Source organism: Serratia sp. 1D1416 (genome assembly GCF_003641105.1).
GTDB lineage: Bacteria > Pseudomonadota > Gammaproteobacteria > Enterobacterales > Enterobacteriaceae > Serratia > Serratia ficaria.
This window is the reverse complement of the sequence record NZ_CP032738.1, coordinates 4,552,782-4,661,053: the sequence shown is the minus strand read 5'-3', so window position 1 is coordinate 4,661,053 and position 108,272 is coordinate 4,552,782. Positions and strand designations below refer to the sequence as shown.

The 108,272-nt window shown below is 56.8% G+C and carries 132 protein-coding genes (1 of these 132 only partly in view); 79 read left to right on the top strand and 53 right to left on the bottom strand.

Features of this window, described 5'->3' with window-relative positions; all coding sequences use genetic code 11:
* Nucleotides 1-361, bottom strand: the beginning of a protein-coding gene (gene manX / locus D7I37_RS22645; protein ID WP_061794587.1) for a PTS mannose transporter subunit IIAB. It extends 599 nt beyond the left edge of the window; only the first 361 of its 960 coding nucleotides appear in the window; it begins with the start codon at nt 359-361; its stop codon lies off the left edge, out of view.
* Between the two features lie 628 nt (nt 362-989).
* Between manX and D7I37_RS22640 the strand changes: the two genes are divergently transcribed.
* A complete protein-coding gene (locus D7I37_RS22640; RefSeq protein WP_061794586.1) occupies nt 990-2,534 on the top strand; it encodes a TerC family protein in 1,545 nt (514 codons plus the stop codon).
* 17 nt (nt 2,535-2,551) lie between these two features.
* Here D7I37_RS22640 and D7I37_RS22635 read toward each other — a convergent pair whose 3' ends face one another.
* The 4 genes from D7I37_RS22635 to pabB form a co-directional block, all read right to left on the bottom strand.
* Nucleotides 2,552-4,153: an EAL domain-containing protein gene (locus D7I37_RS22635; RefSeq protein ID WP_129544417.1), complete on the bottom strand. Its 1,602-nt coding sequence runs from the start codon at nt 4,151-4,153 to the stop codon at nt 2,552-2,554.
* A 271-nt stretch (nt 4,154-4,424) separates the two neighbouring features.
* Nucleotides 4,425-5,789: an L-serine ammonia-lyase gene (sdaA, locus tag D7I37_RS22630; protein ID WP_061794584.1), complete on the bottom strand. Its 1,365-nt coding sequence runs from the start codon at nt 5,787-5,789 to the stop codon at nt 4,425-4,427.
* Between the two features lie 447 nt (nt 5,790-6,236).
* Nucleotides 6,237-6,815, bottom strand: a complete 579-nt coding sequence (locus D7I37_RS22625; RefSeq protein WP_129544416.1) for a CoA pyrophosphatase — start codon at nt 6,813-6,815, stop codon at nt 6,237-6,239.
* Nucleotides 6,812-8,185 (bottom strand): aminodeoxychorismate synthase component 1, encoded by a 1,374-nt coding sequence (pabB, locus tag D7I37_RS22620; RefSeq protein ID WP_061794582.1) that lies wholly within the window; start codon nt 8,183-8,185, stop codon nt 6,812-6,814. The genes D7I37_RS22625 and pabB overlap by 4 nt, the downstream gene beginning before the upstream one ends.
* 535 nt (nt 8,186-8,720) lie before the next feature.
* Between pabB and D7I37_RS22615 the strand changes: the two genes are divergently transcribed.
* Nucleotides 8,721-9,722 (top strand): glycosyltransferase, encoded by a 1,002-nt coding sequence (locus tag D7I37_RS22615; protein ID WP_061794581.1) that lies wholly within the window; start codon nt 8,721-8,723, stop codon nt 9,720-9,722.
* A gap of 67 nt (nt 9,723-9,789) precedes the next feature.
* Nucleotides 9,790-10,032 carry a YoaH family protein gene (locus D7I37_RS22610; protein ID WP_061794580.1) on the top strand — a complete coding sequence of 81 codons (243 nt, stop codon included), beginning with the start codon at nt 9,790-9,792 and terminating at the stop codon, nt 10,030-10,032.
* 33 nt (nt 10,033-10,065) lie between these two features.
* Here the strand turns inward: D7I37_RS22610 and purT are convergent, their stop codons facing one another.
* Entirely contained in the window at nt 10,066-11,244 is a 1,179-nt protein-coding gene (purT, locus tag D7I37_RS22605) for a formate-dependent phosphoribosylglycinamide formyltransferase (RefSeq protein WP_061794579.1), read from the bottom strand.
* A 272-nt stretch (nt 11,245-11,516) separates the two neighbouring features.
* Here purT and cspC point away from each other — a divergent pair, with 272 nt between their 5' ends.
* From cspC to yebF, 5 genes are all read left to right on the top strand, one after another.
* Nucleotides 11,517-11,726: a cold shock-like protein CspC gene (gene cspC / locus D7I37_RS22600; RefSeq protein ID WP_061794578.1), complete on the top strand. Its 210-nt coding sequence runs from the start codon at nt 11,517-11,519 to the stop codon at nt 11,724-11,726.
* Between the two features lie 147 nt (nt 11,727-11,873).
* Nucleotides 11,874-13,256, top strand: coding sequence for an ATP-dependent RNA helicase DbpA (dbpA, locus tag D7I37_RS22595; protein WP_061794577.1), 1,383 nt, complete (start codon nt 11,874-11,876; stop codon nt 13,254-13,256).
* Nucleotides 13,257-13,345: 89 nt separating this feature from the next.
* The gene (locus D7I37_RS22590) at nt 13,346-13,669 is read left to right on the top strand and encodes a YebG family protein (RefSeq protein WP_129544415.1); all 324 of its coding nucleotides are present in this window, start codon (nt 13,346-13,348) and stop codon (nt 13,667-13,669) included.
* Nucleotides 13,670-13,708: 39 nt separating this feature from the next.
* The gene (gene yqfB, locus D7I37_RS22585) at nt 13,709-14,017 is read left to right on the top strand and encodes a N(4)-acetylcytidine aminohydrolase (RefSeq protein WP_061794575.1); all 309 of its coding nucleotides are present in this window, start codon (nt 13,709-13,711) and stop codon (nt 14,015-14,017) included.
* 70 nt (nt 14,018-14,087) lie between these two features.
* Nucleotides 14,088-14,447, top strand: a complete 360-nt coding sequence (yebF, locus tag D7I37_RS22580) for a protein YebF (RefSeq protein ID WP_061794574.1) — start codon at nt 14,088-14,090, stop codon at nt 14,445-14,447.
* 85 nt (nt 14,448-14,532) lie between these two features.
* On the opposite strand, the gene D7I37_RS22575 is transcribed toward yebF, so the two are convergent.
* The 5 genes from D7I37_RS22575 to mdtH all read right to left on the bottom strand — a co-directional run bounded on the left by D7I37_RS22575 (nt 14,533) and on the right by mdtH (nt 19,235).
* The gene (locus D7I37_RS22575) at nt 14,533-15,096 is read right to left on the bottom strand and encodes a lipoprotein (RefSeq protein ID WP_061794573.1); all 564 of its coding nucleotides are present in this window, start codon (nt 15,094-15,096) and stop codon (nt 14,533-14,535) included.
* Between the two features lie 159 nt (nt 15,097-15,255).
* Complete coding sequence (locus D7I37_RS22570) at nt 15,256-16,896, bottom strand: AarF/ABC1/UbiB kinase family protein (protein ID WP_061794572.1); 1,641 nt, start codon at nt 16,894-16,896, stop codon at nt 15,256-15,258.
* Nucleotides 16,897-16,933: 37 nt separating this feature from the next.
* Nucleotides 16,934-17,581 (bottom strand): glutaredoxin 2, encoded by a 648-nt coding sequence (grxB, locus tag D7I37_RS22565; protein WP_061794571.1) that lies wholly within the window; start codon nt 17,579-17,581, stop codon nt 16,934-16,936.
* A 116-nt stretch (nt 17,582-17,697) separates the two neighbouring features.
* Nucleotides 17,698-17,946, bottom strand: a complete 249-nt coding sequence (locus tag D7I37_RS22560) for a hypothetical protein (RefSeq protein WP_061794570.1) — start codon at nt 17,944-17,946, stop codon at nt 17,698-17,700.
* Nucleotides 17,947-18,029: 83 nt separating this feature from the next.
* Entirely contained in the window at nt 18,030-19,235 is a 1,206-nt protein-coding gene (gene mdtH / locus D7I37_RS22555) for a multidrug efflux MFS transporter MdtH (RefSeq protein ID WP_095097891.1), read from the bottom strand.
* A 345-nt stretch (nt 19,236-19,580) separates the two neighbouring features.
* On the opposite strand from mdtH, the gene rimJ reads away from it, so the two are divergent.
* The 4 genes from rimJ (at nt 19,581) to murJ (ending at nt 23,371) form a co-directional block, all read left to right on the top strand.
* Nucleotides 19,581-20,165, top strand: coding sequence for a ribosomal protein S5-alanine N-acetyltransferase (gene rimJ, locus D7I37_RS22550; protein ID WP_061794568.1), 585 nt, complete (start codon nt 19,581-19,583; stop codon nt 20,163-20,165).
* Nucleotides 20,166-20,173: 8 nt separating this feature from the next.
* The gene (locus D7I37_RS22545) at nt 20,174-20,818 is read left to right on the top strand and encodes a YceH family protein (protein ID WP_061794567.1); all 645 of its coding nucleotides are present in this window, start codon (nt 20,174-20,176) and stop codon (nt 20,816-20,818) included.
* A complete protein-coding gene (locus D7I37_RS22540; protein ID WP_061794566.1) occupies nt 20,811-21,731 on the top strand; it encodes a Gfo/Idh/MocA family protein in 921 nt (306 codons plus the stop codon). Before D7I37_RS22545 ends, D7I37_RS22540 begins: the two co-directional genes overlap by 8 nt.
* 104 nt (nt 21,732-21,835) lie before the next feature.
* Nucleotides 21,836-23,371, top strand: coding sequence for a murein biosynthesis integral membrane protein MurJ (murJ, locus tag D7I37_RS22535; protein ID WP_095097888.1), 1,536 nt, complete (start codon nt 21,836-21,838; stop codon nt 23,369-23,371).
* Nucleotides 23,372-23,434: 63 nt separating this feature from the next.
* Here murJ and argS read toward each other — a convergent pair whose 3' ends face one another.
* Nucleotides 23,435-25,165, bottom strand: a complete 1,731-nt coding sequence (argS, locus tag D7I37_RS22530) for an arginine--tRNA ligase (RefSeq protein WP_129544414.1) — start codon at nt 25,163-25,165, stop codon at nt 23,435-23,437.
* 918 nt (nt 25,166-26,083) lie between these two features.
* On the opposite strand from argS, the gene D7I37_RS22520 reads away from it, so the two are divergent.
* Nucleotides 26,084-26,647, top strand: a complete 564-nt coding sequence (locus D7I37_RS22520) for a VOC family protein (RefSeq protein WP_061794563.1) — start codon at nt 26,084-26,086, stop codon at nt 26,645-26,647.
* Here the strand turns inward: D7I37_RS22520 and D7I37_RS22515 are convergent.
* A complete protein-coding gene (locus D7I37_RS22515) occupies nt 26,644-27,792 on the bottom strand; it encodes a MalY/PatB family protein (protein WP_129544413.1) in 1,149 nt (382 codons plus the stop codon). The two genes, D7I37_RS22520 and D7I37_RS22515, sit on opposite strands and share 4 nt — an antisense overlap.
* 102 nt (nt 27,793-27,894) lie before the next feature.
* Here D7I37_RS22515 and cutC point away from each other — a divergent pair, with 102 nt between their 5' ends.
* Nucleotides 27,895-28,653: a copper homeostasis protein CutC gene (gene cutC / locus D7I37_RS22510; protein WP_061794561.1), complete on the top strand. Its 759-nt coding sequence runs from the start codon at nt 27,895-27,897 to the stop codon at nt 28,651-28,653.
* A 234-nt stretch (nt 28,654-28,887) separates the two neighbouring features.
* Here cutC and D7I37_RS22505 read toward each other — a convergent pair whose 3' ends face one another.
* The 16 genes from D7I37_RS22505 to D7I37_RS22430 form a co-directional block, all read right to left on the bottom strand.
* Nucleotides 28,888-29,145, bottom strand: a complete 258-nt coding sequence (locus D7I37_RS22505; RefSeq protein WP_129544412.1) for a pyocin activator PrtN family protein — start codon at nt 29,143-29,145, stop codon at nt 28,888-28,890.
* A gap of 56 nt (nt 29,146-29,201) precedes the next feature.
* Complete coding sequence (locus D7I37_RS22500) at nt 29,202-29,546, bottom strand: hypothetical protein (protein ID WP_129544411.1); 345 nt, start codon at nt 29,544-29,546, stop codon at nt 29,202-29,204.
* A complete protein-coding gene (locus D7I37_RS27740) occupies nt 29,539-30,084 on the bottom strand; it encodes a hypothetical protein (RefSeq protein WP_129544410.1) in 546 nt (181 codons plus the stop codon). The genes D7I37_RS22500 and D7I37_RS27740 overlap by 8 nt, the downstream gene beginning before the upstream one ends.
* On the bottom strand, nt 30,081-30,260 hold the full coding sequence (locus tag D7I37_RS22490) for a hypothetical protein (RefSeq protein ID WP_129544409.1): 180 nt from the start codon (nt 30,258-30,260) through the stop codon (nt 30,081-30,083). The genes D7I37_RS27740 and D7I37_RS22490 overlap by 4 nt, the downstream gene beginning before the upstream one ends.
* A 2-nt stretch (nt 30,261-30,262) precedes the next feature.
* Nucleotides 30,263-30,496, bottom strand: coding sequence for a hypothetical protein (locus D7I37_RS22485; RefSeq protein ID WP_129544408.1), 234 nt, complete (start codon nt 30,494-30,496; stop codon nt 30,263-30,265).
* Nucleotides 30,493-30,939, bottom strand: a complete 447-nt coding sequence (locus D7I37_RS22480; RefSeq protein WP_129544407.1) for a hypothetical protein — start codon at nt 30,937-30,939, stop codon at nt 30,493-30,495. Before D7I37_RS22480 ends, D7I37_RS22485 begins: the two co-directional genes overlap by 4 nt.
* Nucleotides 30,939-31,334, bottom strand: coding sequence for a hypothetical protein (locus D7I37_RS22475; RefSeq protein WP_129543759.1), 396 nt, complete (start codon nt 31,332-31,334; stop codon nt 30,939-30,941). The genes D7I37_RS22480 and D7I37_RS22475 overlap by 1 nt, the downstream gene beginning before the upstream one ends.
* Nucleotides 31,324-31,509 carry a hypothetical protein gene (locus tag D7I37_RS22470; protein WP_129543760.1) on the bottom strand — a complete coding sequence of 62 codons (186 nt, stop codon included), beginning with the start codon at nt 31,507-31,509 and terminating at the stop codon, nt 31,324-31,326. Before D7I37_RS22470 ends, D7I37_RS22475 begins: the two co-directional genes overlap by 11 nt.
* Before the next feature lie 186 nt (nt 31,510-31,695).
* Nucleotides 31,696-31,929, bottom strand: coding sequence for a hypothetical protein (locus D7I37_RS22465; RefSeq protein ID WP_129543821.1), 234 nt, complete (start codon nt 31,927-31,929; stop codon nt 31,696-31,698).
* Complete coding sequence (locus D7I37_RS22460) at nt 31,922-32,155, bottom strand: hypothetical protein (protein ID WP_129543822.1); 234 nt, start codon at nt 32,153-32,155, stop codon at nt 31,922-31,924. The genes D7I37_RS22465 and D7I37_RS22460 overlap by 8 nt, the downstream gene beginning before the upstream one ends.
* Nucleotides 32,148-32,363: a Lar family restriction alleviation protein gene (locus tag D7I37_RS22455; RefSeq protein ID WP_165283097.1), complete on the bottom strand. Its 216-nt coding sequence runs from the start codon at nt 32,361-32,363 to the stop codon at nt 32,148-32,150. Before D7I37_RS22455 ends, D7I37_RS22460 begins: the two co-directional genes overlap by 8 nt.
* Nucleotides 32,350-32,640 (bottom strand): hypothetical protein, encoded by a 291-nt coding sequence (locus D7I37_RS22450; protein WP_129543824.1) that lies wholly within the window; start codon nt 32,638-32,640, stop codon nt 32,350-32,352. The genes D7I37_RS22455 and D7I37_RS22450 overlap by 14 nt, the downstream gene beginning before the upstream one ends.
* Complete coding sequence (locus tag D7I37_RS22445; RefSeq protein ID WP_129543825.1) at nt 32,637-33,137, bottom strand: hypothetical protein; 501 nt, start codon at nt 33,135-33,137, stop codon at nt 32,637-32,639. Before D7I37_RS22445 ends, D7I37_RS22450 begins: the two co-directional genes overlap by 4 nt.
* Nucleotides 33,134-33,754: a 3'-5' exonuclease gene (locus D7I37_RS22440; RefSeq protein ID WP_129543826.1), complete on the bottom strand. Its 621-nt coding sequence runs from the start codon at nt 33,752-33,754 to the stop codon at nt 33,134-33,136. Before D7I37_RS22440 ends, D7I37_RS22445 begins: the two co-directional genes overlap by 4 nt.
* Complete coding sequence (locus tag D7I37_RS22435; protein ID WP_129543827.1) at nt 33,754-34,284, bottom strand: HD family hydrolase; 531 nt, start codon at nt 34,282-34,284, stop codon at nt 33,754-33,756. Before D7I37_RS22435 ends, D7I37_RS22440 begins: the two co-directional genes overlap by 1 nt.
* A gap of 628 nt (nt 34,285-34,912) precedes the next feature.
* On the bottom strand, nt 34,913-35,227 hold the full coding sequence (locus D7I37_RS22430; RefSeq protein ID WP_129543828.1) for a hypothetical protein: 315 nt from the start codon (nt 35,225-35,227) through the stop codon (nt 34,913-34,915).
* Between the two features lie 212 nt (nt 35,228-35,439).
* On the opposite strand from D7I37_RS22430, the gene D7I37_RS22425 reads away from it, so the two are divergent.
* Complete coding sequence (locus D7I37_RS22425; protein ID WP_129544406.1) at nt 35,440-35,643, top strand: hypothetical protein; 204 nt, start codon at nt 35,440-35,442, stop codon at nt 35,641-35,643.
* Between the two features lie 65 nt (nt 35,644-35,708).
* On the opposite strand, the gene D7I37_RS22420 is transcribed toward D7I37_RS22425, so the two are convergent.
* The 3 genes from D7I37_RS22420 to D7I37_RS22410 all read right to left on the bottom strand — a co-directional run bounded on the left by D7I37_RS22420 (nt 35,709) and on the right by D7I37_RS22410 (nt 37,253).
* Entirely contained in the window at nt 35,709-36,017 is a 309-nt protein-coding gene (locus D7I37_RS22420; protein WP_129544405.1) for a hypothetical protein, read from the bottom strand.
* Between the two features lie 163 nt (nt 36,018-36,180).
* Nucleotides 36,181-36,549, bottom strand: coding sequence for a hypothetical protein (locus D7I37_RS22415; RefSeq protein ID WP_129544404.1), 369 nt, complete (start codon nt 36,547-36,549; stop codon nt 36,181-36,183).
* 44 nt (nt 36,550-36,593) lie between these two features.
* A complete protein-coding gene (locus D7I37_RS22410) occupies nt 36,594-37,253 on the bottom strand; it encodes a S24 family peptidase (protein ID WP_129544403.1) in 660 nt (219 codons plus the stop codon).
* Nucleotides 37,254-37,336: 83 nt separating this feature from the next.
* Between D7I37_RS22410 and D7I37_RS22405 the strand changes: the two genes are divergently transcribed.
* From D7I37_RS22405 to D7I37_RS22355, 10 genes are all read left to right on the top strand, one after another.
* On the top strand, nt 37,337-37,534 hold the full coding sequence (locus D7I37_RS22405) for a Cro/CI family transcriptional regulator (RefSeq protein WP_129544402.1): 198 nt from the start codon (nt 37,337-37,339) through the stop codon (nt 37,532-37,534).
* A gap of 27 nt (nt 37,535-37,561) precedes the next feature.
* On the top strand, nt 37,562-38,077 hold the full coding sequence (locus D7I37_RS22400) for a YmfL family putative regulatory protein (RefSeq protein WP_129544401.1): 516 nt from the start codon (nt 37,562-37,564) through the stop codon (nt 38,075-38,077).
* Nucleotides 38,078-38,292: 215 nt separating this feature from the next.
* Nucleotides 38,293-39,183 carry a helix-turn-helix domain-containing protein gene (locus tag D7I37_RS22395; protein ID WP_129544400.1) on the top strand — a complete coding sequence of 297 codons (891 nt, stop codon included), beginning with the start codon at nt 38,293-38,295 and terminating at the stop codon, nt 39,181-39,183.
* The gene (locus D7I37_RS22390) at nt 39,180-39,902 is read left to right on the top strand and encodes a replication protein P (protein WP_129544399.1); all 723 of its coding nucleotides are present in this window, start codon (nt 39,180-39,182) and stop codon (nt 39,900-39,902) included. Before D7I37_RS22395 ends, D7I37_RS22390 begins: the two co-directional genes overlap by 4 nt.
* Nucleotides 39,899-40,246: a hypothetical protein gene (locus tag D7I37_RS22385; RefSeq protein ID WP_129544398.1), complete on the top strand. Its 348-nt coding sequence runs from the start codon at nt 39,899-39,901 to the stop codon at nt 40,244-40,246. The genes D7I37_RS22390 and D7I37_RS22385 overlap by 4 nt, the downstream gene beginning before the upstream one ends.
* Complete coding sequence (locus D7I37_RS22380; protein ID WP_129544397.1) at nt 40,243-40,812, top strand: MT-A70 family methyltransferase; 570 nt, start codon at nt 40,243-40,245, stop codon at nt 40,810-40,812. The genes D7I37_RS22385 and D7I37_RS22380 overlap by 4 nt, the downstream gene beginning before the upstream one ends.
* Nucleotides 40,809-41,249: a hypothetical protein gene (locus D7I37_RS22375; protein ID WP_129544396.1), complete on the top strand. Its 441-nt coding sequence runs from the start codon at nt 40,809-40,811 to the stop codon at nt 41,247-41,249. Before D7I37_RS22380 ends, D7I37_RS22375 begins: the two co-directional genes overlap by 4 nt.
* Nucleotides 41,246-41,626 (top strand): RusA family crossover junction endodeoxyribonuclease, encoded by a 381-nt coding sequence (locus D7I37_RS22370; RefSeq protein ID WP_129544395.1) that lies wholly within the window; start codon nt 41,246-41,248, stop codon nt 41,624-41,626. The genes D7I37_RS22375 and D7I37_RS22370 overlap by 4 nt, the downstream gene beginning before the upstream one ends.
* Nucleotides 41,614-43,353, top strand: a complete 1,740-nt coding sequence (locus tag D7I37_RS27485) for a bacteriophage antitermination protein Q (RefSeq protein ID WP_242502729.1) — start codon at nt 41,614-41,616, stop codon at nt 43,351-43,353. Before D7I37_RS22370 ends, D7I37_RS27485 begins: the two co-directional genes overlap by 13 nt.
* Nucleotides 43,354-43,457: 104 nt before the next feature.
* The gene (locus tag D7I37_RS22355; RefSeq protein ID WP_242502728.1) at nt 43,458-43,736 is read left to right on the top strand and encodes a hypothetical protein; all 279 of its coding nucleotides are present in this window, start codon (nt 43,458-43,460) and stop codon (nt 43,734-43,736) included.
* Between the two features lie 274 nt (nt 43,737-44,010).
* On the opposite strand, the gene D7I37_RS22350 is transcribed toward D7I37_RS22355, so the two are convergent.
* Nucleotides 44,011-44,640 carry a hypothetical protein gene (locus tag D7I37_RS22350; RefSeq protein WP_129544393.1) on the bottom strand — a complete coding sequence of 210 codons (630 nt, stop codon included), beginning with the start codon at nt 44,638-44,640 and terminating at the stop codon, nt 44,011-44,013.
* Between the two features lie 947 nt (nt 44,641-45,587).
* Between D7I37_RS22350 and D7I37_RS22345 the strand changes: the two genes are divergently transcribed.
* The 5 genes from D7I37_RS22345 to D7I37_RS22330 are packed head-to-tail and all read left to right on the top strand — an operon-like array spanning nt 45,588 to nt 47,392.
* Nucleotides 45,588-45,938 (top strand): phage holin, lambda family, encoded by a 351-nt coding sequence (locus tag D7I37_RS22345; protein WP_129544392.1) that lies wholly within the window; start codon nt 45,588-45,590, stop codon nt 45,936-45,938.
* A 3-nt stretch (nt 45,939-45,941) separates the two neighbouring features.
* Nucleotides 45,942-46,568 carry a glycoside hydrolase family 19 protein gene (locus tag D7I37_RS22340; protein ID WP_129544391.1) on the top strand — a complete coding sequence of 209 codons (627 nt, stop codon included), beginning with the start codon at nt 45,942-45,944 and terminating at the stop codon, nt 46,566-46,568.
* Nucleotides 46,565-46,954: a DUF2570 family protein gene (locus D7I37_RS22335; protein ID WP_129544390.1), complete on the top strand. Its 390-nt coding sequence runs from the start codon at nt 46,565-46,567 to the stop codon at nt 46,952-46,954. The genes D7I37_RS22340 and D7I37_RS22335 overlap by 4 nt, the downstream gene beginning before the upstream one ends.
* The gene (gene lysC / locus D7I37_RS27480; protein ID WP_242502727.1) at nt 46,839-47,111 is read left to right on the top strand and encodes an Rz1-like lysis system protein LysC; all 273 of its coding nucleotides are present in this window, start codon (nt 46,839-46,841) and stop codon (nt 47,109-47,111) included. Before D7I37_RS22335 ends, lysC begins: the two co-directional genes overlap by 116 nt.
* Nucleotides 47,108-47,392: a hypothetical protein gene (locus D7I37_RS22330; RefSeq protein ID WP_129544389.1), complete on the top strand. Its 285-nt coding sequence runs from the start codon at nt 47,108-47,110 to the stop codon at nt 47,390-47,392. The genes lysC and D7I37_RS22330 overlap by 4 nt, the downstream gene beginning before the upstream one ends.
* A 50-nt stretch (nt 47,393-47,442) precedes the next feature.
* Here the strand turns inward: D7I37_RS22330 and D7I37_RS22325 are convergent, their stop codons facing one another.
* On the bottom strand, nt 47,443-47,838 hold the full coding sequence (locus D7I37_RS22325; protein WP_129544388.1) for a hypothetical protein: 396 nt from the start codon (nt 47,836-47,838) through the stop codon (nt 47,443-47,445).
* Between the two features lie 39 nt (nt 47,839-47,877).
* On the bottom strand, nt 47,878-48,036 hold the full coding sequence (locus tag D7I37_RS27120) for a hypothetical protein (RefSeq protein WP_161990690.1): 159 nt from the start codon (nt 48,034-48,036) through the stop codon (nt 47,878-47,880).
* A gap of 169 nt (nt 48,037-48,205) precedes the next feature.
* Here D7I37_RS27120 and D7I37_RS22320 point away from each other — a divergent pair, with 169 nt between their 5' ends.
* The 25 genes from D7I37_RS22320 to D7I37_RS22200 all read left to right on the top strand — a co-directional run bounded on the left by D7I37_RS22320 (nt 48,206) and on the right by D7I37_RS22200 (nt 68,379).
* The gene (locus D7I37_RS22320) at nt 48,206-48,460 is read left to right on the top strand and encodes a DNA polymerase III subunit theta (RefSeq protein WP_129544387.1); all 255 of its coding nucleotides are present in this window, start codon (nt 48,206-48,208) and stop codon (nt 48,458-48,460) included.
* Between the two features lie 50 nt (nt 48,461-48,510).
* On the top strand, nt 48,511-49,155 hold the full coding sequence (locus D7I37_RS22315) for a hypothetical protein (RefSeq protein WP_129544386.1): 645 nt from the start codon (nt 48,511-48,513) through the stop codon (nt 49,153-49,155).
* Nucleotides 49,156-49,296: 141 nt separating this feature from the next.
* Nucleotides 49,297-49,896, top strand: coding sequence for an RNA polymerase subunit sigma-70 (locus tag D7I37_RS22310; protein ID WP_129544385.1), 600 nt, complete (start codon nt 49,297-49,299; stop codon nt 49,894-49,896).
* Nucleotides 49,868-51,847: a phage terminase large subunit family protein gene (locus D7I37_RS22305; RefSeq protein ID WP_129544384.1), complete on the top strand. Its 1,980-nt coding sequence runs from the start codon at nt 49,868-49,870 to the stop codon at nt 51,845-51,847. The genes D7I37_RS22310 and D7I37_RS22305 overlap by 29 nt, the downstream gene beginning before the upstream one ends.
* Before the next feature lie 8 nt (nt 51,848-51,855).
* On the top strand, nt 51,856-52,119 hold the full coding sequence (gpW, locus tag D7I37_RS22300; protein WP_129544383.1) for a gpW family head-tail joining protein: 264 nt from the start codon (nt 51,856-51,858) through the stop codon (nt 52,117-52,119).
* Entirely contained in the window at nt 52,119-53,765 is a 1,647-nt protein-coding gene (locus D7I37_RS22295) for a phage portal protein (protein WP_129544382.1), read from the top strand. Before gpW ends, D7I37_RS22295 begins: the two co-directional genes overlap by 1 nt.
* Nucleotides 53,762-54,622, top strand: coding sequence for a S49 family peptidase (locus tag D7I37_RS22290; RefSeq protein ID WP_129544381.1), 861 nt, complete (start codon nt 53,762-53,764; stop codon nt 54,620-54,622). Before D7I37_RS22295 ends, D7I37_RS22290 begins: the two co-directional genes overlap by 4 nt.
* Before the next feature lie 3 nt (nt 54,623-54,625).
* Entirely contained in the window at nt 54,626-55,225 is a 600-nt protein-coding gene (locus tag D7I37_RS27115; RefSeq protein WP_165283119.1) for a hypothetical protein, read from the top strand.
* The gene (locus D7I37_RS22280; protein WP_129544380.1) at nt 55,225-55,626 is read left to right on the top strand and encodes a head decoration protein; all 402 of its coding nucleotides are present in this window, start codon (nt 55,225-55,227) and stop codon (nt 55,624-55,626) included. Before D7I37_RS27115 ends, D7I37_RS22280 begins: the two co-directional genes overlap by 1 nt.
* 108 nt (nt 55,627-55,734) lie before the next feature.
* A complete protein-coding gene (locus tag D7I37_RS22275; RefSeq protein WP_129544379.1) occupies nt 55,735-56,784 on the top strand; it encodes a major capsid protein in 1,050 nt (349 codons plus the stop codon).
* A 1-nt stretch (nt 56,785) separates the two neighbouring features.
* The gene (locus D7I37_RS22270) at nt 56,786-57,196 is read left to right on the top strand and encodes a hypothetical protein (protein ID WP_129544378.1); all 411 of its coding nucleotides are present in this window, start codon (nt 56,786-56,788) and stop codon (nt 57,194-57,196) included.
* A complete protein-coding gene (locus D7I37_RS22265; protein WP_129544377.1) occupies nt 57,196-57,540 on the top strand; it encodes a hypothetical protein in 345 nt (114 codons plus the stop codon). Before D7I37_RS22270 ends, D7I37_RS22265 begins: the two co-directional genes overlap by 1 nt.
* On the top strand, nt 57,537-58,079 hold the full coding sequence (locus D7I37_RS22260) for an ATP-binding protein (protein ID WP_129544376.1): 543 nt from the start codon (nt 57,537-57,539) through the stop codon (nt 58,077-58,079). The genes D7I37_RS22265 and D7I37_RS22260 overlap by 4 nt, the downstream gene beginning before the upstream one ends.
* Nucleotides 58,080-58,083: 4 nt before the next feature.
* A complete protein-coding gene (locus D7I37_RS22255) occupies nt 58,084-58,278 on the top strand; it encodes a DUF2635 domain-containing protein (RefSeq protein ID WP_129544375.1) in 195 nt (64 codons plus the stop codon).
* Entirely contained in the window at nt 58,275-59,780 is a 1,506-nt protein-coding gene (locus D7I37_RS22250; protein WP_129544374.1) for a phage tail sheath subtilisin-like domain-containing protein, read from the top strand. Before D7I37_RS22255 ends, D7I37_RS22250 begins: the two co-directional genes overlap by 4 nt.
* 9 nt (nt 59,781-59,789) lie before the next feature.
* Nucleotides 59,790-60,158: a phage tail tube protein gene (locus D7I37_RS22245; RefSeq protein ID WP_129544373.1), complete on the top strand. Its 369-nt coding sequence runs from the start codon at nt 59,790-59,792 to the stop codon at nt 60,156-60,158.
* Between the two features lies 1 nt (nt 60,159).
* Nucleotides 60,160-60,450, top strand: a complete 291-nt coding sequence (locus tag D7I37_RS22240; RefSeq protein WP_129544372.1) for a phage tail assembly protein — start codon at nt 60,160-60,162, stop codon at nt 60,448-60,450.
* A 121-nt stretch (nt 60,451-60,571) separates the two neighbouring features.
* Nucleotides 60,572-62,446 carry a hypothetical protein gene (locus D7I37_RS22235; protein WP_129544371.1) on the top strand — a complete coding sequence of 625 codons (1,875 nt, stop codon included), beginning with the start codon at nt 60,572-60,574 and terminating at the stop codon, nt 62,444-62,446.
* A 36-nt stretch (nt 62,447-62,482) separates the two neighbouring features.
* Nucleotides 62,483-63,886, top strand: coding sequence for a DNA circularization protein (locus tag D7I37_RS22230; protein WP_129544370.1), 1,404 nt, complete (start codon nt 62,483-62,485; stop codon nt 63,884-63,886).
* Nucleotides 63,883-64,956 (top strand): phage baseplate assembly protein, encoded by a 1,074-nt coding sequence (locus D7I37_RS22225; protein WP_129544369.1) that lies wholly within the window; start codon nt 63,883-63,885, stop codon nt 64,954-64,956. The genes D7I37_RS22230 and D7I37_RS22225 overlap by 4 nt, the downstream gene beginning before the upstream one ends.
* Nucleotides 64,953-65,543 (top strand): phage baseplate assembly protein, encoded by a 591-nt coding sequence (locus tag D7I37_RS22220; RefSeq protein WP_242502726.1) that lies wholly within the window; start codon nt 64,953-64,955, stop codon nt 65,541-65,543. Before D7I37_RS22225 ends, D7I37_RS22220 begins: the two co-directional genes overlap by 4 nt.
* Nucleotides 65,540-65,977, top strand: coding sequence for a phage GP46 family protein (locus tag D7I37_RS22215; protein ID WP_129544368.1), 438 nt, complete (start codon nt 65,540-65,542; stop codon nt 65,975-65,977). The genes D7I37_RS22220 and D7I37_RS22215 overlap by 4 nt, the downstream gene beginning before the upstream one ends.
* Nucleotides 65,978-65,980: 3 nt before the next feature.
* Nucleotides 65,981-67,129 carry a baseplate J/gp47 family protein gene (locus D7I37_RS22210; RefSeq protein WP_129544367.1) on the top strand — a complete coding sequence of 383 codons (1,149 nt, stop codon included), beginning with the start codon at nt 65,981-65,983 and terminating at the stop codon, nt 67,127-67,129.
* Nucleotides 67,126-67,800 (top strand): YmfQ family protein, encoded by a 675-nt coding sequence (locus tag D7I37_RS22205; protein ID WP_129544366.1) that lies wholly within the window; start codon nt 67,126-67,128, stop codon nt 67,798-67,800. The genes D7I37_RS22210 and D7I37_RS22205 overlap by 4 nt, the downstream gene beginning before the upstream one ends.
* 48 nt (nt 67,801-67,848) lie before the next feature.
* Complete coding sequence (locus tag D7I37_RS22200) at nt 67,849-68,379, top strand: hypothetical protein (RefSeq protein ID WP_129544365.1); 531 nt, start codon at nt 67,849-67,851, stop codon at nt 68,377-68,379.
* Nucleotides 68,380-68,384: 5 nt separating this feature from the next.
* On the opposite strand, the gene D7I37_RS22195 is transcribed toward D7I37_RS22200, so the two are convergent.
* From D7I37_RS22195 to D7I37_RS27110, 3 genes are read right to left on the bottom strand one after another with little or no spacing between them, the layout of a single operon-like run.
* Nucleotides 68,385-69,494, bottom strand: a complete 1,110-nt coding sequence (locus D7I37_RS22195; RefSeq protein WP_129544364.1) for an acyltransferase — start codon at nt 69,492-69,494, stop codon at nt 68,385-68,387.
* Nucleotides 69,491-69,754, bottom strand: coding sequence for an XRE family transcriptional regulator (locus D7I37_RS22190; RefSeq protein ID WP_129544363.1), 264 nt, complete (start codon nt 69,752-69,754; stop codon nt 69,491-69,493). The genes D7I37_RS22195 and D7I37_RS22190 overlap by 4 nt, the downstream gene beginning before the upstream one ends.
* A 37-nt stretch (nt 69,755-69,791) precedes the next feature.
* A complete protein-coding gene (locus tag D7I37_RS27110; RefSeq protein ID WP_165283071.1) occupies nt 69,792-69,962 on the bottom strand; it encodes a hypothetical protein in 171 nt (56 codons plus the stop codon).
* Nucleotides 69,963-70,085: 123 nt separating this feature from the next.
* On the opposite strand from D7I37_RS27110, the gene D7I37_RS22185 reads away from it, so the two are divergent.
* The 3 genes from D7I37_RS22185 (at nt 70,086) to D7I37_RS22175 (ending at nt 73,186) form a co-directional block, all read left to right on the top strand.
* Nucleotides 70,086-71,963, top strand: coding sequence for an SGNH/GDSL hydrolase family protein (locus tag D7I37_RS22185; protein ID WP_129544362.1), 1,878 nt, complete (start codon nt 70,086-70,088; stop codon nt 71,961-71,963).
* 9 nt (nt 71,964-71,972) lie between these two features.
* On the top strand, nt 71,973-72,671 hold the full coding sequence (locus tag D7I37_RS22180; protein ID WP_129544361.1) for a hypothetical protein: 699 nt from the start codon (nt 71,973-71,975) through the stop codon (nt 72,669-72,671).
* Between the two features lie 278 nt (nt 72,672-72,949).
* Nucleotides 72,950-73,186, top strand: coding sequence for a hypothetical protein (locus D7I37_RS22175; protein WP_129544360.1), 237 nt, complete (start codon nt 72,950-72,952; stop codon nt 73,184-73,186).
* Between the two features lie 294 nt (nt 73,187-73,480).
* Here D7I37_RS22175 and D7I37_RS22170 read toward each other — a convergent pair whose 3' ends face one another.
* Together D7I37_RS22170 and D7I37_RS22165 are read right to left on the bottom strand one after the other, a co-directional pair.
* Nucleotides 73,481-73,744: a hypothetical protein gene (locus D7I37_RS22170; RefSeq protein WP_129544359.1), complete on the bottom strand. Its 264-nt coding sequence runs from the start codon at nt 73,742-73,744 to the stop codon at nt 73,481-73,483.
* 44 nt (nt 73,745-73,788) lie between these two features.
* The gene (locus D7I37_RS22165) at nt 73,789-74,880 is read right to left on the bottom strand and encodes a site-specific integrase (RefSeq protein ID WP_129544358.1); all 1,092 of its coding nucleotides are present in this window, start codon (nt 74,878-74,880) and stop codon (nt 73,789-73,791) included.
* Nucleotides 74,881-75,338: 458 nt separating this feature from the next.
* On the opposite strand from D7I37_RS22165, the gene D7I37_RS22160 reads away from it, so the two are divergent.
* Complete coding sequence (locus D7I37_RS22160; RefSeq protein ID WP_061794560.1) at nt 75,339-75,740, top strand: hypothetical protein; 402 nt, start codon at nt 75,339-75,341, stop codon at nt 75,738-75,740.
* Entirely contained in the window at nt 75,737-77,119 is a 1,383-nt protein-coding gene (locus D7I37_RS22155; RefSeq protein WP_231922049.1) for an FKBP-type peptidyl-prolyl cis-trans isomerase N-terminal domain-containing protein, read from the top strand. Before D7I37_RS22160 ends, D7I37_RS22155 begins: the two co-directional genes overlap by 4 nt.
* Nucleotides 77,120-77,155: 36 nt before the next feature.
* Here D7I37_RS22155 and cmoB read toward each other — a convergent pair whose 3' ends face one another.
* From cmoB to D7I37_RS22130, 5 genes are all read right to left on the bottom strand, one after another.
* The gene (gene cmoB / locus D7I37_RS22150; protein WP_095097876.1) at nt 77,156-78,127 is read right to left on the bottom strand and encodes a tRNA 5-methoxyuridine(34)/uridine 5-oxyacetic acid(34) synthase CmoB; all 972 of its coding nucleotides are present in this window, start codon (nt 78,125-78,127) and stop codon (nt 77,156-77,158) included.
* Nucleotides 78,124-78,867 carry a carboxy-S-adenosyl-L-methionine synthase CmoA gene (gene cmoA / locus D7I37_RS22145; protein ID WP_061794557.1) on the bottom strand — a complete coding sequence of 248 codons (744 nt, stop codon included), beginning with the start codon at nt 78,865-78,867 and terminating at the stop codon, nt 78,124-78,126. The genes cmoB and cmoA overlap by 4 nt, the downstream gene beginning before the upstream one ends.
* Nucleotides 78,868-78,969: 102 nt before the next feature.
* Nucleotides 78,970-79,365 (bottom strand): MAPEG family protein, encoded by a 396-nt coding sequence (locus D7I37_RS22140; RefSeq protein ID WP_004932387.1) that lies wholly within the window; start codon nt 79,363-79,365, stop codon nt 78,970-78,972.
* A 102-nt stretch (nt 79,366-79,467) separates the two neighbouring features.
* Nucleotides 79,468-80,283: a DUF72 domain-containing protein gene (locus D7I37_RS22135; protein WP_095100157.1), complete on the bottom strand. Its 816-nt coding sequence runs from the start codon at nt 80,281-80,283 to the stop codon at nt 79,468-79,470.
* Between the two features lie 47 nt (nt 80,284-80,330).
* On the bottom strand, nt 80,331-80,909 hold the full coding sequence (locus tag D7I37_RS22130) for a hydrolase (RefSeq protein WP_061794555.1): 579 nt from the start codon (nt 80,907-80,909) through the stop codon (nt 80,331-80,333).
* Nucleotides 80,910-81,123: 214 nt separating this feature from the next.
* Here D7I37_RS22130 and D7I37_RS22125 point away from each other — a divergent pair, with 214 nt between their 5' ends.
* From D7I37_RS22125 to ruvB, 7 genes are all read left to right on the top strand, one after another.
* Nucleotides 81,124-81,354, top strand: coding sequence for a zinc ribbon domain-containing protein (locus D7I37_RS22125; RefSeq protein WP_331712577.1), 231 nt, complete (start codon nt 81,124-81,126; stop codon nt 81,352-81,354).
* 74 nt (nt 81,355-81,428) lie between these two features.
* Nucleotides 81,429-83,213 (top strand): aspartate--tRNA ligase, encoded by a 1,785-nt coding sequence (aspS, locus tag D7I37_RS22120; protein WP_129544357.1) that lies wholly within the window; start codon nt 81,429-81,431, stop codon nt 83,211-83,213.
* A complete protein-coding gene (nudB, locus tag D7I37_RS22115; RefSeq protein ID WP_129544356.1) occupies nt 83,213-83,659 on the top strand; it encodes a dihydroneopterin triphosphate diphosphatase in 447 nt (148 codons plus the stop codon). The genes aspS and nudB overlap by 1 nt, the downstream gene beginning before the upstream one ends.
* Before the next feature lie 16 nt (nt 83,660-83,675).
* Nucleotides 83,676-84,419: a YebC/PmpR family DNA-binding transcriptional regulator gene (locus tag D7I37_RS22110; protein WP_061794552.1), complete on the top strand. Its 744-nt coding sequence runs from the start codon at nt 83,676-83,678 to the stop codon at nt 84,417-84,419.
* Between the two features lie 73 nt (nt 84,420-84,492).
* Entirely contained in the window at nt 84,493-85,014 is a 522-nt protein-coding gene (ruvC, locus tag D7I37_RS22105; protein ID WP_061794551.1) for a crossover junction endodeoxyribonuclease RuvC, read from the top strand.
* Nucleotides 85,015-85,127: 113 nt separating this feature from the next.
* On the top strand, nt 85,128-85,739 hold the full coding sequence (gene ruvA / locus D7I37_RS22100; RefSeq protein WP_061794550.1) for a Holliday junction branch migration protein RuvA: 612 nt from the start codon (nt 85,128-85,130) through the stop codon (nt 85,737-85,739).
* Nucleotides 85,740-85,758: 19 nt separating this feature from the next.
* Nucleotides 85,759-86,763 (top strand): Holliday junction branch migration DNA helicase RuvB, encoded by a 1,005-nt coding sequence (gene ruvB, locus D7I37_RS22095; protein WP_061794549.1) that lies wholly within the window; start codon nt 85,759-85,761, stop codon nt 86,761-86,763.
* A gap of 837 nt (nt 86,764-87,600) precedes the next feature.
* Here the strand turns inward: ruvB and znuB are convergent.
* Together znuB and znuC are read right to left on the bottom strand one after the other, a co-directional pair.
* Nucleotides 87,601-88,386, bottom strand: coding sequence for a zinc ABC transporter permease subunit ZnuB (gene znuB / locus D7I37_RS22090; protein ID WP_061794548.1), 786 nt, complete (start codon nt 88,384-88,386; stop codon nt 87,601-87,603).
* Nucleotides 88,383-89,141: a zinc ABC transporter ATP-binding protein ZnuC gene (gene znuC / locus D7I37_RS22085; RefSeq protein WP_061794547.1), complete on the bottom strand. Its 759-nt coding sequence runs from the start codon at nt 89,139-89,141 to the stop codon at nt 88,383-88,385. Before znuC ends, znuB begins: the two co-directional genes overlap by 4 nt.
* Nucleotides 89,142-89,219: 78 nt before the next feature.
* Between znuC and znuA the strand changes: the two genes are divergently transcribed.
* The 3 genes from znuA (at nt 89,220) to lpxM (ending at nt 92,631) form a co-directional block, all read left to right on the top strand.
* Nucleotides 89,220-90,173, top strand: a complete 954-nt coding sequence (gene znuA, locus D7I37_RS22080; protein ID WP_061794764.1) for a zinc ABC transporter substrate-binding protein ZnuA — start codon at nt 89,220-89,222, stop codon at nt 90,171-90,173.
* A 21-nt stretch (nt 90,174-90,194) separates the two neighbouring features.
* A complete protein-coding gene (mepM, locus tag D7I37_RS22075) occupies nt 90,195-91,517 on the top strand; it encodes a murein DD-endopeptidase MepM (protein WP_061794546.1) in 1,323 nt (440 codons plus the stop codon).
* Nucleotides 91,518-91,662: 145 nt separating this feature from the next.
* Nucleotides 91,663-92,631: a lauroyl-Kdo(2)-lipid IV(A) myristoyltransferase gene (gene lpxM / locus D7I37_RS22070; RefSeq protein WP_095100154.1), complete on the top strand. Its 969-nt coding sequence runs from the start codon at nt 91,663-91,665 to the stop codon at nt 92,629-92,631.
* Between the two features lie 83 nt (nt 92,632-92,714).
* Here lpxM and pyk read toward each other — a convergent pair whose 3' ends face one another.
* Together pyk and D7I37_RS22060 are read right to left on the bottom strand one after the other, a co-directional pair.
* Nucleotides 92,715-94,157, bottom strand: a complete 1,443-nt coding sequence (pyk, locus tag D7I37_RS22065; RefSeq protein ID WP_061794544.1) for a pyruvate kinase — start codon at nt 94,155-94,157, stop codon at nt 92,715-92,717.
* A gap of 186 nt (nt 94,158-94,343) precedes the next feature.
* On the bottom strand, nt 94,344-95,216 hold the full coding sequence (locus tag D7I37_RS22060) for a MurR/RpiR family transcriptional regulator (RefSeq protein ID WP_061794543.1): 873 nt from the start codon (nt 95,214-95,216) through the stop codon (nt 94,344-94,346).
* 341 nt (nt 95,217-95,557) lie between these two features.
* Here D7I37_RS22060 and zwf point away from each other — a divergent pair, with 341 nt between their 5' ends.
* The 4 genes from zwf (at nt 95,558) to mdtI (ending at nt 99,068) form a co-directional block, all read left to right on the top strand.
* On the top strand, nt 95,558-97,033 hold the full coding sequence (zwf, locus tag D7I37_RS22055) for a glucose-6-phosphate dehydrogenase (RefSeq protein WP_061794542.1): 1,476 nt from the start codon (nt 95,558-95,560) through the stop codon (nt 97,031-97,033).
* 157 nt (nt 97,034-97,190) lie between these two features.
* A complete protein-coding gene (locus D7I37_RS22050) occupies nt 97,191-97,832 on the top strand; it encodes a bifunctional 4-hydroxy-2-oxoglutarate aldolase/2-dehydro-3-deoxy-phosphogluconate aldolase (protein WP_061794541.1) in 642 nt (213 codons plus the stop codon).
* 551 nt (nt 97,833-98,383) lie between these two features.
* On the top strand, nt 98,384-98,752 hold the full coding sequence (gene mdtJ / locus D7I37_RS22045; protein ID WP_061794540.1) for a multidrug/spermidine efflux SMR transporter subunit MdtJ: 369 nt from the start codon (nt 98,384-98,386) through the stop codon (nt 98,750-98,752).
* The gene (gene mdtI / locus D7I37_RS22040) at nt 98,739-99,068 is read left to right on the top strand and encodes a multidrug/spermidine efflux SMR transporter subunit MdtI (protein WP_061794539.1); all 330 of its coding nucleotides are present in this window, start codon (nt 98,739-98,741) and stop codon (nt 99,066-99,068) included. The genes mdtJ and mdtI overlap by 14 nt, the downstream gene beginning before the upstream one ends.
* Before the next feature lie 56 nt (nt 99,069-99,124).
* Here the strand turns inward: mdtI and D7I37_RS22035 are convergent, their stop codons facing one another.
* Nucleotides 99,125-99,469 (bottom strand): RidA family protein, encoded by a 345-nt coding sequence (locus D7I37_RS22035; protein WP_061794538.1) that lies wholly within the window; start codon nt 99,467-99,469, stop codon nt 99,125-99,127.
* A 133-nt stretch (nt 99,470-99,602) separates the two neighbouring features.
* Here D7I37_RS22035 and D7I37_RS22030 point away from each other — a divergent pair, with 133 nt between their 5' ends.
* The 5 genes from D7I37_RS22030 to rnd all read left to right on the top strand — a co-directional run bounded on the left by D7I37_RS22030 (nt 99,603) and on the right by rnd (nt 106,092).
* Complete coding sequence (locus tag D7I37_RS22030) at nt 99,603-101,519, top strand: ATP-dependent DNA helicase (protein ID WP_095097861.1); 1,917 nt, start codon at nt 99,603-99,605, stop codon at nt 101,517-101,519.
* 78 nt (nt 101,520-101,597) lie between these two features.
* On the top strand, nt 101,598-102,299 hold the full coding sequence (gene tsaB / locus D7I37_RS22025) for a tRNA (adenosine(37)-N6)-threonylcarbamoyltransferase complex dimerization subunit type 1 TsaB (RefSeq protein ID WP_129544355.1): 702 nt from the start codon (nt 101,598-101,600) through the stop codon (nt 102,297-102,299).
* Between the two features lie 100 nt (nt 102,300-102,399).
* Entirely contained in the window at nt 102,400-102,990 is a 591-nt protein-coding gene (locus D7I37_RS22020) for a Slp family lipoprotein (protein WP_061794535.1), read from the top strand.
* 208 nt (nt 102,991-103,198) lie between these two features.
* Nucleotides 103,199-104,887, top strand: coding sequence for a long-chain-fatty-acid--CoA ligase FadD (gene fadD, locus D7I37_RS22015; RefSeq protein ID WP_061794534.1), 1,689 nt, complete (start codon nt 103,199-103,201; stop codon nt 104,885-104,887).
* An 83-nt stretch (nt 104,888-104,970) separates the two neighbouring features.
* Complete coding sequence (gene rnd, locus D7I37_RS22010; protein ID WP_061794533.1) at nt 104,971-106,092, top strand: ribonuclease D; 1,122 nt, start codon at nt 104,971-104,973, stop codon at nt 106,090-106,092.
* A gap of 234 nt (nt 106,093-106,326) precedes the next feature.
* On the opposite strand, the gene minE is transcribed toward rnd, so the two are convergent.
* From minE to minC, 3 genes are read right to left on the bottom strand one after another with little or no spacing between them, the layout of a single operon-like run.
* Nucleotides 106,327-106,596 carry a cell division topological specificity factor MinE gene (minE, locus tag D7I37_RS22005; protein WP_004932303.1) on the bottom strand — a complete coding sequence of 90 codons (270 nt, stop codon included), beginning with the start codon at nt 106,594-106,596 and terminating at the stop codon, nt 106,327-106,329.
* 3 nt (nt 106,597-106,599) lie between these two features.
* A complete protein-coding gene (gene minD, locus D7I37_RS22000; protein ID WP_061794532.1) occupies nt 106,600-107,412 on the bottom strand; it encodes a septum site-determining protein MinD in 813 nt (270 codons plus the stop codon).
* 25 nt (nt 107,413-107,437) lie between these two features.
* A complete protein-coding gene (gene minC / locus D7I37_RS21995; RefSeq protein ID WP_061794531.1) occupies nt 107,438-108,136 on the bottom strand; it encodes a septum site-determining protein MinC in 699 nt (232 codons plus the stop codon).
* Nucleotides 108,137-108,272 lie beyond the last annotated feature (136 nt).

The window sequence follows — 108,272 nt, the reverse complement described above, 5'->3', positions numbered from 1 at the left end:
TTTCCAGCGCCAGCGCGACCAGTTCGTCAAAGCCGGGGTTGTCATCACGGGCCATAAAGGTTTCCACCAGCATCGGGATGTTAACCCCGGTGACCACCTCGTAGCGCTCTTTATCGACGGCGATGCGGCTGGCCGCGTTGAACGGGCTGCCGCCCCAGGTATCCACCAGGAACAGCACACCGCCGCTGGTGTCGAGTTCGCTGATTTTCTCGTTGTACTTCACGATTAACGTTTCGGCATTTTCACCGGGAACGAAATCTATAAAGGCGACGTTATCCTGCTCGCCCAATAGCATTTCTGCCGTTTTCAGCAATTGTTCCGCTGCGGTCCCGTGTGTGCCGATGATAATAGCTATTGCCACTCGCTACCTCCTCATTAAACTTCATACCCGTCATCTTTCAATCCGCAGCGTTGCGGCTGCTGCCTGAAAGCCATGGGTATAGGCACGGATTGTGTCGTTCTTATTGCCTCCCTGGCAGTCACTTCCGCGGTTCAGATACATTATGGTAGATAAAAAGAAACGCACGCCTAACATTTCCCACGCAGTTTCAAAAACCTGTGCGTGTTATTCCACGTTGACGCCATTTATTTTAGTGAGTGAAAAAATAAATTTTGTGACATTGCTCTGTTATTGAAAGCTCGGATTACTCCTAGTGCCGCGTTTGCGGAATTAAACGCCAGAGCGGTTACCAGACGTTGCAGCAGGTAAAAAAGCCGCTTTGCCGCCCAGAAAAATCCTGCTAGAGTTATTTCTTCTTTCATCACCAAGGAGTGAAGGGCCTCAGCCCTCCCTATGGACTGTCACCGAAGTTACTGTTTTTCAAGGTTTCACCCGCCACCTGCTGGCGTTGTATCATTCACCCGGCCGCTCGGCCACCCCCCGGTACTGCAATCCCGTAATCTTGCCGTTGTCGCCTGCGCCCCTGTGGCGTCAGCCTCGTCGCGCCTGAGCCTGGCTCGGCAATCCCGTCTTTTTTCCGGAGTCTGACATGGAATTTTTAATGGACCCCTCAATTTGGGCCGGGTTACTTACGCTGGTGGTATTGGAAATCGTTCTGGGCATCGACAACCTGGTGTTTATCGCCATTCTGGCCGATAAGCTGCCGCCGAAGCAGCGCGACAAAGCGCGGGTCCTCGGCCTGTCGCTGGCGCTGATCATGCGCCTGGGGCTGCTGTCGGTGATCTCCTGGATGGTGACGCTGACCACGCCGCTGTTCAGCGTGGGCGAGTTCAGCTTCTCCGGCCGTGACCTGATCCTGCTGTTCGGCGGGGTGTTCCTGCTGTTCAAGGCCACCATGGAGCTGCATGAGCGGCTGGAAGGGCAGACGCACCAGGACGGCGCCAACCGCGGCTACGCCAAATTCTGGGCGGTGGTGGTGCAGATTGTGATCCTCGACGCGGTGTTCTCGCTCGACGCGGTAATCACCGCGGTGGGGATGGTGAATGACCTGCCGGTGATGATGACCGCCGTGGTGATCGCCATGGCGGTGATGCTGCTGGCGTCGAAACCTTTGACCAACTTCGTCAACGCGCACCCGACCATCGTGGTGCTGTGCCTGAGCTTCCTGCTGATGATCGGCCTGAGCCTGATCGCCGAAGGCTTCGGCATGCATATTCCGAAAGGCTATCTGTACGCGGCTATCGGTTTCTCCATCCTGATCGAGCTGTTTAACCAGATTGCGCGCCGCAACTTTATCAAGCACCAGGCGCGCCGCCCGATGCGCGAGCGTACGGCGGAGGCGATCATGCGCCTGATGGGGCAACGGCGCGCGCAGCAGACGGATGAAACCGCCGCCCGCCCGACGGAAGAAACCTTTGCCGAGGAAGAGCGCTATATGATCAGCGGGGTTCTGACGCTGGCCTCGCGCTCGCTGCGCAGCGTGATGACGCCGCGTACCGACATCTCCTGGGTCGATTGCGAACGCTCCCGCGAAGAGGTGCGCGAGCAGCTGCTGGACACGCCGCACAGCCTGTTCCCGGTGTGCCGCGAATCGATTGATGAGATCGTCGGCGTGGTGCGCGCCAAGGATCTGCTGGTGGCGCTGGAGCAGGGTGAGGACATCGCCGAATTCGCCGCGCGCACGCCGCCGATCGTGGTGCCGGAAACCATGGACGTGATCAACCTGCTGGCGGTGCTGCGGCGCGCCAAGGGGCGCCTGGTGGTGGTCGCCAACGAGTTCGGCGTGGTGCAGGGGCTGGTGACGCCGCTGGACGTGCTGGAGGCGATTGCCGGTGAATTCCCTGATGAAGATGAAACGCCGGATATCGTGGCGGAAGGCGACGGCTGGCTGGTGAAGGGCGGGGCCGACCTGCATTCGCTGGAGCAGGCGCTGAACTGCGAGGATCTGGTCAGCCCGACGGCGGACTACGCTTCGCTGGCGGGTTTCCTGCTGGCGCATTATGGCCAGATGCCGGCGGTGGGCGACGTGGTGGAGCTGAACCGGCTGCGTTTCGACATCGTCGAGGTCACCGATTACCGCATCGAGCTGGTGCGCATTACCAAGACGGAGCCCGAACACCGGGAACTGCCGTAATCTGCGGGCCGGGGGCGTTACGCCTCCGGCTGGTTTGCCTGCCCCTCCGGCTCTGCGCCGGTTCTCAAACGCGACTCGTATTGCCGTAACCACAGCGGGAACACATGGATAGGCATGGGTTTGGCGAAGTAATAGCCCTGCAGGGCGTTCACCTCGCGCGCGCGCAGGTAGTCCGCCTGTTCCTCCGTCTCGACCCCCTCGGCCACCAGCTTCAGCTTCAGGCGCTGCGCCAGCAGGATGATGGTGTCGGTGACGGTGGCGTTAACCGCGTCGGTGCCGATGGCGGCGGTAAAGCCGCGATCGATTTTCAACACGTCCGGGCTGAGGTTTTTCAGGTAGCTCAGCGAGCTGTGCCCGGTGCCGAAGTCATCGATGGCCAGCATGATCCCCATCTCTTTCAGCGTTTTTATTTGCTCGTATTGAATGGCCGACAGCGCGGTGCGCTCGGTCAGTTCCAGCATCAGGGAAGGCATCGGCTGCGCCGGCAGCCAAATCTGCCGAATATCATCGATGATATTGACCGCGTTGAAATGCTCGGCGGCCACGTTGATGCTGATGTAAAACGACGGGCGCGGCGGGAACAGCTGCAGGTTTTCCACCACGGTATTCATCAGATAGCGGGTCAGCGGGATGATCAGCTCATGCTGCTCCGCCAGCGGAATGAACACGTCCGGCGAGATCCAGCCCTGGCGCTTCTTCTTCCAGCGCAGCAGCATCTCAACCCCCGAGCAACGTCCGGTGTCGCTGTTGATAATCGGCTGGCAGTAAACGCGAAACTCGCGGTGGGTGATGGCGTGGCCGATATGGTAGGCCAGGCTCATGCGGTTGGCGGTCAGCAAATACACCACGTAGGCCGCCAGCAGGCTGACCAATAACGCCAGCGGGATGTGCCGCGGCAGCGCGGCCAGCGCCAGCATGCCGACCGGCGGGCCAAACAGCGAAACCGAGAAGGGATATTTGGCGGAGTTGGCGGTATAGCGCAGGTCGGCGGTCAGGGTATCGCGGTTGAGGATTTCCCGTCGGCCGTATTCCAGGCTGTTGTCGGCGACGTTCAGCACCACCCGCTGGGCATAGGGGTCCTGAGGCTCGAGCAGGAAGTTGGCCAGCAGCTCGATATTGAAAACGTGCAGCACGCCGCTGTTTTTGTCGCTGGCGGACGGCGTCCACATCACCAGCGTCGGCACGCCCCGGCTCACCGCCAGCGAAGGCCGCAGCGCCAGCCTGGCGCCGCCGTTGGCGATGCTCGGCAGCACGGCGGCGAATTGATAATCGCGGGCGCCGAACAGGCTGGAGCAGTAAATCTTGTCGTTTTTCACCAGCAGCATGGAGCGCAGCGCCTGGTTTTGCGCGGCGCGAAAACGCAGCGTCGGCATGGCGCTCTCGCAGCTTTGTTCCAGCAGCGGCATGCTGCGCCCGGCCTGCAGCTCGGCCGGCTGCAGCAGCTGATTGATTTTGGTGACGGTGCGGGTGGCCAGCGCCTGCTGGCTCTGTTCGATGTTTGTGACCTCTTGATAATAGCGGGTGTACAGCGATATCAACAGAATAGCCAGCCCCACCGCGCCGGCCAGCAGCCAACGGTAGTAGCGATATTGGGACGCGGCAAGGTGGGTCATCAACATCTGGTAAATCCTTGTTCGGTAAACCTGCTCCGAGTCAGCGTCAGGCTATGTTCCCGTAAAATTATACTCGGCTAATTCTAGCCTGTGGTTATACAAGATTGATGATAACCCAGTAAATTATTTAAATTTGGCGAAACAGAAGGCTTATTTGCGGGTTAACCGCGGGATCGCAGGGAGCAACGGCGAGGGAACTTTGGGTGACAATGTCACAAATGTGGCCGCACGCGGGCGATTGGCGATAAAAAACCCCGCCGGAGGGCGGGGTCGGGGGTCAGTCGCACTGCACCTTGATGGCCAGGCCGCCGCGCGAGGTTTCGCGGTATTTGGCGTTCATGTCCTTGCCGGTTTCGTACATGGTCTCGATCACCTTATCCAGCGAAACGCGCGGTTCGCTGGTGCGGCGCAGAGCCATGCGCGCCGAGTTGATCGCCTTGACCGAGGCGATGGCGTTGCGTTCGATGCAGGGAACCTGCACCTGGCCGGCGACCGGGTCGCAGGTTAAGCCCAGGTTGTGTTCCATGCCGATCTCCGCCGCCACGCAAACCTGCTCCGGGCTGCCGCCCAGCAGTTCGGCCAGGCCGGCCGCCGCCATGGAGCAGGCGACGCCCACTTCGCCCTGGCAGCCGACTTCGGCGCCGGAAATGGAGGCGTTCATCTTGTACAGCGCGCCAATCGCCCCCGCCGCCATAAAGTAGCGGATGTAGATGTCCGGGCTGACGGATTCGATAAAGTGATCGTAATACGCCAGCACCGCAGGCACGATGCCGCAGGCGCCGTTGGTCGGCGCGGTGACCACGCGGCCGCCGGCGGCGTTCTCTTCATTTACCGCCAGCGCGAACATGTTGACCCAGTCGATCACGTTCATCGGATCGCTGGACAGCTTGTCGGAGGACACCAGCATGCGGCGCAGAGCGGAGGCGCGACGCGGCACGCGCAGCGGACCAGGCAGCACGCCTTCGGTGTTCAGGCCGCGATCGATACAGGCGCGCATGGTTTGCCAGACGTTGCCGAAGTAGGTCTCGATTTCCTGCTTGCTGTGCAGCGCCAGCTCGTTTTGCATCACCATGCCGGACAGCGACAGCCCGGTTTCACGGCAGTGCTGAAGGATGTCGCGGGCGAAGTTGAACGGGTAAGGCACGCTCAGCTCATGGGCGTCGGCCTTGCCGAAGTTTTCTTCATCGACGATAAAGCCGCCGCCGATGGAGTAATAAGTCTTGCTGTAAATTTCCTTGTCGCCGGCGAAGGCGTGGATGCGCATGCCGTTTTCATGCAGCGGCAGGTTGTCGCTGCGGAAGACCATGCCGCCGTCGCGCGGGAAATCAACCTCATGCAGACCGCTGGCCAGCATCAGGCGTTGACGTTGTTCTACATCGCGAATAAAACCCGGGATGCTATCGATATCAACGGTGTCGGGCATATTGCCCGCCAGGCCGAGGATGATAGCGATATCGGTATGGTGACCTTTACCGGTCAATGAGAGTGAGCCGTAAACGTCTACGGCGACACGCGTGATAGAAGGCATCAGGCCTTTATTTACCAGATCGTCGACAAACTGTTTGCCGGCTTTCATCGGTCCAACCGTATGAGAGCTGGACGGGCCGATGCCGATCTTAAACATGTCGAAAACGCTAATCACGCTAAAACTCCTTAGAGGCATATTGTTATGGCTGCGGCGGTTAAAAACCGCGCAGGGAACTGCGATAGTGTAAAAGCACCGTACGGGTTCGGCTGCCTTTTTCGCATGAAATAAAATAATCCTTGGTGTTACTTTCTTTGCTGATTACCGCAGGCGTCAGGCCGGGCGCGGAACCGTCCTTTGCCCCCATTCCATCAGAGGGTAATCGCGCCGGCTTCCGTTGCGGGGCGCCGCCGGCCTAATCCCTGTATCGACAGTGGTTTATCTCGGTCGGCAGTATTTTACAGGTATTTCGTAAGGTTTAAGAGAGGGTTTACAGTTTTTTTAAAACCGTGTCAGCCAGCAAGGTAGTTGAAAAAGCAAACGGATGAAGTGATGGCGATCGCTTTACCTGCGGCTGCGTGCCGCATACCGGTTTAAATTGTGATGCAGGTCACCTTATTGACTTCAGAGGCTGACTTGCTGCGCCAGACGTCGAATGATCGCGGCGGTGAGCCCCCACACGAACTGGCTTTGATACCAGGAAAGATAAATGCGGTGCGTATGGCCGCCGCGGTGAATATCCAGCGGATAATAGCGCGATAGCGTCAGGGCTTCGCGCAGCGGCATCTCGAAGACGTCAGCCACTTCGGCCTCGTTGGCGTGGAACTGCACCTCCGGCGGGATCAGGCCGACGATCGGCGTGACCTGGAATCCGGTGCTGCTGTCGAGCGGCGCCATCTGGCCGATGACGGTGACGGCCTGCGGCGGGATAGCCACCTCTTCCTGCGCTTCACGCAGCGCCGTGACGATCGCCGAGCCGTCATCGGCGTCGGTTTTGCCGCCGGGAAACGCCACCTGGCCGGCGTGTTTACGCAACGAGTCGGCGCGCCGGGTCAGCAGCAGCGTCGGCTCCGGGCGGCAAACAATCGGGATCAGCACCGCCGCCGGGCGCACGTTGTGCGAAATCTGCGATGCCTGCGGCAGCTGCAGCTGGAAACGGCTGATAAAGGCGGCCAGCGAGGCCGGATAATTCGGTGGGTTCACGACAGGCTAAACTCCCCAAGCTGCGGCAGAATGCGGCCAACCTTGTCGAAGGTTTCCTGATACTCCGCCTGTTCCTGGCTGTCCGCCACGATGCCGCCGCCGGCGGAGCAATGGATGCGGCCATTTTCGGCGATCAGCGTGCGGATGGCGATATTGGTGTCCATGGTGCCGCAGGCGCTGAGGTAGCCGATGCTGCCGCAGTAGGCGTTGCGGCGCTGCGGCTCCAGCTCTTCGATGATGGCCATCGCCCGCACCTTGGGGGCGCCGGTGATCGAGCCGCCGGGGAAGCAGGCGCGCAGCAGGTCGGTGGCCGGCGTGGTCTCCGGCAGCGTCGCGGTGATGGTGCTGACCAAATGATGCACCGCCGGGAAGGGTTCCACGGCGAACAGCTGCGGCACCCGCACGCTGCCCGGCAGCGCCACGCGGCCGATATCGTTGCGCAGCAGATCGACGATCATCAGATTCTCCGCGCGGTCCTTGGGGGAGTGCGCCAGCCGCTCGGCCTGTGCGGCGTCCTGCGCCGCGTCCGCCAGCCGCGGCAGGGTGCCTTTGATCGGCCGGGTTTGGATCCGCTGTTGCTCCAGCCAAAGAAAACGTTCGGGAGAGACGCTCAGCACGCTGTTTTCCGGCAGGCGCAGAAACGCGGAAAAGGGCGCGCGGTTGCTGGCGCTGAGCTGCTGAAACGCCTGCCATTCATCCCCTTGATAGTCGGCGGAAAAGCGCTGCGCCAGATTGATCTGATAGCAGTCGCCGCTGCGCAAATAATGCTGGATGCGCTGGAATTTCTCACCGTACTGTTGGCGCGTCATATTGGCCCGCCAGCCGCCGGTCAGGGCGAACGGCCGCTGCGGGGGGGCCTGCTGCCGGCTGAGCCACTGCCAGCGCTGCTCGACGTCCCGATAGCTGAGCAGCGTCAGCTTTTGCTGTTGATGGTCGGCGATCAGCGCCCAGTCATAGAGGCCTATCGCCATATCCGGCAGCGCCAGGTCGGCGGCGGCCAGCTGCGGCAGCGGCTCAATCCTGCGGCCCAGATCGTAACCGAACAATCCCAGTGCGCCGCCCTGGAACGGCAGGTCGGCATTGAAAGGCGGCCGCCACCCTTGCGCCGCCAGCTGTTGCTGCAGCAGGCTAAAAGGATCCTCGGCGGATTGTTGCCGGCTGTCGCCCTGGCGGATCTCGGTGACCTGGCCGCGGGTGGTCAGCGTGACGTTGGGCTCCGCGACCAGAATGTCGAAACGATTGTGGGAATGTTCGGCAAATCCCGAGTGCAGCAGCATCGCCCAGGGCTGGTGGGCGAGCGGGGCGAAGAGCGCCAACAGGGCGCCGCGGGAGTAGGGCAAAGACTTGACGTTTGGGGCGGTTACGCTCATGGAGTTGAATAAACCTGACTGTCGGAGGCGGCGGTGTCTGCCGGCTATTCTGCCATAGTCGGCCGTTGCGCGCATGCCTCGTCGTGCGCGACGCCAAGCACAGCCCACATCAACGGCAATTGAACAATCTGGCGACGAAGCATTTTTTGCGCCATTAACCGTAATTCAATATGCTAAAAATTAATAAGTCCGGTTGCCAGCGTCATATTTATCTATCGGCGTTCCCTGCCGGAAATTATAAAAAAATTAATCTATTAATTTCATCTTATTATTGTTTCAGTTCGTCATCAAACGAATGGGGGCAGCTATGTCTTTCTGTCGAAAATGCGGTCTGTGGATCGACGAATCCGCTGACCATGCAACTGTTCATTCATGTCTCTGCGGCGCTTGCGCACAAAAAGACAAAATCAGCCAACGCGCATTCAGGCATCCGTTGAAAAGCCTGGGGCATTATTTCGGCGCGACGCTGCATTCTAAAATGCATTGATATCGCTAAGAAATAAAATTAATTCGTCACATTATTGAAGAGCTGACCATGTCGTTAATGCTGAGCGTCATCGTCCCGCTGCATAATGCGGGATCGCTGTTCGAACCTTTCCTGGCCTCGCTGCTGGCGCAGCATGAGCGCCGGCTGGAGGTGATCATCGTCAATGATGGTTCCACCGACGGCTCCGGCGATATTGCCCACCGTTACGCGGCCCAACACCCGCATATCAGGGTGATCGATCAGGCCAACGCCGGGGTGTCCAATGCGCGCAATGCCGGCCTGGCCATCGCCCGGGGAAAATACGTGGCGTTTCCGGACGCGGATGATTTATTGGCGCCGGAGATGTATTCCACGCTGCTGGAGCAGGCGGAAAAACATCAATTAGATGTTATGCAGTGCAACGGCGAGCGCTATTTCGCCAGCCAGGATGAGCTTAAGCCGATATTCCCAGCGCAGCGGTTGAGCAGCACGGCGGTGATCGACGGCGTACAGTGGTTCGAGCGGGCGCTGAAGTCGCGCCGGTTTATTCACGTGGTGTGGCTGGCGATATATCGTCTTGATTTTATCAAACAACATCGGCTGTATTTTGAACCGGGTCTGCATCATCAGGATATACCCTGGACTACCGAAGTGATGTTCAATGCGCAGCGGGTCAAATACCTGAGTAAACCGCTGTACCGGCAGCGGGTGCACGATCGGTCGATCAGCAACCGCCGCCGTACCGGCAACGCCAATGTGCAATATCAGCGTCATTACATGAAGATCGTCGAAATGCTGACGCAGCTCAACCACCGCTATGCGGACAAAATCGATCTTCGCCCGGCGTTCCACTGGCAGATCGCCCGCGAAGCGCTGGGCATCTGCCACAGCATCCGCCGCGAGCCGGAGCTGACGGCGCAGTGCCGGATAACCGAAGAGTTCTACCGGCGCGGCATCGACAAGGCAATGGCCGCCAATGCGCGCGGCATCAAGCAAGGCTGGCATGTCATGCTGTGGCGACACCGTCTGAAGCAGTGGCACGGCCGCAGCGGCTGCTCGCAGCCCGCCTGAATCACAAGCATTGGGATCTGCCGTTTTAAGGCGTATACTCCCCCTCCATTTTGCTGGAGAAAAACACATGCTTGCAGGTATGCCATCACTGAGCCACGCAGAGCAACAGGCAGCGGCGGAGCGCATTCATCAACTGATGGAACAGGGCATGAGCAGCGGTGAAGCCATCGCCCGCGTCGCGCAGGAAATCCGCGAAAAGCATCAGGGTGACCCGGTTTCGGCGTTGTTCGATGACGAAGATGAAGAAGAGTATGAAGCACGGCCCGACGAGCAGGCCGATGACAACGATGAAGAAGACGAAAACTATTGATGTCAAAAGGGCCGGAAAACCGGCCCGCTGACATTACCCTTCGAGCGTGACCGCAGCGGCTGCCTGCTTGGCCATTTCCACCGCTTGTTCCACCGTTTCCGCCGTCGCCAGCGCCACGCCCATGCGGCGCTGCCCCTGAATCTCCGGTTTGCCGAATAAGCGCAGCTGATTATATCCGCTCAGCGCGCGGTCCAGGCCGCCAAAACGCAGGTCGGTGCTGGTCATTTGCGGCAGGATCACCGCCGAGGCGGAGGGGCCGAACTGGCGGATTGCGCCAACCGGCAGGCCGAGGAAGGCGCGAACGTGCAGCGCGAATTCCGACAGGTTCTGGGAAATCAGCGTCACCATGCCGGTATCGTGCGGGCGCGGTGACACCTCGCTGAAGATCACCTCATCGCCGCAAACGAACAGCTCTACGCCGAACAGGCCGAATCCGCCCAGCGCCTTCACCACTTGCTCCGCAATAGCCTGGGCGCGGCTCAGGGCCAGATCGGACATCGACTGCGGCTGCCAGGACTCGCGATAGTCGCCGTCTTCCTGGCGGTGCCCGATAGGGGCGCAGAAATGCACGCCATCCACGGCGCTGAGCGTCAGCAGGGTAATCTCGAAGTCAAACTTCACCAGACCTTCGACGATCACCCGGCCGCCGCCGGCGCGCCCGCCCTGTTGGGCGTAATCCCAGGCGGTTTTCAACTGCTCCGGGCCGCGGATCAGGCTTTGCCCCTTGCCGGACGAACTCATGACCGGCTTGACGATGCACGGATAGCCGATGTGCGCTATCGCCTGATGGAAATCGGCCTCGCCGTCGGCAAAGCGATAGCGGGAGGTGGGCAGGCCGAGGGTTTCCGCCGCCAGGCGCCGAATGCCTTCACGGTTCATGGTCAGGCGGGTCGCTTCGGCGCAGGGCACCACGCGGTGGCCCTGTTGCTCCAGCTCAACCAGCATGTCGGTGGCGATGGCCTCTATTTCCGGCACGATGTAATCGGGGCGTTCCCGTTCAATCAGTGCCTTGAGCGCGGCGCCATCGAGCATATTGATGACGTGGCTGCGGTGCGCCACATGCATGGCGGGCGCGTCGGCGTAGCGATCGACGGCGATCACTTCCAGCCCCAAGCGCTGGCATTCAATGGCGACTTCTTTACCCAGCTCGCCGGAGCCGAGCAGCATAACGCGGGTGGCGGACGGGCGCAGGGCGGTTCCAATCGTTAACATAGTCTCGTACCTGGATCGTGAAAGTTGAGCGGTCTGACAATCGGCGGCGAGTATATACGAAAACGATTGCGCATGCAGCCGCCGAGCGAAGGGAAAACGGCTGGAACGGCGCAAGAGAAATTGCTAACTCGCTGTTTTTATAACAAACAAAAACATTTGCTCCGTACAGATGATTATGCGTTAATGATCGACGGCGAAAGAAGGCCTACATATGCTAGGGCTTTCGCGCCTGAGTGCCGTTAAGGCAGGTTTATCAAGTAAAGGAAAGACAAATGGCTAAGATCACCGGTCACGTTAAATGGTTCAACGAAAGCAAGGGCTTCGGTTTCATCACCCCGGCCGACGGCTCCAAGGACGTTTTCGTTCATTTCTCCGCTATCGTCAGCGAGGGGTTCAAAACGCTGGCGGAAGGCCAGCAGGTCGAGTTCTCCATCCAGGACAGCCAACGTGGCCCGGCCGCAGCCGACGTCGTCGCCATTTAACGACGCCGCTGCCGAAAAACCCGCCGCCGGCGGGTTTTTTTATGCCTGAAGCCCGTAACCCGGCCTATCTCTGTTATCATCTGCGGTTGATTCGGCGCCTGCCCGCGGGCGCGCCGCCATTCCATTCGCCATATAAGAGTTATCGCCGTGAGCACAGTTTCTTTTTCTTCCCTGCCGCTGCCAGCCGCACAGTTGGCCAACCTCAACGAACTGGGGTATGCCGAAATGACGCCGGTGCAGGCCGCCGCGCTGCCCGCCATCCTGCAAGGGCGGGACGTGCGCGCCAAGGCAAAAACCGGCAGCGGTAAAACGGCGGCGTTCGGCATCGGCCTGCTGGACAAAATCAACGTCGGCCAGGTCGCCGCCCAGGCCTTGATCCTGTGCCCGACGCGCGAGCTGGCTGACCAGGTGAGCAAAGAGCTGCGCCGCCTGGCGCGCTTCACCCAGAACATCAAAATACTGACCCTGTGCGGCGGCCAGCCGATGGGCCCGCAGCTCGACTCGCTGGTGCATGCGCCGCATATCGTGGTGGGCACGCCAGGCCGCATTCAGGAGCACTTGCGCAAGAAAACGCTGGTGCTGGATGAACTGAAGGTACTGGTGCTGGACGAAGCCGACCGCATGCTGGACATGGGGTTCGCCGACGACATCGACGACGTGATCGGCTATACGCCGCCGCAGCGTCAGACCCTGCTGTTTTCCGCCACCTATCCGACCGGCATTGAGCGCATCAGCGCGCGGGTGCAGCGCGACCCTTTGAATGTGGAAGTGGACGGTGACGAAGACCTGCCGACCATCGAGCAGCGCTTTTACGAAACCACCCGCGATCAGCGCCCGGCGCTGCTGGTTTCGGCGATCCGTCATTTTCAGCCGTCCTCCTGCGTGGTGTTCTGCAACACCAAGCGCGACTGCCAGAGCGTGTTTGAAGCGCTGGAGGCGCGTGGCATCAGCGCGCTGGCGCTGCATGGCGATCTGGAACAGCGCGACCGCGATCAGGTGCTGGTGCGTTTCGCCAACCGCAGCTGCCGGGTGCTGGTAGCGACCGACGTCGCCGCGCGCGGGCTGGATATCAAGGATTTGGAGCTGGTGGTTAACTACGAGCTGGCGTTCGATCCGGAGGTGCACGTTCACCGCATCGGCCGCACCGGCCGCGCCGGCATGAGCGGCCGGGCCATCAGCCTGTGTACGCCGCAGGAAATGGCGCGTGCGCACGCCATCGAGGAATACCTGCAGCTGCGGGTCGATTGGGCGCCGGTGTCTGAGCTGAGCGGGGCGGCCAATACGCCGCTGGAAGCCGAGATGATCACGCTGTGCATCGACGGCGGCCGCAAGGCGAAAATTCGCCCCGGCGACATCCTGGGCGCGCTGACCGGCGACGCCGGCCTGACGGCGGCGGAAGTGGGCAAGATCGACATGTTCCCGGTGCATGCCTACGTGGCGATCCGCAAGGCCAGCGCCCGTAAGGCGATGCAACAGCTGCAGCAGGGTAAAATCAAAGGCAAAAGCTGCAAGGTGCGTTTGTTGAAATAACGCCGGGTCGGGGAGCGGCTTGCTCCCCGCCTGAAATCATTTTATACTGGTTTTATATACAGTAATTTCGTACCTTTGAGGACGCACGCATGGCGGTTGAAGTAAAATATGTGGTGGTGAGAAACGGTGAGGAAAAAATGACTTTCGCAAGCAAGAAAGAAGCCGACGCCTACGACAAGATGCTGGATTTGGCCGACAACCTCGGCGACTGGCTGCAGCAAGCGCCGCTGAGTCTGGACGACGAGCAGCGCGAAGGCCTCGGCTTCTTCCTGGCTGAGAACAAAGACGCCCTGGCGCAGATCCTGCGCGGCGCGGCGCCGCCGGAAAGCGTCAAAAAGCCGGCTAAAGCGAAAGCGGAAAAAAACCTTGCTGACCCAAAAGAGGGGGCTGCGTCAGAAAAGCAGGCGGCATAATGACTTATGTTGCGGTGTTGTGATGAAAAAGGATCTAAAATGAGCCGTGAAATAACCTTCTTCAGCCGCTTTGAGCGAGACATCCTGGCCGGGCTCAAAACCATCACCATTCGGGACGCCAGCGAATCGCACTTTCATCCCGGTGAAGTGTTGCGGGTAAGCCGTAACGAAGACGGCGAGTTTTTCTGCTTTATCGAGGTGTCGTCGGTGGCGCCGGTGCGCCTGGATGCGCTGACGGAACAACATGCGCAGCAGGAAAATATGTCGCTCGGCGAGTTGAAGCGGGTGATCGAGGAAATCTATCCCGGGGTGGATGAGCTGTTTGTCATCACTTTTGCCAAACGCTGATCCTCCGCCCGTCCGCCTGTGAACCCGGGGCCGGCGCCCCTGGATAGCGTCAATCACAACTGGAGGGCATATGAACAAAACGGGATTGGGTTTGGCCATTGCGTTGTTGACCATGGCTGGTTTGTCGACGGCGGCGCAGGCGCAGGAACAGCGCACCGCCAAGGTGGCGCAGTGCGCCGGTTTGCAGCCGGCGGAGGTAGCAGCCCAGGTGAAGCGCGATTTTCTGCAAAACCGCATTACGCGCTGGGAAGCGGACAAAAAGCTGCTCGGCACCGCCACGCCGATAGCCTGGGTTAGCCCCGACGCCATCAGCGGCAAGGATCAGGTTTGGCAGGTTCCGCTGAGGGTGCGCGGCACCCGGCTGGATACGACCTACCATGTCACGCTCAACTGCAATTCGGGCGAAATCACCTACGGCGCTCCCCAGTAATCCCGTCGCCGTTGCCCAGCCCCGGTGGCTGGGCCAAGAAAAAAGCCCGCTGTGTCAGCGGGCTTGTCAGTGAAAGGCAGGGGGCTCAGTCGCTGAACGGGATCACCAACTCGCCCGGTTTCACTTCCAGTCCTTTCGCCAGCTTCTTCGCCAGGGCTTCGGTTTTGCTGTTGTCAGGATTCAGCACGTAGGCCGGTTTCTGGTCGAAGTAGGATTTCAGCGACTGATTCAGGTAAGGGGTCAGCGCCTTCATCACCGTCTGCATTTTTTCCGGCTGCACGCTGTAGTCGGTCAGCTCCATGTCTTTCAGGAAGATGGCGCCTTTTTCACGATCGTAGACCGGCTGCGCTTTTAACGTCAGCTTCAGGTCCGCGGTCTGCGGGCCGAGGATCGAGGTAATGTTGACCTTGGCGTCGCCCGACAGGGTGACTTTGCCCGGCTCGCTGCGGCCAATCTGGCTCTGCAGCTGGGTCAGCACGATATTGGCGTCCAGCAGCCCAGGCACGCCGATCTGCTTCTGATAATCGTTGTGCTTTTGCAGGTAATCATTCACTTCCTGCTCGCTGAGCGTGTACTGGGTGAGTTGATTACAACCGGCCAATACGCCGGCGAACACCAGGGCGGCTACGCCCATCAGAATCTTCTTCATTTGTGCCTCATAGCTACTGCCAACGAAAAATGCTGCAGATAATTGATTGATTTATCATTATAAACCTTCGCCGTCGCGGAAAGATACGGCTATCGGGCCTTGAACATGCCGATAGTGCGCGCGAATCGCCGCCGTACCTATCGGATAACGCCGAAACTGTCAGCGCCGCAGGCGCAGCGCCAGCACCAGCACGCCGGCCAGGCAGGCCAACCCGCCCAGCAGCGGAAACAGCGGCACGCCCCACAGCCGCAGCGACGAATGCATCAGATATGGCGCCAGCCCCAGCGCAAAGGCGGCGGTGACAATGGCGATGGCCAACGTCACGGCGGCGCGTTCCAGCGCCTTGCTCAGCTGGCCGAGGTTTCTGACGTTGATCTCGGCGTTGAGCTGCCCCTGCTTCAGGCGCCGCATCAGCAGCCGCAGGGTTTGCGGCAGTTCTTCGCCGGCGTCCAGCGCTTCACCGCCCAGCATCAGTATCCTTTGGCGAATGGCCGCGGGAGCATAACGCTGCAGCATCACCTGTTGCAGCATCGGCTTCAGCGTGGCGATGATGTCGAAGGCCGGATCGAGCCGGTGCAGCACGCCGTCGGCGGTGATCAACGCCTTGAACAGCAGCGCCAAATCCGGCGGCAGGGCCAGCTGATGCTCGCGCGCCATGACCAGCAGGTCGGTCAGGGCCTTGCCCAGCGTCAGGGTGGCGGAAGCCTGCTTATCGAGAAAGTTCTGCGCCGCCAGCTCCAAGTCCATCAGGTCCAGCGGTTCGCTGTCCGACCAGGCGATCAGGGTATTGACGATGCCGTCGGACTGGCGTTCGGCGATGGCCTGCAACAGCAGGAACAGCTGATTGCGCCGCCGTTCGGAAAGCTGCCCCACCATGCCGAAATCGATAAAGCCCACGCGATTGCCGCTCAGCGCCATCACGTTGCCGGGATGCGGGTCGGCGTGATACAGCCGGTGCTCCAGCACCATTTTCATGAAGGCCTGGGCGCCGCGGCGCGCCAGCAACGGGCCGTCAAAGCCCGCCGCCGCCAGCTGCTGCGGGCTTTCCGGCGCCGTTCCGGGCAAAAACTCCTGCACCAGCAGCCGCGGCGATGACCACTGCCAGTAAATTTTGGGGATCGCCACCTCGGGCTGCTGTCGGAACCGTTCGGCGACCCGATCGCAATTATTGCCTTCGTGGGTCAGGTCCAGCTCGTGCTGGAGGGCGGTCGCCAGGGCGCGCACCATTTGCCGCGGGCGATAGCGAGCCAGCGCCGGGCTTTGCTGTTCCGCGGTTTCGGCCAGATAGGCCAGCAGACGCAGATCGGCATTGATGGTTTTGGCCAGCCCCGGCCGCAGCACTTTTACCACTACCGGTTCCCCGCTGTGCAAGCGGGCGCGATAGATCTGCGCCATCGAGGCGGCGGCCAGCGGCGTGCGGTCGAATTCGGCGAACAGGCGATGCGGGTCGTCCCCCAGATCCGCGGCGATCTGCGGCGCCAGCGTTTCCCAGGGCAGCGTCGTCGCCTGGCTGTGCAGGCGATCCAGCTCATCGGTCCAGGTTTGATCCAGCAGGTCTGAACGGGTGGCCAGTATCTGGCCGAATTTGACGAAGGTCGGCCCTAGCGCTTCAAGCGCCGCGCGCAGCCGCTCGGGCATCGTCTGGTCGCCGGCGCGCGGGGCATCGCCGCCGGTGCCGTTCAATAACGAGCCCAGGCCCAGCAGGCGAATGACATCCTGCAGGCCGTAGCGGATCAAGACCGATGAAATCTCTTTCAGCCGCGCGCGATCGCGGGCGGTAACCAGAACCATTTTCAGCATCTGCGCGCCATGTCCTTATTCTGTCGCCTGAGCGAAATTACTGTTCCATATCGAGCAGCAGCGGGATGTCGCTGCGTTGCGCCATCCGGTTGCGGTAGGCTTCCACATTTTCCGGCAGCGCCAGCCCGGCGACGATCGACAGCGAACGCAGCAGCGGGAACAGATGAATATCGTCTTCGGACAGCTCGCCGTTGACCGCCTCGGCGGAAACCACCCGCGGCGAGAGCCGTTGCAGATCGCGCTCCAGTTCGGCGATCAGATCGGCGCTGTTGGCCAAATGCTGGCTGAAATCCCCGATCGACGCCTGTTTTTTATTGATGAAATAGCGGCGCGCGGCGTCGGTGGCGAATTCTTCGAAATCGGCGTGGGCAAAGCGCGGCAGCAGTAATTTCGCCGTGTAGCCGCCAACGTGCTGCAGCCAGTCGGCGATGGCCGGGTTGGTTTTACCGGTCAACAGCGGCTTGCCGTCCAGACGATCGATATAGTGCACGATATCCATGCTTTCCGGCATATAGCTGCCATCGTCTTTTTGCAGGATGGGCGCCATCTTTTGGCCGATCATGCCGACCGGGGTCGCTTCGTCGTCGTTGAGCAGGGTGACCAGGCGGACAGGAAGGTGTTTGAGACCAAAAATCATGCGGGCTTTAACGCAGAATGGGCAATGATCGTAAATAAACAGTTTCATGCTTGCTCCGGTTTGTCAGGTTTTAACAGCAATAGTTACCACAGCTTATCGACGCTGTCGCGGAGTGTTCTTGTTGGATGATGCGATCACCCGCGCGCAGTGCGCGGGGCGGGAGGTTATTTCTTGGCGGGCACCGAGTTGAACACGTCGATCAGGTGGATGCGCGCCTGCTCCAAATCGATCTTGTCGCGCTCGTTGGCGGCGTTGACGACCTGCAGCTGTTTGATGATGTCGCTCTTCAGGCCGTCATTTTCGGCAATGATATGCGCCAGCGCCTTTTCCACCAGGGTGGCGCGCGCATATATCATGCGCAGGTTCAATACCATGTGCTCCAGCAGCTGCGGTAATTTCGTTTCGTCGGTCATGGCGGGTCTCCCGTTGATGTTTTTACTAACAGGATAGCAGCTGCAGGAAATTCGGCTGGTTTTCTGGCTACTTAGCGCAGAATTTAGCCGCCGGGCAGCACCGCCGGCGCAGCGCGGCGCGGGCTGAATTGCCAATAAAGCGCCAGCAGCGTAATGAAGCCGACCGCGCCGAGCAGCAGCCAGGGAAGCTCCGGCATGTTCAGCGTGCGGCCGGAGTCATACATCCAGCCGCCGCCGGTGTAACCCAGCGCGCCGCCCAGCGCCAGGCCGAGCCGGCTGAACCCCATATAGCTGCCGCGCGCCCGCGGATCGGCCAGCGAAGCGCTGAGGGTCTCGCGCGCCGGTTCGGCGATGATTGAGCCGAGATAGAAGCAGCAGATCAGCACGAAGACGCCTTGCAGGCTGCTGGCCAGGCCGATCGGCAACAGGCTCAGCGTCATCAGCAGCAGGCCGGCCATCAAACGCTGTTCGAGCCGGAAATGTTTTTCGCTCCAGCGCGCCAGCGGATAGAGCAGCGACAATGACAGCGCCGCTTCGATGGCGTACATCCATTTCACCGCCGCCGGCGAGCCGGCGATTTCGTTGACCAGGATCGGCAACATCAGCATCACCTGCACCGCCAGCATGTAGTAGCCGGTCAGCGTCAGCACGTAGGTCAGGAAACGGCGATCGCGCAGCACCCGCATCATGCCGTCTTTCATCGGCGCGCGTACGGTGGAGATTCGGTAGGCCGGCAGCAGCCAGGCATTCCAGCCGGCGGCCAACACGAAGATCGCCGCGCCGACCCAGCAGACAAAGTGGAAGTCATACTGCAGCAGCCAACTGCCGAGCAGTGCGCCAATGACCGCGCCGGCGCTGTCCTGCATCATCAGCAGCGAATAGAAACGGCCGCGTTCGTGCGGACGGGTGAGCTTGATCACCAGCGCGGTGCGCGGCGGGTCGAACAGCGTGCCGCCGAGGGCGGAAAGCGCGCAGGAGAACCACAGCAACCAGGGTTGATCGGCCATCGCCATGGTGGCGAAACCGGCCGCGCGCAGCAGCATGCCGGTCACTATCATCGGCTTGGCGCCGAAGCGGTCGGCGATCGCGCCGCCAAAGATGCCCAGCCCTTGCTGGATCAGCTGACGCAGGCCCAGCGCCACCCCGACCACCAGCGCCGCCCAGCCGAGCTGATCGACAAAGCGAATCGAAATAAGCGGGAAGACCACGAAAAAGCCTAAAACCACTAACAGGTTATCGAGTAACAGGAAATATTTACCCAAGCTCCGAGCTTGCGATACCAGAGACATGCTTCACCATGAGCAATTAACAAGGAGAGGAAGGTTGCATCTCCATTCTCTACCCGATCCCGGGCTGCTGATAGGGGCGCGCTAGATAATATTTTTTTATCGTCAAGACGTTACCTGCACGACAAAAACGTCTGAAAATAGCCGTAAAATGATTAATCGCCTATTTACTGAGCGACCGGGATTTTACCTCAGGGGCAGGCTACGGTTATATTAATTGAGGGGAAGTGCGGTTCTGCGCCGGTGGCTGCGAAATAATCTCTCAGGATAAAATCGCCACAGGATAATTATCCGGACGCGCGCCCAATAAATACTTCTTATCGAACCGTTCTGACCGCGGGGGAAATGATGTTCGGCTACCGCTCTGCATCACCAAAAGTACGTCTTACTACCGACCGGATGGTGGTCCGTTTAGTCCATGAACGGGATGCTTATCGCCTGGCGGAATACTATGCCGATAACCGGGCGTTCCTCAAACCCTGGGAACCGGTGCGCGATGAAAGCCACTGCTACCCCTCCGGCTGGCAGGCGCGGCTGGGCATGATCACCGAAATGCAAAAGCAGGGCAGCGCCTATTATTTTATCCTGCTCGATCCGGAGGAGCAGGAAGTGCGCGGCGTGGCGAACTTCAGCAACGTGCTGCGCGGCTCGTTTCACGCCTGCTTCCTCGGCTATTCGCTGGGGGAAAAGTGGCAGGGGCAGGGGCTGATGTACGAGGCGCTGCAGTCCGCCATCCGCTATATGCTGCGTCAGCAGCGCATGCACCGCATTATGGCCAACTACATGCCGCACAATCAACGCAGCGGCGCGCTGCTGAGCCGTCTGGGATTTGAACGCGAAGGTTACGCCAAGGATTATCTGCTGATTGACGGGCAGTGGCAGGATCACGTATTGACGGCATTAACCAATAAAGAATGGCTACCGCCACGCTGAGGCCAATAATGAAATATGAATTGAGCGCGAAAGAAGCCCGGGTAATCGGCTGCCTGTTGGAAAAGCAGGTCACCACGCCGGATCAATACCCGCTGTCGCTGAACGCCATTACGCTGGCGTGCAATCAAAAGACCAACCGCGAACCGGTGATGGATCTGACGGAAAGCGAGGTGCAGCAACTGCTCGACCTGCTGTTGAGAAAACATTTCCTGCGCACCCTGAGCGGTTTCGGCAACCGGGTGGTGAAATACGAGCAGCGGTTTTGCAATTCCGAATTCGGCCAGTTGAAGCTGTCGCCCGCCGAATTGGCGGTGATCGCCACGTTATTGCTGCGCGGCGCGCAAACCCCCGGTGAATTGCGCACCCGCACCCATCGCATGCATGAGTTCAGCGAGGTCAGCGAAGTCGAGCAGGTGCTGCAGCAGCTGACGGCGCGTGAGGACGGCCCCTTTGTGGTGCGCCTGGCCCGCGAGCCGGGCAAGCGCGAGAGCCGGTTTATGCATCTGTTCAGCGGCCAGATAGATGAGGCGCCGCCGGAGGCCGCGGCGCCTGACGAGGGCGAGCTGAGCGCCCGGATCGGCGCGCTGGAAAACGACGTCGCCGAACTGAAACGGCAACTGCAGCAGCTGCTGGCGCGGGGGACGCATGACTAAATTACGCGTTGGCGTGGTGGGGCTGGGCGGCATCGCGCAGAAGGCCTATTTGCCCATCCTCAGCCAGGCGGCGGACTGGACGCTGGTGGGCGGTTTTTCCCCCAATCAGCAAAAGGCGCAGCCGGTGTGCGACAGCTATCGCATGGCGTGTTTCCCCCGTCTCGACACCCTGGCCGGGCAGTGCGATGCGGTGTTTGTTCACAGCAGCACCGCCAGCCATTATCAGGTGATCGACGAACTGTTGCGGCAGGGCGTGCATGTCTATGTCGACAAACCGCTGGCGGAGACGCTGGAACAGGGCGAGCGGCTGATTGAGCTGGCCGAGAAACGGGGCAAAGCCCTGATGGTCGGATTCAATCGGCGCTTTGCGCCGCTGTACCTGCAGCTCAAACGGCACATGTCTCAGCCGGCCTCGATCCGCATGGACAAACACCGCGCCGACAGCGTCGGCCCGCAGGATCTGCGCTTCACCCTGCTGGATGATTATCTGCACGTGGTGGATACCGCGCTGTGGCTGGCGGGCGGCCAGCAGCAGCTGCTCAGCGGCCGCCTGCGCGCCAATGAGGCCGGCGAGATGCTGTACGCCGAACACCACTTCGCCTGCGGAGAGACGCTGGTGACCACCAGCATGCATCGCCGCGGCGGCAGCCAGCGCGAAAGCGTGCAGGCGGTGACCGACGGCGCGGTTTATCAGCTGAACGACATGCGCCAATGGCTGCGTGAAGATGGCGGTGGCGTGCTGGAGCAGCCGGCCCCCGGCTGGCAGACCACGCTGGCGCAGCGCGGTTTCGACGGCGCCATCCGCCACTTCCTCGATTCGGTCGGCAACCAGAGCGCGCCGGAAACCAGCGGTGAGCAGGCGATCGCCGCCCAGCGGGTGATCGAGCGGCTGTTGCGGGATAACTCTATGTAACATATGGCGGTAGCTATTCTGCTGCGGATACGTAAACTTACCCGGTTGTTTCGCTGACGCCTGCTGATGCAGGCGTCGATATTTAGGCATAATCAGAAAACCACATGAACCTACTAAAATCACTGGCCGCCGTCAGCTCAATGACGATGTTTTCACGGGTGCTGGGTTTTGCGCGTGACGCCATCGTAGCGCGCGTTTTCGGGGCCGGCATGGCAACGGACGCCTTTTTCGTGGCGTTCAAGCTGCCCAACCTGCTGCGCCGCATCTTTGCCGAGGGCGCGTTTTCCCAGGCCTTTGTGCCGATCCTGGCCGAATATAAAAGCCAGCAGGGCGAAGAGGCGACGCGCACCTTTATCGCCTATGTGTCCGGTCTGTTGACGCTGGTATTGGCGGTAGTGACGATATTGGGCATGCTGGCCGCGCCCTGGGTCATCTACATCACCGCGCCGGGCTTTGTCGACACGCCGGACAAGTTCGCGCTGACCTCGGCGCTGTTGCGCATCACTTTCCCCTATATTCTGTTGATCTCGCTGGCGTCGCTGGTGGGGGCGATCCTCAACACCTGGAACCGTTTCTCCATCCCGGCCTTCGCGCCGACCCTGCTCAACGTCAGCATGATTGGCTTTGCGCTGTTCGCCGCGCCTTATTTCAACCCGCCGGTGCTGGCGCTGGCCTGGGCGGTGGTGCTCGGCGGCGTGCTGCAGCTGGGCTACCAACTGCCGCATCTGCGCAAGATAGGCATGCTGGTGCTGCCGCGCCTCAAGCTGGGCGACGCCGGGGTATGGCGCGTGATGCGCCAGATGGGGCCGGCGATCCTCGGGGTGTCGGTCAGCCAGATCTCGCTGATCATCAACACCATCTTCGCCTCGTTCCTGGTATCGGGTTCGGTGTCCTGGATGTACTACGCCGACCGCCTGATGGAATTCCCTTCCGGCGTGTTGGGAGTGGCGTTGGGCACCATCCTGCTGCCGTCGCTGGCGAAAAGCTTTTCCAGCGGCAATCACGACGAATATTCCCGCTTGATGGACTGGGGGCTGCGCCTGTGCTTCCTGCTGGCGCTGCCGAGCGCCATCGCGCTGGGCATTTTGGCCAAGCCGCTGACCGTTTCGCTGTTCCAGTACGGCAAATTCAGCGCCTTCGACGCGGCGATGACCCAGCGCGCGCTGGTGGCTTACTCGGTGGGGCTGATGGGCCTGATCGTGGTGAAAGTGCTGGCGCCGGGCTTCTATTCGCGTCAGGACATCAAAACGCCGGTTAAAATCGCCATCATCACGCTGATCATGACCCAGGTGATGAACCTGGCGTTCATCGGCCCGCTGAAGCATGCCGGGCTGGCGCTGTCGATCGGTCTGGCGGCCTGTCTGAACGCCTCGCTGCTGTATTGGCAGCTGCGCAAACAGCAGATTTTCCAGCCGCAGCCGGGCTGGGCGCTATTCCTGGCCAAGCTGGTGGTGGCGGTGCTGGTGATGTCGGCGGTGCTGGTCGGCCTGATGTGGCTGATGCCGGCCTGGGATCAGGGCAATATGCTGGAGCGCCTGCTGCGCCTGGCCGCCGTGGTGGTTGCCGGGGTGGTCGCCTACTTCGGCGTGCTGGGGGGGCTGGGGTTCCGTCCGCGCGACTTCGCTCGCCGGGTGGTCTGATTCAGGCATTCGCATAAAAAAGGCCGCATAAGCGGCCTTTTTCGTGTTCAGCGCAGGTTGGCGTTACATGCGCTCGACGGTTTCGATACCCAGGGTATCCAGGCCGGTTTTCAGCGTCCGCGAGGTCAACAGCGCCAGCTTCAGGCGGCTTTGACGCGCTTCTTCGCTGTCGGCATTGAGGATCTGGCAGTGTTCGTAGAAGCCGGAGAACAGGCCGGCCAGATCGTACAGGTAGCTGCACATGACGTGCGGGGTGCCTTCGCGCGCCACGGCAGTGAGGATCTCTTCGAACTGCAGCAGGCGGGTGGCCAGGGCGATTTCACGCTCCTCGGTCATCACCAGCGGCAGCGTCAGGCCGCTTTCGTCGATCCCGGCGCGTTTGAATACCGAGGCCACGCGGGTATAAGCATATTGCATATATGGCGCGGTGTTGCCTTCGAAGGCCAGCATGTTGTCCCAGTCGAAGACGTAGTCGGTGGTGCGGCTTTTCGACAGGTCGGCGTATTTAACCGCGCCGATGCCCACCACCCGCGCCACCTGCTGCATCTCTTCCGCCGGCATGTCCGGATTCTTGCCGGCGATCAGCTGGCCGGCGCGTTCGATGGCTTCATCCAGCAGATCGGACAGTTTCACCGTGCCGCCGGAGCGGGTTTTGAACGGTTTGCCGTCTTTGCCCAGCATCATGCCGAACATGTGGTGCTCCAGCGACACAGATTCCGGCACGTAGCCGGCCTTGCGCACGATGGTCCAGGCCTGCATCAGATGTTGGTGCTGACGCGAGTCGATGTAGTACAGCACGCGGTTGGCGCCCAGCGTTTCGTAACGGTATTTGGCGCAGGCGATGTCGGTGGTGGTGTACAGGTAGCCGCCGTCCTTTTTCTGGATGATGACGCCCATCGGCTCACCGTCCTTGTTCTGGTATTCGTCGAGGAACACCACGGTGGCGCCTTCGCTTTCCACCGCCAGCCCCTTGGCTTTCAGATCGGCGACGATGCCCGGCAGCATCGCGTTGTACAGGCTTTCGCCCATCACGTCGTCTTCGGTCAGGGTGACGTTCAGGCGATTATAGGTCAGCTGATTTTGCGCCATGGTGATGTCGACCAGCTTGCGCCACATCTGCAGGCAGTATTGATCGCCGCCCTGCAGCTTGACCACGTAAGCGCGCGCGCGCTCGGCGAACGCGGCGTCTTCGTCGTAATGTTTCTTGGCCTCGCGATAGAACTGCTCCAGATCGGACAGGCCCATATCGCTGGCGTTCTCATTCTGCATTTTTTCCAGGTAGGCGATCAGCATGCCGAACTGGGTGCCCCAGTCGCCCACGTGGTTGGCGCGGATCACCTTATGGCCCAGGAACTCCTGGGTACGCGCCGCAGCGTCGCCGATAATGGTGGAGCGCAGGTGGCCGACGTGCATTTCTTTCGCCACGTTCGGCGCCGAGTAGTCGATAACGATGGTTTGCGGCTCAATCGGCGCGATGCCCAGTTTCGGCGCGTTCAGCACCAGATCAGCCTGGCGGGCGACCCAGTCGCTATTCAGGAAGATATTGATAAAGCCAGGGCCGGCGATTTCCACTTTGCTGGCGACGTCGCCGAGCTCCAGCAGCTGTACCACTTTTTCCGCCAGCTGGCGCGGCGGCATGCCGAGCTTCTTGGCGACCGACATGACGCCGTTGGCCTGATAATCACCAAACTGCGCTTTGGCTGACTGACGGACCTGCGCCTCGCAATCGGCTGGCGCGCCTGCGGCAATCAGCGCCTGGCTGACTTTATCTGAGAGAAGAACCTGAATATTCACCGGGTTACCTTAATAACGAACGAGGGGCCTTGTGCCATGCCCCTGCGGGATTCAAAGGTGGTTGCCGGGCCGCGCGCCGAAACGGCGACCCACCACAAAACAGCCTGTAATTGTAACCGATCTGATGAAGCGCGTCAGCAGTTGGCGCGGCCCTAAATGAAAGAGCCGACGCGGGGATTTTGCTTCGCCAGTAAGGGATGCCGTGGGGGACATGGACGGAGGATAAGCAGCAGCGAGTGGGGTAATAGGGAGTAAAATGAAAGTGGGGTAAGCGTGAAGTAACTAGTGTTTTTTATTGCGGCGTCCGCCATCCAGGGAGCTGGTGCGGCGTGACTTGAAATGGCGATAAATAGCGTAAGCGGCAACGGCAATGAGGACAAGGGATATCATTAATAGAATCATGGTAATTATCTCAAATTCAGCTTTAGCCCAAAGTAGCTTAATTGCTATTGCGAAGCAATTAGTTAAATTCCATTTAAGATAATCCTTAGTGTCGGGGATGTTATCAATCAGTAAACACAATGACTTAGTGCGGTTTTTTCGCCAAAAGTTGATTTTATCTGCATGTTTGACGGGTAATTTTGCGGGCCTTTATCAGGGGGCGATTTATGCTGGCGGGTTCAATGGTTGTGATGCGCGAAATGGCCAATTCCTTAAATCTTCTTGTCATAAGTAAAAGCTATAATCACTTGGGAAAATTCTGATTTTTAATTAAATTGTGACAATTTCAAATTAATCTCTGAATAGGGTAATGGTTTTTATTCTTTTGTGCCTTTTCGATTTCCGACTATGGATATGCCGTAATTGGCCTTGCGGAATAGGGAAATTTCCCCTGGCGGCGCAGGCAACCATGGCGGCTCGCGCGTGCTCGGTGTAAATTACGGCGCTTGAATTCGCATTCCGTTGTTTGAGGACCCCATGACCCCTTTGCAGGCCATCACAGAACTTGACGATCTCGCACTCGACCTGCCGCGTTTTGAACGGGCGCTGAGCCGATTTGCCGCGAAGCTGCAGCTCGACCTGTCACTATTCGGCGCCGATCACATCTCGGTGCGCTGTCACCAAAACGCCACCGCCGATCGTTGGCGCCAGGGCCTGATGCGGTGCGCTTCGCTGCTTTCCGAGTCGGTGATTAATGGTCGCCCGATCTGCCTGTTTGATCTGCAGCGGCCGCTGAACGTCGGACCGTGGCAGATTGATTGCGTAGAATTGCCGTATCCGGGCGAAAAACGCTATCCGCATGAGGGGTGGGAACACGTCGAGCTGGTGCTGCGCGGCGATCCCGCCACGCTGCATGCGCGGGCGCTGAGCCACCTGGCCGACGACGCGCTGCTGGCGCCGGGGATCAAACTGAAACAGAGCTCACCCCGGGGCGAGGGCGAGCGATTGCCTAATCCGACTCTGGCCATCACCGACGGCAGCGTGACGATAAAGTTTCATCCTTATTCCATCCGTGAAATCGTCGCCAGCGAACGGGCCTAAGGCGGTAACGACGCGCAGGCCTGCGCCATGCGGTCCAGCGCTTCGTTCAGCAACGCGCGCCGGCAGCCGAAATTCAGGCGCACAAAGCGGCGGTTGCCGAAATCCAGCCCGGGGCTGAGCCCCACGCCGGCCTGTTCGAAAAAGGCGTGCGGGTTATCCACCTTCAGTTCGCTGCAGTCGATCCACGCCAGATAGCTGGCCTCGATCGGCGGCAGGCGCAGCCCGGGCATGGCATTGATACGCTCGGTCACCACATCGCGGTTGGCGCGCAAATACAGCAGCTGCTCGTCCAGCCAGGGTTGCCCATGCTGATACGCCGCCTGGGCGGCGACCAGCGCCAGCAGATCGACGTCCGGCACGATGCCGTTGCGCGCGCGCTGCAGCCGTTGGCGCAGGGCGGCATTGGGGATAATCGCCATTGACGCGCCCAGCCCGGCGATATTGAAGGTCTTCGACGGCGACATCAGCGTGATGCTGCGCTGGGCGGCGTCTTCGTTCAGCGTGGCGAAGGGGATATGCCGCACGTCCGGCTCGAGCAGCAGGTCACAGTGAATTTCATCCGAGCACACGATCAGCCCGTGTTTGCGCGCGAAGTCGTGGTGCTGCAACAGTTCCTCGCGGCGATACGCGGTGCCGCCCGGGTTTTGCGGGTTACACAGCAACAGCAGCTTCTCCTTGCCGTCGAGCTGCGCCTCTATCGCCGGGAGATCCAGCAGCCAGCGCTGATTGACCAGCGCCAGCGGCACCGGCAGCTGCCGGCGGCCGGCGAATTTCGCCGCCTTGCGAAACGGCGGGTAGATAGGCGAAGGCGCCAGCGTGCCTTCCTGTTCTGCGGTATAGGCGCGTACGCAAAGATTCAGGCCGCAGACCAGGCCGGGCAGAAAAATGACCCATTCGGGCTTGATGCGCCAACCGTAGCGCTCTACCATGCGGCGGGTAAAAACCTCAACAAGATCATGGGAAGGGTGGCTGTAGCCGAACACGCCGTGCGCCACGCGTTGCCGCAGCGCGTCGATCACCGCCGGCGGCGCTCGGAAGTCGCTGTCGGCGACCCACAGCGGAATAACGTCGCGATCGTGATATTTGTCCCACTTAACGCTGTCACTGTGACTACGGTCTACCCATTGATCAAAATTGAATGCCATAGTTAGAAGCCTGAGCCGGTTTGTGCCTTATGCATGAGCCTACGTGAGAAATTGAGAAATGAACAATTGCCGTCGCATGTTGGCCGTCATCTGGGGGTGACAATGATTAAACTGGAAGTTTGCTGCTTTAGCGTCGACTGCGCGCTGACGGCTGAGCGGGCGGGGGCCGACCGCATCGAGTTGTGCGCCAGCCAGAGCGAGGGCGGTTTAACGCCGAGCTACGGCACGCTGCGTTTGGCGCGCGACAGGGTCAGGGTCCCGGTGCATCCGATCGTTCGCCCGCGCGCGGGCGATTTTTGCTACGGCGCGGTGGATTTCGACGTGATCAAGCAAGACATTGTCCAGATCCGCGATATGGGCTTCCCCGGCGTGGTGGTCGGCATGCTGGATGACGAAGGGCATATTGACCTGCCGCGCATGCGTGAGGTGATGCAACTGTGCGGCCACATGGCGGTGACCTTCCACCGCGCCTTCGACATGTGCCAGAACCCGATGGTGGCCCTCGATCAACTGACGCAGCTCGGCGTGGCGCGCATTCTGACCTCGGGGCAGCAGCAAAATGCCGAACTGGGCCTGCCGCTGCTGAGAGATCTGCTGCATGCCAGCCAGGGGCCGGTGATCATGGCGGGCGCCGGGGTGCGTCTCAGCAACCTGCACAAGTTTGTCGATATCGGCATTCAGGAATTGCACAGCTCGTCGGGCCATGCGGTGCCTTCCACCATGCGTTATCGCAAAGCGGGCGTCACCATGTGTTCCGACAATGAATTTGATGAATTTAGCCATTATTGCGTGGATGGCGAAATGGTGGAGGCGATGAAAAGCGCTCTGGCCTTGGTCGACCCCTTGGCGCAAAGCGCATGAACACGCAGCTAACCGCGTTTGAAAACCGGTTTCCGGGCCGCAAAGCCCCCTTGGCGTGTCACTGATCCTTCGGCGATCACGCGAGTACCAGGCCCCGGCGTTTTGTCGGGGTTAATTTTTTGTTTATCAATAGGTTATTGCTGCTAGGGGTTCTATTGGGGTGCCGATGCATGTGGAAATGAACAAAAAAAAGCATAAATAAATATCTAAAAAACCGGGCATAGCCCGGCATGGTTAGGCGTTTTGCATCGATTTGAAATACTCAATCCCCCGATCCCTTTGTTTATCGATGTAATCCGCCAAGTCATTTACGTGAATCATTCTTGGTGACTTCTGGCTATCACCCATTCTGAACGTTGGAACGGGAAGCTTGCCAAGGGAAGCTTTTTTATCCGCCGTGGCCACCTTCATGCCGAAGTATTTTTCGCATACATCCGCGAGTGGGATTGATGCGGTGTTGTATTCTGCCATCAACAAAAACATCGTATTCATAGTTTTCTCCACACGTTAAGCCCGCCGCATACGGGCATTAAATCAATCGTGACATGTCACAGTGATAGTTTTAACTCATGCCAGCCGTACGTTTGCCAGCACTCTGAATCACCGAGGAAGTAACACCCGGCAGGATCGCCGGGCAGCTTGTCTTTACACTTCCCGCAGCAGCGCTCACTGAGCGCCGCCAACTGCTTTTTTAGCTCGGCGTTATCCTTCCGGATCAGTATTGTTATGTACTCGTCCATGTCATACGGTTCACGTTGCGGCCGTCGGGCCGCGCAGTTTTCCTTTAACATTTCCACTTCTTGCTGATCCAACTTCAGTTCAAATGGAACAACACCGGATTTGCGTAGCCGTTCGCGCTGTGCCGCTTTGCGTTCTGCTGCTGTCTTAGCCATTGTCACCCTCCGGCGCTGCTGCCAGCAACCCGCGCACCGCTGTGAATGCCGGTGTCACATACTCAACATCTTCGGTGCATACCGCGTCGATGTTATTCAGCGTGTCGCCCATAAATTCCATGGCCTGTAACGCCAGTGTGAGAGCCTCGCGCACGTTATCCGGCAACCTGTAACCCTGGCTTACAGGTTGAGCCTGCACTGCTGGCGCAAGGCCCACACTTAAGCTCGCCCCAGGACACGCGGCTATACACCGGTCTACCAGTGCTACAGGATTGGCATTGGCTGGAGCTGGCGGGGCGGTGTAGAGAGGGGCATAAACCGCAACATCATCGGCCGCATTCGGTTGCTGCTCCAATGTCATGCATACACCTGAGAATTTGTTCAGGTAGGCCACCGGCTGCGCCTCCCGGTTAGCCAGGAGTTCGCGGGCCATGGCCTCGGCTTCTTCTGCCGGAATCATCACGTTGTGGCCAGCGCCGTACTTAGCGCGCCACGCCGCGATGGTTTTCAACCTCTCGGTCGTTAGTGTCTGTGTCATGGCTTCACCTTCATTCCCTTTCCAATGCCTTCAATTACTTCAGTAAGAGACTGCTTGAACCAATTCATTGGTCCCGTATAACCATCAAACCTGGCACCCTTGGCGTTAATCTTCGCAACGGTGATATCGCTTGCGGCCTTGATAGCTGCAATTGCAACTTGCTCTGAAAATTCCATGGCTACTCATCCCCCTCTACCCATCCGCGCGATGTGCTGCGGATTATCCCTTTCTTACGCAGGGCCTGCAGCCGGCGGTCAAGAACACGGAATGCATCATCGCTATCCTTGCCCTCAGTTCCAGCTATAGACGTGCAATAACCGCGGACGCACCCACCAAACAGCTCGCTAAATGTCGTTGGTGTCGAGCCAATTTTTCGCAGAATCGCCGCATCCAGATTTTCGTATTTGCTCACTGTTCACCCCCCTTTACGGTGAAGGTGAAGCCAGCGGAGCGGATTGCTTCGGCGCACTGGTCGTGGGTTCTATTCTGCTGCTCAAACTGCACCTGAACGATGCGGGGCGGGTTAACCTGCCCGGATACATCCCAGCGCTTAGGCAACCGCACCGGCGTAGCCAGCAACGCTTTCAGGTGTGCAATTTCCGCCTGAGCGCTGTCATTCATGATGATTAGATGTTTGGCTGCATCCTGTGCCTTCTGGAACTTTCCGGCATAATCGGTAGCGATAGATTCCAGCTCGGCGATGCGCGTATCGCGAGCGTAAATGACGCTTTCTAGCGATGCCGACTTGCGCTGTTCTGTGCCTACACCTGCCTGGAGCTGGATAACCCATCGTGCCAGCTCGCCTTTCTCATCATTCCGCAAACTTAGATCTTCGAGTAGATATTTATCGATCATCACAGCTCCCCATTGCGAAGGTCATCAGCGAAAGAAAACGCCTCTTGGCTCGCAGTGGCCCAATGCCGCTGCGCTTCATAATCTGGGAAGGTTTCGTCACTGGCCCATGACTTGAATGCTTCCGCCAGTTTCTCTACGCCCCTGATCTCCGCCTCAGATACGCGCTGCTCTGCTGCCTCGGCGCGCTTCTTCCATCCGGCAGACTCTCCAATCCAAAATTGAGCCACCTTATCCAGGGCGGAGACGTACTCTTGCGAGTAAATGAAGTGTGGGCCATCCGGCAACGCATGGCCCGCTGAACTCCATGCAACGGCAAACATATTTCCATCTGGTCGGCCGCGTTGAACGTCAACAGTCGCCACCGGCTTGCTCAGTTCGCTCAGATTATTGTCCATCAGGGGTATCCTTCAGGTAGTCCAACAGATTCAACACAGCCCAGCAGTAAGCCAAAAAGAAAACCCCACCCACGACATACCCAATGGTTCCATTCTCAGTGACATCAATGACTACAACCTGCAGCATCGATACAGCCAAGACCAAGATGCGAAGTAACCAGATAAACTTACTCATTTTTTCTCCTGAGATACTGACCGTTGTGCGCGGCGCTGGCGGCGTGATGGCTTGACGTGCTGCCACACGAATGGCGGGGTGTTGGCGTTGTATACCTGCCACCGCCGGTTGCTGATTTTGAAGCAGTCGGCATAACCGGCAATCGGAACCCAAAGTGTTATCCGCGCCCGCCGGTTGCTCTTACGCTTAGCCATTTTTCACCTCGGTATCCGTCGTAATCGCCTGCACCACCGGCCTACCAATGATCCGAATATTTGATTCCCCTTTGAATAACCTCCCCAGGCGGCCGACGGCCTGTTCCAATGCCTGCCGGTAAACCTGCTCGATCTTGCACTCTGGCCCCCACGAACCGAGATTTGTCAGCTCAAGGGTGAGAGTGACCTTTGCGCCGGTTTTTGTTCTGACGATTGGCTTAGCCATTGCTCTGTGCCTCAGTGTTGAAACCTCGCTCAGTGAAAAACGCAAGGCCATTTCGATATGCCTCAATCAGATCCGCCGCGTCACTTACAAACTCAGCAGACCATTTTTTCTGTACTTCCACGCCATCACGTAGCTTTTTTACGATTACGCGCTCGATGTATTCCCGGCGAGCCTCAAGCAGCTCCGGCGACGCCTCGGTCATGTAGAATTTGAGTTGCTCAATCACGCTCTACCTCCTGGCTGTGCCGGCGGTTCCAAGCCCTGATAGCCATATCTCGCTTACCTGTTCCGATGAACTGCGCTGATTGTGCGTCGCAGCCATGACAGCGAACGATGTAGGAACCCATGCCGCCATCGTCTTCCGGATACTGCTGGAATGCTTCAACGTCTTTCCCGCCGCAAAACGGGCAGGGCTTCAGTTCATTTGCTGGCATCACTGTCCTCCTTGCGGAAATCATCGGCAGAGTTAATACCGTTCAGCCAGACGCCTTCTCGTTCTTCAATAATCGAACGAACCAGGTGAGCGGCACTCACGATACTTTCCTTGATGATGGCCAGGTCGCGATTGCGGTCGGCGGTCTTCATCTTTTCACCTGCGATAGCGGCAGAGATATGCGCCGATACAAGGCCATCTAACAGCTTGCGGATTTCCAGGCTGTCAAAGTCGCCTGGGTATTGGACTTGTTGCTGCATCACTGGGCGCTCTTTCATTTGGCCTCCCGCAGCTCGTCGGCGTACTGCAAGACATCTCTGCCGATGGCTTTAATCAGTTCCTGCTTTTGTCCGGGCTTATACCGCAGCGATACTATTCCGACACGATTAGCGGCCGCTTCAACACCTTCGATTTTCGCCTGCAGGCGCACAGCGGCAAGGGCTGCGGAGGTGGCTGGGGTTTCAACAGCACACATGCTTTGAATATGTGGCGACAATCCGTAGCATTCGGAAATCAAAGAAAGCGCTGCGCCCTGCGCCGCATTCTCCACAGCCAGCGCATCGCACTTGATCAACGCAGCTGCTGCGTCGGAAAAGTACCCTTTGCATTTGGCTTCCGACATTAAAAGCTGGCGCTCCAGCGCATCGCGCTCAGCTTTAACCGTGGTCGCTTCATTCAATTTCCTGACCAGATATTCCGCTGTGCTCTCGTTAACTAAAATGTCTCGAGGCATGCACTTTCCGCGCAGGAATCCTTCCATTTCGTATACGTTCATGCGGCACCTACCTGTTGGCTATTCAGTTGATAGGCAATGGCCATCTGCTCGGCATCGTTCATAGCGTCATGCAGGGAGTTGTGCTTAACCATCGCGAAGCATGGCTGGTGGGTTTTAGGCAGGTAACCTTTGGTGCCTTTGGTCATGGCATCGATATAGGTCCGCACGTCGCGCTTACCGCCCCAGTGCCACGGACATTCGATCTCATACATTTTGTAGGCGTGCTCAAGGATAGAGCCGTCAAAGTCGGTACCACGGAAGAAGACGCGCGCACCTGGGTGTTGCTTAATCCAGTTAGAGAGCAGCCCGAGGCATTGACGCAGCGGTTCACGTTCGCCGATCAACGCGTCCTGCGCGTCTTCGCCTTGCTGACGCCACCACGTTTGTGTGCTGGCGCTGACGGTGCGGCCTTTCATCAATTGGTCGAATGTGTCAGCCAGGCTGTAAAATGCATTGGCTGAAAAGTCTGCCAGCTCGCTATCGCGCGCCACCTGGATGATGCTTTTCTGTGTCTGGTGAACATCGTCAATATCGAAAGCAAACGCGCCGATGGAAAGGAGCACTGCGGATGGAGCAGTGTCCAGCGTCTCAGTATCGATCGTGATTGTGTTGATCATCACAGCACTCCCCATTCAGTCAGCTCATTGAAGCGAGCAACGAACATTGCTCGAGCCTGCACCGGCATAACCGGGTTAATCACGATGTCAGCTGGGAAGATGCCTTCCAGCATTGGCCATGCCTGTCCATCATCGATATCAAGATCTCGGCGCTCGGTGGCCAGCATGACCAGGTCTGCATACTTCACAGCGATATCTATCTGCAGAGGCAGGCCGAAGCGCTGGCGGATCACTGCGTCGAGTTGGTCTTCGATGCGTTGGTAATCCGGCAACAGTCGTTTCAGCGGGGCGGGGATATCTTTGCAATAGGCTTCGGTGGCATCGTGCATCAGCGCCTCAAGGGCGAACTCTGGCGCCACGATTTGGCTGCACAGCACTGAGTGTTGCGCCACGCTGTAGAAGTTCGGCAGATGGCCGGCAAACCGACACTCATGGGACAGTGCCTGGGCAATATCCTCAATGCAGATGCTTTTGATCGCCGGCGCCGCAAAGTCCAAGTGGCGACCTGTAAAAGTGGTAATCCAGCTCATACGTTAATTCCCACACGCTGATTTTCGGCAAAGCGAATCCCTGCCAGAATTGGCAATTTTCCGCAGATAGAAAATCGAGTTTGAAGAAGGGAGGCCAGACGCCCGCATAGCGCTGGCTCCCGGTTAATTACTCACACATCAGGTGGCGCACTGGACCGGGGCTTTATACTGTGTAAGGGATAAGGTGAACCCGAAACAGTACGCCACCTGATATGTGAAAAAATAGCGGCCAGCCTATGAACATTATCTTCACTCCTCACGGGTTGAAGTTCGGCGTGGCCGCCAAAGACTCCACACAGCAATCGCATTTCCGCCGGATATCTGCGCTCGCTCTCGCTGCAGTGCGGCCGGCGCCGCGCATAAGGTGTGGTGGCTGGTAAACAACGCCCCCGAAGTTTCCAGCCTTGAACCACATTGGGCTGCTCACTCATGAGGTAGGATCCTTCACCGCTCCCAGAACTAAGGGAAAGGTCGAGTGAGCATTCCGATGTGCGCCGGTTACCCGGCGACTGCCACCACTACGAACAAAACAACCAACCAAAACGGGGTACAGACCACAACGCTATAGAGCACTGCCTTCCAACCTTGTGAGCTCATGATTGCCTCGGTGCGCCCCGTAGGGTGCGGGTTAGTAACCCATCCTGCGCTCATGGGCGCATTGGCGGAGGAATTCTGCTTCTGCGCGGGCTTCGATGCGCTGCATCACCAATTCGCGCTTTTCAGCGAATGTCATTGCCGCCACATCAGGTACTTTGACCTTGCCGCTGCCACGGCAATCAGGGCAGGGCACATCGTAAAGGCCGCTCATGTAGGATTCGCGGTCTTCATCACCCCATTGCTCCCATTCACTGGAAGTTATGCCGTTTGAAAATGCTGGGTTATCGACTTTGCCGTGGCCTTCGCAGCAGCCGCAGATCGCCCATCTGAACTTTGAGAATTGCATCGTGTAACCCTCTGCTGTGAACCTGGTAAGCGAATCATCCCGATCTTCGTGTGCCTCGGGCAGCTACTTCGTGGGCGTCCTGCCTGTTCGCTGTCGATGGGTTAACATTAAGATATCTTAAATTTAAAGTCAATATTAAAGTGAAGGTAACTTAAATAAGTGACTTTGACATTGGGTGGGTGTAATTTGATTAAAATTTGTACGGAGGTGGCATGGAAACGAATTGGGAAGATGAGCGGGCGGCTTTTATGGCCGGTGAAATTGGCGAGGCGGTGATGCAGCTGGTGGTTGACGGGTCAGAGGTTTGCCAGGCAAGCATCGTTGACTATCTGGAGCTGAAGAGGAAGACGGTGGGTAACACGATTCACAAGGGAGTTCTGCGAGATGCTGCAGCGTTCGTTAGGCGGGGGAAGTAGGGCGCAAAAAAACCGGCACGGTGGCCGGGTAATCGATGCATTGTTGAGTAGGGTAAAGCTACTATTCAACCTTTTGGTGATCTGTCATTATCAGCGTTTTTTTGTCCTGCCAATATGAGCTTAATATCATTTATCCCACTGTTTGTAGTAGCAAAACCACTATCTACCCTACTTTCAAGCTTATCGACTCTTGCAGAAACCTCTGACTTGCTTGTGTTGATAACAGTAGTCAATTCCTGACGCGAAGAGTTTATTTTGTCATTGATTGAATTGGATATGGTCCAAGAAGCTGTCACTGCGATAGCTACGATGCCCAACAATGAAACGCCAATTCCAATCCACATTTGTGTATGAGTAACTAATTTGCTGGTCATGTCATCTCCTCTTTGAGGTACATCTATACCAGCAGTATAGAACCGCGGCGATGCATCAAAGTTATGTGATGGTACATACCTATCCTGAGAATGCAATGGGCGATTTCTGTATGGTGTCTGGACAAGAATCTGAAAATCGTCTAAGGTCTGAGCCTTGACATACTCACCCTCCCGATGTTTCATCCCCATCCACCTTATCTTGCCTTACATAGTTTTGTTCTTTGATATTTTTTTCAACTGTTTTGTAGTTAAAAAGATGCATAAATCCACAATTTTGGCATTGCATCATTAGCAGATCTAAGCTGCGACTTCGGAAGAAACCCGCTTTTGCCTTCCCTTCCACGGGGAGGAAGGTGCCTGGTAATGTTGGCAATACAAGTGCTTTGTTTTCATCCGCTTCTGTAACCTCACTAGGTGTATGCAATTTCCACTGTTCTTCATGGCAAATTGGACAAACCTGTTCACCTTTTAAGGTGTTGAGATAATTAGCGAACGCATCAAAATCAACCATGTCACTATTCTTATCGCTCATCAAAATCTCACTTACTTTACACAGCAAATCATGTTAACTCTTTGTTAATTAAAGGGATCGTTTAAATTTTCATTATCAACGTGCCGCGATGCTTTTAGTATACCCGCTACATATTCAATCTTATGAACTTGAACTTTAGTTAAGGTTATGGGGCGATGATCTTGATTGATGCTGGTGAATTGATACTCGCCCTCGCGAGTATAGTTTAACACTTTTATCATGTTGTGTCCGTCACTGGTACGCACAAACACTTCATCACCTGGGTGGATAGCGGTACTTGGCTCAATCAGGACGAACTCGCCTGACTGAATTCTTGGCCACATGCTGTCACCCCTGACACGAAGCCCATAAGCATTCGGGTCATCGCTGTAAATCTTCAACCATCCACCACGGTACTCGACCATGTCGATCATGCCATCAACTCCTAAAACGGCATCACCAACCACAGGGACAAGCCCTGGTCGAACCTTGCCTACATATGTGATGTTTTCGTCTATCGCATCCCCATACAAGAGATGCGATGGAGAGCACTCTAATGCCGCCGCGAGAGACATCAGATTATCCCCCTTTGGCTCTGTTTCAGAACGCTCCCACTGGGAAATCGCAGCGTTAGAAACACCAACTTTTTTAGCCAGCGTCACCTGACTCAGCTTCTTTGCCTTTCTCAGCGCATGAATGCGCTCGCCAACGGTTTCTTTTTTCATAGTTAAGCAATCTTAAATCTTGTTGACTTAAGATTCCTTTAGTTAAATAATTGAAGATATCTTAAATTGAGTGAGGTGAAAAAATGCTAAAGGAAAAAGTGGTCAAGCACTACGGCTCTCAGCGTGCAATTTCTGCAGCTCTTGGCGTTAGTGATTCGGCCGTATCTCAATGGGGTGAAGTCATTCCAGAGAGAATTGCTCTAAAGCTAAGCCGTATCACTGGTGGTGTCCTTGCATACGACCCTTCGTTTTACAAAAAGTCTACCGCCCCAGCGGCTTAACAAAAACCACAGAAGCGGGGAAACCTTGTGGACAACAAAGACTTTCCTACCCAGGACGACATCAGCGAGGCGATACACAAGCTGATCACGTTGTTCCCAGGCAAGTACAGCGCGATGGCGCAGCAGTTGGACCCTGTAGCCGGCACTGAAAATGCTCTTCGTAACCGCGTCCGACAGGTATCGGGGCAGGTGGTTCCGCTGGGTATGGCTGCAGAAATGGAGTCTATCTCAGGTCGTAGCGACATCACTGAAGCCATGTGCAAGCGTGCTGGTGGAGTGTTCGTAAAGCTGCCGGAAATCGATCAGGTGGACAATGAAGAGCTGTTGGTCAAGTTCAACGAACTGATGTCAGCACTTGGTCTGTTTGCCAAGGCACATAACGAATTTACGGCTGATGGGGTATTGGACAACGACGAGAGTAAAAAACTGAAAGCTAAGGGTTACCGAATCCAATCGCTGGTGGCGGAGATATACGCCGTGACTGTGATGATGTTTGGAGAGGGTGACGCCACAGATATGCGGTCTGTGGCGTCGGGGCATTAACTAAACGTGTGGAGTAATTAACGCATGAACAGATTAACAGAATCTCGTTTGCGTGGGCAATTTCGTTGTGTAGCTGCGAGCTGCGCTAAACCGCCGGTGCCGTTGCGTTATGTGATGAGAATACCGGGCGGCTGGTTACCTGTCACCCACAGCGCGTTGCAGGAAGTTGTGGCCCGCTGCCAATATTTGGCACTGCCGGCGCCGGGAGCTGCTGCATGAGCATGAACCTGATGGCTCAAGCAATGAGCATAAAGGTTGGCAATCCCCTGCGTAAGCTGGTGCTGATTAAGATGGCTGATAACGCCAATGATGAAGGCGAATGCTGGCCGTCTTATCAGCACATTGCTGACCATTGCGAGTGCAGCAAGAGCGCCGTTAAGGCTCATATCACTGCACTGATAAAAATGGGGTTGCTCTCGAAAGAGAACCGCCTGGGCGTTAATAACGGAAAAGGGAATACATCAAACATTTACCAGCTAACACTCGGTAACCCTGTGGCGCCAGAAAGCACAGCCCCTGTGTCGCGAAAAACCATACCCCCTAGGGCACCAAAAAGCACAGGTGTGTCGTCAGAAAGCACAGCCCCTGTGTCACCTGCTGGCACCCCCTGTGGCACCACGTGGCACCAGAACCAGTCATTAGAACCTAAAGACAAAAAACCTTCTTGTCAGGTCGCTGCGCAACCGGACTTTTCCCCTGATGGTGAGTTTTTATCTCGACACCCTGAAGCCGCCATTTTCAGTGCCAAGAAAAAAATATGGGGAAGTGCCGAAGACCTCAAATGCGCGGAGTGGATCCGCTCTCGCATCGTGAAGCTCTACGAGCAGGCTGCTGAAAGTGATGGTGAGGTTGCCAGACCGAAGGAGCCTAACTGGGCTGACTGGGCCAATGAAATCCGCCTGATGTGCTCGCAGGATGGCCGAAACCATAAGCAGATTTGCGAACTGTTCGCGAAAGCCAATCGGGATCCCTTTTGGTGCAAGAACATCCTGAGCCCGTCAAAACTCCGTGAAAAGTGGGATGACCTGACGCTGAAGCTGAGCGTTAGCCCGGCGGCGACTGGCGGACATTGGAACACTGCTGAAGCGTGGGAGAACACCCTATGAACAAATTCATGAGCGCTGTTCAGAGTCGTGACGGTGGCGCCCTGGCGCGGATGATGCCAGCTGAGCCACAGGCGCGAGTGGTAAACGAGAACGCTGAAAAATTGGTTGATGCCCTGTTCACCAATCTGATGCAAATCTTCCCGGCCGCTAAGCAGACTGCGTTGAGCACGCCTGCTGAAGTAGCCGCTGCAAAACGTCAGTGGATCCTCGCCTTTGCCGAAAACGGGATCACCTCCGTAGAGCAGGTCAAGGCCGGCATGCGCATGGCGCGGCAGCAAGAAAGCGATTTTTGGCCGAGCTGCGGCAAGTTCATTGGCTGGTGCAAGAGTGGTGCAGCTGAAAGCGCGGGCCTTCCATCGGTCGAAGACGTTGAGGCAGAGTTCAAGCGCTACAGCGCTAACCGAGGTCAGCATGCCAGACCTGAAGACTTCAGATGGTCGGCGCCGGTCATGTACTGGATTGTGATAGACGTCCGTCACCTGATGATTCAGCACAACTACACCGATGCAGAGATCCGCAAGTCCATCCAGCTGCACCTCGGCAGGTGGGCTAAGCGTCTGGCAAAGGGGGATCGCGTACCGAACCCTGCACCGCAGATCACCCACAAAGAGCACATCCCAGCCCCATCAGAACTGATGGACAAAGACGGCAAATATCAGCGCAAAGGCGAAGAGCTGCTGGCGCGTATCCGTTCGAAAAGAGAAGGGGAGTCAACATGAAAAAATTAACGATCCCTGTGGACGTATTCGAAAGCGATCGAGTCAACAGCGGCATTCGCAGATTAATCCTGGCTGGTGTGCTGAAGGATAACCCTGAAAGTCAGGTGTGCCGCGTTCGCAATGCCGCCGCCGGCGCTAAATGGCATACGTTGCGTGACCTCGAATTGTTGGTACTGCAGATGTACGGGATTTACGACACACAAGCAGCTATCAGCGCCAGGCTGCGAGAGTTCAGTAAGCCATCCCAATGGCTGGTGAAAGAGCGACGCATGGAGAAGGGCGAGTCTGGGAAGTGGGTTTATTTCTACCGCTTGGTAGCTGTGGAGAAGGAGCAGGCTGCATGAAGTATTCACTGATTTATGCTGATCCCCCGTGGACATACAAAGACAAATGCGCGGACGGTAAGCGTGGTGCTGGGTTCAAATATCCAACGATGAAAGTTGAAGATATTTGCCGATTACCTGTTTGGGATCTGGCCGATGAAAATTGTCTGTTGGCGATGTGGTGGGTGCCAACGCAGCCGGAAGAAGCGCTGCGGGTAATGCGCGCATGGGGTTTCCGATTGATGACCATGAAGGGGTTTACGTGGCACAAGACGAACCTGCGCAAAGGAAATAACGCGCTGGGTATGGGCTGGATGACTCGCGCCAATAGCGAAGACTGCCTGTTTGCTGTGCGCGGGAAGCTGCTGCAGCGCCAGGATGCGTCGATCAGTCAGCACGTGACGGCGACACGCATGGAGCATAGCGCCAAGCCTGAGGCGTTCCGGGAAAAGCTGGTGCAGCTGGTGGGCGACGTACCACGTATTGAGCTGTTTGCGCGTCAGCAGGCCGAAGGTTGGAACAGTTGGGGTAACCAGTGCGATCAATCGGTGATATTGGTGCCGGGCAAAGCGGAGGTGGTGTTGTGAGCGATGAAACCCCGTATCCAGACAACAGCGCCAAGGTGCTGGCGTTCACCAAGCGTTTCGATGAGAACGCTGATATCAAAGAAATGCGGAATTTTGTCGAGGAAGACGAGCGGCTATCCCGGCGATGCGCCCATGGTGCCGTGTCTGTCTCTGAGCACGAGCGCAAAGTGACGTGCCGCCAGTGCGGTGCTGTGATCGATTCCTTCGACTACCTGCTGGCGCTGGCAAAGGGCGAAACGAAGCTGGACTGGGAACTGCGTGTACTGCGCGGTGAGATCAAGCAGCACCGGGAAGGTCTGGAGAAGCTGAAAAGGGAAGAGGTGAACTGCAAGGGGCGCATTAAGACGGCACAATTCCGGCTTGCAGACGTAAACCGGGAGCTGGTTGAGGCTGGCGATAAGCTGGTGTCGAAGAAAATGGAGAAGGGTAAATCATGATTTTGACGCTCCCATTCCCGCCAAGCGTAAACGGCTACTGGCGTTCTCCGAATAAGGGTGCGTCACGTGGCCGGACCATGGTCAGTGAGCGCGGCAGGGCATTCCAGGTAGAGGCGATCGCCCAAGTGATGGAGCAACTGCGCCGCCAGCCGAAGCCGATCAGTACGAATATCGCTGTTGAGGTTCTGTTCTGCCCGCCGACCCATGCACGGCGTGACCTGGATAACTATTTCAAGGCGCTGTTTGATGCGATGACAAAAGCTGGGGTATGGCTGGATGACAGCCAGATCAAACGCATTGTGGCGGCATGGGGACCGGTTACGAAGGGTGGCAAAGTCGAGCTGAAAATCTGCGAGGTGCAGCCATGCGCGGATTGATGAAAGGGGTGGTGGTCCGCGAGCTGGGGCAAGTCATTCTGAAGCCAGGCGACGAATTGATGCCAATGTTCGGTGATCGAGTGCTGGTGGCTACGGTCCCACCTGAATTTAGCAATATGCCAATCGGCCCCCTGCCGGCAGTGCGGCAGCAGCTTGCCAGTGACCCACGATTTAGCGCGTTCTTCATGCATGAGCGTGTCCTGAATGCTGCTGGTGGCCCTCGAGCACTGCAGGAATGGGTGGGCAATGGTTCTGGGTGCCAGTGGACATTAGGCGACGGCTATCACGACAAAAACTCCGGCGTTCATGTATATGGCCGCCTTGCTGTTCGGTTGTGTTGGCATCATCAGCACAAATTCCGGGACCACATACTGCCTGATTTGGATAGCCTGGCGGCGCAGAACGTGGCGGATTTCGTTGTGTATCGGGCCCGTCTGCATTTCAGGTTCGATGAGAGCCATCAGCTGACGTTGCCAGAGCTATGCTGGTGGGCCTGGGTTATGGAACTGACCGACCTGATACCGGAGGATGTAGCTGCAACGTCACTGCGCATGAAGCCCTACACCATGCCAGCAGGAGTGAAGAGAGAAACCGATATCGACCACACGCCAGCGGCGCGCCAGATTGTAGCGGAGAAGGCCAAGAAGGCGGCCAAGACGCTGGTAATCGATCCTGAGCCACCCAAAGCATTATTCAAGATACCTAAGCGCGAACGCTGGACTAGCGAGAAGTTTACCCGGTGGGTGAAATCTCAGCCGTGCGCATGCTGTGGTAACCCGTCAGACGATCCTCATCACATCATCGGTCACGGACAGGGTGGAATGGGGACCAAGGCACACGATTTTTTTTACCATCCCCCTTTGTCGAAAACATCACGACGATTTGCATCGTGGCATGTCACGTTGGGAAGAAGAGCACGGCACTCAGATCGAGGTGTGGTTCAGATTCATCGACCACTCATTATCGATCGGCGCCATTTCATAGTGTGGAGTATAGGCGAGCTGGCATGCGGGCCAGACGCCTGGAGAATAAGCATGATCGTGTCCGAACAACACCTGCAGTATATTCGCGAGAGCTTCATGATGGCGACTGCCGACTTGAGTGGAAAAACCAAAGGGCAGTTGCAAGCCTTTGCCGACTCGACACAGGTCTGCACAACACGCATGAAGCGTAAGAGGCGCACTATTGTAGAGCCAGACGGCACAAGGATAGTTGTTCATAGTAATCCTGTGCCAGGTACTGAAACCCGGCCGCGTTCTGGCTCCATTGCCCTGATAGAGCCGGAGACCTTTTCAGCAACCTCATGGCGCCGTGCTGCATATCCGCTGGTTGGCCATCAACGCAGTTGGCTGTCCTGGTGCTATGCCCATGATCTGGACTTCAATCATCAGGTGGAAATCACTCAATGGGGCTGGGTAGAGTTTAAAGCTCGGCTTGAGGGGAAGAAGGTGGCTGGGAAAACCATGGAGAGGCTGAAGGCATTAATCTGGCTGGCGGCTCAGGACGTGCGATCGGAAACCATGGGCGAAGTGGTATATCAGCTTCAAGATGTAGCTGCGCTGCTTCAGGTGTCGGCCCCGAACTGGTCGAAAAACTACAACCCTTACTGGTCGCTGATGCGCGGTATCTTCCGGAGGCTTGACCGTGAAGGACTCATGGCGCTATCGAGATCACGATCACAACAAAAATCGACATTTTCGCAGCAAGGTCTTGCAAAAGTTAATTAAATAGGCCATATTTAGCGTTAATTTGATATCGTGCCACAAATGTAATGACCGGCACTAAAATAAAAACCTCGCTCCGGCGGGGTTTTCTCGTATCTGGAGGTGGGATGTCAAAACACGTTACCGAGAGTCTCGTTTTCCGCCCAGCCAGCGAATTACCGACCGCTGACCTTGATGGTAGGGGTGTTCTGGTGCTCAATCCATGCGATGGTTGGCACGAGGGGCACATCCGGGCATTTGAAGAAGACGGCGAGGTTTACCACATTGGCATTCACACCTGGTTGATGGAAGAAATGACCCCTCACGATTTCTATGTGGCCTGGGCGCTGCTGCCGGACGGTATTGCGTTGAGTGAGAAATTCGAGGCGGAGAAACGCCGCTGGTAGCGACACAGCAGGTAAGAGCACTGCAAGCGCTGGGTCATAGGCAGCGCGGGAGCATGGGCAGCTATCAGGTGGGCCTGAGAAACCTAATTTGCCGGATAGTTGTTGAATTAAGTAGTGCTCTTATCTGTGGTGACAGCTATCTGCCCTGCATGAGGTTGACGCGTCATAAGCCACTCACTCGGCGGACAGGGCGGAGCGGCCACAACCCCTTATGGGACTTGAAGACCTCAGCAGAGGCCGCGCTCAGTTGGAGCCCCTTTCATAAGTTTAGTCGTTAATTAGGCTGAAGGATCACATTGGCTGTACCGGTGTATGTGTCTACGGGCATGGATTGCCAACTATTCCAGTAAATATCTCCGGTGCTTTTATCGTAAGACACTGTTCCCGAAGCTCCCTTTGTGCCAGTTAGCTGTATAGGAGCATCTTTGTTAACGGTTACGTGAGACAGGTCCGCGCCGGAGACGAGTTTTTTCCGACCAGGCTGTGCAATATTACTGATGGTTACCATTTCTTCGACGTCAACACTACGGTCAGGTTGTTTTTCAGCGTGACCTTCCTTGAAACCTATACTGTACGGAAAGTGGGTTTCATCAGGGGCTCTGGCAGCTCGAATATAAATCCTGTCAGACCATTTCCATGCTGTGAAGGAATACGGGCACGTCATCTTCACCATTTTTTCCCCGACGTCCAGAGCCACGGACATTGTATACTTTTGTGCCGATCCGGTATTGTTGATGGTGGCTATGCCGCTTGCGATGACCGCATCACCCACACCTTTCGTGATATGTTGGCCTACGAGTGGAATGTCTGTTTTATGACCGTTGGAGGTAATCTCAGTCTTGATGTGCCCGGTAAGCCCTTCAGCGTCGAGGGTGCAACCAGCAGGTACCGATACTCCAAGCACGCCACCCCCTGAGCTTTGCATTCCCCAAAGGACGTTAAAAGTGCCAGGTAAGTCAACCTGATAGTGCCCGGATGATAGATATGATACATAATAACCGGGTATTTCCAGACGTGCAGCGGAGCTCGAATTGAGAGATAAGAGAAACAACGAGGCGCCGAGCAGGGTCCTCGCACCCGGCGACCGGCGGAGGGCTGGTGCGCATAGTGAAGGGGACGCAAGGAAACAGAGGGAATGCAATCGTTTCATCATACAAGGTTTTCTCGATAGTTGTTGAGCTGGCAGACTGGATGGAAGTCTGGAGCCAGGTTAATATCGGGCATCCTTCAGTTTACTGCCCCGCTTTGCCTAGAGCCAAATTGTGTGAGTGGAAAAATCTACTCTGAAACTTCGCAACAGCAATCAAAATATTATCCTGTTGCGATGAGGATAATTATCCACACAGAAAGTTGACGCTCAATCTGATAAGTACGAAAGATGATGTTAACAAAATGGCTACAGGGAGTGGGCATTACATCGAATTCTCATCCAAAATTGACCCGGTACTTTGAGCCCTGACCTAATCGTCGGGGCTTACCTCAGCATAAAAAAGCTTTTCAGCCTGCGAAGATGGGATTGCCCGGAGTGGCTGGGAAGCGCCTCAAAAAGGTGCATTCATTGCAATAGTTTATTGATACGTTATGATGCCACTGATCCAGACGGGCGGGCATTGCCCGTTGTCCCCCAGAGCTAGCCGAACGGATCATTTAGATAGGTATCATCATCACTTTGGCCCCGAGCTTGATGCCCGGGGTTTTTTTTCATTCTGGCTAATCACATTTTGGCCGCTGGTGGTGATCCGCTGGCGACAATTATAAAGCAGGAATTCACGTCAACTATAGGCTGCCATTTGGCGGCCTTTTTGTTTTTTATCACCCGTAGATCGGGCCAAGCCCCGGCAAGGGGGAGGGATGAAAATGCCAAACAGTCCCCATAGCTGGGCGGACATCAGTGAAATTCTCGCTGCCTGGTGGCGCGGTGATGTGCCTATTGGTGGCGTCATCATGGCTGTCGTAATGGCAGTCCTTCGGATGGCGTACTCCGGCAGTAGCTGGAAAGAAACCATATTCGAAGGGCTGATGTGTGGCGCATTGGCCCTGACGACCTACTCCGCTCTGGATTATTTCGACGTGCCGAAAGCCCTAACAGTTGGCATCGGCGGCTTCATTGGCTTCATTGGTGTGAAAAAGCTCAGTGCTTTCCTTTCCGGGTATGTCAGCAATCGCTTTGGCGGCGGTAACGATTCAAAACCACAGGCATAAAAAATGACACAAATCGAATTTCAACGGGCGGCAGGTATCAGCGCCGGATTAGCTGCGCGCTGGTATCCGCACATAATCGCAACGTTTGCAGAGTTCGGCATCAACAAGCTGGTTGAGCAGGCAATGTTTATCGCCCAGGTAGGGCATGAGTCGAATGGCTTCACGGCGAAGGTGGAATCGTTCAACTACAGCGTTGATGGCCTGATGCGCACCTTTGGCCCCTTCTCGAAGGCTAAGCGCCTGAGCCATTACCAATGCACCATGCTGGGCCGCACCATTCAGCAGTCGGCAAAACAAGAGGCTATCGCCAATCTGGTCTACGGTGGCCGAATGGGTAACACCCAGCCTGGTGATGGTTGGAAATACCGGGGCCGCGGTCCGATGCAAACCACGGGCCTGAAGAACTACATGGCCTGCGGTCCTGCGTTGAAGCTTGACCTGGTTGGTCACCCCGAGCTGCTCGAGGATGACCTGAACGGCATGCGTTCTGCTGGCTGGTATTGGAAGTCGAACGACTGCGGGCGAAACCCTGATGATGTCGAGTGGGTAACTCAGCGCATCAATGGCGGTTTAAATGGCCTGTCTGACCGTCAGGCTCGTTTCGATACCGCAAGAAAGGTGCTGCTATGAGCTGGTTCCCGTTACCATGCGGTAAAGCCGTGCTGGTGGCAGTAGCCCTCGCGTTGTTCGCCTGGCTGGCCGTCAGCAACTGGGGCTACCGCAAAGAGCTGCAGCTGACCCAGCAACAGCTTTCAACATCGCAGTTGGAGAACAGCAAGCAGGCAGGGCTGATCACCACCCTGCAGGCTCAGGACACTCAGAATCGCGCGCTGGTGGCTGCACAACAGCAGCATGAACAGCAGCTACGCCAGCAACACGACATCTTGCAGAGGAAATACCGTGAAGCGATTAAAAACGATCCCTGCGCTGCTCAGCCTATGCCTGACGCTGTTGTTGAGCTCCTGCAGCAAAACACCGCCACCGGCGCCAGAACAGGTGATAAGCCTGCCCCCTGAAACAGTATTCACGCCATGCGAGCAGCCAGAGCTGCAGGGCGACACATGGGGCGACGCCGTCGGCTACACGCTGGCGCTTCAGACCTCACTGCAAATCTGCGCCGGCCAGGTGGCCACGCTTAATCAATGGCGGGAAGCCGCCGGGAGAAAACAATGAGCGAAGCTAGGCCGCAAGACGGCAGCACCGTGAATGGATACCGTACCCTGACCGCCGACGATATCGCGCAAATGAATGAACTGAAAGAAATCAGTCGTAATTTTTGCGAGCAACTCGACCTCGAACGCACACACCTCTCCCTGGAGGTGGTAGAGGCTGGCTCCCCGGAAGATGCCAGCCGCAGTGAGGCAATGCGCTGCCTGGCAATCGCCCGCACCAAAATGCAGGAAGCCTGCATGTGGGCCTGTCGCGCGGTGGATCGACCGGACTGGGATTGCTAACACCATCGGCATTACAGGTGGCATTCACTGAGTGCCACCGATAACGGGAGTCATGGTGAGGTGCTCCAGTTTTTCGCGATCTGCTCAATGTCAGACAGATGAGTAACCTCATAAACAGCGTTATTCATCTCGTCTATTGCTGATTTTTTATCCTGCTCATCACGATAATTAAACCGGTCAGCAATAGCCTCGATCATTTCGATGGTGATGCTATCACCACTCTGGCAATCAGAATTAATCAGCTCCATGGCAGCGCTTATCTCCGCCTGCTTAGCCTCAAGAGCTGCCAATAAGCGTCCGGATAGGTCCGCTGGCGTGCGAGATGAGCCAGAGATGAAATTGCGAATGGTTCTGTCGCTCACGCCCAAATAACGCGCGAGTGGGGATTGCCAGTTTTTACCGAAGGCAATTTCGCCGACTTTAATCAGTTTTTCGAGATTGTCCATTATGACCTCAATAGGCCCCATCACTGGGGCCGCTGTAGATTAGATAACGTAGTTGTTAACGATCTCGTCAGCGCTGTCTTCATCATCAGCGTTGCGATAAAGGTCTTCGACGATTTCATCAAAGCGCTCTAGGTCGATGAAGTCGATCATGCCGTGGTTGAACAGGAAAGTTTTAGCGTCGGAGATAGATTTGAACATTTTGAAACCCTCATTTGGTTATCGGTCGGCCAGTTGCCTTACCGTGAAAATATCATATCAAATTCCTAAAAATTAGGAAAGAGATATTTATCACAAATTTCATCACAGAGCAGCTTTCCGAGGCTGCTGCGTGATGATGATGTATAATCCTCCCAAATAGGAGGGCTTCATGTCATACAATCTCGGCAATCTGCCAAAAGAAGAAATGGACAAGGTCAACGTTGATATGGCCGCGTCGAGCGTTGCCTACAAAGAGCGCATGAACCAGCCAGTGATAGCTGAACAGGTAGAGCGACAGCAGCCCGAACATTTGCGAGAGTATTTCCGCGAGCGCGTGGCGCACTACCGGGATGTGAGTAAAAGCCTCCCACGCGGCTCTGACCCGGTTTATTTGCAAATGGCTGAGGCCAACGGCAAGAAATAACAAAACACTCAATCACAACCCGCTACGGCGGGTTTTTTTATGGGGGTAGCATGGCAGGTTTAAAAGAGCTGTCGGCTCAACTCCAGAGTGTCCGCAAGCAAATCCCGTTTGCCACAGCGCAGGCGCTGACAAGCGTAGCCAGAAAGATAGAGGCGGCGGAGAAAACGGCGTTTAAACGCCACCTGGAGAACCCCACGCCTTTTACCGTCAATTCGGTCAAATCCTTCGGTGCCCGGAAAAGCAACCTGAAGGCCAAGGTGTTCGTGATGGACACCGCGGCGAGCTATCTGGAGCCATTCGAATTCGGCGGCCAGCATAAGCTGAACAGCCAGGCGCTGTTGAACCCCAAGAACATCAAGCTGAACAAATACGGCAACCTGACACGCAACAAGATGACGCAGTTAAAGGCAAAGTCGGACGTGTTCATTGGTGATATTGGCGGAACCAACGGCGTCTGGCAGCGACGCAAGGCAAAGAAAGGGAAGAAGGGCAAGAAGCGGCGTAAACGCTCAGCCAATGGAACACGGCAGGCTCGCATGAAGATGCCGGCGCCGAAACTGCTGATCCAGTTCGGTGACGCGCTGCCCGTTAAGCCGACGCTCGGTTACTTCGATCGGGCACAGGCTATGGCCAATGCCTTGATGCCGACGGAACTGAGCAGGGCGATGGCTGAGGCAATGCGAACAGCAAAATGATCGGCGATCATCCCCGGGGGAGGCTCCAGAAAAAAATGGGTCCTTCCTGGCACTTTTGTAAAGCACGGGCATTGCGCGCCGCGTTCTGCGTCTAGCTATCAACTTTTGAAATTTGGGTAACAGGTAACACTGAGGTAACAGATGAACCAGTCAGATTTTGCCAAACTTCACGGCGTCAGCCGAAAGACGGTAACGAGCTGGAAGGCCCGCGGTTGGCTGGTTCTGGCCGGAGACGATATTGATGTCGAGGCGTCGAACGCCAACATTGAGCGCTTCCGAAAAACTGTTACCCGTCCGGAAAAAAAAGCGGCAGGTAACAAACAGGGTAACAAAACAGGTAACAGATCCTCGGGTAACAAATCAGGTAACAAAAACGAGAAGGATCTTCCCGAGTCTGCGACTGAAACCGTCAAGCGAATGATTGCAGAGCACGGCGTCACAATGACGCTTGATGAAGCGCGCCAGATGAAAGAGAACTTTCTCGCGTTGCTTACCCAGCTCGAGTACGACATTAAATCCGGGCAGGTGCTGCCGTACAAAGACATGATTGAGGCCGTAGGTAATGAATACGCCCGCATGCGCACCCGTCTCATTGCGATTGCTCCTGAACATGGCCCCCGTCTGCGGGTGCTGGCTTCTACCACCAACGACGCGGAGTTTGTCCAGGCACTGCAGGAGGTGGTTTACGAGGCGATGGAGGAATTGAGCCTTGATGCAGATAACAACCGAGGAGAGAGCTAACGCTGCAGCCTGGCAGAATTTCACCGGTGAGCTGCGCCAGCGTCGCTCCGATGTTCGCCCCCCAGAGCCGCTTTCACTGAGTGAATGGGCTAATAAATACGCGGTATTGTCGAAAGAGACCAGCGCGCAAACCGGCCGCTTTCGTTCCTTCGCTTATCAGGATGGCATGATGGATGCCATCACTGATCCAACGGTGACGCAGGTATCGGTGATGAAGTCGGCGCGAGTCGGCTATACCAAGATCCTTGACCACGTTGTCGGCTATTACCTGGCGCATGATCCGTCGCCGATCCTTATCGTTCAGCCGCGTGTTGAAGATGCTGAGGACTACAGTAAAACCGAGATCGCGCCGATGTTGCGTGATACTCCGGTGCTGGCGGAAATCTGCGGTGATCCAAAGGCAAAAGACAGCAATCAGACCATCCTCAAAAAGACCTTTGCCAATGGCGCCAACCTGACGCTGGTAGGGGCAAACAGTCCCGGCGGCTTCCGCCGTATCACCTGCCGGGTCATTCTTTTTGATGAGGTTGACGGTTATCCGGCCGGCGGAGCCGGCGTGGAGGGTGATCAGATTGCGCTGGGCATTAAGCGTTCCGAAACATTCTGGAACCGTAAGATTGCCCTGGGCTCAACGCCGACGGTCAAAGGGACAAGTCGCATAGAAAAGGCGTATGAGGAGAGCGATCAGCGCCGCTATTACGTGCCATGCCCGCATTGTGGTGAACATCAGGTATTGGAATGGGGCGGCCCGGATACCCCTTACGGCATCAAATGGGACAAGGATGAACACGGCGAGGGAATTCCTGAAACGGCGTATTACGTGTGCCGCCACAATGGTTGCGTGATCCACCATAACGAAAAAGCCTCAATGGTGAAGCGTGGCGAATGGCGAGCGACCAAACCTTTCAAAGGTCATGCCGGCTTCCACATCTGGGCGGGGTACAGCCTGTTCCCCAATGCCGCATGGAAATACCTGGTTGCCGAATGGCTGCGGGTGAAAAATGATCCGCTCATGCGTCAGACCTTTATCAACCTGGTGCTGGGTGAGCCGTATGAAGATCGCGGCGAAAAAGCGCTGAGTGAAAAACGGTTGTTGGAACGCTGTGAAGTTTATGCGGCTGAAGTGCCTGATGGGGTGACTGTGCTGACAGCCGGTATCGATACCCAGGATGGGCGCTTTGAAATTGAAGTCACTGGCTGGGGCCGCAACGAAGAAAGCTGGTCCATTGCCTTTGATGTGATTGAGGGTGATCTGGAAACCAATGAGCCGTGGCAGCGCCTTGATGCCTATCTCAAGCAGATATGGCGTCGGGCTGATGGTCGTGGATTTACGATCATGGCGGCATGTATGGACTCCGGCGGCCATCACACCCAGAAAGTTTACGAGTTTGCCAAAGAACGTCTTGGCCGCCGTATTTGGGCGATCAAAGGGGAATCTGCGCGCGGCGGTAAACGTTCTCCGGTTTGGCCGACGAAAAAGCCAACGTCCAAGTCAAAATCCAGTTTCAAGCCAATCATCATTGGGGTGAATGCGGCCAAAGATACCATCCGCGGGCGCTTGCATATCGATCCGCCCGCACCGGGTGAGGCTGCAGCCAGTTACATGCATTTCCCGACGGATCGTGATTTGAACTACTTCAGCCAGCTGCTGGCTGAGCGCTCTGTGCTCAAAATTTCCGGTGGCCAGCGTTATCGCGTTTGGGAACAAATCCCCGGGCGGGCTAACGAAGCGCTGGATTGCCGGGTGTACAGCTATGCGGCGTTGTGCGGGCTGTTTTATCTCGGGCTGAAACTGAACCAGCTGGCAGACAATATCGTAGTAAATCCTGATCGTCTGTTGCCGGCGCCACCGCAGCCGGAAGAAAAACAAAATCTTCGGCTGCCTGGCGTCATCATTGAAGAGCCGGAAAAACCGAAGCGCAAGCGCCTGTCGCAACTTTTGCCATCTTAAGGATCCCTATGTTTAACCGTAACACTAGCCTGCTGGCCGGTGCGATGACGCCTGAACAATTGCAGGCTGCATTGGCAAAGGCGCAGCAAGCCTATATTGACCTTGCTGCCGGGGCCCGCGGCGTGTCGTTTTCGTATACGCAGGGTGATGGCACACGTTCCGTTTCATACCAACAAGCCTCAATGGCAGACCTGATGGCGCTGATCCAGTTGCTGCAGGCTCAATTAGGTATTGTTACCCGCCCGCGCCGGCCGATGAGGTTTAGATTCTGATGAGTGACATCAAAATTTTAGGCCCAAATGGGCAACCGCTGCCCCCTACGCGGTCAAAGGCATCCATGCTGGTGGGAGGGAGCCGAGTACCCTACGATGCGGCGGATTCATTCAGTGACCAGTTGGCAAACTGGCAGCCGGCGCTGTGGTCGCCCGACAATGAGATCAATATTTACCGCGATCGCATTGTCTCCCGTGTCAGGGATTTGGCCCGTAATGATGGGTGGGCAAGCGGCAGTATTACCCGGGTACTGGATAACGCCGTCGGCGCGAACTTTCGTCCTATCCTCAAGCCAGACTACCGGATGTTGGCTCTGATGACAGGAAACAAGGCGTTTGATGCAACCTGGGCTGATGAGTACGGCAAAGTCATCGAGGCCCACTGGCGGTCTTGGGCGCAAGATGATCCGGGGCGTTATTGTGACGTTGAGAGGAAACAGACGGTGTCGCAAATGCTGCGGCTGGGTTTTCGTCATAAATTGATTGATGGCGATGCGCTAGCGGTACTCCAGTATCGCCCTGATCGGCTTGGGCGCGGTCGAGGGCGCTACGCGACTACGGTGCAGATTGTAGACCCGGATCGCCTGAGCAACCCGCAACAAAATTTTGATATGCCTAACATTCGCGGTGGTGTCGAAATTGATGATGATGGCGCTCCTGTGGCCTACCACATCCGCGAAGCGCATATTGGTGACTGGTGGAGCGGCGCCAAAACGATGACCTGGCGGCGTATTCCGCGGGAAACGGACTGGGGTCGCCCGCATGTTGTGCATGATTATGACCATGAGCGTGGTGCCCAACACCGCGGGAACGGGATATTAACGCCGGTTGTTCAGCGGCTGAAAATGCTTATCAAGTATGACCAATCGGAGCTTGAAGCCGCTATTTTGAATGCGGTCTTTGGCGCTTACATTACCTCTCCGTACGATCCGCAGATGGTTGAAGCGGCGATGGGGGAAACCTTTGACGATACCCAAATCGGCGCCTATCAGGAAGGCCGCGTAGACTTTCACAGTGATCGACGCATATCGCTGCAAAATGGCGCGAGAATGCCGATTTTGTACCCGGGTGAGGATGTGAAGGCAGTCAATGCAGCCCGCCCGCACAGCAATTTTGAAGTGTTCGAGAGCGCTGCATTGCGCAACATCGCCGCTGCTACCGGGCTTTCTACCCAACAGGTAACACAAGACTGGTCTGACGTTAACTACAGCTCGGCGCGTTCTGCAATGCTGGAGGCATGGAAAACGCTAACCCGCCGACGTGATGATTTTTCTGCCGGGTTTGCTCAGCCGATCCTGTCTGCGTTTATCGAAGAAATCCACGACACGGAAGATTTACCGCTGCCGAATGGTGCTCCGCATTTTCTGGACGCCAGGGCAGCTTATTGCCGTGCGCGCTGGATGGGGCCAGGTCGCGGCTGGGTTGATCCGGTGGCAGAGAAGAAAGGCGCCATTCTCGGTATGGATGCCGGGCTTTCAACGCTGGAAATGGAAGCGGCCGAAAACGCCGGTGAAGACTGGGAAGAAATGCTTGACCAGCGGAAACGAGAAATTGCCGCGTTCAAAGAGCGCGGGCTCCCGTTGCCGACTTGGGCACAGGCCGAAATCTTCGCACCAGAAACGATAAAAGACCCGGAGGCAGAGTGAATTTACCGCACCTGGCGCAGCGGCTGTTTAACACGCCGCTGGCGCTGCACCCGCAAAAGGCCGAAGTGGTCATGGCCGCCATGATGGACCGGTTCGGGATAACCCGCATCAACACGCTGGCATCTGACTGGCTGGGGGATGATGAAAGTTTTACCCGCAAGGCACGTAAACAGGACGCCGGCTATGACGTGGTTGGCGGTATCGCGGTGATCCCCGTGCAGGGGACATTGGTTCAGAAGTTGGGCAGTCTGCGACCCTACAGCGGTATGACGGGCTACGACGGGATCAGGCAGTCGTTCCTGACGGCGGTCAGCGACCCCGAAGTGATCGGCATCTGCCTCGATATCGATTCTCCCGGCGGTGAGGTAGCCGGCTGTTTCGATTTGGTGGATGAGATTTATCACGCCCGCGGTTCAAAACCGATCCACGCCATCCTTACCGAAAATGCGTATTCCGCCGCGTATGCCATCGCCAGCGCGGCAGATCGCATTCATGTACCGCGTACCGGTGGTGTCGGTTCGGTCGGGGTGATCGTCATTCATTGTGACTGGTCACAGCGAATTAAAGAAGACGGCCTGGCGGTCACCATCATCACCTACGGTGACCGCAAAGCCGAGAGCAACCCCTACGTCAAATTGAGCGATCAGGCCCGCGCCGCGATTCAGGATGATGTAGATGCGATGGGTAGGCTTTTTGTCAGTACGGTAGCCCGTAACCGGGGGATCACTGAAAAAACTATCCGTAACACCCAGGCTGCCTGTTTCCTGGCGGCTGATGGCGTCAAGTTGGGGCTTGCCGATGCGGTGATGACCCCTGATGCCGCATTCCGAAAATTAATCAATGAAGCAGGAGCTTAACGTATGTCTTATTTAAAGTTTGCCCATCTTCTCGGCCTCAAGAAAAAAGCGTCTGAGGAAGAGGACGACGACAAAGAAAAAAGCAAAAAAGCGAAATCCCGCCGCGCGGAAGAGGAGCGCGATGACGAGGAGGACGCCGAAGAGGAGGATGATCGCGAAGACATGGAAGATGATGATGAAAGCGGCCCTGATGCCGAAGAGGACGACGGCAAAGAGAAGGGTAAAAAGGCGAAGTCTCGTCGGGCGGAAGAAGACGATGATGATGCCGACGCGGAAGAAGACGAAAACCGCGATGTGAAAAAAGGTCGCCGCGCTGAGCGTAAACGTTGTGCTGCCATCTTTGGCAGTAAGCATGCCGCCGGCCGCCCGGATATGGCTGCGCATCTGGCGTTCAATACCCGCATGAGCGCGAGCGAAGCCATTGGCACGATGGCGACTATGGGGGCTGTTGTTCCCGCTAAGTCTGCGCGTGTATCGCTAGATTCGCGTATGCAAGCCGAACGGGTACGGCTGGGCCCGGATGGCAGCAAGCCTGCCACGGGAAAAAATGCGCTGGTAAGTAAGATGACCGGCCTCTATGACTCTGCACGAGGTATCAAATAATGGACCAGTTTGGACAAAACCAATTCGCACCGGGCATGAAAAGTTCGCTGTTCGTGCCCGATCAGCTTGTGTCGGGTCCGCTTCAGGTCGTCACCGATTCGGTAACTATCGGGGTTTCCGGTGTGCTTAAGCGCGGCACGGTACTCGGTATGGTGACGGCTTCTGGCGCCTTTATTCCGAGCAAAAAAGATGCGACTGACGGCAGTGAAAAACCGTCTGCCATTTTGGTCGATGATGTCGATACCACTGCTGCCGCACAAACGGGTGGCGTTTATCTGATGGGTGAGTTTAACCAGCACCGTCTGATCTTCGATGCGACCTGGACCGTTGCTGAACTGAAAGCACAATTCCGCCCGCTGGCTATCTTCCTGCGCGACAGCATCCAGGCGCCGGTATCCTGATCTCAATCTAACCCTTTCGAAAACGTAACTGGTGCCAGTTCTCTGGCAGGGTTGCACTCGTCCTGAATTCTGGCCGGCCACGGCGCCGGCATCACAAAGAGACTGAATATGGAAAACATTTTTGATACCAGCGTGCTGGTGCAGGTCGTCCCTAACCTGAAAACCAGCCAGAACTGGCTTCTGGATCGCTTCTTCCCGAATGTTGTGACCTACGAAACGGAAGAGGTGGCCATTGATGTGGACGTAGGTCTGCGTCGTATGGCGCCATTCGTATCGCCGCTGGTGGAAGGCAAACTGGTTGAAAGCCGCAAATACCAGACCAATACCTTCAAGCCCGCTTACATCAAAGACAAGCGCGCACCGGACCTGCGCAAACCCATTCGCCGGCAGATCGGTGAGCGTATCGGCGGTGAATATACTGCTGCTGAACGTGAAATGCTGAACCTGCAGTTCGAGATGGCTGACCAGATTGACATGATTAACCGTCGTCTTGAATGGATGGCCAGTAGCGCCATGGTGTCTGGCAAAGTCACCGTGAACGGTGAAGGGTACGAAACCAAGGTGGTGGATTTTGGCCGTTCGCCGGATCTGACCATTACCCTCAGTGGTAGCGATAAATGGCCGTTAACTGTTGCCGCCGGTGCTACTAACACGCAGCCATCGGATGATATTGAAGTATGGCAGACGCTGATCCTCAAAAATTCCGGTGCGGTACCGACGGATCTGGTCTTTACCAACAAATCGTGGAAAGCGTTTCGACTGGACACCACGATCAAGGATAACGCCATCACATTCCCGGCGTTGAGCCCGTATGGTAACCAGATTAATGCCGGTGCGCAGGTGCTGAAAGGGGCTGTTTATAAAGGTCGCTGGGGCAACTTCGACCTGTGGCTGTACAACGACTGGTTCATCGACCCGCTGGACAATGTCGAAAAACCGCTGATCCCCGATGGTGCTGTCATTATGTCGAGCGCTGACCTGATGGGTACTCGTGCGTTTGGCGTGATCCTTGATCCTGCATTCAATTATGGCCCCCTGGCCTATGCCCCTAAGACCTGGGTGAAAGAAGACCCGGCACAGCGCCTGCTGATGATGCAGTCTGCTCCGCTGGTTATTCCAAGCCGGGTAAACGCCGCGCTCTGTGCTACGGTGGTGTGATATGGCCAAAAAAGCGCAAGAAAACGAACTGGGCGGCTTGCCGCCCGAGTTACTTGTCGGTGAGCAGGAAATCCCGGAAACGTTGAAGGTTGACGATCAGAGCCACGATAATCCCACCGACACCGACACCGACACCGACACCGACACCGACACCGACACCGACACTGGCGATGATTCGGATGACGATGAGGACGGTGAAAAGCTGCCGGACGGCATGGTTTCAGTGGTTGTCACCAAAGGTAATACGGTGCGCCATGATGGCTGTGACTATTCAGAAAACCGGGCGTTCACGTTGCCGGTAGCAGATGCGCAGCGGTTGATAGGTCTGGGTGTGGTTGCTGATGTTGAACAACTCCGCAAGCTAGCGTTGCTTCGTAGTGCGCCAGCCGTAACTGTGCAATCGGGGGAGTAATGGGCATCAACTGGGATCAGCATTTGCTTGCACCGCTGCACGGCGTTTTTGGTGACCCGGTTGACTACCGGCCCGCCGGCGGTGCGCCGTACACCGTCAGCGGCATTTTTGATCGTGCCTATACGCAAGAAGTCGAACCGCTCGATGATGGCAGCACTATCAACACCACCTCTCCGGTGTTGGGGGTGCTTGATAGTCAGTTCCGGGCTCGTCCAAAGCAGGGAGATCGGGTGTTCGTCGGTATCGTCGGTGGGGTACCGGTTAATACGCTGTTTGCCGTGTCGGACGTTCAGCCGGATAGCCATGGTGGGACGAAGCTTATTCTCAATAAGGTGAAATCATGAACCCCAGAGGGATAAGGTTACTGGTCATTGAAGCGCTGAAGAATAAAACCGATGCAGGCGATCGGGTTTTTTCGCCGCGCGACTGGCCGACAACCGCTGATATGTACCCGGTTATTCTGGTGCAAACGCCGATCGACGTTAAGAGTTCTCTGGGCCGTAATGTTCCCCAGTTCAACACGGTGACCACGGTTCGCCTCACGGGGCGCCTGCAGGAGTTGGATGATGCAGCGGAAGACAATGGTGCAGAGAAAGCAGAAGAGGCGCTGGAGCAGCTGCGCGAGCAGGTAGAGCGCGCGGTGATCAACAGCTTTGAACTGACTCGCAAAATTCAGCAGTTTTTGCAGGTTCGCTCCACCATTGGTGTCGATGCTGACGGTGAAGGGCACACAGCCCAACTGCTGATGGAACTGGACATTGAATATTATCAGGGCCCTGAAGAGTTCTATGAAATCGATACGGAACCTCTTGAGGGGATAGACGCAACGATTTCCATGCCTGATGGCACCCCTGAACCACTCGTAAAAATCGATCTGGAGTAACCCTATGTTTGTGAAACCCGCACCGGGGCGCATTGTGCGCGATCCGGTCAAGGGCACCTTTTTGCCTGAATCCGGCGAACAGGTACCCGACAATATTTTTTGGGGGCGCCGCCTGAAGGATGGCGATGTAGAAAAATTCGACCCTGACGCGGCCACAAAGTCGGTAGCGGGGAAGAAAAGCCAGGAGAATGATCAATGACCGTTCCATTTACTCGCATTCCCTCCAATCAGCGCGCGCCGTTTTTCTTCGCTGAGTTTGATAACTCGATGGCCAATACGGCGACTGCAGTTCAGCGCACGCTGCTGATCGGGCAAATGCTGGCTACGGCAACCGCAGCACCGGGTATTCCGCAAAAAGTATCGTCTGATTCGGCGGTCGCCGGCATCTGTGGTAGCGGTTCAATGCTGCACAACATGATGACAGCGTATCTGGCCAACGACACGTCAGCGGAAATCTGGATCCTGCCCTTGTCGGACGGCGCTACCGGAACCGTGGCCGCAGCCGGCAAATTACAGGTGGTGACCGCTGCAGCCGCTACCGGGGTGCTGTCTCTCTATATTGCCGGTGTACGTGTGCAACTGACCGTCGTCAGCACTGATGACAAAGTCGCTGTGGCCGCCGCCATTGCAGCGTTGATCAACAGTCAAAGCAAGTTGCCTGTGACTGCAGCGGTAGATGGGGCCGCAACGGATACGGTGAACCTGACGGCGAAAAACAAAGGTGCGCACGGTAACAGCATCGATATTCGCCTGAATTATCTGGGGGCGGCCGGTGGTGAAGAAACCCCGCAGGGCATGGAACTGAAAATTACACCAATGGCCGCGGGTTCTGGCGCACCAGAACTGACGGATGCATTGGGTAACCTACAGGATCGGGCCTTTGACTTTATCGTCAACCCGTACACGGACACCGCGTCACTGGATGCCGTGAAAGAGTTCCTTTCCGATGCCACCGGCCGCTGGTCCTACGCGCAGCAGCTCTATGGCCATTCGTTCGGCGCGCTGGCGGGCACGTATGGTTCTCTGTCCGCCGCCGGCGAAGCGCGCAATAACCAGCATGAGACGCTACTGGGGATCAACGGATCACCGACGCCCGCTTATCTTTGGGCGGCAGCGTTGACCGGGGCGATTGCACCGAGCCTGCGCAACGATCCGGGCCGTCCAACGCAGACGTTGACCATCAGCGGTGTTCTGGCTCCGCCGCTGGAATCCCGCTTCATGCTGACTGAGCGCAATAATCTGCTGTACAGCGGTATCTCAACGTTCACCGTGGCTGATGATGGTTCTGTGCAGGTCGAAAAGACCATCACCACCTACCAGAAGAACAAGTTCGGCGATGCGGATGACAGCTACCTGAACATTGAAACGTTGTTCCTGCTGATGTTCGTGACGCGCTTCCTGCGCACTCAGATCACCTCCAAGTTCAGCCGCATGAAGTTGGCCAACGACGGCACACGGTTTGCGCCAGGCTCGGCCATTGTTACGCCGAATGTGATCCGTGCAGAGCTGATCGCCCAGTATCGCACGCTGGAGTTCAACGGCTATGTGCAGGATGCCGCGGCATTCGCGGAGACGTTGCTGGTGGAGCGTAACAGCAGTAATACCAAGCGGATCGATGTGCTCTGGACCGGCACGCTGATCGACCAGCTGGAAATTTTCGCACTACTCAATCAATGGCGCCGCGCGCAGACCGCAGCATAAGGGGGATTTATGGGAGATACAACTAACCGCCTGGCCGGCACCGCTTACGTTACCATCGACGGTGTGACCGTCATGGTCGCCGGCCAGTTTAAGTACAGCCCTGGCAAAGTGGAGCGATCTACGCTGACGGGGATGGACGGAGTCCACGGTTATAAGGAAAAACCGCGGGCGCCGTTCATTTCTTACCAGGCGCGTGACAGTGGTGGCACTTCGATCGCTCAGATTAACGACTCAACCAATGTTTCTGTTGTCGTTGAGCTGGCGAACGGCAAGACCATCATTGGCGAAAATATGTGGTCCGTGAACACGCAGGATGTTGATAGCGAAGAAGCAACATTTGATGTTCGCTGGGAAGGCGGCTCGGTAACGGAGTATTGATATGGCAGAGCTTGATAAAACCAAAACGATCCCGCTCAGTAAGGCGCTGGAAATGGGCAATGTTCGCTACGAGCAGATTGACCTGAAAGAACCGGCCCTGGCTGAAGTTGAGCAGTTTTATGAACAGCAGAAAAACAAAAACAGCATGGCTGCCATGAAACTGCTGATCGCGTTGAACTCCAGCATCAGCGAGAAAGTATTAGGTGGCATGGCATTTACCGATTACCGGAAATGTGAGGTCTTCCTGATGTCTTTTTTAACCTTCGATCCCTCGACGGATGGCAACAGCTAGCCGCTGAGGTGACGAAGTATTATGGATGGGGGCCACGTGATGCGTGGTCCCTGACCCGTACCCGGTTGAATTTTTGGGCCGATCAGGCTCGTCGAATTGAAAAGCTTAAGGCGGGCAAATAATGGCCAAGTCGTTCGATTTTGAGCTGACGGCGAATGATGAGGCGTCAGCTGCGATATTGCGTATTGAGGAGGTAGTAAAAAACCTCAATCCACTCCTTGATAAGACGCGTGATGCGTTGACACTGGGTGGGCAGGACTCGAGAGACAATCTGGATGATCTGGGCAGCCGATTTGATGTTCTGGCCCAGAATGCCCGCAGCGGTGTGCAGTTCATCGGTGATCTGGTCCCTCCCCTGAAAATGGTAGGGGGGCTCACTCTGGGGCTGGGGGGCGCAGCGGCAGTCGTCAATGTCGTCAAAAACAACCTGACCAACTTTGCCAACACCGGTTACCGCATCGACACCATCGCAAAAAACGTCAGTATGACGGCCGATGCGTTTCAGGAGCTTACCGGCGCCATGGTTGAGAACGGAAGTGCCCGCGAAGCGGCAGAGAGTTCAGTCGGTGATTTGTTCGAAAAGGCGAACGATGCGGCCCATGGCCGAAATGACGGATTTTTAGCGCTTCTCAAACAGCGCGGGGTGGAAATAAGCCTGACCAAGGATGGCCTGGCTGATGTGGGAAAGCTGGTCAACGATCTCAACCGCTCTATGCAGTCGCTGCCCGCCGGCCAGCAAGCACTGTTTGCCAACAAGCTGGGGCTTTCTCCTGAATTGCTCAGCTATTTGCGTAACACCACCAGTGAAGTACAGCGCCTGAAAGATCAGGCACGCCGTGATGGCCTTATTTTTAGCGATAAGGACCTGCAGAACGCGCTGGCGTTTAAACAGCAACTGAACCAGATCGGCGCTGCCTATGATGGGATGTTGCTGAAGGGACAGGCATGGTTAGGCCAATCTGAGACACTGGCGGCGTCGGTAGACCAGATAAAACAGGTGATGTCCAATGGGATGGACAGTGCGGCGGTTGGGTCCATCCTGACCTTTAACCGGGGTGGCCAGCAGGCCGATATTCTTCGCAAGGCACAGGGTGACGATAAATTTAAAGACACGCTTTCATGGAAGGAGCAGCTGGATTTAAAACTGGGCTACGCATCGGAAGATCTGATCAAAAAGCTCAACGGGTATTACAAACCAGTATGGCGCGCGGATCGGTTAAAAGGGGATTTGGATAAAATTTCCGGAACGCCGGCGGCCGGTACGGGTGTATCGATGCCGTATGGTCAGCCTGGGAATAATGCGCTGGGTTTGCGCAATAATAATCCCGGAAACCTGCGCGCGGCGCCAAATTCCACGGGAAGAAATGGCGGATTTGTCACCTTTGAAAACCCCGGGGATGGGTTAGCAGCGCTGTCACGCCAACTGATGTTATTCGGTGATCGTGGGAATAACACGTTGAACCGTATGATCAGGACGTATGCACCGCCCAATGAAAATATCACCCAGGCATATATTGATGACGTGGCAAAACAAACGGGCTTTAACTCAGCTGAACCGCTGGACCTACATTCACCAGAGGTACTGGAAAAACTTATTCCTGCCATTATCAAGCATGAGAACGGTGCTCAGCCGTACTCATCGGACGAGATTTCGAAAGGGATCTATGATTCTGTGAATGATGCGCGCTGGAGTGGCTTGCGGGATCAGAACATTTTATTTGGCCAGCGCCAGTCAGGAAATTTTGATTTTGGCGATACTACGGTGCCGCTATCTGCTCAGCCGCCAAAGGCAGCTGATACGCAAGCCTCGCTGTTCTCACCCAATAGCCCAGATAGTGAGGCATTGGGCCAGATCACTGAGGCCATGTCGAAGGCGATAGATGAGAATAAGTTCCAGTTGGAAATAACCATGGTGAACCCTCAGACCGGGGAGCGCCGAAAAGTGCAAACGGATGGTGGGGGGCGTGTAGCGCTGTCCATGCAATCATTAAGTTAAACCCGCTTCGGCGGGTTTTTTATTTCAGGAGGCTGGATGGCTCTGATCAACGATGCACTGTCTTCACTATTGGGCAGTGGCGAGAGCTGGGACTGGTTTGAGCATATTCACCCAGCATCCTTCCGCGGCGTGCCTTTTGCTGTAGTCAGCGCGGAAGGGGTGTTTGGCCGCCGGCAGGCAGTGCATGAATATCCCTATCGCAACACGGCCTGGGTTGAAGATTTGGGGCGCGGCACCCGGAAAATGACCCTCCGCGGTTTCATTGTGCACAACAGCCTGGCATATGACGCGCCCGATGTGATCACCCAACGTAATTCGCTGGTGGCCGCCTGTGAAATGGAGGGCGCCGGCACGCTGATCCACCCGACGCTGGGGGAGCTCACTGTCAGCGTTCCTGATGGTGGCCTGCGAGTGCTGGAAAGTGTGGATAACGGGCGATCATTCGAATTCACACTCACCGTCATTGAGTCGGGCCTGAAGGTTTTTGCCATTACCGGCAGTACCCAGGCGGCTTCTCTGGTTCAAACCAATTGGCTCCGCACTGGCATCATGGCAGCCACCAAATTCATCGCAACGGTGAAGGGCGAGATCAGGAGCGTCACCCAAGCCATCAAGACGCTGCGCAACACGGCAGCATTTTGGGGAAATATGGTGAAAGGTACGGCCAATGAAGTGACGAACTTAAGCAATGTACTGAAGTCCACCTTCGGCAGCGCGCGCTATGGGCGGTACAGCAAGGGCAGTGTAGGTGGTGGGGTTTCCGGTTCTACCGGAGCGATTAACCGGGCAGAGGACACCGAGGATTACGCCGGGCTGGTTCATCAAAAAATGGCGGAGGCGGTGACTGGCCGTGCAAAGTTGCTGACCCTCACGGCCACCTTCGAGAGTGTGGCCGCAGTCGATGCTTTTCCTGTCGATGCGAGAGCGATCATTGATGAGGTGATTTCGGTAAGCGGCAGCGTTGAGGAAAAGATCCGCATGCTGGAATCCTTGGCCTCATACCGAAACGCGACGTTTTACGCGACAGATGCTGAAAATGCCATTGCTCAAAGTGCCACGATCCTGCTCTGCGTTTTATCCGCCGGTGCCCTGGCTGTGGTGGCGGCAGACTATGAGCCCTCAAGCTATGACGATGCCATTTTGATGTTAAACCGCGTCTGCGACACGCTGGATGACGTTTTACTGATGGCGGCCGATACCGGCGACGATGACGACTATCTCAATTTGCTGGAAACCCGAAACGCCCTCGTCAATGCGTACGGGCAGAAAGGTGCGGAACTGAGTTCGCTGACTCAAGTTGTTATGTCCGCGTCATTGCCGGCATTAACGCTTGCCAATCGCCTATACCAGAACGCTGCGCGCGGGGATGAGCTTGTGCAGTCAGTTCAGCCGCGCCACCCAGCCTTTATGCCGGTGAAATTCAGGGCACTGCGAAAATGAAAGATGAACTGATATTGAAGGTGGGCAACAAGATCATTCAGGGCTGGGACGACGTCAGGGTAACGCGCGGCATTGAACGTTTACCCTCTGATTTCGATCTGTCGCTGATGGACTACTACCCAGCTACAAACGAGAAGCAGCTCGTTAAAAAGGGAGACGCGTGCCAGATCATGTTGGGTAATGACTTGGCGATGACAGGATACATCGATCGCTGGGCACCGACTTTATCAAAGTCGCGCCATGAAGTGAGGGCAACAGGCAGGAGCAAATGTCAGGACCTGGTTGACTGCTCTGCAGAGTGGCCTAATAACGTCATCAGTCAGGCCAACGCGCTGCAAATCGCTCAACGTCTGGCGTCTCCCTACGGCATAAAGGTCAGCTCTGACGTGACGGACCTGGTGACGGTGCCGCAATTCACGTTGAATTGGGGCGAATCCTCGCAAGAAATTATCGACAGGATCAGCCGGTGGGCGGCGTTGCTCTATTTCGATACCCCTGACGGCGATCTGCGATTGACCCGGGTGGGAACCCGCAAGGCCGCCAGCGGGGTGGCGCAGGGTGAGAACATTGAAAGCGCCTCGCTGATGGACTCGATGGATGAGCGATTCTCCGACTATGTCGGGGTATCGATGTCGATGACTCCCGCGATGGAACTCTCGCCTGATAGTGGATATTCAGCGGTAACACTGGCCAAAGCGCGAGATCCTGAAGCGGCAAAAATGCGGTATCGCAACCGGATCATCATCGTTGAGAGCACGATGAATTCCCATGGTCAGGCGCAGAACTGCATTGACTGGGAAATGAACCGCCGATATGGACGGTCCCGGCAACTGCAGGTAACAGTGGACAGCTGGCGCGATAAGGACGGCAAACTGTGGGAACCCAATACCCTCATTCCTATCAAGATCCCCACGTTTGGGCTCCCTGATGAGCTGTGGCTCCTTTCTGAAGTGACGTTTATTCGTAATGGATGGGAAGGGACCACGGCGCGGATGGTGCTCATGCCGCCGGAGGCTTTTGCGGTACAGCCGTACCAATTTTACAGTCAGGTGCAGGAGCTTAATCGATGAGTGGCGATATTTTGAGACAACTCGGGCGCCGCGTATCCATGATGCTCGGCATCGGCCGGATCACCGGACACAGCGACGCCGGCGGCATTCAAAAGCTGCAGTATCAGACGCCGCTGGAAGTGCGTGGCGGAACCCCACGCATGGCCGAATTTGGCTTTTCTTCAGGTTTGCCGGTGGGTACCGATGTTGTGCTCGCCTATTTGGGCGGAGATCGCTCCAGCGCCGTGATTGTGGCCAGCAACAACCAACAATACCGGCAGTCTGGTTTAAAGTCCGGTGAAACGGTCATTTATAACCAGTGGGGCATGTTCATAAAGCTGACTGAGACCGGTATTGAAGTCGAAGCAAAAGGTCAGACGGTGACGGTTAGCAATGCATCCACTGTAACGATTAATGCAGCGGAGGGCGTTCTGATGAATACGCCAGTCCTGAAGGTGACGGGCGATGTTATCGATAACTGCGAAAGCAATACCGCCACGCTGAAACAGTTGCGTGATGGCCACAATGATCACGACCACGTCGTGAAAAACGTCCAGAGCGGCAACGATGAGAAAACCAGCGAGAAACCCGGGGAGCCTGTTGAATGAGTGATATCAGTTCTTTCTGGGACGTTGAACGGCTGGCCGCGGACTGGCGTGAGGGGCGTGGCGATCTGATGAATGGTGATGATCTGCAGACCTCGATCATTATCAGCCTTTTTACCGATCGCGTTGCTCGTGATGACGACGACATTGATGGTGATGATCGCCGGGGCTGGTGGGGGGATGCGGACGAGGAGCATGACATTGGTTCCCGTCTGTGGTTGCTGAGGCGGCAGAAACTGACGCAGTCGGTCGCGCAAAAGGCAGAAGAGTATTCCCGAGAGGCTCTGCAATGGCTGGTGACTGATGGCGTGGTGTCGTCGTTCTCTATCGCTACTCAGATCGTCTATCCCCGCCGGCTGAACATGGTGATCCGCTATCAGAGGCCGGGGAATGGTGACGATACGGATATGCGATTCTTTTGGGTTTGGGAGCAATAAATTATGCCATTCAAGCGGCCTACATTAACTGAGCTGCGTGAGAAGAACCGCACACAGCTCCAATCAGAGCTCCGTAAAACCGGCTCACTTTTGCGCTATTCCAATATGCGGGTGCTGGCGGATGCCGATGCCGGCTTGGCGCATCTGCATTACGGTTATCTGGATTATATCGCGCTGCAGGCAACCCCATTTAACTCAACGGACGAATGGCTTTCCGGCTGGGCCGGGTTGAAAAGTGTCTACCAGAATGCCGCCAATCCGGCATCCACCCCGTCGTATCAGTTCAGCGGCACTGTAGGGGCGCCGGTAAGCAAAGGTGCGGTGTTGCGCCGCGGTGACGGCTACCGCTATCGGTTGGATGATGACGTGGTCATCGGTGCCGACGGGAAAGGGTACGGTAAACTGACGGCTTTACTTCCCGACATCATCGATGATCCGACAGGCGGCGGTATTGACGGAAATGCCGATGCCGGAACCTCCCTGACGCTGGATATTTCCCTGCCTGGTATCGACGCCAGCGGCGTGATGATGGATCCGGCAACTGGCGGCGCCGATATCGAAACGCAGGAAAGTTTGCGCGCCCGCATGCTGCTGGCATATCAAAACCCGCCGCAGGGCGGCAGTGATACGGATTACGAGCAATGGGCGCTGGCTGTGCCTGGTGTTACGCGCTGTTGGCCTAAACGGCGGCTGATGGGCGCCGGCACCGTTGGGGTGTACATCATGTGCGACGGCAACGATGAAACCAACCACGGCTTTCCTGTCGGCACTGACGGCATATCCCAGTTTGACAGCTGGGGGGCGCAAAAGGCGACCGGGGATCAGGGCCGCGTGGCGGATTATATTTACCCGTTGGCACCGGTGACCGCCATGGTTTATGTCTGTTCTCCCGTGGCCAAATCAGTCAATTTTGAAATCAGTGGGATCAGCAATGTTGGCAGCGTTATCACCGCGGCCATTGCGGCTGCGATCGACAACGTTTTTTTTGAAGGAGGCACGCCGGACGGCACCGGTAAGATTTTTCTTTCAGATCTGAACAGGGCGATCGGGGACATTGATGGTACCGCCGGCTTTATCCTGGTTTCGCCGGCGGCGAATATCTCGCTTGGCGTGGGGGAATTGCCAGTACGCGGTGAGGTGAATTATACATGAGCCAGTTTACCGCTGAAAATTACCAGCACGCGTTGCAGGCGTTGATACCAACCGGTTTGGCGTGGCCACGTGATCCAGACAGTGTCCAGGCGGCAGTGATCCGGGCATTAGCAAATGCCTTCCTGCGTAGTGACAATGATGCGATAGCGCTTTTAGTCGGCGCTTTTCCTGAAACTGCCACGATCCTGCTGACCGAGTGGGAGAAAACTCTCGGTTTGCCGGATGATTGCTCGATCGGTGAGGTAGACACGATTGCCAAGCGTCAGGCGGCAGTGGTGTCAAAATTCATCAGTACGGGCGGCCAGTCCAGAACGTACTTTGTGAGTATCGCCCGGGCGCTGGGTTACAACATCACGATCAATGAATACCGCCAGGCCCGCGCGGGGCTCTCTGTCTGTGGGGATGGGCTTAACGGTGACGACTGGCCATTTGTATGGCTGGTGGAGGCCGAGGAAACCACGATCACCTACGCGCGTGCGGGAATGAGCTACTGCGGTGACCCGCTGCGCTCCTGGGGCAACCGGCAGCTTGAATGCCGTATGAATGCCCTGGCGCCGTCGCACACCATCGTGAAGTTCGGTTACATCAATTTCGGCTTTAACGACGAAGGTGTTTATAACGTGACACCTGAGTTTGCCGAAATATTCGATATAGCCTCAGGCAATATTTAAAGCCCATTTAATCATCATTATCAATCGTTTAATCAGCGAGGATTTGTCATGCAAAAAGTTGGAAGTGTTACAGAAACAGCAGACCAAAATGCAGAGTTTACGAATGGCAACGTTGCCCAAGGGGTGCCGCCAACCATTTTAGAAGCGGCAATTTTTAATACGTGGCAACGTGAAATGTGTAATGTTGTGGTGGGGAGTGGTATTCCTCTCGATCCTGCAGATGATGGACAGATTTTAAAGGCAATAAAAAAAACGAATAAAGACCAAGCACCTGCTGCATTGTCTGGAAATGGATACCAGAAACTTCCATCAGGTTTGATTATTCAATGGGGAAGTGGTATTGCCGATTCTGATGGTAGGAAGCGAGTAAATTATCCTACACCATTTTTAACTTCTGTGTATCAAGTTATCGTATCTCCAACAAACAAAAATGATAACAATGCATTCGTTCTTGCAAATGTTGACAATACCAACTATCAATTGACGTATTTTGATATGGTTAGTTATATTTTTGACATGGATTCAGGTCAGGGCAGAAAAGACTCGAACGGGTTTACATGGATTGCGATAGGGAAATAGCAGGGTTACCCCTGCTTCAAAATGGATTTTGTGATCTTTTTCCCCATGATTTTATTTCTTATGTACCTCTGTGCATTAGTTTCTAGATAATAATGGCTGATTAAACTTAAAGGTATTAGAATTACCATGAATATAATTATTGAGTTGGGTGAGTAAAATATTTCTCGGCTATAACCTAAGGCATCGGAACATAAAGAAAATGTTATTTGCAGTGGGAAGTGAATGAGGTATGAAGAGTAGCTGATATCGCCAATCCAGCGAATTTTAGCAAACATATTATTGCAAGCTGGAATTGTGCTCAATGTGACCAAGAAGTAAATTGTTGTTGTAAATCCGCAGGATGTTATTACGAAAATATTCGATGAGAAAAAAGCAGAAACAATATACCAAGCGAAGACTAATAGTATGGAGCTTAAAATAATCGGGGTAAAGCCAGTGAGATTGTTTATTGTTAGCTTTGTTATTTTGTATGTGGCAGCACCACAGAAGAAGGAAAACAAACCAATGCCTATTTTATAGTTTTCAGGAAAAATGAAGTACCCGACCAATATAAGTATGGGGATTAGTGCTAGTCTGATTTTACCAAGTCTGCAAATAATGAAAAAAACGCCATAAAGCATAATTTCTATAGACACGGACCAAACAGGAGCATTGAACGACCATCCGCTTTCAAAACCCCATGCAGGAATCATTAATATATTTAGTATTGCGTGGTATAAATCATTTTCTTGGTAAACAAAGTACGAGCCATTATGAGATAAATAAAATCTCTGTAAAAATAGCACCACGAAGAATGTTGTTATGTATAATGGGTATAGACGGCTAAATCTCTTTGCGGAAAATTCCTTTATACTTATTTTTTTATCAGCAATGGATTGAGAATACAGCCAGTAAAAAATGAAGCCTGAAATGCAAAAGAATAACTCAACAGCAGAATCACCATGTCTGTATAGTAAGCTTAATGCACCAAAAAAAGGCTGATTCTCTGATATGAAGTCTTTTGGTTGATCACCGACATAGAAATAATGTTGCCAATGCCAAAAAACAACAGAAATTGCCGCGATCCCCCTTAATACATCTAAGGAGTATAATTTACTTGGCAATTCTCTACTCATTTTATCTCTGCCCCAATTGCTTTCATTTTTTCAATGATGTGAGATAGTTCTTTGTCATTTAATGCAAGCTGTGCTGCCATAAAAAAAAGTATGTGAGGAGACATTGCTCGCGGCTCAGCACCACCGGTGTATTTACGCCACTGGCTATTGCTGGCTACACCCGCAAGGTCTGCCATTTGTGTGCCAGTATATCCAAGCTCTGATTTTAAATTTTCCAGATCTTCAGGAGCGGGAGGAGTGTATTCGTTGATTAATCGCATTCTGCACCTATCAAAAAGCCCCTTCCGGGGCTTCTCGTTAAATAAATTTGATGATGATGGTTGTCACTGTTGCCACCGCTCCGATTAACCCCGTGGCGACTGCAACCGGATACCACATTGTTTCTCTGTTAATTTTTGCTGTTTCAGCCATCAGCTTTGCAATTTCAGCGTGAATCTTTTCCAGCTCGGCGGTGGTCATGTCGGTCATCTCGTTCTTCCTTTCGGGTTGGGCTGCGGCCTTTCCGCTACCTCATGTAATAAATAATAGCCCCATTGGTGCTAGTTGTCAACAGTCAATCTCTGCCGTTTATACGGCCCTATGGAACTAACTATGGCCCAACGATACAACACCTTAAATCCCCGGCCTTCAAACAGCATGAAGGACCTCAATGATAATGCCCTTGCCTATGATGACTTTTTGAATGGTGATGAAGATGTAGCGCATGATCGCTTTCAGAAACCGTTCCCGACGGTTCGCAAACAGGTATCGGAAAGGATTGATGAACTTGTTGGAGCTACCGCGAATGCAGCGCAATCAGCAGACAGAGCAGAGGAAGCTTTAAAAAATACCGAAGCGGTGAGTGATAATGAATATACGTTTTCTAACGTGGCGGCTGGTATCGCTGGGACTCCGTCAGGAGGGTATTTCCGCATACCAGGTGGACCTGATGACCTTGCGGCGTTCTATTATTTTTTGAACGATAACGGCACCGCTATCCAAGTTTCCCAAACTGTTGGTGCTGCTGCTGTGGCCTCTGCGATAGAAATGGCCAGGCTTATTGATAACCGTACAGCTGGGTTAAATTCAATCTTCACTCGGGACGGAAAGGTTATTTTTGGTGATCCTCGAGGGCGTCAATCGCTACTCATTGAGAAAAACGGTGATAAAACGTTGTTCGGAAAAACCAAGGCGTACCTGATAAATATCGCCGACAGGCTGTTATTCGGAGAGATGGCGCAAATGTCCACGATTGGCTCCGTATATAAATGGGGGCTGATGGGCAGCAATTTCCGGGTGGCATTCGGCATGCGCAAAGACAATCGGACTGTCGAGCTTCACGGCATCCCTTTGACGACTCAGCGCGGTGCCTTACCGAATGACGTGGCTGTTGCTGGCGATTCAATCTCTCAGTTTGGGCTTGCAGCATCACAGCCTAACGCGAAAGGAAAAATCTACGAGCCTCTGGTTAATGCGCAATGTTGGACAGCATGGGCAATGCTTTTCACCGGAGGCCGGTTCCGTTATGTGGGGACATACGCGACTGGCGGCTATACCGCTGCGCAAATCCTCGCGACACATATCCCGCGCGTTATTGCAGCAAAACCCACATTTTGCATCGTACTGGCTGGCCGTAATGATGTTGTTAAAAGCCTGGATTTTGAGACTGTAACTCGCCCAGCTTTAACCAAAATCTACAGCAAACTGCGCCGTGCGGGGATCATTCCCGTTGTGTGCACGATGTCAGCGCAGTCGGGAAATTCGGAGGCGCAGGACGTCTTGCGTTATGAAATTAATGCATTCCTCCGCGCGTATGCTGCCAAATATGGGTTACCCCTTGTTGACCTGCACGCCGCCACAACAGACCCATTAACTGGCCAGTGGATCGCTGGGTATAACCAGGACGAATCCCACCCGTGGCCTGTTGCTGCTAAGGCCATGGGGAAGGCGATAGCTGACACGATGAGCCAGTGGATTGCCCCTACGATCCCGCGAAAAGCCGTCTCTGTGACGACCCCGGAAAACAGCGACAACATTCTGCCCAACCCATTATTCATCCAGCAAACTGATGGCGTCCCTAATGGGTGGGTGGTCGATTCCTCCGGCACCTTCAGCGTTGAGAATGATCCTGACATTCTGGGCAATGCTTTCGTTATGGTCGGGGCCGGGTCTTCAATAGCTGCAGCGCACCGGACATTACCGGTCACCGGCGGGCAAAAATATGGCTTCGGTGTGGAGCTGAAAATTGCCGCAAATATTTCCAGCTGGGTGTCATTCTACGTCGTTGTGGGAAATTCCACTGCAGATACCGACAGCACCGTGTACCTGGCGGGCATTCGAAACTGGAAACAGTCTACTGACGGGTATGGGTATTTTTACTACGAATTTACTGCGCCTGATGATGCAACAGAAATCACCATAGTAGCCAAAGCCCAAGATGGAACGCTGCGTATTGCTCAGGGTGGCGTGTTAAAAATCACTGAAATTTAAGGGAACACGATGACTTTTAATTTTGATACCTCATCCGCTTATGATGACGAGTACCCGTTTGCCTATCCAGTGATGGCGATGAACCGGGATACCAGCGTAGGCACCTTCGCAATGGACGGTAAAACCGACTATAGCGGCCAGGGCAATAACCTGCTCACTAACGCAGAATTCAACGATGAGGGAATGGTGTGTGTGAAAACCGGCGGAGGGGCAATAATCCCCGTCGTGGAGCCGGAAAATGTAACGCTCGTCATAGCGTTAAAAATACTGGCCAAGCCGGCCGCGGCCGCGAATATTATTTCGACGGTGACGCCGGGTAGTGCACCGTTCACTGGATTCAGGGTTACACAGCAGCCTGATGGCTCGGGTTCTGTTCTGGTTGCGACTTCGACAGGAACAGTCACCCTGAGTCTTGGCGGGATCACCGGAGCATGGACGATGTTTGCCGTTTCTATCTCAGCCACTGAGATCATCGGCATGCGCGCGAACGGTAACCCGTTGCCCATGGCAATCACTAACGGCCGTTCCGTTAGCGGTAATCAGCTGGTGTTCAACGGTGCCCCGGCAGGCAGCCAGTTAACGGATGGTTTTGAGGGGGCTGGCGGTGGCGTTGCCGTCTATAACAGTGTGCTGACGCCAGCGGAGATGCTTGACGCGCTAAATGATATGCGCGATTCGATGGCCGCCAAAAATATACCCGTGCCGTAAATAGCCAGAGGCCGGGATGGACCCCGGCTCAGCACAACTATCTTTCGTTATCGATCAACGTCCTGCGTTCGGTCACTGAAAAACCGCCACTGACTGCATGAAAAATGTACACCTATGCATGCTGTACTATACTTGTGAGGCCGTCGGCGACAGGAATCACTACTGTACCGGCTAGTGCACTAAGAGCTGTGAAATGAGTATCCAGCGGGGACCAGTTTCCCCCTCAGGTGACAGACAGCGCTTACTGATGTCCATGTTATAACTGCAGGAGATAAGCAATGAATACGTTTCGTGAACTGAGTGCTGAAGAAATTGAATCGGTGGCAGGTGGTGGTTTGGTGGGAGATCTTTATGCTAGAGGTATGGAAGCCCTGGATGGTGTGGGAATAAACATTCCCCCAGTAGCAACCCCACTAGTCACCGGTATTGATAATGCGGTTGAATACACAGTTGATACGGTCTCGGGGGTTGTTGGTGAAACAACTGATTTTCTTGGTCAAGTAATCTCCTGGTAATGTAATATTTATCTGATATACAACATCATACCCAGACTGCACTCTGAAACGCCCTCTTAGCTAAAACTAAGCGCAGGCCAGTCAAAGTTTGATTGCCCTGCGCTTTGTTAAAAATAAAAATTTGCCCCCGACGCCGACCTCGCAATGTCGAGCGGGTTGGATATCGGTAGGAAGCGGTATCTTTAGGTGCTGACCGCCTGGCGGAGAATCGGTAGCTATTGACGGATCTTTTCGAAAATATCAAATAGTTACGCTGGCGGAATGGTGCTGACCACCCCGGCAAATTGTCTATTTTTAATCAACCAACTGCACGGCGTTGTTTTCGATACCGGCTTCGATGTAATCGACACGCTTCTGCAGTTCGCGGATCAGCTCCTTGGCAACGTCCAGGCGGATCATTACCTCTTGGTCTGGGTAGGTCGTCGATTTCTCAGCGCAGACATATGACATTGTGTCTGTGAATGATGAGTGCAGCAAAACAAAGCGGCCAAAGGCGCTATGGTCTGCTTGAAAGTCGGTTAGCTGTCGCATGCCGCTGATTTCGTCTTGAGGTTTCATGTCTTGGACTCGGTAAGTTTTTACTGGTTATTTGTACAGTCATGTTATTCTTTGGTCAACTTCGATTTCTGCAGTTGGTCGAATTTTTCGTGTAGCGATTTCGGGTATAGTTCGGTGTAAACCTGCCAAAGTATATTCAGCGATCGATGCCCTGTAACCTGGGCCACTTCCTCGATGCTGAATCCCGCCTCAAAAAGCCGGCTGGCTCCCTCCCGACGCAAGTCGTGGTAACGTAGGTCATCAATGCCAAGTGCGTCTCTAACCTGTCGGTAAGTCTGAGTAACGCTCCTACTGTTAAAGGGAAACACGCGAGCATCGTTTCTCGGCTGGCGGTGAAGGATAACCCAAGCATCACCAAGTAGCGGAACGGACATGTGATTACCAATTTTCTTGCGAGGATCTTTCCTGTCTCTTACCAAAACCGATTTTTGCTTTTCATTCACATCGTCCCATGTGATCTTACAAACCTCGCCGATACGCATACAGGTTAATATCGAAAATAGAAATATGTCTGCGAATGGGGTTCTGTTATAGGAGCCAAACTCCTTCTCTTTGAGTCCAGACAGGAGAAGTTCAGTCTCGGTGCGAGTAGGGCGCCGACTCCTCTTCTGCGAAGGTCCTACCACACGCATTTGTGAAAGATTCTTTCTGGCTAGTTCGTACGCCTGCAGGTCAACGTCTATGTTAAATATTGGCTTGGCGGCCTTGAGGACTGAGCCAATGTACGCCAAATCTTGAGCCACTGTTGCTGGCCCTGCACCGTTCCTTCTGCGCTGCTCACAGTGCTCGATAAAAACAGAAGCAGTGAGTTCTGTGATAGGGCTGGTTGCGATCTCTGATCGGGATAGCAGTTTAAGCACATCAGTTTTAGAGCGCCCATATTTTATGTTGGGGTGTGTTGTGTATTTCTGGATCAAATCCCCCAAGGTAGTATGTGTTGACCGCTCATCATCAGGGGTGCCATTGGCTTCGATGTGTGCGACACGTCCCATGCCCCATGATTTCGCCTGTGAGAGTTTGCCGAAGGTTTTGTTTTCACGATATACGTAATTACCGGCTTGCTTCACCCCTACAGTGCATCTATAGCGGGGTGTGCCATCCGACCGCATCCTCTTCTCAACCGTATAAAAGGCCATACTGATTCCTGTTGCATGGCACCCCGTGGGGTGCTGGGTGGGGGACTGTGCGGGAAAATTTAACCTAAATAAGTAAAAAATGCACCAAAAAATACTGTATATAAATGCAGTAATAAATATAATCAATTGATTTTAAATGTGTATTTATAGTGCGACTGTCACTATGAACCGGCGTTTTGCCGGGGCTTTTTTTATCTCGCCAACAGGGCAACGGCGTAAATAAGGTGCGGGATCAAACGTGACGATAAGTCGGTGCCCGGCGGTTAATCATGATGGATATTATATATTTCCTTGCCCTTGTTATTAGCGGCTGATAAATTTGTTTTTTAAAAAATCCTTTAATATCAAAATGTTGAATATGATGTTGGTTGTGTATCAATTAAGTGAATGAATGGCGGGAAATACCGCCGCCTTTGCAGCAGGGACGTTCTGTCGGATTTAACAAGGAGATAACTACAATGACCCGATCGGCATATTGCTTAACCGCATCACTTTTGCTGGCCATGACGTTGGCCGGTTGCCAAAACGCCAAACGACCGGCGGCGGCAGTGAATAAAGTCAGTGCAACGGAAACGGCGGAGCAGGATAAAAAACAGCGCGAGGCTGAACGTATCCAGCAGTGCCAACGTGAGCTCGAGGCCATGCGCAATATGGATCCCGAGAAATATCAAAAGTACAAACGCGAATTCGATGCGTTGATGAGCGGAGCCGCGCAGTACGCCGGGGTGCGGCCGCGGGTCAACACCGACACCCAGGAAACCGTCGACGCATTGTATCGCTACCGCATCAGCCGCACCTGCGTTGAAATAAGCACCACCATGATGACCGGTCTCGCCGAACGGGGAGAGCGCATCCAATGAGCCCACGTTCCCGGCTGGCGCTTTTAAGCCTGATGTTGCCGCTGATGGCGGCGCCCCATGCGCTGCATGCGGATGACGGCGTGCCCGCCTTGCTGCAGTTTGCCGAGCAGTATCATCGGCAGGATCCGCCGCCGCAGCCGGCAGACAAACCGCCGTCGCCGGCGGCGCAACAGCCGGCGGTCAAAACCAGGGCGTCCGCCGCCGGCCGGCAGCAGTGGGCGCTCGCCCAGAAGGCGCTGCGAGAAAAGAGCGGCCAGCTGGAGCGCCAGCAGGCGACAATCCAGTCTCTGCAGCAGGAATTGACGGCGCTGCGCGTTGCCACGGCGCTGACGGCCGCCGATCCGCCGCCGGTCAAGCCGGATCTGGCCGCGCTCGGCGCGTTGGCCAGCGGCGTGCGCCAGGCGCTTAACCTGACGCCGCAGGAGCAACAGGCGCAGGCGCTGATCGCCCGGGCCAGGGCGGCGCTGGCGCAGCAAAAGGCGGATTCCGCCAAGACGGTGGCCGAGCTTCGGCAACAAGTGACTCAGCTTCAGCAGCAGGAAAAGGCCCGGTTAACGCAGGCTGAAGCTTTGCAACAACGCCTCTCCAGGGCGGCGGAAGACAACGCGCAATCAACGCAGCGGCTGGATGCGGCAAAAAAACAGGCCGTCGAGGCCGAGCAGGCATTGACGGCCGCCAATCAGTCGCAGAAGGCGTTGCGCGATGAAATCGACGGGCTGCGCGCTCGCGCCAGGCTATTGCCGGATGGCCAGACGCTGAAAAAACCGCAGGGACAGCAGAGCTACGCCGCAGGCGTCGCGCTGGGGCGGGATATTCAGGCCCTGCTGGCGGAGCGCCAGAGCTGGGGCGTCACGCCGGACAAGGACGCACTGTTGGCGGGGGTGATCGATACCTTCAGCGGGCGCTATCAGTTGAATGAGGCGTTGTTGGCCAGCGCCCTGGCGGACTCGGAAAAAGCGGTGAATCAAGCGCGGGACAAATCGGCTAAGGAACAGCTGGCCAAGGGGGAATCCTTCATCGCCGAGTTCCGCAAGAAGAAGGGCATAAAAAAATCCTCGTCCGGCTTCTGGTATCGGCTGGACTACGCGGGGGATGAAGCGATCCCTGAAAATGCTTTGGTGTCTGTGGTGGTGAAAGAAACGCTGGCCGGTGGCCGCGTCATTCAGGATATGGACCGCAGCGGCAAAGTGCTTTCCCAGCCATTGTCGGCCTTTCCGCCGTTATTCCGCGAAGCTATCGGCTATCTGAAAAACCACGGTTCCTTGACCATGGTGGTTCCTTCGGCGCTGGCCTACGGCGAAGCGGGCTATCCGCCGCAAATTCCGCCAAACGCCACCATGGTGTACCAGCTGCGGATTGTCGACGTAGGGAAGGGATAACGCAGGGCCTGGCAGGCCAGGCCCCGGCAGTATCGGTTACGGCTTTTTGGCCACCAACACGGCGCGCAGCGGCGCCGGATAACCTTCGACCGTTTTGCTGCGGTCGTTGGGATCGAGGAATTCGGCCAGCGACTCGCTGGTCATCCAGTCGGTGCGGCGTTGCTCTTCGGTGCTGGTTACGCACATGTCGGCGATTTTCACGTCGACGAAACCGCATTTCTCCAGCCAGCACTTCAGCGCCTGGGCCGAAGGGATAAAATAAACGTTGCGCATCTGCGCGTAGCGGTCGCCCGGCACCAATACCTGATTGGCATCGCCCTCCACCACCAGGGTTTCCAACACCAGCTCACCCTCGGAAACCAGCTGATTTTTCAGTTGATAGAGGTGATCCAGCGGCGAACGGCGGTGATACAGCACGCCCATCGAGAACACCGTGTCAAACGCCGCCAGTTCCGGCAGCTGTTCGATGCCGAGCGGCAGCAGGTGAGCGCGCTGATCGCCGCCCAGCAGTTTGCGCACCGCTTCGAACTGGCACAGGAACAGCTGCATCGGATCAATACCGACCGCCAGATGAGCGCCGGCGCCGATCATCCGCCACAGGTGGTAGCCGCTGCCGCAGCCGACGTCGAGAATGGTGCGCCCGGCCAACGGGGAAATGTGCGGCAACACGCGATCCCACTTCCAGTCGGAGTGCCATTCGGTATCGATGTCGATGCCGTACAGCGAGAAGGGGCCTTTGCGCCAGGGCATCATGGTGCGCAGCATTTTTTCAATGCCTTCCAGCTGGCCCGGCGACAGGCCCGGCTCCATTTCGGCGCGCACGCCGTGCAGCAGATCGAGACGGGTCGGGGTCAGGAGCGGCAGATGCTCCACCGAATTGAACCACTGCTTGAACTTGCCGTGCAGCGATTCGCGCTGCCAGGCGCTGAGCTGGGCGGGCAGGGTGTCCAGCCAGTGGCTTAGGTTGCTCTTGGCGATGCGCTGGTAGAAATCACCGAACTCGATCATTGGGCGTCTCCCGCTTTCAGGGCGATCAGCGAGCCGAAGTTAAAGCACTGGAACCACACTTCGGCATGTTCAAAGCCGGCCCGTTGCAGGCGCGCCTTATGCGCCTCAACCGAGTCGGTCAGCATCACGTTTTCCAGCATGCTGCGTTTCTGGCTGATCTCGAGCTCGCTATAGCCGTTGGCGCGTTTGAAATCGTGGTGCATGTTGAACAGCAGTTCGCCGACGTCGGCGTCTTCAAAGCTGAATTTTTCCGACAGCACCAGCGCGCCGCCCGGCCTCAGGCCGCGATACACCTGCTCCAGCAGGCGCAGCCGATCGGCCGGCTCAAGGAACTGCAGGGTAAAGTTCAGCACCACCATCGAGGCGTTTTCAATATTGACGTCGAGAATATCGGCTTCGATAACCTCAACCGGCGTGTCGGCGCGAAAGGCGTCGATATGCCGCCGACAGCGCTCGACCATCGCCGGGGAGTTATCGATGGCGATGATTTTGCAATCCGCCACCTTGATATTCCGCCGCATCGACAGCGTCGCCGCGCCCAGCGAACAGCCGAGATCGTAAACCTGGCTGCCGGGTTGCACGAAGCGTTCGGCCAGCATGCCAATCATCGAAATGATGTTGGAATAGCCGGGAACGGAACGCTGGATCATGTCGGGGAACACTTCTGCGACGCGTTCGTCGAAGGTCCAGTCGCCCAGTTTGGCGATGGGGGCGGAGAAAAGAGTATCGCGGTTTGGCATAGCGGCAAATAAGTTCAGAATTCGAAGGGGCGTATTCTAACAGATAACCGCAAGAAAGCGGAGCGGAAGCAGGCGGCGGGGCCGCCTGATGATTAACGGGGATCAGTGCAGGCTGAAAATCAGATCCCAGGGCAGATAGAAAATATTCGCCAGAACCATCAACAACAACGAAATATAGGTCGCAGCCATGCCGGAACGGCGCCAGCGGACCTCGCGATTACGCAGGCCGTAGTAATGAACCAGACGCCCGGCCATCAGCATCAGGCCGCAGAGGTGGATCATCCAGATCTCCGCACCGTTCATTTCCATAATCACCAACAGCACTGCGGCGATGGGAATGTATTCTACGGCGTTGCCGTGCACGCGGATGGCGGTCTGTAACTCATAGAAACCGCCGTCTCCGTAGGCGACACGGTACTGCATCCTTAATCTGACCACGTCATATGAGAGTTTGATCAACAACAATGCGCCGAGCACAACATAAAGCGCGCTTACCATTTTTCACTCCATTCCCTAACCAAAACTGGCAGCCAGCATCATAGCCGTCATTGTATTCACTGTCGCGAGGAAAAATCTGATGCTATTGGTCAGATTAATAGGTCAAAACAGTGCATCCTGCTCCGGCCAGTCCGGCGGCGCGGGCAAATCGGGGATCGCCTGGCGCAGCTGTTGCCAGATTTTTTGCGCCTGCTGCGGCGAGTCGCCGTTGTCCGGCGTATGAATGAACAGATAAGGCTGATGCCGTTGTTGCCAGAGCGGCAGCTTCTGCTGCCAGGCGTCGAACCAGCGCAGGTTATCGGCCAGCAGGTCGCCACCGATAAAGCGCACCAGCGGTTGGCCGGCGGTCACCAGCGCATGCACCGGCAGCTTCGGCTTTTTCTGCTGCGCGTCGCGCACCGCCGCGCTGTTGGGGGCGGCATGGTGCACCGGGCGGCTGTCGAGGATCACCCGATTGATGCCGCGCTGATGCAGCCCCTGATTCAACAGGCGTTCTGCTTCTCCCTTGGCGAAGAACGCCGGGTGGCGCACTTCCACGCCGTAGGTGAAGGTTTTCGGCAGCGGGTCGAAAAACTGCCACAGGCGCGGCAATTCGTCAGGGCCGAAGGCCGAAGGCAGCTGCAGCCACAGCTGGCCGATGCGCTGATGTATCGGGCTCAGACACTGATAAAACGCCTGCAGCTCGGCGCCGCAGTTGCGCAGCGCGGCCTTATGGCTGATGTCCGAGGGGAATTTGAAGCAAAAACGAAAGTCATCGCCGGTCATATCGCGCCAGCGCTGCACGATTTCCTGTTTGGGCAGTGCGTAAAAGGTGGTGTTGCCTTCCACGCAGTTGAAATAACGGCTGTAGTCCGCCAGATCACGCAGCCCGATGCGGTTCCAGGCTGCGTGCTGCCACTGTGGTAGTCCGATGTAGATCAACGCGCCATCTTCCTTAATTTATCTCGTCAGGCTACAACTTAACGTTACTGGTCGAGCGCGGCAAGAATTTCACCGGTGCTGCGCACCCGCGCCAGGCGAGGGAAGATATTGTCGACGGCGAACCGGTGCATTTCACCGTTCTGCGCGCTGCAGGCATCTTCGGCTATCAGCAATTCATAGCCATGTTCCCAGGCGGCGCGGGCGGTGGATTCCACGCCGATATTGGTGGATATCCCGCACAGCACCACGGATTTGACGCCGCGACGGCGCAGCTGCAGATCGAGGTCGGTGCCGTAGAAGGCGCCCCATTGGCGTTTGGTGACCCGAACATCGCTGTCGCTGACCGCCAGCTGCGCGGGGAACTCCCACCAGCTGGCCGGCAGACCGCCCGCAGGGGCAGGGGCCGGCTGGTCCACCGGCTGCTTCAACGCTTCGGCGAAGGAATCGGACCACCCGACGCGCACCAGGAAAACCGGCGCGCCCAGCAGGCGAAAACGGGCGGCGAGAAGGGCGGCGTTGGACACCACCTGCTCGGCGCTGTGCGGCCCGCCGGCGTAGGGCAGAATGCCGTTTTGCAAGTCAATCAGCACCAGAGCGGTGGTTTGGGCATCAAGTTTCAGCATGGGATTCATCTCATTGCGAAGTGGATAAAATTCACTCAGGAAGGCGCACGCACGCGGCGGCGCGCTAAACCGGGGAGATTCAGGCTACGTGAAAAAAGCGTCACGGGTTAATGGGAAATTTGTTAACCAATGTGTTACTTCGAACAAAAACGCGCCATTTAGTGCAGCAACAAAGCTGTGTTCGCACTTATCTGCCGCATGAATTTCCTTTATAATGGCCCCCTTTTTTCGACACTCTTTAATCCAACGACCTATGCCGATTTACGAATATGCATGTGGTGCTTGCAGCCATCGGTTAGAGAAATTGCAAAAATTTTCCGACGCGCCGCTGACAGACTGTCCGGCGTGTGGGCAGCCCGCGTTAACCAAGTTAATCTCCGCTACCGGCTTCCAGCTCAAGGGAACCGGGTGGTATGCGACAGATTTTAAACCGGGCAACAGGTAGAGTTCATCAGATAACCGCCGCGCGACAGGGGCATTGCGGCCCGGCGCGGCATCGGCTGTGTAAAAGGATAGCGTATGCGTACTGAATATTGCGGGCAGTTGAATCTGTCCCACGTAGGCCAGGAAGTCACACTCTGTGGTTGGGTCAACCGTCGTCGCGATCTCGGCGGCCTGATCTTTATTGATATGCGCGACCGCGAAGGCATCGTGCAGGTGTTCTTCGATCCGGACCAGAAAGTGGCGTTCGACAAGGCCTATGACCTGCGCAATGAATTCTGCATCCAGATCGTCGGCACCGTGCGTGCGCGTCCGGACAGCCAGATCAATAAAGATATGGCCACCGGCGAGGTGGAAGTCTTCGCGCATGCGCTGGAGATCATCAACCGCTCCGAACCGCTGCCGCTGGATTCCAACCAGGTGAACAGCGAAGAAGCGCGTCTGAAATACCGCTACCTGGACCTGCGCCGCCCGGAAATGGCCGATCGCCTGAAAACCCGCGCCAAGATCACCAGCTTCGTGCGCCGCTTTATGGACGACCACGGCTTCCTCGACATCGAAACCCCGATGCTGACCAAGGCCACGCCGGAAGGCGCCCGCGACTATCTGGTGCCGAGCCGCGTGCACAAAGGCAAGTTCTACGCGCTGCCGCAGTCCCCGCAGCTGTTTAAGCAGCTGCTGATGATGTCAGGTTTCGACCGTTACTATCAGATTGTTAAATGCTTCCGCGACGAAGACCTGCGCGCTGACCGCCAGCCGGAATTCACCCAGATCGACGTCGAGACCTCCTTCATGACCGCCGAACAGGTGCGTGAAGTGATGGAAAAACTGGCGCGTGAACTGTGGCTGGACGTGAAGGGCGTGGATCTGGGCAACTTCCCGGTGATGACCTTCGCAGAAGCCATGCGTCGTTACGGATCCGACAAGCCGGACCTGCGCAACCCGCTGGAGCTGGTGGACGTGGCCGACCTGGTGAAAGACATCGAGTTCAAGGTGTTCTCCGGCCCGGCTAACGACGCCAAGGGCCGCGTCGCGGCGATCTGCGTTCCGGGCGGCGCACAGCTGACCCGCAAACTGATCGACGAATACGGCGCCTTCGTCAACATCTACGGCGCCAAAGGGCTGGCATGGCTGAAGGTCAACGATCGCGCCGCCGGCATGGACGGCGTGCAAAGCCCGATCGCCAAATTCCTCAGCGCGGAAGTGCTGGAAGCTATTCTGGCGCGCACCAACGCGCAGACCGGCGATATCCTGTTCTTCGGCGCCGACAGCGTCAAGATTGTGACCGACGCGATGGGCGCGCTGCGTCTGAAGCTGGGCCGCGACCTCGAGCTGACCCAGCTGGACCGCTGGGCGCCGCTGTGGGTGGTTGACTTCCCAATGTTTGAAGAAGACGGCGAGGGCGGCCTGGCGGCGATGCACCATCCGTTCACCGCGCCGCGCGACATGAGCCCGGAACAGCTGGCCGGCACGCCGACCAACGCCATCGCCAACGCCTACGACATGGTGATTAACGGTTACGAAGTGGGCGGCGGTTCGGTGCGTATTCACCGCAGCGAAATGCAGCAGACGGTGTTCAGCATTCTGGGCATCGACGAACACGAACAGCGCGAGAAGTTCGGCTTCCTGCTGGATGCGCTGAAGTACGGCACGCCGCCGCACGCCGGCCTGGCCTTCGGCCTGGATCGCCTGGTGATGCTGCTGACCGGCACCGACAATATCCGCGACGTGATAGCCTTCCCGAAAACCACCGCCGCGGCCTGTTTGATGACCGATGCGCCGAGCTTCGCCAACCCGGCGTCGCTGCAGGAGCTGGCGATCAGCGTGATAAAGAAAGTCTCGTTACCAGAAGAGAACGAGTGATGAGTTACAAGCGCCCCGAATCTATTCTGGTAGTGATTTATGCGAAATCCAGTGGTCGGGTGCTGATGTTACAGCGGCGCGACGATACCGAATTCTGGCAGTCGGTCACCGGCAGCCTGGAGCAGGATGAGTCGCCGCCGCATGCCGCGCGGCGTGAGGTCATGGAAGAAGTCGGCATCGATATCGAAGCAGAGCATCTGCCGTTGTTCGATTGCCAGCGCTGCGTGGAGTTTGAACTCTTTGTCCATTTGCGACATCGCTATGCCCCGGGAACCACGCGCAATAAAGAGCACTGGTTCTGTCTGGCTTTGCCCGAAGAGCGCGATCCGGTCATTACCGAGCATCACGCTTACCGATGGCTTGAGGCGGCGGAAGCCGTGAAGTTGACCAAGTCATGGAGCAATCAGCAGGCGATTGAAGAGTTTGTGATTAATTCAGTCCAGTAATTTTTCGGAGATTTTTATGGCAGGTCATAGTAAGTGGGCCAACACCAAACACCGTAAAGCGGCGCAGGATTCCAAGCGCGGCAAAATTTTCACCAAAATTATTCGCGAGCTGGTTACCGCCGCGAAACTGGGCGGTGGCGATCCGGGGGCTAACCCGCGTCTGCGTGCGGCGATCGACAAGGCGCTGTCCAACAATATGACGCGCGACACCCTGAACCGCGCTATCGCGCGCGGCGTCGGCGGCGATGATGATACCAACATGGAAACCATCATCTATGAAGGCTACGGTCCGGGCGGCACCGCCGTGATGATCGAATGCCTGAGCGACAACCGCAACCGTACCGTAGCGGAAGTGCGCCACGCCTTCACCAAATGCGGCGGCAACCTGGGCACCGACGGCTCGGTCGCGTATCTGTTCACCAAGAAGGGCGTGATCGCTTACGCGCCGGGCCTGGATGAAGACAGCGTGATGGAAGCGGCGCTGGAAGCCGGCGCGGAAGACATCGTCAGCTACGACGACGGCGCCATCGACGTGTTTACCGCCTGGGAAAATCTGGGCGAAGTGAAAGACGCGCTGACCGCCGCCGGTTTTGAAGCGGAAGCGGCGGAAGTGTCGATGATCCCATCGACCAAGGCCGACATGGACGCGGAAACCGCGCCTAAGCTGCTGCGCCTGATCGATATGCTGGAAGACTGCGACGACGTGCAGGAGGTTTACCACAACGGTGAGATCTCCGACGAGGTTGCGGCGACGCTGTAATGACGTTGATGTACGGCGCTGCCACGCGGCAGCGCCGGGCGGAACCTACGCTTAACGCAAGGTGGTGGTAGAGATGGCGATCATACTCGGTATCGATCCCGGTTCACGTATCACCGGCTACGGACTTATCCGCCAGCAGGGCCGCCAGCTGAGCTATATCGCCAGCGGCTGCATTCGCACGGTGGTGGACGACATGCCGACGCGGCTTAAGCTGATTTATGCCGGCGTCAGCGAAATCATCACCCAGTTCCAACCGGACTTTTTCGCCATCGAACAGGTGTTTATGGCCAAGAACCCGGATTCGGCGCTCAAGCTCGGCCAGGCGCGCGGCGTGGCGATTGTCGCGGCGGTTAACCAGAACCTGGAAGTGTTCGAATACGCGGCGCGGCAGGTCAAGCAAACCGTGGTGGGCACCGGGGCGGCCGAAAAGGCGCAGGTGCAGCATATGGTGCGCTCGCTGCTGAAGCTGTCGGCCAATCCGCAGGCGGACGCCGCCGATGCGCTGGCTATCGCCATCACTCATTGCCATCTCAGCCAGAACGTGCTGCGGATGAGCGAAGGGCGATTGAACCTGGCGCGCGGGCGGTTACGCTGAAGGCAACGCCGGTGAACATTCAGGCTGGATATTCATCCAGCCTTTTTTATGTTATAAGCTTTAGCAGCACGGCATGGCAGTGAGCCATGCTCAGGAATTCTGCAGGAGGGTAAATGATAGGTCGTCTCAGGGGAAATATTCTGGAAAAGCAGCCGCCGCTGGTGTTACTGGAGGCGAACGGCGTCGGTTATGAAGTGCATATGCCGATGACCTGCTTTTATGAGCTGCCGGAACTGGGGCAAGAGGCTATCGTGTTTACCCACTTCGTGGTGCGTGAAGACGCCCAGTTGCTGTACGGCTTCAACGACAAGCAGGAGCGCGCGCTGTTCCGCGAGCTGATCAAGGTCAACGGCGTCGGGCCGAAGCTGGCGCTGGCTATCTTGTCTGGCATGTCGGCGCAGCAGTTCGTCAGCGCGGTCGAACGCGAAGAGATCACCGCCCTGGTCAAGCTGCCGGGCGTAGGCAAGAAAACCGCCGAGCGCCTGGTGGTGGAAATGAAGGACCGCTTCAAAGGGCTCAACGGCGACCTGTTCAACAACAGCAGCGAAATCGCGCTGCCGGCCGCCGCCAACGCCGCCGAAGTGGATGCCGAAGCCGAAGCGGCCTCGGCGCTGGTGGCGCTGGGTTATAAACCGCAGGAAGCCAGCCGCATGGTCAGCAAAATCGCCAAGCCGGGCGCCGATTGCGAAACCCTGATCCGCGACGCGCTGCGCGCCGCGCTCTAAGGTCGACAAGGGGCAGACAATGATTGAAGCCGATCGCCTGATTTCCGCCGAGCCGATCACCGAGGAAGACATTCTCGATCGCGCCATCCGTCCGAAGCTGCTGGCCGAATACGTCGGCCAACCGCACGTGCGCGAACAGATGGAAATCTTTATTCAGGCGGCCAAGCAGCGCGGCGACGCGCTGGACCATTTGCTGATCTTCGGCCCGCCGGGGCTGGGGAAAACCACGCTGGCCAACATTGTCGCCAACGAAATGGGGGTTAACCTGCGCACCACTTCCGGCCCGGTGCTGGAGAAGGCGGGGGATTTGGCGGCGATGCTGACCAACCTCGAACCGCACGACGTGCTGTTTATCGATGAGATCCACCGCCTGTCGCCGGTGGTGGAAGAGGTGCTGTATCCGGCGATGGAAGACTATCAGCTGGATATCATGATCGGCGAAGGCCCGGCCGCGCGTTCGATTAAGCTCGATCTGCCGCCGTTTACCCTGGTGGGCGCCACCACCCGCGCCGGTTCGCTGACGGCGCCGCTGCGCGATCGTTTCGGCATTGTGCAGCGGCTGGAGTTTTATCAGGTGGCCGATCTGCAGCACATCGTTTCGCGCAGCGCCAACTGCCTGGGGATAGACCTGTCGGATGACGGCGCCCATGAGGTGGCGCGCCGCGCGCGCGGTACGCCGCGCATCGCCAACCGCCTGCTGCGCCGGGTGCGCGACTTCGCCGAGGTGCGCGCCAATGGCGTGCTCAACGGCGCGGTGGCGATGCAGGCGCTGGATATGCTCAACGTCGATGCCGAAGGCTTCGACTATATGGACCGTAAACTGCTGTTGGCGATTATCGACAAGTTCACCGGCGGCCCGGTCGGGCTGGATAACCTGGCGGCGGCGATCGGCGAAGAGCGGGAAACCATCGAAGACGTGATCGAACCCTTCCTGATCCAGCAGGGGTTTATCCAGCGCACGCCGCGCGGCCGCATGGCGACCCATCACGCCTATCGGCACTTCGGCATCGAGCGCGAAGAATAAGCCATAAAAAGGGCCGCTGATGCGGTAATGCCAGTCAGTTAACCCTGACTGGCATTTTTTTATCCAATTTCTGTACGCTCCGTGCAGGCGGAATTGCCGTAAATACCCTGCATTTCTCTGCTACCGCAATGTACGGCAATTGGAGGGGCCGAAGGCGCGGCCCCTCCACCCGCGCCTTCGCTTAACACCGTCTGCCCTGCGGGAATTACTCGGCCCGTCCTGGGCCTCGCCCCTTCGGGGCCGCTGCAAGCAGCGTTCAAATCTGCTCCCGGCAGATTTGTCCTCGCCGCGCCTGCGTTGTCGGGCGGGTCGGCTACGACAAACGTCCCTGTTAGTCTCGCCTCAACCGGCCTTCCCTGGCCGGTTGCCCCTGACAACGCCGTCTTGCTCGGCAGCCGGCGATGCGCGCCCAAGGTCAACACCCGAATCTGCAGCCACCGGGCAACTTGTCCCCTCCGTTTGATATTGCGTTATGGAAGACAGTGAAAATGATGGGATGAGCACGATGTTAGGTGCCCTTGAAGACGCCGAACGCAGGAGCGGCGCATAGGCGAAACCGCCAAGGACGGCGGTTTCAGGCGAGACAGGCAGGGACGCCTGTCGTAGCCGGCCGTGATGCGACGGGACGGAGAGAGGGGAGTTGGCACAGCCAACCGTCTGATAGGGCAAAGGCGCGGGTTGCAAGGGACCGCGCCCACGGTCCCTTGCTCGGTCGAGGCGCGGGATCCTCATGGCGCATCTCCCCTTTATCGACCGAAAATTTCACGGACGCCTGCAGAAAACGCTAACTGACAAGCATTACCGCTGATGCGGCCCTTGTCATATCACCCGGCAGGATCAGGCCTGCTGTTGGCGAAACAGGCTCAGCACAAACAGCAGCGCGGCGCTCAACACCACCGAAGGCCCGGCCGGCGTGTCGTAAAACGCCGAGAAGGTCAGCCCGCCGGTGACCGCCAGCATGCCGATCAGCACCGCGACGCCGGCCATCTGTTCCGGCGTGCGCGCAAAGCGACGGGCGGTGGCGGCGGGAATAATCAGCAGCGAAGTGATGATCAGCGCGCCGACGAACTTCATCGCCAGACCGATGGTCAGGGCGGTGACCAGCATCAGCACGGTGCGCGCGCGCGCCAGGTTGACGCCGTCGACGTGCGCCAGCTCCGGGCTGATGGTCATCGACAGCAGATCACGCCATTGCCACCATAGCACCAGCAGCACCACCGCCACGCCGCCGGCGATCATGACGATGTCGCTCAGGGTAACCGACAGCAGGTCGCCGAACAGATAGGCCATCAGATCGACCCGCACGTTGGACATCAGCGCCACCACCACCAGGCCGAGCGACAGCGCGCTGTGCGCCATGATGCCGAGCAGGGTGTCTACCGAAAGCTGCGGGCGGCGTTCGAGCCACACCAGCGCCAGTGCCAGCAACAGCGTGACGGCAATCACCGCATAGAACGGATTGACGTCCAGCAGCAGGCCGAAGGCCACGCCGAGCAAAGAGGCGTGCGCCAGGGTATCGCCGAAGTAAGACATCCGGCGCCAGACCACGAATGAGCCGAGCGGCCCGGCCGCGCCGGCCAACAACACGCCCGCCAACCAGCCCGGCAACAATAGTTCGATCATGCCTCGCCACTCCCGGTTTTCTTCAACACAATTCTTCCCTGCAGGTCGTGACGATGGTTGTGATGGTGGCGATAGACCGCCAGCTGCTCCGCGCCGCGGTTGCCGAACATGGCGATGAACTCAGGGTGCATCGAGACCACCTCAGGCGCGCCGGAGCAACAGATATGCTGGTTGAGGCACAGCACTTCGTCGGTTTTCGCCATCACCAAATGCAGATCGTGGGAGACCATCAGCACCGCGCAGCCCAGTTCCTTGCGCAGTTGGTCGATTAGATCGTACAGCGCCAGCTGGCCGTTGACGTCCACGCCCTGGGTGGGTTCGTCCAGCACCAGCAGCTGCGGCTTGTTGAGCAGCGCGCGCGCCAGCAGCACCCGCTGGTTTTCGCCGCCGGACAATTTTTGCATCGGCTGATCGAGCAGGTGGGCCGCCTGCACGCGCTTCAGCGCCGGCAGGATGTCGGCCTTTTTGACGCCGGGCTTGAGGCGCATAAAGCGGCTGACGGTCAGCGGCAGCGTGGCGTCAAGATGCAGTTTTTGCGGCACGTAGCCAATGCGCAGGCCCGGCTCGCGTTCCAGCGCGCCTTCGGAAGGGGAGATCAGCCCCAGCACTACGCGCACCAAGGTGGATTTACCCGCGCCGTTTGGGCCGAGCAGCGTCAAAATACGGCCCGGCTGCAGGCTGAGCGAAATATTCGACAACACCTTGCGGTTGCCGAAGGTGACGGAGATATTTTTTAGCGTTATCAGTGTGGACATCTCGTGATTACATTTTGCAGAACTAACCGAATGTTATAATATCACGCCTCGCTGACGAAAACGATGGGATTACTGATGATGGCACAGAAAAATAAATGGCTGCAGCGCACGCTGCTGGCCAGCGCTTTGTTGATGACCGGCCCGCTGAGCAGCGCTTCCGCTGCGGTGGTGACCTCAATTCGCCCGCTGGGCTTTATCGCCTCGGCCATCGCCGATGGCGTCACGCCGACCGAGGTGCTGTTGCCGGACGGCGCTTCTCCGCACGATTTCGCGCTGCGTCCGTCCGATCTGCAGCGCCTGCGCGCCGCCGATCTGGTGCTGTGGGTCGGGCCGGATATGGAAGCCTTTTTGACCAAGGCGCTGTCGCCGCTGCCGGCTAATCGCCAACTGGCCATCAGCGAGTTGCCGGCGGTGAAGCCGCTGCTGATGAAGGACGATGGAGGCCAGCATGACCATGAACATGCAGCCGATGCGCATAATCATGCCGATCATGATGACGGTGACGAGCACCATCACGGTGAATATAATATGCACGTTTGGCTGTCTCCGGATGTGGCTAAAGTGACCGCGATCGCGATTCACGACAGATTATTGGAACTTATGCCGCAAAATAAGGACAAATTAGACGCAAACCTGCGCCAGTTCGAGAATCTGCTGACGCAAACTGACAAAAATGTTGGTAACATGCTTAAGCCTGTGCAAGGTAGGGGTTATTTTGTTTTTCATGATGCTTACGGCTATTTTGAAAAACGCTTCGGTTTGAGCCCGTTGGGGCATTTCACCGTTAACCCCGAAATTCAGCCTGGAGCACAGCGCTTACACCAAATTCGAACACAGTTGGTTGAGCAGAAAGCGGTATGCGTTTTTGCTGAGCCACAATTCAGGCCGGCCGTAATCAATGCCGTCGCCAAGGGTACCACTGCGCGTTCCGGAACGCTGGACCCGTTGGGCACGGGCATCGCACTGGGGAAGGACAGCTACGGGAAATTCCTGACAGCGCTGTCAAACCAGTACGTGAGCTGCCTGAAGTAAAGCTTATGAGGATAATATCGAGTGCAGCAGATAGTCCGAACTATCGCTCTGGCGTATAACAACCTGCCACGGCCCCACCGCGTCATGCTGGGGTCGCTGACAGTGGTTACATTGGCCGTCGCCGTCTGGCGGCCTTTTGTTTATCACCCAGAACATAACCCCATCGTCAAGAACGTCGAATTAGAATCCAGCCAGTTGCGCTCCTTGCTGCCCGAAGCCAGCGAACCGATCGACGCCGATCAGGCCACCCCCGATGATGAAATCCCTCAGGATGAACTGGACCAGAAAGGCGCCGGTGAAGAAGGCGTGCATGAATATGTGGTTTCCACCGGCGATACCCTCGGCAGCATTCTGACCCAGTACGGCATCGATATGTCGGACGTCACGCTGCTGGCTTCGCAAAACCGCGATCTGCGTAACCTGAAAATCGGTCAGCAGCTGTCGTGGACGGTGAACGACGCCGGCGATCTGCAACAGCTGACCTGGGAGGTTTCCCGCCGGGAAACCCGCACCTACGATCGCGTCGGCAACAGCTTCAAAGAGTCGCAGGAATCGCAGCAGGGCGAATGGAAAAACAGCGTGGTCAGCGGCCGCCTCAACGGCAGCTTCGTCAGCAGCGCCGGCGACGCCGGCCTGAACCGTTCTGAAATCAATGCGGTGATCAAGGCGCTGCAGTGGCAGCTGGACTTCCGCAAGCTGCGCAAAGGCGACCAGTTCGCGGTGTTGATGTCGCGCGAGCATTTTGACGGCAAGCGTTCGCAAAGCCAGCTGCTGGGCGTGCGCATGCGCACCGGCGGCAAGGATTACTACGCCATCCGCGCCGAAGACGGCAAATTCTATGACCGCCAGGGTTCCGGCCTGGCGCGCGGCTTTATGCGTTTCCCGACCATGAAGCAGTTCCGCATTTCCTCCAACTTCAATCCGCGCCGGGTCAACCCGGTGACCGGCCGCATTGCGCCGCATAAGGGCGTCGACTTCGCGATGCCGGTCGGTACGCCGGTGCTGGCGGTGGGCGACGGTGAAGTGCTGATCGCCAAACGCAGCGGCGCCGCCGGCAACTATGTGGCGATCCGTCATGGCCGCCAGTACACCACGCGCTATATGCACCTGAAAAAGCTGCTGGTCAAGCCGGGTCAGAAGGTGAAGCGCGGTGACCGCATCGCGCTGTCGGGCAACACCGGCCGCTCCACCGGGCCGCATCTGCACTTTGAACTCTGGACCAACCAACAGGCGGTGAACCCGCTGACGGCGAAGTTGCCGCGTTCCGAGGGCCTGAGCGGCAAGGATCGCAGCGATTATCTGGCGCAGGTGAAGGAAGTGGTTCCGCAGCTGCAGCTGGATTGATCCCGTCGTCCAGGCGCCCCGGCGCCAGTGATCCCATCGGCCTGATTTCGGGCCGATGGCGTTTTATATGGGCGCTTCGCGGAGGTAATTGCAAATTCATCTGCTGCAATTATTATTAGCGAACCGCTAAGTTAAGAGCTTGTGCATGCAAAACCAGAAAAAATCGAACGTAGAGTTCATTCCGCAATTTCAGAAGGCCTTTTTCCACCCGCGCTACTGGGGCGTATGGCTGGGAACCGGCCTGATGGCCGGCATTTCGCTGGTGCCTGCGCGCCTGCGCGACCCGGTGCTGGGCGCCGTCGGCACGCTGGCCGGCAAACTCGCCAAGGGCGCCCGCCGCCGCGCGCGCATCAACCTGCTGTACTGCCTGCCGGAAGTGCCGGAAAGCGAACGCGAGCATATTATTGACCAGATGTTCGCCTGCGCGCCGCAGTCGATGGTGCTGATGGCCGAACTGGCCTGCACCAGGCCGGAAAAGGTGCTGAAGCGCGTGCGCTGGCACGGTGAAGAGGTGCTGGACAACATCCGCGCGGAAGGGCGCAACGTCATCTTCCTGGTGCCGCACGGCTGGGCGGTGGACGTGCCCGCGATGCTGATGGCCGCCCGCGGCCAGCCGATGGCGGCGATGTTCCATAATCAGCGCAACCCGTTGGTCGACTATCTGTGGAACGCCGTGCGCCGTAAATTCGGCGGCCGCATGCACGCGCGCAATGACGGCATCAAGCCGTTTATCAGTTCGGTACGCCAGGGATACTGGGGCTATTATCTGCCCGATCAGGATCACGGCGCCGAGCACAGCGAGTTCGTTGATTTCTTCGCGACCTACAAGGCCACGCTGCCGGCGGTAGGCCGCCTGATGAAGGTCTGTCGCGCCGCGATAGTGCCGCTGTTCCCGGTGTATGACGGCAAAACCAGCATGCTGAATATCTACATCCGCGCGCCGATGGACGATTTGGCCGAGGCTGACGATCCGCGCATCGCGCGCCGCATGAACGAAGAGGTGGAAAACCTGGTGGGGCCGAATCCGGAACAGTACACCTGGATCCTGAAGCTGCTGAAAACGCGCAAGGAAGGGGAGACGGAACCTTATTCGCGCGACGATCTGTACCGCTAGCGTCACGCAGGATGGCGTGGCTGAAGCGATAAAAAAAGCCAGTCGGCGTTAACCGACTGGCTTTTTAGCATTTCCGGCGGCGATTATTCGACGCGCAGGATGCGGCTGGTATTGGTGGTGCCGACGGTTTCCATCACGTCGCCCTGGGTGACGATCACCAAATCGCCGGAAACCAGGAAGCCTTTGTCGCGCAGGCGATTGACGGCGTCATTGGCGGCGACCACGCCGTCGTTGTGGCTGTCGAAGTACACCGGCGTTACGCCGCGGTACAGCGCCGTCAGGTTCAGCGTGTGCTCATGGCGCGACATGGCGAAGATCGGCAGGCCGGAGCTGATGCGCGACATCATCAGCGCGGTGCGGCCGGACTCGGTCATGGCGATCAGCGCGGTGACGCCTTTCAGGTGGTTGGCGGCGTACATCGAAGACATGGCGATCGCCTCTTCAATGTTGTCGAACTGCACGTCCAGGCGGTGTTTGGAGACGTTGATGCTCGGGATTTTCTCTGCGCCCAGGCAAACGCGGGCCATCGCCGCGACGGTTTCCGCCGGGTACTGGCCGGCCGCGGTTTCCGCCGACAGCATGACGGCGTCGGTGCCGTCCAGCACGGCGTTCGCCACGTCCATCACTTCGGCGCGGGTCGGCATCGGGTTGGTGATCATCGACTCCATCATCTGGGTGGCGGTGATCACGGCGCGGTTCAGCGTGCGGGCGCGGCGGATCAGCTTTTTCTGGATGCCGACCAGCTCCGGATCGCCGATTTCGACGCCCAGATCGCCTCGGGCCACCATCACCACGTCAGACGCCAGGATGATGTCGTCCATCGCTTCGTCGCTGCATACCGCTTCGGCGCGTTCAACCTTGGAAACGATTTTGGCGTTGCAGCCGGCGTCGCGCGCCAGGCGGCGCGCATAATTCAGGTCTTCGCCGGTGCGCGGGAAGGAGACCGCCAGGTAGTCGACGCCAATCTTGGCGGCGGTGACGATGTCGGCCTTGTCTTTTTCGGTCAGGGCTTCGGCAGACAGGCCGCCGCCCAGTTTGTTGATGCCCTTGTTGTTGGACAGCGGACCGCCCACGGTGACTTCGGTAAACACTTTCATGCCCTGCACTTCGAGCACCTTCAACTGCACGCGGCCATCGTCGAGCAGCAGCACGTCGCCCGGCACCACGTCGGCAGGCAGGCCTTTATAGTCGATACCGACTTTTTCTTTATCGCCTTCGCCTTTGGACAGGTTGGCATCGAGCAGGAATTTATCGCCCACGTTGAGGAAGATTTTGCCTTCCTTGAAGGTGGATACGCGGATTTTCGGCCCTTGCAGATCGCCCAGGATCGCGACGTGACGCCCCAATTTAGCCGCTATCTCGCGGACTTTGTCAGCGCGAGCCTGATGGTCTTCGGCGCTGCCATGGGAAAAGTTGAGCCGAACTACGTTAGCGCCGGCGGCAATGATCTTTTCCAGATTATTGTCGCGGTCAGTAGCCGGACCCAGGGTGGTAACAATTTTGGTTCTTCTGAGCCGTCTGGACATGTATTACTCCGTTGACTGGTGAAGCAAATAATGGTGTTGCGATAACGTCGGATAACGAAACCAGGAGTGAAATGTAATTTTACTACACCGATGTTTCACTCGGGTTACCCGCATGAGCGTTTAACAGGGTACTGCCTCTCTCGCTGTCGTTCAAATCAGGACGGACGGCAGCTTTTTTTCACTGGGTTACGAGTCAAAACTGTTGGGGATCATCACGCCCTTATCAAAGCGCGATTCTTTGAGCGCTTCCTTGACCCGCTTCAAGTTATCTCTGAATTTAGCCCCTCTGCGCAAGGTAAATCCGGTGGCCAGCACGTCAATGAGCGTTAATTGCGCGATCCGCGACACCATCGGCATATAAACGTCGGTATCTTCCGGCACGTCGAGCAGCAGGGCGAGGGTGGCCGCCTGCGCCAAAGGCGTATCGCGCGAGGTAATGGCGATCACCGTGGCGTCGTTTTCACGCGCCAGATGCGCCATTTCCACCAGGTTCTTGGTGCGGCCGGTGTGGGAAATGAGCACCACCACGTCGCCTTCGCCGGAGTTCATGCAGCTCATGCGCTGCATCACGATATCGTCGAAATACACCACCGGGATGTTAAAGCGGAAAAATTTGTTCATCGCGTCGTGAGCCACCGCCGCCGAGGCGCCCAGACCGAAGAAAGAGATCTTTTTCGCCTGGGTGAGCAGGTCAACCGCACGATTGATTGCGGCAATATCCAAATTTGCCTTTACTGTATCCAGGCTGGCCATGACCGATTCGAAGATTTTACTGGTATAGGAATCGACGCTGTCATCTTCCTCTACGTTGCGGTTTACGTAGGGGGTGCCGTTAGCCAGGCTTTGGGCAAGGTGCAGTTTGAAATCGGGGAAGCCTTTGGTCTCCAGGCGGCGACAAAAGCGATTGACGGTTGGCTCGCTCACGTCGGCCATGCGAGCCAGCGTGGCGATGCTGGAGTGGATGGCGGTCTGCGGGGAGGCCAGGATCACCTCGGCGACTTTCCTTTCAGATTTGCTCAGGAGCTCCAGATGGCTCTGGATTTTTTCCAGCGTATTCATATAACGGGAGTCACTCATGGGTTTTGTCGATTTCAATCAAAGGAGAAATCAATGCCGGTTTAGTGAAAATATACTACGTGCTGGTAACCGTTGGCAGTATCGACAGGGCGTATGCAGGCTTTTTTCACCAGAATATGACCTGTGTCTAACTTTCATAATGGTAATGGAACGCCAAAAAAGACGGAAAGTTACAGTTTTTGGCGCTTCGGGCGGCATCCGGCCGGGGGGCGCTTAACACTGAGATCTTTAGGGCTTTTTGATCCGGGTTTACTGGCCGTAGTCAAAGAGAGTACATTAGTAATGTAAGAAAATTACAAATATCCTGCAACGAGGAGATGAACATGGCGGTAACCTCTACAGCCCAGGCGTGTGACCTGGTTATTTTCGGCGCGAAAGGCGATTTGGCGCGTCGGAAGCTGCTGCCTTCCCTGTACCAATTAGAAAAAGCCGGCCATATCCACCCGGATACGCGCATCATCGGCGTCGGCCGCGCCGAGTGGGATAAGAAAGCCTACACCGAGGTGGTCAAGGAAGCGCTTGGCACCTTCATGAAGGAAAAGCTGGATGACGAACTCTGGGCGACGCTGAGCGCGCGTCTGGACTTCTGCAACCTCGATGTGAACGACAGCAAGAACTTCACCAGGCTCGGCAAAATGCTGGATCAGAAGCATCGCACCACCATCAACTATTTCGCGATGCCGCCAAGCACCTTCGGCGCCATCTGCAAAGGGCTGGGCGAAGCCAGGCTGAACCACGAGCCGGCGCGCGTGGTGATGGAAAAACCGCTGGGCACCGATCTGGCGTCCTCCCGCGTGATCAACGATCAGGTGGCGGAGTATTTCAACGAATCCCAGGTTTACCGCATCGACCATTACCTCGGTAAAGAGACGGTACTGAACCTGCTGGCGCTGCGCTTCGCCAACTCGCTGTTCGCCTCCAACTGGGACAACCGCACCATCGATTCCGTGCAGATCACCGTGGCGGAAGAGGTGGGCATCGAAGGCCGCTGGGGTTACTTTGACCAGGCCGGCCAGATGCGCGACATGATCCAGAACCACCTGCTGCAAATTTTGACCATGATCGCCATGTCGCCGCCGGCGGACCTGACCACCGACCGCATCCGCGACGAAAAGGTGAAAGTGCTGCGCTCGCTGCGTCGCATCGATCAAACCAATGTGCGCGAGACCACGGTGCGCGGCCAATATACCGCCGGCTTCGTGCAGGGTAAAAAGGTGCCGGGTTATCTGGAAGAGGAAGGGGCGAACAAAAGCAGCAGCACCGAAACCTTCGTGTCCATTCGCGTGGATATCGACAACTGGCAGTGGGCCGGGGTGCCGTTCTACCTGCGCACCGGCAAACGTCTGCCGACCAAATGTTCGGAAGTGGTGGTGTACTTCAAGAACCCGCCGCTCAACCTGTTCAGCGACTCTTATCAGCAGCTGCCGCAGAACAAGCTGACCATTCGCCTGCAGCCGGATGAAGGCATCGAGATCCAGGTGCTGAACAAGGTGCCGGGGTTGGACCACAAGCACCGTCTGCAAACCACCAAGCTGGACCTGAGCTTCTCGGAAACCTTCAACCAGGAGCACGTGGCGGACGCCTACGAGCGCCTGCTGCTGGAAACCATGCGCGGCATTCAGGCGCTGTTCGTGCGCCGCGACGAAGTGGAAGAGGCCTGGAAGTGGGTCGACTCCATCATGGACGCCTGGAAAGCGGACAACGAAGCGCCTAAGCCATACCAGGCCGGCACCTGGGGCCCGGTGGCTTCCGTGGCGATGATCACCCGCGACGGCCGTTCCTGGAACGAATTCGAGTAACGCTTACCGCCGGCAGCCTGTCTGCCGGCTTTTTTTTTGCCCGCGACAAGCGGGGACAACATCACTTGGGGTGCGGCCGGACGCCTGCGCTAACGCGCGGGGCCCTGTGGCAGGGGCGTGCCAGATTAAAACCGTAAGTAATGGAGAAGACACGACGATGAAAAACTGGAAAACCAGTGCAGAACAGATCCTGACCTCAGGCCCGGTGGTTCCGGTCATTGTGATCAACAAGCTGGAGCAGGCGGTGCCGTTGGCCAAGGCGCTGGTCGCCGGCGGCGTGCGGGTGCTGGAAGTGACGCTGCGCACCCCCTGTGGGCTGGACGCCATCCGCGCCATCGCCCAGGAGGTGCCGGAGGCGATCATCGGCGCCGGCACGGTGATCAATCCGCAGCAGCTGAGGGAAGTGACCGAGGCCGGCGCGCAGTTCGCCATCAGCCCCGGCCTGACCCTCGACCTGCTGCAGGCGGCGACCGCCGGCTCGATCCCTCTGATCCCGGGCATCAGCACCGTTTCCGAACTGATGCTGGGTCTGGACCACGGCCTGCGCGAGTTCAAGTTCTTCCCGGCGGAAGCCAACGGCGGCGTGAAAGCGCTGCAGGCGATCGGCGGCCCGTTCCCGCAGGTGCGTTTCTGCCCGACCGGCGGCATTACGCCAAACAATTACCGTGATTACCTGGCGCTGAAGAGCGTGCTGTGCATCGGCGGCTCCTGGCTGGTGCCGGCCGACGCGCTGGAGAGCGGCGACTATGCGCGCATCAGCGAACTGGCGCGCAGCGCCGTCGAGGGCGCTGCGCTGTAACCCGCGCCGAGCCTGGGGTTGGCGATTGTTTGCCCAGCCCCGAAGACACCGAGGTTCAACGGCTTGTTGAACCTTTTTTTATTTTTAAATTCCTTAACTTTATTATTTTTAACCCGTTTTTTTCTGATTTTTGTGAAAACGGCAGTTTGCTTTCTTATTTTTGCTATGGTACAAATATCGCAGTTGAAAATTTTACTTTTATGAGGATATTGGGCAAATCGCACGGTGTGCGGCTGAGAATAGAGAATAATTATGATGAAACTTAACGGAACTACCCTCAGAACCTCTACTTGCCAGCTTTTCCTTTCTGCCATCCTTGCCAGTGAGCATCACTGGTGCAGCGAGCTATAGCGTCTTTCTCCCTTAACCGGCGTCGATGACAGGCACAGCCCTTCGTCATTCCGCGTAGCCGGGCAAACCTTTTTATTGCGTTCGGGTCAGTTTATCCCCAGGGATCTCTGCGTCTTCAGCGCCTTGCCGCGCCTGTCAGACGAGATAAATCGGGATAAATACGCCTTAGCGTGCGTTATTCGCAGTTTGGGAGAAAAATCATGATTTACTGGATCTTTTTAGGCTTGGCCATCGTGGCCGAAATTATCGGTACCCTGTCGATGAAATACGCCAGCGTCAGCGGCGGCATGACCGGACACATCGTCATGTACGTAATGATTACCGCGTCTTATGTGATGCTGTCGATGGCGGTAAAACGCGTGGCCCTGGGCGTGGCTTACGCGCTGTGGGAAGGTATCGGCATCTTGTTCATCACGCTGTTCAGCGTGCTGTGGTTCGACGAGCCAATCTCGGCGCTGAAGGTGTTGGGCCTGGCGACGCTGATCGCCGGCATCATGCTGGTGAAATCCGGCACCCGCAAGGCGCGAAAACAGGTAAACCCGCGAGGTGACAACCATGCAACAGCTTGAGTTGTACCACATCGGGTTCCTGGCGTTGGCGATCGTGTTGGAAATCGTCGCCAACGTTTTTCTGAAAATGTCGGACGGCTTCCGTAAAATCTGGCTGGGCCTGCTGTCGTTGGCCTCGGTGCTGGGGGCGTTCAGCGCCCTGGCGCAGGCGGTTAAGGGCATCGATCTGTCGGTGGCCTATGCGCTGTGGGGCGGTTTCGGCATTGCGGCGACCATCGCCGCCGGCTGGATCCTGTTCGGACAGCGGCTGAACGCCAAAGGCTGGATAGGTCTGGCGCTGTTGCTGGCGGGTATGGTGATCATCAAACTGGCTTAACCGGCGCCGGTTAAACCGACAAAACCGCAGGCGGCGACGCCCGCGGTTTTTCTTTTTTAGACCGCGGCGATAATTTTGATTTCAACCTTGTACTTCGGGTTCATCAGTTTCGCCTGCACGGTGCAGCGCACCGGCGCGCTGCCGGCGACCACCCAGGCATCCCAGGCGGCGTTCATGGCGGCGAAGTCGGCGGCGTCGGCCAGGAAGAGGGTAGCGTCCAGAATGCGGCTCTTGTCCGATCCGACCCGCGCCAGCAGCACGTCGATGGCGGCCAGCGCGTTGGCGGTCTGGGCGGTGGCGTCGTCATCCAGGTTTTCCGGCACGCTGGTGTAGTAAACGGTGTCGTTGTGCACTACGGCCTCGGACCAGCGCTGATCGGGATCAATTCGTTCGATATTCATTTGCTTATCTCCATATCATAGTCCCGCTAAGGGTATCACAGCCGGCGGCGGAAATGCGCGGCGATAAAGTCGGTGGTAGCGGCGTGGCAGGCTTGGCATAATCAACGCTGAATTACACCGGCAGAGAGATAGCGTGACAGACGATTTTGCAACAGACGGCGCATTGGCGCAGGCAATCAAGGGATTCAAACCGCGTGAGCCGCAGCGGCTGATGGCGGAAGCGGTCACCGAGGCGATCAACTTCAAGCAAGAGCTGGTGGTGGAAGCGGGAACCGGCACCGGCAAAACCTTCGCCTATCTGGCGCCGGCGCTGCGCGCCGATCGTAAAGTGATTATCTCCACCGGCTCGAAGGCCCTGCAGGACCAGCTGTATGCGCGCGACCTGCCGACCATCGCCAAGGCGCTGAACTACAAAGGCAAGATGGCGCTGCTGAAGGGGCGCTCCAACTACCTGTGCCTGGAGCGGCTGGAGCAGCAGTCGATGGCCGGCGGCGAGCTGGCCGGGCAGACGCTGATCGACCTGGTGCACCTGCGCAAATGGTCGTCGCAGACCAAAGAAGGCGATATCAGCAGCTGCAGCGACGTGGCGGAAGACAGCTTCGTTTGGCCGCTGGTGACCAGCACCAATGACAACTGCCTGGGCAGCGATTGCCCGCTGTATAAGGATTGCTTCGTGGTCAAGGCGCGCCGGCGCGCCATGGATGCCGACGTGGTGGTGGTGAACCACCACCTGTTTTTGGCGGACATGGTGGTCAAGGAGGGCGGCTTTGCCGAACTGATCCCCGAAGCCGACGTGATGATCTTCGATGAAGCGCATCAAATTCCCGACATCGCCAGCCAGTATTTCGGCAAACAGCTCACCAGCCGCCAGCTGCTGGACCTGGCGAAAGACATCACCATCGCTTACCGCACCGAAGTGCGCGATTCCGCGCAGCTGCAAAAAAGCGCCGATCGCCTGAGCCAGAGCACCCAGGATTTCCGCCTGATGCTGGGCGAGCCGGGGTTTCGCGGCAATCTGCGCGACGTGCTCGGCCAGCCTAACGTGCAGCGCGCGCTGCTGCTGCTCGATGACGCGCTCGAACTGTGTTACGACGTGGTCAAGCTGTCGCTGGGGCGTTCGGCGCTGCTGGACGCCGCCTTTGAGCGCGCCACGCTGTACCGCGCGCGGCTAAAGCGGTTGAAAGAGGTCACCGAACCGGGCTACAGCTACTGGTATGAGTGCAATTCTCGCCACTTTGTGCTGGCGCTGACGCCGTTGACGGTGGCCGATCGCTTCCGCGAGCTGCTGGACGAGAAGCCGGGCAGTTGGATCTTTACCTCGGCCACGCTGTCGGTCAACGAGCAGTTGGGGCATTTTACCGAACGCCTGGGGTTGACCAAGGCAAAAACGCTGCTGTTGCCAAGCCCGTTCGACTACGCCAGGCAGGCGCTGCTGTGCGTGCCGCGCTTTTTGCCTTCGCCGAATCAGCCCGGCGGCGCGCGCCAGCTGGCGCGCATGCTGCGGCCGCTGATCGAAGCCAACAACGGCCGCTGCTTTTTCCTGTGCACCTCGCACCAGATGATGCGCGAGCTGGCCGAAGAGTTTCGCGCCACCATGACGCTGCCGGTGCTGTTGCAGGGCGAAACCAGCAAGGGACAGCTGTTGGCGCAATTTGTCGAAGCCGGCAATGCGTTGCTGGTGGCGACCAGCAGTTTCTGGGAAGGGGTGGACGTGCGCGGCGACGCCTTGTCCTGCGTGATCATCGATAAACTGCCGTTTACCTCGCCGGATGACCCGCTGTTGAAAGCGCGGATTGAAGACTGCCGGCTGCGCGGCGGCGATCCGTTCAACGACGTGCAGCTGCCGGATGCGGTCATTACCCTGAAGCAGGGCGTGGGGCGATTGATCCGCGATACCGACGACCGCGGCGTGCTGGTGATCTGCGACAACCGGCTGGTGATGCGTCCTTACGGCGAAGTGTTTCTCAACAGCCTGCCGCCGACGCCGCGCACCCGCGATATCGCCCGGGCGATCGCCTTTCTCAAGGCCGCCAATGCGCCGGCCACGTGACAGATGAAGGGCTTACGGGGCTGTGCTACAATGCGCGCCCTGTATGAAAACCCTGTTTTATTCCCGCCAGAGGTTGGCATGTCCACGCGAATTTTAGCGATCGATACGGCGACGGAAGCCTGTTCCGTCGCCATCTGGAATCAAGGCGAGATCCACGCCCTGTTTGAGCTGTGCCCACGCGAGCATACGCAACGTATTTTACCTATGGTGCAGCAGGTGCTGGCGGAATCCGGCCTGGCGCTAAACCAGCTCGATGCGCTGGCCTTCGGCCGCGGCCCCGGCAGCTTTACCGGCGTACGCATCGGCATCGGCATCGCGCAGGGGTTGGCGCTGGGCGCCGACTTGCCGATGCTCGGCATTTCGACCCTGCAGACCATGGCGCAGGGCGCCTGGCGGGTCGGCGGCGCCGATCGGGTGCTGGCGGCCATCGACGCCCGCATGGGCGAAGTCTACTGGGGGCAATTCGAGCGTCGGGCGGACGGCGGCTGGCTGGAAAGCGAAGGCGAAGCGGTGCTTTCGCCGGCGCAGACGCTGGAACGCGCTCAACGCCTGCAGGGCGACTGGGCCCACGTCGGCACCGGCTGGCAAACCTATCCTGACCTGGTCGGCGGATCCTCGCTGATCCTGCGCGATGGCCAGATGCTGCTGCCGCAGGCGGAAGACATGCTGCCGCTGGCGCTGCAGGCCTGGCTGCGGGGGGATGCGGTGGCGGTGGAAAACGCCGAGCCGACCTACCTGCGCAATGAAGTGACCTGGAAGAAATTGCCTGGCCGCGAATAGCCGCGGCTTATTGTGCTGCCGTTGATTTCGTCGGGGGGCGCGGTGCAACTTGCACGCCGAGTTGCGGTCGAAGTTACAGGTATTTCAGGAGATTGCGACCATGTTAACCCGCACTGCAAGTAAAAGAGCGTCGCTGCTGGCCATCGCCTGCGGCGCGTTGGCGTTAAGCGGCTGCGTGACCGTGCCGGACGCCATCAAGGGGTCGACAACGACGCCGGTGATGCGGCTGTCTTCGGTGCAGAATGCGCCGAATATGTTCACCGGGGCCGAGGCGCGTTTCGGCGGCACCGTGGTGAACGTGGCCAATGAACAGGGGCGGACGGTGCTGGAGATCGCCGCCGTGCCGCTCGATTCCGGCGCGCGTCCGGTTTTGGGCGAACCTTCGCGCGGCCGCTTGCTGGCCACGGTCAACGGTTTCCTGGAGCCGGTTGATTTCAAAGGCCAACTGGTGACCGTGGTCGGGCCGATTACCGGCCTGAAAGACGGCAAGATCGGCATGACGCCATACCGGTTCGTGACGATGAACGTGACCGGCTATAAGCGCTGGCGTCTGGTGCAGCAGGTGATGATGCCGCCTGCGCCGATGGGACCCTGGGGCTGGCGTGGCGGTCCGTGGGGCCCAGGCTGGGGCGCCGGTTACGGCTGGTATAATCCGGGCCCGGCGCAGGTGGAAACCCTCGTTACCGAGTAGAAAACGCTTGATGTGAACAATTTTTGACAGGGCGGCTCCGGCCGCCTTTTCTTTTTGGCGTAGGGAAACGCCGGCAATTAGTGACGTACATCGCAACCTGAATAATGTTTAAAACCTGAACTGGTCCGCTGAGTTAAAATATTGTTATGGTTAGGCTGCGAGTTTAGGGGCTGCGATGATAATTAGTAATGATTTCAGGAGTAATACCTTGGATAAGGTCTGGTTAAAACGGTACCCGGCAGATGTTCCCGCAGAGATCGACGCCGATCGTTATTCATCTTTGATCGAAATGTTCGAGAACGCGGTGCAGCGCTACGCCGATCAGCCCGCGTTCATCAACATGGGCGAGGTGATGACCTTTCGCAAGCTGGAAGAGCGCAGCCGCGCCTTTGCGGCTTACCTGCAAAATGAACTGGGCCTGAAGAAGGGCGACCGCGTCGCGCTGATGATGCCTAACCTGCTGCAGTACCCGATCGCGCTGTTCGGCGTGTTGCGCGCCGGGATGGTGGTGGTCAACGTCAACCCGCTGTACACGCCGCGAGAGCTGGAACACCAGCTGAACGACAGCGGCGCCAGCGCCATCGTGATCGTCTCCAACTTTGCCCATACGCTGGAAAAAGTGGTGTTCAACACCCAGGTGAAACATGTGATCCTCACGCGCATGGGCGATCAGCTTTCGGCCGCCAAAGGCACGCTGGTCAACTTTGTGGTGAAGTACATCAAGCGGCTGGTGCCGAAATACAACCTGCCCGCGGCGATCTCGTTCCGCAGCGCGCTGCAGCGCGGCCGCCGCCTGCAGTACGTCAAACCGGACATCATCAATGCAGATCTGGCGTTCCTGCAGTACACCGGCGGCACCACCGGGGTGGCGAAAGGCGCGATGCTGACGCACCGCAACATGCAGGCCAACCTGGAGCAGGCCAAGGCCGCCTATATGCCGCTGTTCCGCGAGGGGCAGGATCTGGTGGTCACGGCGTTGCCGCTGTACCACATCTTTGCTCTGACGGTGAACTGCCTGCTGTTCATCGAGCTGGGCGGCCGCAACCTGCTGATCACCAACCCGCGCGACATTCCCGGATTGGTAAAAGAGCTGGGCAAATATCCCTTCACCGCCATGAGCGGCGTGAATACCCTGTTCAACGCGCTGTTGAATAACGAAGACTTCCATAAGCTCGACTTCTCCACGCTGCGTTTCTCCGTCGGCGGCGGCATGTCGGTGCAAAAAGCGGTGGCGGACAAGTGGGAACAGGTCACAGGCAAGCATCTGCTGGAAGGTTACGGCCTGACCGAGTGCGCGCCGTTGGTGTCGGGCAATCCTTATGACCTGAAACACTACAGCGGCAGCATCGGCCTGCCGGTGCCGTCGACCGACATTCGCCTGGTGGATGACAACGGCCAGGACGTGCCCGTGGGCGAACCGGGCGAACTGTGGGTCAAAGGGCCGCAAGTTATGTTAGGCTACTGGCAGCGGCCGGAAGCCACCGACGAAGTATTGAAAGAGGGCTGGTTGGCGACCGGGGACGTGGTTACCGTAGACGAGCAGGGCTTTGTGCGCATCGTCGACCGCAAGAAGGACATGATCCTGGTGTCCGGTTTCAACGTGTATCCGAATGAGATCGAAGACGTGGTCAGCCAGCATCCGAAAGTGCTGGAGTGTGCGGCGATCGGCGTGCCGAGTGAGGTTTCCGGCGAGGCGGTGAAAATTTGCGTGGTGAAGAAAGACGCTTCGCTGACCAAAGAAGAGTTGCTGACCCATTGCCGCCGCCACCTGACCGGGTATAAAGTGCCTAAAATTGTTGAGTTCCGCGACGAGCTGCCGAAATCGAACGTCGGCAAAATTTTGCGGCGAGAATTGCGTGATGAGCAAAAATCACCGAAGCCGGCCGATGCCGCCTAGGCGATCGGCTTCTCGCCTTACTGATCAACAACGCCGGTGAATGCCGGCGTTGTTGTGTTTGAATCATATAAGAGAATGACGTTTTGAATTATCAGTTGATCACTACCGATGCCGGATTGCAGCAGGTCTGCGAGCAGGCGAGAAAGTATGCCCAGATAGCGCTGGACACCGAGTTTGTCAGAACGCGCACCTACTACCCGCAGCTAGGCCTGATCCAGCTCTACGACGGTGAGCAGCTTTCCCTGATCGATCCGTTGCCGATCAGGCAATGGCAGCCGTTCATCGAACTGCTGGCCGATACCGACGTGGTCAAGTTCCTGCACGCCGGCAGCGAGGACCTGGAAGTGTTCCTCAACGCCTTCAAGACGCTGCCGACCCCGCTGATTGACACCCAGATCCTGGCGGCCTTCACCGGGCGGCCGCTGTCGTGCGGTTTCGCGACTCTGGTGGCGGAATATATGCAGGTCGAGCTGGACAAAAGCGAATCGCGCACCGATTGGCTGGCGCGCCCGCTGACCGAAAAACAGTGTGCGTATGCGGCGGCCGACGTGTTCTACCTGCTGCCGATGGCCAAACGGCTGGTGCAGGAGACCGAAGAGGCCGGCTGGACCGCCGCCGCCCACAATGAGTGCCTGCTGTTGTGCCAGCGCCGCAGCGAGACGCTGGCGCCGGAATTGGCCTACCGTGAAATCACCAATGCCTGGCAGCTGCGTCCCCGTCAGCTGGGATGCCTGCAGAAGCTGGCCGAATGGCGGCTGCGTCAGGCGCGCGAGCGCGATCTGGCGGTAAACTTTGTGGTGCGGGAAGAAAATCTCTGGCAGGTGGCGCGCTATATGCCGACCTCGCTGGGCGAACTGGAGTCGCTGGGGCTGAGCGGGCCGGAAATCCGCTATCACGGCAAAACGCTGGTGGCTTTGGTGGCGGAGGCCGCCGCGCTGGACGATTCGGCCTTGCCCAAGCCGTTGGGCAACCTGATCGACCAGCCGGGTTACAAGAAGGTGTTCAAGGATATCAAAGCGGCGATCCTGGTTGTCAGCGAGCAAAGCGGGTTGAGCAGCGAGCTGCTGGCCTCGCGCCGCCAGATTAACCAACTGCTGAATTGGCATTGGAAACTGAAAGAAAACGACAGCCAACCGGAATTAATCAGCGGCTGGCGCGGTGATTTATTAACGGCGCCGCTGCAGGAAATCCTGAAGAATTATTAATCGCTGACAAGGTCGGGGCAGGGTAAGGAAACGCTGCTCTGATTATTGGCCGGAAATAATCAGGCGGGTAAAGAAACGACCAGAATTTACTTTAAACGACAATGCCGCAAGATTAATTGGGATTAGTCTCAAAGGGCAAAAAGGGTTTATTCGGCGATTTTGGGGATTAATAACTGGATGTGCATACAGTTACCCCCTGTATAAAATATACAGGGGGTAATTAATGCGTCGCAATCATTTAGCTGCTTCTTCCGATTCCGGCAATGTCACGTTGAGCTCAAGCACCGAAATATCATCCCCTTTCTGCTCGAACTGCACGTGCAGCATTTCAGGGTCGATTTGAATATATTTGCAAATTACCGCCAGAATATCGCGTTTCAAATCAGGAAGATACGGGGGCTCGCTGTCCCCGCGACGACGCTCTGCGACGATAATCTGCAGCCGTTCCTTGGCTATATTGGCTGTCTGTTTTTTGCGGGACAGAAAGAAGTCTAATAATGCCATGGTTTATCCCCCAAAAAGGCGTTTCAGGAAACCCTTCTTCTCTTCTTCGATGAAGCGGAATGGGCGTTCTTCTCCTAACAAGCGGCTAACGGTATCGTCATAGGCCTTACCGGCATCTGACTCGCCATCCAGGATCACCGGCTCGCCCTGGTTGGACGCGCGCAGTACGGACTGGTCTTCCGGGATCACGCCCACCAGTGGGATGCGCAGGATTTCCAGCACGTCTTCCATGCTCAACATGTCGCCGCGGCTGACGCGGCCCGGGTTGTAGCGAGTCAGCAGCAGGTGTTCCTTGATCGGCGATTCGCCTTTCTCGGCGCGGCGCGACTTGGAAGACAGGATGCCCAGGATACGGTCAGAGTCACGTACCGAGGAGACTTCCGGGTTGGTGGTGATGATGGCTTCGTCGGCGAAATACAGCGCCATCAGCGCGCCGGTTTCGATGCCCGCCGGCGAGTCGCAGACCACGAAGTCAAAATCCATTTCGCCCAAATCGTTGAGGATCTTCTCAACGCCTTCGCGGGTCAGCGCGTCTTTGTCGCGCGTTTGCGAAGCCGGCAGGATGTAGAGGTTTTCCGTGCGCTTATCTTTGATCAACGCCTGATTCAGCGTGGCGTCACCCTGGATCACGTTAACGAAATCATAAACCACCCGACGTTCGCAGCCCATGATCAGGTCAAGGTTACGCAGGCCGATATCGAAATCGATCACTACGGTTTTCTTGCCTTTCTGGGCCAGGCCGGTAGCGATGGCCGCGCTCGAAGTGGTCTTGCCAACGCCCCCTTTACCCGATGTAACAACAATAATGCGTGCCATGAAATGGATTCCTTGTCAAAAGGGCTTAATTTAAAGGTTGTATGGTTAAAGCGTTATCCAACAGGCTGAGTCGTACGGCCTGCCCGACATAATCGGACGGGATTTGGTCGCTCAACCAGTACTGCCCTGCGATAGAGACTAGCTCAGCACCCAGGTGCGTGCAAAAAATCTGGCACTGCGTATCGCCTGATGCGCCGGCCAGCGCGCGACCGCGCATCATGCCGTAGATGTGAATGTTGCCGTCGGCAATCAATTCGGCGCCGGCGCTGACGCTGCTGGTCACGATCAGATCGCAGTTGCGGGCATAAATTTGTTGGCCGGAACGGACAGGGGTACTGATGATGCGCGTTTTGGCGGGGGCGTTTTCCACCACCGGAGCGGGCGCGGGCGCCGGTTCCGGGGCGGCCATTTTCTGGCCTTTGCCTTCGCTCAGCAGCGGCAGCCCGGCACGGGCTATCGCACGCTTTTGTCGCTCATCTCTGCAACCGCTGATACCTACAACGCGCAGACCTGCTGCCGTGACAGCCTGTTGAAGTTCTTTCCAGTTCGCATCGCCGTTCAGCGTTGCTACGTTGATAACAACAGGGGCGTTTTTCAAAAAGGCGGGCGCTTGCTCCACTTTTTCCAATAACGCCTGACGTATTACCTCGGGTTCTGAATTATGCAAATGAACAACCGATAGGGTAAAACTGCTGCCTTTTAGCTCAATTGGCGATTGTGACATCTATCCTGACTCAGTCTCAGCAACTTTAAATCCCCGGAATACCACTCGGGGTGCGATATTCCGATGTACTAGAAGCATGTTATAGTCAGAGTTATATCCAGGCAAGACGCTGCCTCAATTAAATAGAGTTAAAAAA

Coding starts and splice junctions, on each gene's coding strand:
- znuB (WP_061794548.1), bottom strand. CDS start 88,386: ATGATCGAACTATTGTTGCCGGGCTGGTTGGCGGGCGTGTTGTTGGCC.
- D7I37_RS22610 (WP_061794580.1), top strand. CDS start 9,790: ATGCTTGCAGGTATGCCATCACTGAGCCACGCAGAGCAACAGGCAGCG.
- minE (WP_004932303.1), bottom strand. CDS start 106,596: ATGGCATTATTAGACTTCTTTCTGTCCCGCAAAAAACAGACAGCCAAT.
- D7I37_RS22500 (WP_129544411.1), bottom strand. CDS start 29,546: ATGGCTAAGACAGCAGCAGAACGCAAAGCGGCACAGCGCGAACGGCTA.
- D7I37_RS22390 (WP_129544399.1), top strand. CDS start 39,180: ATGAACAAATTCATGAGCGCTGTTCAGAGTCGTGACGGTGGCGCCCTG.
- mdtH (WP_095097891.1), bottom strand. CDS start 19,235: ATGTCTCTGGTATCGCAAGCTCGGAGCTTGGGTAAATATTTCCTGTTA.
- D7I37_RS22560 (WP_061794570.1), bottom strand. CDS start 17,946: ATGACCGACGAAACGAAATTACCGCAGCTGCTGGAGCACATGGTATTG.
- D7I37_RS22140 (WP_004932387.1), bottom strand. CDS start 79,365: ATGGTAAGCGCGCTTTATGTTGTGCTCGGCGCATTGTTGTTGATCAAA.
- D7I37_RS22470 (WP_129543760.1), bottom strand. CDS start 31,509: ATGAGTAAGTTTATCTGGTTACTTCGCATCTTGGTCTTGGCTGTATCG.
- D7I37_RS22240 (WP_129544372.1), top strand. CDS start 60,160: ATGGCAGAGCTTGATAAAACCAAAACGATCCCGCTCAGTAAGGCGCTG.
- D7I37_RS27740 (WP_129544410.1), bottom strand. CDS start 30,084: ATGACACAGACACTAACGACCGAGAGGTTGAAAACCATCGCGGCGTGG.
- D7I37_RS22205 (WP_129544366.1), top strand. CDS start 67,126: ATGAGCCAGTTTACCGCTGAAAATTACCAGCACGCGTTGCAGGCGTTG.
- D7I37_RS22245 (WP_129544373.1), top strand. CDS start 59,790: ATGGGAGATACAACTAACCGCCTGGCCGGCACCGCTTACGTTACCATC.
- D7I37_RS22260 (WP_129544376.1), top strand. CDS start 57,537: ATGAACCCCAGAGGGATAAGGTTACTGGTCATTGAAGCGCTGAAGAAT.
- D7I37_RS22435 (WP_129543827.1), bottom strand. CDS start 34,284: ATGAGCTGGATTACCACTTTTACAGGTCGCCACTTGGACTTTGCGGCG.
- D7I37_RS22165 (WP_129544358.1), bottom strand. CDS start 74,880: ATGGCCTTTTATACGGTTGAGAAGAGGATGCGGTCGGATGGCACACCC.
- D7I37_RS22590 (WP_129544415.1), top strand. CDS start 13,346: ATGGCGGTTGAAGTAAAATATGTGGTGGTGAGAAACGGTGAGGAAAAA.
- D7I37_RS22190 (WP_129544363.1), bottom strand. CDS start 69,754: ATGCGATTAATCAACGAATACACTCCTCCCGCTCCTGAAGATCTGGAA.
- D7I37_RS22490 (WP_129544409.1), bottom strand. CDS start 30,260: ATGGAATTTTCAGAGCAAGTTGCAATTGCAGCTATCAAGGCCGCAAGC.
- D7I37_RS22270 (WP_129544378.1), top strand. CDS start 56,786: ATGGCCAAAAAAGCGCAAGAAAACGAACTGGGCGGCTTGCCGCCCGAG.
- D7I37_RS22440 (WP_129543826.1), bottom strand. CDS start 33,754: ATGATCAACACAATCACGATCGATACTGAGACGCTGGACACTGCTCCA.
- D7I37_RS22230 (WP_129544370.1), top strand. CDS start 62,483: ATGGCTCTGATCAACGATGCACTGTCTTCACTATTGGGCAGTGGCGAG.
- D7I37_RS27115 (WP_165283119.1), top strand. CDS start 54,626: ATGTCTTATTTAAAGTTTGCCCATCTTCTCGGCCTCAAGAAAAAAGCG.
- D7I37_RS22640 (WP_061794586.1), top strand. CDS start 990: ATGGAATTTTTAATGGACCCCTCAATTTGGGCCGGGTTACTTACGCTG.
- lpxM (WP_095100154.1), top strand. CDS start 91,663: ATGCAAAACCAGAAAAAATCGAACGTAGAGTTCATTCCGCAATTTCAG.
- D7I37_RS22570 (WP_061794572.1), bottom strand. CDS start 16,896: ATGCTGAAAATGGTTCTGGTTACCGCCCGCGATCGCGCGCGGCTGAAA.
- znuC (WP_061794547.1), bottom strand. CDS start 89,141: ATGTCCACACTGATAACGCTAAAAAATATCTCCGTCACCTTCGGCAAC.
- ruvB (WP_061794549.1), top strand. CDS start 85,759: ATGATTGAAGCCGATCGCCTGATTTCCGCCGAGCCGATCACCGAGGAA.
- cmoB (WP_095097876.1), bottom strand. CDS start 78,127: ATGATCGAGTTCGGTGATTTCTACCAGCGCATCGCCAAGAGCAACCTA.
- pabB (WP_061794582.1), bottom strand. CDS start 8,185: ATGAGCGTAACCGCCCCAAACGTCAAGTCTTTGCCCTACTCCCGCGGC.
- mdtI (WP_061794539.1), top strand. CDS start 98,739: ATGCAACAGCTTGAGTTGTACCACATCGGGTTCCTGGCGTTGGCGATC.
- yebF (WP_061794574.1), top strand. CDS start 14,088: ATGAACAAAACGGGATTGGGTTTGGCCATTGCGTTGTTGACCATGGCT.
- mdtJ (WP_061794540.1), top strand. CDS start 98,384: ATGATTTACTGGATCTTTTTAGGCTTGGCCATCGTGGCCGAAATTATC.
- zwf (WP_061794542.1), top strand. CDS start 95,558: ATGGCGGTAACCTCTACAGCCCAGGCGTGTGACCTGGTTATTTTCGGC.
- nudB (WP_129544356.1), top strand. CDS start 83,213: ATGAGTTACAAGCGCCCCGAATCTATTCTGGTAGTGATTTATGCGAAA.
- D7I37_RS22415 (WP_129544404.1), bottom strand. CDS start 36,549: ATGAGCGATAAGAATAGTGACATGGTTGATTTTGATGCGTTCGCTAAT.
- D7I37_RS22370 (WP_129544395.1), top strand. CDS start 41,246: ATGATTTTGACGCTCCCATTCCCGCCAAGCGTAAACGGCTACTGGCGT.
- minC (WP_061794531.1), bottom strand. CDS start 108,136: ATGTCACAATCGCCAATTGAGCTAAAAGGCAGCAGTTTTACCCTATCG.
- D7I37_RS22315 (WP_129544386.1), top strand. CDS start 48,511: ATGGCAGGTTTAAAAGAGCTGTCGGCTCAACTCCAGAGTGTCCGCAAG.
- pyk (WP_061794544.1), bottom strand. CDS start 94,157: ATGTCCAGACGGCTCAGAAGAACCAAAATTGTTACCACCCTGGGTCCG.
- murJ (WP_095097888.1), top strand. CDS start 21,836: ATGAACCTACTAAAATCACTGGCCGCCGTCAGCTCAATGACGATGTTT.
- D7I37_RS22265 (WP_129544377.1), top strand. CDS start 57,196: ATGGGCATCAACTGGGATCAGCATTTGCTTGCACCGCTGCACGGCGTT.
- D7I37_RS22385 (WP_129544398.1), top strand. CDS start 39,899: ATGAAAAAATTAACGATCCCTGTGGACGTATTCGAAAGCGATCGAGTC.
- D7I37_RS22355 (WP_242502728.1), top strand. CDS start 43,458: ATGTCAAAACACGTTACCGAGAGTCTCGTTTTCCGCCCAGCCAGCGAA.
- D7I37_RS22320 (WP_129544387.1), top strand. CDS start 48,206: ATGTCATACAATCTCGGCAATCTGCCAAAAGAAGAAATGGACAAGGTC.
- D7I37_RS22220 (WP_242502726.1), top strand. CDS start 64,953: ATGAGTGGCGATATTTTGAGACAACTCGGGCGCCGCGTATCCATGATG.
- D7I37_RS22170 (WP_129544359.1), bottom strand. CDS start 73,744: ATGAAACCTCAAGACGAAATCAGCGGCATGCGACAGCTAACCGACTTT.
- D7I37_RS22035 (WP_061794538.1), bottom strand. CDS start 99,469: ATGAATATCGAACGAATTGATCCCGATCAGCGCTGGTCCGAGGCCGTA.
- D7I37_RS22405 (WP_129544402.1), top strand. CDS start 37,337: ATGCTAAAGGAAAAAGTGGTCAAGCACTACGGCTCTCAGCGTGCAATT.
- D7I37_RS22340 (WP_129544391.1), top strand. CDS start 45,942: ATGACACAAATCGAATTTCAACGGGCGGCAGGTATCAGCGCCGGATTA.
- D7I37_RS22635 (WP_129544417.1), bottom strand. CDS start 4,153: ATGTTGATGACCCACCTTGCCGCGTCCCAATATCGCTACTACCGTTGG.
- D7I37_RS22280 (WP_129544380.1), top strand. CDS start 55,225: ATGGACCAGTTTGGACAAAACCAATTCGCACCGGGCATGAAAAGTTCG.
- D7I37_RS22195 (WP_129544364.1), bottom strand. CDS start 69,494: ATGAGTAGAGAATTGCCAAGTAAATTATACTCCTTAGATGTATTAAGG.
- D7I37_RS22545 (WP_061794567.1), top strand. CDS start 20,174: ATGAAATATGAATTGAGCGCGAAAGAAGCCCGGGTAATCGGCTGCCTG.
- tsaB (WP_129544355.1), top strand. CDS start 101,598: ATGTCCACGCGAATTTTAGCGATCGATACGGCGACGGAAGCCTGTTCC.
- D7I37_RS22615 (WP_061794581.1), top strand. CDS start 8,721: ATGTCGTTAATGCTGAGCGTCATCGTCCCGCTGCATAATGCGGGATCG.
- D7I37_RS22235 (WP_129544371.1), top strand. CDS start 60,572: ATGGCCAAGTCGTTCGATTTTGAGCTGACGGCGAATGATGAGGCGTCA.
- D7I37_RS22020 (WP_061794535.1), top strand. CDS start 102,400: ATGTTAACCCGCACTGCAAGTAAAAGAGCGTCGCTGCTGGCCATCGCC.
- minD (WP_061794532.1), bottom strand. CDS start 107,412: ATGGCACGCATTATTGTTGTTACATCGGGTAAAGGGGGCGTTGGCAAG.
- rimJ (WP_061794568.1), top strand. CDS start 19,581: ATGTTCGGCTACCGCTCTGCATCACCAAAAGTACGTCTTACTACCGAC.
- cutC (WP_061794561.1), top strand. CDS start 27,895: ATGATTAAACTGGAAGTTTGCTGCTTTAGCGTCGACTGCGCGCTGACG.
- D7I37_RS22450 (WP_129543824.1), bottom strand. CDS start 32,640: ATGAAAGAGCGCCCAGTGATGCAGCAACAAGTCCAATACCCAGGCGAC.
- D7I37_RS22250 (WP_129544374.1), top strand. CDS start 58,275: ATGACCGTTCCATTTACTCGCATTCCCTCCAATCAGCGCGCGCCGTTT.
- aspS (WP_129544357.1), top strand. CDS start 81,429: ATGCGTACTGAATATTGCGGGCAGTTGAATCTGTCCCACGTAGGCCAG.
- D7I37_RS22380 (WP_129544397.1), top strand. CDS start 40,243: ATGAAGTATTCACTGATTTATGCTGATCCCCCGTGGACATACAAAGAC.
- D7I37_RS22210 (WP_129544367.1), top strand. CDS start 65,981: ATGCCATTCAAGCGGCCTACATTAACTGAGCTGCGTGAGAAGAACCGC.
- D7I37_RS27485 (WP_242502729.1), top strand. CDS start 41,614: ATGCGCGGATTGATGAAAGGGGTGGTGGTCCGCGAGCTGGGGCAAGTC.
- D7I37_RS22330 (WP_129544389.1), top strand. CDS start 47,108: ATGAGCGAAGCTAGGCCGCAAGACGGCAGCACCGTGAATGGATACCGT.
- D7I37_RS22310 (WP_129544385.1), top strand. CDS start 49,297: ATGAACCAGTCAGATTTTGCCAAACTTCACGGCGTCAGCCGAAAGACG.
- D7I37_RS22475 (WP_129543759.1), bottom strand. CDS start 31,334: ATGGACAATAATCTGAGCGAACTGAGCAAGCCGGTGGCGACTGTTGAC.
- D7I37_RS22540 (WP_061794566.1), top strand. CDS start 20,811: ATGACTAAATTACGCGTTGGCGTGGTGGGGCTGGGCGGCATCGCGCAG.
- D7I37_RS22130 (WP_061794555.1), bottom strand. CDS start 80,909: ATGCTGAAACTTGATGCCCAAACCACCGCTCTGGTGCTGATTGACTTG.
- D7I37_RS22050 (WP_061794541.1), top strand. CDS start 97,191: ATGAAAAACTGGAAAACCAGTGCAGAACAGATCCTGACCTCAGGCCCG.
- D7I37_RS27120 (WP_161990690.1), bottom strand. CDS start 48,036: ATGTTCAAATCTATCTCCGACGCTAAAACTTTCCTGTTCAACCACGGC.
- ruvC (WP_061794551.1), top strand. CDS start 84,493: ATGGCGATCATACTCGGTATCGATCCCGGTTCACGTATCACCGGCTAC.
- D7I37_RS22575 (WP_061794573.1), bottom strand. CDS start 15,096: ATGAAGAAGATTCTGATGGGCGTAGCCGCCCTGGTGTTCGCCGGCGTA.
- D7I37_RS22275 (WP_129544379.1), top strand. CDS start 55,735: ATGGAAAACATTTTTGATACCAGCGTGCTGGTGCAGGTCGTCCCTAAC.
- D7I37_RS22255 (WP_129544375.1), top strand. CDS start 58,084: ATGTTTGTGAAACCCGCACCGGGGCGCATTGTGCGCGATCCGGTCAAG.
- D7I37_RS22180 (WP_129544361.1), top strand. CDS start 71,973: ATGACTTTTAATTTTGATACCTCATCCGCTTATGATGACGAGTACCCG.
- D7I37_RS22345 (WP_129544392.1), top strand. CDS start 45,588: ATGAAAATGCCAAACAGTCCCCATAGCTGGGCGGACATCAGTGAAATT.
- D7I37_RS22295 (WP_129544382.1), top strand. CDS start 52,119: ATGAGTGACATCAAAATTTTAGGCCCAAATGGGCAACCGCTGCCCCCT.
- D7I37_RS22520 (WP_061794563.1), top strand. CDS start 26,084: ATGACCCCTTTGCAGGCCATCACAGAACTTGACGATCTCGCACTCGAC.
- gpW (WP_129544383.1), top strand. CDS start 51,856: ATGTTTAACCGTAACACTAGCCTGCTGGCCGGTGCGATGACGCCTGAA.
- D7I37_RS22305 (WP_129544384.1), top strand. CDS start 49,868: ATGCAGATAACAACCGAGGAGAGAGCTAACGCTGCAGCCTGGCAGAAT.
- D7I37_RS22225 (WP_129544369.1), top strand. CDS start 63,883: ATGAAAGATGAACTGATATTGAAGGTGGGCAACAAGATCATTCAGGGC.
- D7I37_RS22110 (WP_061794552.1), top strand. CDS start 83,676: ATGGCAGGTCATAGTAAGTGGGCCAACACCAAACACCGTAAAGCGGCG.
- D7I37_RS22420 (WP_129544405.1), bottom strand. CDS start 36,017: ATGACCAGCAAATTAGTTACTCATACACAAATGTGGATTGGAATTGGC.
- D7I37_RS22445 (WP_129543825.1), bottom strand. CDS start 33,137: ATGAACGTATACGAAATGGAAGGATTCCTGCGCGGAAAGTGCATGCCT.
- D7I37_RS22455 (WP_165283097.1), bottom strand. CDS start 32,363: ATGCCAGCAAATGAACTGAAGCCCTGCCCGTTTTGCGGCGGGAAAGAC.
- grxB (WP_061794571.1), bottom strand. CDS start 17,581: ATGAAACTGTTTATTTACGATCATTGCCCATTCTGCGTTAAAGCCCGC.
- D7I37_RS22515 (WP_129544413.1), bottom strand. CDS start 27,792: ATGGCATTCAATTTTGATCAATGGGTAGACCGTAGTCACAGTGACAGC.
- yqfB (WP_061794575.1), top strand. CDS start 13,709: ATGAGCCGTGAAATAACCTTCTTCAGCCGCTTTGAGCGAGACATCCTG.
- D7I37_RS22125 (WP_331712577.1), top strand. CDS start 81,124: ATGGCCCCCTTTTTTCGACACTCTTTAATCCAACGACCTATGCCGATT.
- D7I37_RS22410 (WP_129544403.1), bottom strand. CDS start 37,253: ATGAAAAAAGAAACCGTTGGCGAGCGCATTCATGCGCTGAGAAAGGCA.
- D7I37_RS22465 (WP_129543821.1), bottom strand. CDS start 31,929: ATGGCTAAGCCAATCGTCAGAACAAAAACCGGCGCAAAGGTCACTCTC.
- D7I37_RS22175 (WP_129544360.1), top strand. CDS start 72,950: ATGAATACGTTTCGTGAACTGAGTGCTGAAGAAATTGAATCGGTGGCA.
- cmoA (WP_061794557.1), bottom strand. CDS start 78,867: ATGCCAAACCGCGATACTCTTTTCTCCGCCCCCATCGCCAAACTGGGC.
- D7I37_RS22160 (WP_061794560.1), top strand. CDS start 75,339: ATGACCCGATCGGCATATTGCTTAACCGCATCACTTTTGCTGGCCATG.
- D7I37_RS22325 (WP_129544388.1), bottom strand. CDS start 47,838: ATGGACAATCTCGAAAAACTGATTAAAGTCGGCGAAATTGCCTTCGGT.
- D7I37_RS22505 (WP_129544412.1), bottom strand. CDS start 29,145: ATGAATACGATGTTTTTGTTGATGGCAGAATACAACACCGCATCAATC.
- D7I37_RS22060 (WP_061794543.1), bottom strand. CDS start 95,216: ATGAATACGCTGGAAAAAATCCAGAGCCATCTGGAGCTCCTGAGCAAA.
- D7I37_RS22395 (WP_129544400.1), top strand. CDS start 38,293: ATGAGCATGAACCTGATGGCTCAAGCAATGAGCATAAAGGTTGGCAAT.
- D7I37_RS22155 (WP_231922049.1), top strand. CDS start 75,737: ATGAGCCCACGTTCCCGGCTGGCGCTTTTAAGCCTGATGTTGCCGCTG.
- cspC (WP_061794578.1), top strand. CDS start 11,517: ATGGCTAAGATCACCGGTCACGTTAAATGGTTCAACGAAAGCAAGGGC.
- D7I37_RS22335 (WP_129544390.1), top strand. CDS start 46,565: ATGAGCTGGTTCCCGTTACCATGCGGTAAAGCCGTGCTGGTGGCAGTA.
- znuA (WP_061794764.1), top strand. CDS start 89,220: ATGGCACAGAAAAATAAATGGCTGCAGCGCACGCTGCTGGCCAGCGCT.
- D7I37_RS22425 (WP_129544406.1), top strand. CDS start 35,440: ATGGAAACGAATTGGGAAGATGAGCGGGCGGCTTTTATGGCCGGTGAA.
- D7I37_RS27110 (WP_165283071.1), bottom strand. CDS start 69,962: ATGACCGACATGACCACCGCCGAGCTGGAAAAGATTCACGCTGAAATT.
- ruvA (WP_061794550.1), top strand. CDS start 85,128: ATGATAGGTCGTCTCAGGGGAAATATTCTGGAAAAGCAGCCGCCGCTG.
- purT (WP_061794579.1), bottom strand. CDS start 11,244: ATGTTAACGATTGGAACCGCCCTGCGCCCGTCCGCCACCCGCGTTATG.
- D7I37_RS22215 (WP_129544368.1), top strand. CDS start 65,540: ATGAGTGATATCAGTTCTTTCTGGGACGTTGAACGGCTGGCCGCGGAC.
- D7I37_RS22185 (WP_129544362.1), top strand. CDS start 70,086: ATGGCCCAACGATACAACACCTTAAATCCCCGGCCTTCAAACAGCATG.
- D7I37_RS22430 (WP_129543828.1), bottom strand. CDS start 35,227: ATGCAATTCTCAAAGTTCAGATGGGCGATCTGCGGCTGCTGCGAAGGC.
- D7I37_RS22200 (WP_129544365.1), top strand. CDS start 67,849: ATGCAAAAAGTTGGAAGTGTTACAGAAACAGCAGACCAAAATGCAGAG.
- D7I37_RS22480 (WP_129544407.1), bottom strand. CDS start 30,939: ATGATCGATAAATATCTACTCGAAGATCTAAGTTTGCGGAATGATGAG.